This window comes from Paracoccus amoyensis, from assembly GCF_014490725.1.
GTDB lineage: Bacteria > Pseudomonadota > Alphaproteobacteria > Rhodobacterales > Rhodobacteraceae > Paracoccus > Paracoccus amoyensis.
Genome location: NZ_JACOQL010000002.1, coordinates 624218 through 737027, shown reverse-complemented (window position 1 = coordinate 737027; position 112810 = coordinate 624218). Strand labels below are relative to the sequence as shown.

General features: G+C 60.9%; 115 protein-coding genes, 1 tRNA gene, 1 other RNA gene and 4 pseudogenes (2 of these 121 cut by a window edge). 27 read left to right on the top strand and 94 right to left on the bottom strand.

Going from position 1 to position 112810, the window contains the following annotated elements; translation table 11 throughout:
• Positions 1-1154: the 5' portion of a tRNA (N(6)-L-threonylcarbamoyladenosine(37)-C(2))-methylthiotransferase MtaB gene (mtaB, locus tag H4P12_RS08550; RefSeq protein ID WP_187793211.1), read on the bottom strand. The gene continues 100 nt to the left of window position 1, outside the view; 1154 of the gene's 1254 nt are visible here — the first part of the coding sequence; it begins with the start codon at positions 1152-1154; its stop codon lies beyond the left edge, outside the window.
• Positions 1151-1981: a diaminopimelate epimerase gene (gene dapF / locus H4P12_RS08545; RefSeq protein WP_187793210.1), complete on the bottom strand. Its 831-nt coding sequence runs from the start codon at positions 1979-1981 to the stop codon at positions 1151-1153. Before dapF ends, mtaB begins: the two co-directional genes overlap by 4 nt.
• Positions 1982-2074: 93 nt before the next feature.
• Between dapF and H4P12_RS08540 the strand changes: the two genes are divergently transcribed.
• Positions 2075-2150 (top strand) — tRNA-Lys (locus tag H4P12_RS08540).
• Between the two features lie 131 nt (positions 2151-2281).
• On the opposite strand, the gene H4P12_RS19265 is transcribed toward H4P12_RS08540, so the two are convergent.
• The 53 genes from H4P12_RS19265 to H4P12_RS08275 form a co-directional block, all read right to left on the bottom strand.
• A complete protein-coding gene (locus tag H4P12_RS19265; RefSeq protein WP_425498211.1) occupies positions 2282-2470 on the bottom strand; it encodes a diguanylate cyclase in 189 nt (62 codons plus the stop codon).
• 335 nt (positions 2471-2805) lie between these two features.
• Positions 2806-4950 carry a sulfatase-like hydrolase/transferase gene (locus H4P12_RS08530; protein WP_187793208.1) on the bottom strand — a complete coding sequence of 715 codons (2145 nt, stop codon included), beginning with the start codon at positions 4948-4950 and terminating at the stop codon, positions 2806-2808.
• On the bottom strand, positions 4950-5720 hold the full coding sequence (locus tag H4P12_RS08525; RefSeq protein ID WP_187793207.1) for a hypothetical protein: 771 nt from the start codon (positions 5718-5720) through the stop codon (positions 4950-4952). The genes H4P12_RS08530 and H4P12_RS08525 overlap by 1 nt, the downstream gene beginning before the upstream one ends.
• 11 nt (positions 5721-5731) lie before the next feature.
• Entirely contained in the window at positions 5732-8617 is a 2886-nt protein-coding gene (locus H4P12_RS08520) for a hypothetical protein (protein WP_187793206.1), read from the bottom strand.
• Positions 8614-8997, bottom strand: coding sequence for a tail fiber assembly protein (locus H4P12_RS08515; protein WP_187793205.1), 384 nt, complete (start codon positions 8995-8997; stop codon positions 8614-8616). Before H4P12_RS08515 ends, H4P12_RS08520 begins: the two co-directional genes overlap by 4 nt.
• A complete protein-coding gene (locus tag H4P12_RS08510) occupies positions 8994-12011 on the bottom strand; it encodes a phage tail tip fiber protein (RefSeq protein WP_187793204.1) in 3018 nt (1005 codons plus the stop codon). The genes H4P12_RS08515 and H4P12_RS08510 overlap by 4 nt, the downstream gene beginning before the upstream one ends.
• Positions 12012-12422 (bottom strand): DUF6950 family protein, encoded by a 411-nt coding sequence (locus tag H4P12_RS08505; protein WP_187793203.1) that lies wholly within the window; start codon positions 12420-12422, stop codon positions 12012-12014.
• Complete coding sequence (locus H4P12_RS08500; RefSeq protein ID WP_187793202.1) at positions 12419-13015, bottom strand: hypothetical protein; 597 nt, start codon at positions 13013-13015, stop codon at positions 12419-12421. Before H4P12_RS08500 ends, H4P12_RS08505 begins: the two co-directional genes overlap by 4 nt.
• A gap of 1 nt (position 13016) precedes the next feature.
• The gene (locus H4P12_RS08495; RefSeq protein WP_187793201.1) at positions 13017-13199 is read right to left on the bottom strand and encodes a hypothetical protein; all 183 of its coding nucleotides are present in this window, start codon (positions 13197-13199) and stop codon (positions 13017-13019) included.
• A gap of 2 nt (positions 13200-13201) precedes the next feature.
• Entirely contained in the window at positions 13202-13858 is a 657-nt protein-coding gene (locus H4P12_RS08490) for a hypothetical protein (protein WP_187793200.1), read from the bottom strand.
• Positions 13858-16104, bottom strand: a complete 2247-nt coding sequence (locus H4P12_RS08485) for a phage tail tip lysozyme (protein WP_187793199.1) — start codon at positions 16102-16104, stop codon at positions 13858-13860. Before H4P12_RS08485 ends, H4P12_RS08490 begins: the two co-directional genes overlap by 1 nt.
• 113 nt (positions 16105-16217) lie before the next feature.
• Positions 16218-17621 carry a phage tail length tape measure family protein gene (locus H4P12_RS19165; RefSeq protein WP_187793198.1) on the bottom strand — a complete coding sequence of 468 codons (1404 nt, stop codon included), beginning with the start codon at positions 17619-17621 and terminating at the stop codon, positions 16218-16220.
• Positions 17618-17932 (bottom strand): DUF1799 domain-containing protein, encoded by a 315-nt coding sequence (locus tag H4P12_RS08475; protein WP_246449056.1) that lies wholly within the window; start codon positions 17930-17932, stop codon positions 17618-17620. The genes H4P12_RS19165 and H4P12_RS08475 overlap by 4 nt, the downstream gene beginning before the upstream one ends.
• Before the next feature lie 59 nt (positions 17933-17991).
• The gene (locus H4P12_RS08470) at positions 17992-18366 is read right to left on the bottom strand and encodes a hypothetical protein (protein ID WP_187793197.1); all 375 of its coding nucleotides are present in this window, start codon (positions 18364-18366) and stop codon (positions 17992-17994) included.
• A gap of 12 nt (positions 18367-18378) precedes the next feature.
• A complete protein-coding gene (locus H4P12_RS08465; protein ID WP_187793196.1) occupies positions 18379-19302 on the bottom strand; it encodes a phage tail tube protein in 924 nt (307 codons plus the stop codon).
• Positions 19302-19463 (bottom strand): hypothetical protein, encoded by a 162-nt coding sequence (locus H4P12_RS08460; protein WP_187793195.1) that lies wholly within the window; start codon positions 19461-19463, stop codon positions 19302-19304. Before H4P12_RS08460 ends, H4P12_RS08465 begins: the two co-directional genes overlap by 1 nt.
• Entirely contained in the window at positions 19460-19900 is a 441-nt protein-coding gene (locus H4P12_RS08455; protein ID WP_187793194.1) for a phage tail terminator protein, read from the bottom strand. Before H4P12_RS08455 ends, H4P12_RS08460 begins: the two co-directional genes overlap by 4 nt.
• Positions 19900-20325, bottom strand: a complete 426-nt coding sequence (locus H4P12_RS08450) for a gp436 family protein (RefSeq protein WP_187793193.1) — start codon at positions 20323-20325, stop codon at positions 19900-19902. The genes H4P12_RS08455 and H4P12_RS08450 overlap by 1 nt, the downstream gene beginning before the upstream one ends.
• Positions 20322-20627 (bottom strand): Gp49 family protein, encoded by a 306-nt coding sequence (locus H4P12_RS08445; RefSeq protein WP_187793192.1) that lies wholly within the window; start codon positions 20625-20627, stop codon positions 20322-20324. Before H4P12_RS08445 ends, H4P12_RS08450 begins: the two co-directional genes overlap by 4 nt.
• A 101-nt stretch (positions 20628-20728) precedes the next feature.
• Positions 20729-21202, bottom strand: coding sequence for a hypothetical protein (locus H4P12_RS08440; protein ID WP_187793191.1), 474 nt, complete (start codon positions 21200-21202; stop codon positions 20729-20731).
• Entirely contained in the window at positions 21199-22149 is a 951-nt protein-coding gene (locus H4P12_RS08435) for a major capsid protein (RefSeq protein ID WP_246449054.1), read from the bottom strand. Before H4P12_RS08435 ends, H4P12_RS08440 begins: the two co-directional genes overlap by 4 nt.
• Positions 22150-22161: 12 nt before the next feature.
• Positions 22162-22500, bottom strand: a complete 339-nt coding sequence (locus H4P12_RS08430; RefSeq protein ID WP_187793190.1) for a capsid cement protein — start codon at positions 22498-22500, stop codon at positions 22162-22164.
• Between the two features lie 12 nt (positions 22501-22512).
• Positions 22513-23655 carry a hypothetical protein gene (locus tag H4P12_RS08425; protein ID WP_187793189.1) on the bottom strand — a complete coding sequence of 381 codons (1143 nt, stop codon included), beginning with the start codon at positions 23653-23655 and terminating at the stop codon, positions 22513-22515.
• A gap of 276 nt (positions 23656-23931) precedes the next feature.
• Positions 23932-24594, bottom strand: a complete 663-nt coding sequence (locus H4P12_RS08420) for a phage virion morphogenesis protein (protein ID WP_246449050.1) — start codon at positions 24592-24594, stop codon at positions 23932-23934.
• 24 nt (positions 24595-24618) lie between these two features.
• Positions 24619-25962, bottom strand: a complete 1344-nt coding sequence (locus H4P12_RS08415) for a PBECR2 nuclease fold domain-containing protein (RefSeq protein ID WP_343069788.1) — start codon at positions 25960-25962, stop codon at positions 24619-24621.
• 203 nt (positions 25963-26165) lie between these two features.
• Positions 26166-27560: a DUF935 domain-containing protein gene (locus H4P12_RS08410; RefSeq protein WP_187793188.1), complete on the bottom strand. Its 1395-nt coding sequence runs from the start codon at positions 27558-27560 to the stop codon at positions 26166-26168.
• Positions 27561-27568: 8 nt separating this feature from the next.
• Positions 27569-29218, bottom strand: coding sequence for a phage terminase large subunit (terL, locus tag H4P12_RS08405; RefSeq protein ID WP_187793187.1), 1650 nt, complete (start codon positions 29216-29218; stop codon positions 27569-27571).
• On the bottom strand, positions 29215-29718 hold the full coding sequence (locus H4P12_RS08400) for a DUF1804 family protein (RefSeq protein ID WP_187793186.1): 504 nt from the start codon (positions 29716-29718) through the stop codon (positions 29215-29217). The genes terL and H4P12_RS08400 overlap by 4 nt, the downstream gene beginning before the upstream one ends.
• The gene (locus H4P12_RS19025; RefSeq protein WP_187793185.1) at positions 29708-29953 is read right to left on the bottom strand and encodes a hemolysin XhlA family protein; all 246 of its coding nucleotides are present in this window, start codon (positions 29951-29953) and stop codon (positions 29708-29710) included. Before H4P12_RS19025 ends, H4P12_RS08400 begins: the two co-directional genes overlap by 11 nt.
• Positions 29954-29975: 22 nt before the next feature.
• Positions 29976-30989, bottom strand: coding sequence for a peptidoglycan recognition protein family protein (locus tag H4P12_RS08390; RefSeq protein WP_187793184.1), 1014 nt, complete (start codon positions 30987-30989; stop codon positions 29976-29978).
• 89 nt (positions 30990-31078) lie between these two features.
• Positions 31079-31471 carry a hypothetical protein gene (locus H4P12_RS08385; protein ID WP_187793183.1) on the bottom strand — a complete coding sequence of 131 codons (393 nt, stop codon included), beginning with the start codon at positions 31469-31471 and terminating at the stop codon, positions 31079-31081.
• Complete coding sequence (locus H4P12_RS08380) at positions 31464-32093, bottom strand: MT-A70 family methyltransferase (RefSeq protein ID WP_187793182.1); 630 nt, start codon at positions 32091-32093, stop codon at positions 31464-31466. Before H4P12_RS08380 ends, H4P12_RS08385 begins: the two co-directional genes overlap by 8 nt.
• Positions 32087-32521: a phage protein GemA/Gp16 family protein gene (locus tag H4P12_RS08375; protein WP_187793181.1), complete on the bottom strand. Its 435-nt coding sequence runs from the start codon at positions 32519-32521 to the stop codon at positions 32087-32089. The genes H4P12_RS08380 and H4P12_RS08375 overlap by 7 nt, the downstream gene beginning before the upstream one ends.
• On the bottom strand, positions 32518-32745 hold the full coding sequence (locus H4P12_RS08370; RefSeq protein ID WP_187793180.1) for a hypothetical protein: 228 nt from the start codon (positions 32743-32745) through the stop codon (positions 32518-32520). Before H4P12_RS08370 ends, H4P12_RS08375 begins: the two co-directional genes overlap by 4 nt.
• Positions 32745-32918 (bottom strand): hypothetical protein, encoded by a 174-nt coding sequence (locus H4P12_RS08365; RefSeq protein WP_187793179.1) that lies wholly within the window; start codon positions 32916-32918, stop codon positions 32745-32747. Before H4P12_RS08365 ends, H4P12_RS08370 begins: the two co-directional genes overlap by 1 nt.
• Before the next feature lie 9 nt (positions 32919-32927).
• Positions 32928-33003: hammerhead ribozyme type II (locus H4P12_RS08360), an RNA gene on the bottom strand.
• On the bottom strand, positions 33003-33272 hold the full coding sequence (locus H4P12_RS08355; protein ID WP_187793178.1) for an HU family DNA-binding protein: 270 nt from the start codon (positions 33270-33272) through the stop codon (positions 33003-33005). The genes H4P12_RS08360 and H4P12_RS08355 overlap by 1 nt, the downstream gene beginning before the upstream one ends.
• A 16-nt stretch (positions 33273-33288) precedes the next feature.
• Entirely contained in the window at positions 33289-33918 is a 630-nt protein-coding gene (locus tag H4P12_RS08350) for a hypothetical protein (protein ID WP_187793177.1), read from the bottom strand.
• Positions 33915-34565, bottom strand: a complete 651-nt coding sequence (locus tag H4P12_RS08345; protein WP_187793176.1) for a DUF3164 family protein — start codon at positions 34563-34565, stop codon at positions 33915-33917. The genes H4P12_RS08350 and H4P12_RS08345 overlap by 4 nt, the downstream gene beginning before the upstream one ends.
• 17 nt (positions 34566-34582) lie before the next feature.
• Positions 34583-34798, bottom strand: a complete 216-nt coding sequence (locus H4P12_RS08340) for a hypothetical protein (RefSeq protein WP_187793175.1) — start codon at positions 34796-34798, stop codon at positions 34583-34585.
• A 1-nt stretch (position 34799) separates the two neighbouring features.
• A complete protein-coding gene (locus H4P12_RS08335) occupies positions 34800-35357 on the bottom strand; it encodes a hypothetical protein (RefSeq protein ID WP_187793174.1) in 558 nt (185 codons plus the stop codon).
• Complete coding sequence (locus H4P12_RS08330) at positions 35354-35623, bottom strand: hypothetical protein (protein ID WP_187793173.1); 270 nt, start codon at positions 35621-35623, stop codon at positions 35354-35356. The genes H4P12_RS08335 and H4P12_RS08330 overlap by 4 nt, the downstream gene beginning before the upstream one ends.
• Positions 35620-35901 (bottom strand): hypothetical protein, encoded by a 282-nt coding sequence (locus H4P12_RS08325; RefSeq protein ID WP_187793172.1) that lies wholly within the window; start codon positions 35899-35901, stop codon positions 35620-35622. The genes H4P12_RS08330 and H4P12_RS08325 overlap by 4 nt, the downstream gene beginning before the upstream one ends.
• Positions 35898-36269 carry a hypothetical protein gene (locus H4P12_RS08320; protein ID WP_343069787.1) on the bottom strand — a complete coding sequence of 124 codons (372 nt, stop codon included), beginning with the start codon at positions 36267-36269 and terminating at the stop codon, positions 35898-35900. Before H4P12_RS08320 ends, H4P12_RS08325 begins: the two co-directional genes overlap by 4 nt.
• Complete coding sequence (locus H4P12_RS08315) at positions 36254-36847, bottom strand: hypothetical protein (RefSeq protein ID WP_187793171.1); 594 nt, start codon at positions 36845-36847, stop codon at positions 36254-36256. Before H4P12_RS08315 ends, H4P12_RS08320 begins: the two co-directional genes overlap by 16 nt.
• A complete protein-coding gene (locus H4P12_RS08310) occupies positions 36847-37620 on the bottom strand; it encodes an AAA family ATPase (RefSeq protein ID WP_187793170.1) in 774 nt (257 codons plus the stop codon). Before H4P12_RS08310 ends, H4P12_RS08315 begins: the two co-directional genes overlap by 1 nt.
• A 39-nt stretch (positions 37621-37659) precedes the next feature.
• Positions 37660-39960 (bottom strand): Mu transposase C-terminal domain-containing protein, encoded by a 2301-nt coding sequence (locus tag H4P12_RS08305; RefSeq protein ID WP_187793169.1) that lies wholly within the window; start codon positions 39958-39960, stop codon positions 37660-37662.
• Complete coding sequence (locus tag H4P12_RS08300) at positions 39957-40427, bottom strand: hypothetical protein (protein WP_187793168.1); 471 nt, start codon at positions 40425-40427, stop codon at positions 39957-39959. Before H4P12_RS08300 ends, H4P12_RS08305 begins: the two co-directional genes overlap by 4 nt.
• The gene (locus H4P12_RS08295; protein ID WP_187793167.1) at positions 40427-41269 is read right to left on the bottom strand and encodes a ParB/RepB/Spo0J family partition protein; all 843 of its coding nucleotides are present in this window, start codon (positions 41267-41269) and stop codon (positions 40427-40429) included. The genes H4P12_RS08300 and H4P12_RS08295 overlap by 1 nt, the downstream gene beginning before the upstream one ends.
• Before the next feature lie 14 nt (positions 41270-41283).
• Entirely contained in the window at positions 41284-41682 is a 399-nt protein-coding gene (locus tag H4P12_RS08290) for a hypothetical protein (RefSeq protein ID WP_187793166.1), read from the bottom strand.
• Complete coding sequence (locus H4P12_RS08285) at positions 41679-41873, bottom strand: hypothetical protein (RefSeq protein WP_187793165.1); 195 nt, start codon at positions 41871-41873, stop codon at positions 41679-41681. The genes H4P12_RS08290 and H4P12_RS08285 overlap by 4 nt, the downstream gene beginning before the upstream one ends.
• On the bottom strand, positions 41870-42025 hold the full coding sequence (locus H4P12_RS08280) for a hypothetical protein (RefSeq protein ID WP_187793164.1): 156 nt from the start codon (positions 42023-42025) through the stop codon (positions 41870-41872). Before H4P12_RS08280 ends, H4P12_RS08285 begins: the two co-directional genes overlap by 4 nt.
• Positions 42025-42327: a helix-turn-helix domain-containing protein gene (locus H4P12_RS08275; protein ID WP_187793163.1), complete on the bottom strand. Its 303-nt coding sequence runs from the start codon at positions 42325-42327 to the stop codon at positions 42025-42027. Before H4P12_RS08275 ends, H4P12_RS08280 begins: the two co-directional genes overlap by 1 nt.
• 205 nt (positions 42328-42532) lie before the next feature.
• Here H4P12_RS08275 and H4P12_RS08270 point away from each other — a divergent pair, with 205 nt between their 5' ends.
• The 3 genes from H4P12_RS08270 to H4P12_RS08260 all read left to right on the top strand — a co-directional run bounded on the left by H4P12_RS08270 (position 42533) and on the right by H4P12_RS08260 (position 44561).
• Positions 42533-43174, top strand: a complete 642-nt coding sequence (locus tag H4P12_RS08270) for a S24 family peptidase (protein WP_246449047.1) — start codon at positions 42533-42535, stop codon at positions 43172-43174.
• Positions 43171-43653: a hypothetical protein gene (locus tag H4P12_RS08265; protein WP_187793161.1), complete on the top strand. Its 483-nt coding sequence runs from the start codon at positions 43171-43173 to the stop codon at positions 43651-43653. The genes H4P12_RS08270 and H4P12_RS08265 overlap by 4 nt, the downstream gene beginning before the upstream one ends.
• 65 nt (positions 43654-43718) lie before the next feature.
• The gene (locus H4P12_RS08260; protein ID WP_187793160.1) at positions 43719-44561 is read left to right on the top strand and encodes a DNA adenine methylase; all 843 of its coding nucleotides are present in this window, start codon (positions 43719-43721) and stop codon (positions 44559-44561) included.
• A 331-nt stretch (positions 44562-44892) separates the two neighbouring features.
• On the opposite strand, the gene H4P12_RS08255 is transcribed toward H4P12_RS08260, so the two are convergent.
• Genes H4P12_RS08255 through H4P12_RS08245 form a run of 3 tightly spaced genes read right to left on the bottom strand, consistent with a single transcriptional unit; the run spans position 44893 to position 48906 of the window.
• Positions 44893-45705: a diguanylate cyclase gene (locus H4P12_RS08255; protein WP_187793159.1), complete on the bottom strand. Its 813-nt coding sequence runs from the start codon at positions 45703-45705 to the stop codon at positions 44893-44895.
• Entirely contained in the window at positions 45702-48530 is a 2829-nt protein-coding gene (locus tag H4P12_RS08250) for a hybrid sensor histidine kinase/response regulator (RefSeq protein WP_187793158.1), read from the bottom strand. The genes H4P12_RS08255 and H4P12_RS08250 overlap by 4 nt, the downstream gene beginning before the upstream one ends.
• Complete coding sequence (locus H4P12_RS08245; RefSeq protein WP_187793157.1) at positions 48520-48906, bottom strand: hypothetical protein; 387 nt, start codon at positions 48904-48906, stop codon at positions 48520-48522. The genes H4P12_RS08250 and H4P12_RS08245 overlap by 11 nt, the downstream gene beginning before the upstream one ends.
• 219 nt (positions 48907-49125) lie before the next feature.
• On the opposite strand from H4P12_RS08245, the gene H4P12_RS08240 reads away from it, so the two are divergent.
• Positions 49126-50340 (top strand): SMP-30/gluconolactonase/LRE family protein, encoded by a 1215-nt coding sequence (locus H4P12_RS08240; protein WP_187793156.1) that lies wholly within the window; start codon positions 49126-49128, stop codon positions 50338-50340.
• Between the two features lie 242 nt (positions 50341-50582).
• Here the strand turns inward: H4P12_RS08240 and H4P12_RS08235 are convergent, their stop codons facing one another.
• The 3 genes and pseudogenes from H4P12_RS08235 to H4P12_RS19015 all read right to left on the bottom strand — a co-directional run.
• Entirely contained in the window at positions 50583-51566 is a 984-nt protein-coding gene (locus tag H4P12_RS08235) for a LacI family DNA-binding transcriptional regulator (protein ID WP_187793363.1), read from the bottom strand.
• 105 nt (positions 51567-51671) lie between these two features.
• Entirely contained in the window at positions 51672-52217 is a 546-nt protein-coding gene (locus H4P12_RS19020) for a tripartite tricarboxylate transporter permease (protein WP_343069786.1), read from the bottom strand.
• Between the two features lie 25 nt (positions 52218-52242).
• Positions 52243-52890 (bottom strand): annotated as a pseudogene (locus H4P12_RS19015) (tripartite tricarboxylate transporter permease); the annotation flags it as partial.
• Between the two features lie 217 nt (positions 52891-53107).
• Between H4P12_RS19015 and araD the strand changes: the two are divergent.
• On the top strand, positions 53108-54850 hold the full coding sequence (gene araD / locus H4P12_RS08225) for an L-arabinonate dehydratase (protein WP_187793155.1): 1743 nt from the start codon (positions 53108-53110) through the stop codon (positions 54848-54850).
• An 11-nt stretch (positions 54851-54861) separates the two neighbouring features.
• Positions 54862-55761, top strand: a complete 900-nt coding sequence (locus H4P12_RS08220; protein WP_187793154.1) for a dihydrodipicolinate synthase family protein — start codon at positions 54862-54864, stop codon at positions 55759-55761.
• Positions 55762-55788: 27 nt separating this feature from the next.
• Here the strand turns inward: H4P12_RS08220 and H4P12_RS08215 are convergent, their stop codons facing one another.
• The 5 genes from H4P12_RS08215 to H4P12_RS08195 all read right to left on the bottom strand — a co-directional run bounded on the left by H4P12_RS08215 (position 55789) and on the right by H4P12_RS08195 (position 61985).
• Positions 55789-57558 (bottom strand): acetyl/propionyl/methylcrotonyl-CoA carboxylase subunit alpha, encoded by a 1770-nt coding sequence (locus H4P12_RS08215; protein WP_223115738.1) that lies wholly within the window; start codon positions 57556-57558, stop codon positions 55789-55791.
• A 6-nt stretch (positions 57559-57564) separates the two neighbouring features.
• On the bottom strand, positions 57565-59127 hold the full coding sequence (locus H4P12_RS08210; protein ID WP_187793153.1) for a 5-oxoprolinase subunit B/C family protein: 1563 nt from the start codon (positions 59125-59127) through the stop codon (positions 57565-57567).
• 2 nt (positions 59128-59129) lie between these two features.
• Positions 59130-59915 (bottom strand): putative hydro-lyase, encoded by a 786-nt coding sequence (locus H4P12_RS08205; protein ID WP_187793152.1) that lies wholly within the window; start codon positions 59913-59915, stop codon positions 59130-59132.
• Positions 59915-60685: a LamB/YcsF family protein gene (locus H4P12_RS08200; protein WP_187793151.1), complete on the bottom strand. Its 771-nt coding sequence runs from the start codon at positions 60683-60685 to the stop codon at positions 59915-59917. Before H4P12_RS08200 ends, H4P12_RS08205 begins: the two co-directional genes overlap by 1 nt.
• A 64-nt stretch (positions 60686-60749) precedes the next feature.
• Positions 60750-61985, bottom strand: a complete 1236-nt coding sequence (locus H4P12_RS08195; protein WP_187793150.1) for an NRAMP family divalent metal transporter — start codon at positions 61983-61985, stop codon at positions 60750-60752.
• A 289-nt stretch (positions 61986-62274) separates the two neighbouring features.
• Between H4P12_RS08195 and H4P12_RS08190 the strand changes: the two genes are divergently transcribed.
• The 5 genes from H4P12_RS08190 (at position 62275) to H4P12_RS08170 (ending at position 67466) form a co-directional block, all read left to right on the top strand.
• Entirely contained in the window at positions 62275-62925 is a 651-nt protein-coding gene (locus H4P12_RS08190) for a GntR family transcriptional regulator (RefSeq protein ID WP_187793149.1), read from the top strand.
• 226 nt (positions 62926-63151) lie between these two features.
• Entirely contained in the window at positions 63152-64615 is a 1464-nt protein-coding gene (locus H4P12_RS08185) for an alanine/glycine:cation symporter family protein (protein WP_187793148.1), read from the top strand.
• A gap of 152 nt (positions 64616-64767) precedes the next feature.
• A complete protein-coding gene (locus tag H4P12_RS08180; protein WP_187793147.1) occupies positions 64768-65208 on the top strand; it encodes a hypothetical protein in 441 nt (146 codons plus the stop codon).
• 85 nt (positions 65209-65293) lie between these two features.
• The gene (locus H4P12_RS08175; RefSeq protein WP_223115737.1) at positions 65294-66235 is read left to right on the top strand and encodes a TIGR03571 family LLM class oxidoreductase; all 942 of its coding nucleotides are present in this window, start codon (positions 65294-65296) and stop codon (positions 66233-66235) included.
• Between the two features lie 226 nt (positions 66236-66461).
• Complete coding sequence (locus H4P12_RS08170; protein WP_187793145.1) at positions 66462-67466, top strand: glycosyltransferase family 8 protein; 1005 nt, start codon at positions 66462-66464, stop codon at positions 67464-67466.
• A gap of 54 nt (positions 67467-67520) precedes the next feature.
• Here H4P12_RS08170 and H4P12_RS08165 read toward each other — a convergent pair whose 3' ends face one another.
• The 8 genes from H4P12_RS08165 to H4P12_RS08130 form a co-directional block, all read right to left on the bottom strand.
• Positions 67521-68624 carry a THUMP domain-containing class I SAM-dependent RNA methyltransferase gene (locus H4P12_RS08165; RefSeq protein WP_187793144.1) on the bottom strand — a complete coding sequence of 368 codons (1104 nt, stop codon included), beginning with the start codon at positions 68622-68624 and terminating at the stop codon, positions 67521-67523.
• A gap of 39 nt (positions 68625-68663) precedes the next feature.
• Positions 68664-68867, bottom strand: a complete 204-nt coding sequence (locus H4P12_RS08160; protein WP_187793143.1) for a hypothetical protein — start codon at positions 68865-68867, stop codon at positions 68664-68666.
• A gap of 3 nt (positions 68868-68870) precedes the next feature.
• On the bottom strand, positions 68871-69467 hold the full coding sequence (scpB, locus tag H4P12_RS08155) for an SMC-Scp complex subunit ScpB (RefSeq protein ID WP_187793361.1): 597 nt from the start codon (positions 69465-69467) through the stop codon (positions 68871-68873).
• A gap of 94 nt (positions 69468-69561) precedes the next feature.
• Positions 69562-70374, bottom strand: a complete 813-nt coding sequence (locus H4P12_RS08150) for a segregation and condensation protein A (RefSeq protein ID WP_425498210.1) — start codon at positions 70372-70374, stop codon at positions 69562-69564.
• Positions 70375-70457: 83 nt separating this feature from the next.
• Positions 70458-71453, bottom strand: coding sequence for a beta-N-acetylhexosaminidase (gene nagZ, locus H4P12_RS08145; RefSeq protein ID WP_187793142.1), 996 nt, complete (start codon positions 71451-71453; stop codon positions 70458-70460).
• Positions 71454-71455: 2 nt separating this feature from the next.
• Positions 71456-72613, bottom strand: a complete 1158-nt coding sequence (locus tag H4P12_RS08140; RefSeq protein ID WP_187793141.1) for an SPOR domain-containing protein — start codon at positions 72611-72613, stop codon at positions 71456-71458.
• Positions 72614-72684: 71 nt separating this feature from the next.
• The gene (gene argS / locus H4P12_RS08135) at positions 72685-74427 is read right to left on the bottom strand and encodes an arginine--tRNA ligase (RefSeq protein WP_187793140.1); all 1743 of its coding nucleotides are present in this window, start codon (positions 74425-74427) and stop codon (positions 72685-72687) included.
• Positions 74428-74527: 100 nt separating this feature from the next.
• Complete coding sequence (locus H4P12_RS08130) at positions 74528-76504, bottom strand: cation:proton antiporter (RefSeq protein ID WP_187793139.1); 1977 nt, start codon at positions 76502-76504, stop codon at positions 74528-74530.
• 283 nt (positions 76505-76787) lie between these two features.
• Here H4P12_RS08130 and H4P12_RS08125 point away from each other — a divergent pair.
• Together H4P12_RS08125 and lnt are read left to right on the top strand one after the other, a co-directional pair.
• Positions 76788-78434, top strand: a pseudogene (locus H4P12_RS08125) (DEAD/DEAH box helicase); the annotation flags it as partial.
• Between the two features lie 510 nt (positions 78435-78944).
• The gene (lnt, locus tag H4P12_RS08120; protein WP_246449045.1) at positions 78945-80465 is read left to right on the top strand and encodes an apolipoprotein N-acyltransferase; all 1521 of its coding nucleotides are present in this window, start codon (positions 78945-78947) and stop codon (positions 80463-80465) included.
• Between the two features lie 74 nt (positions 80466-80539).
• Here the strand turns inward: lnt and H4P12_RS08115 are convergent, their stop codons facing one another.
• Positions 80540-81166 carry a J domain-containing protein gene (locus H4P12_RS08115; protein ID WP_187793137.1) on the bottom strand — a complete coding sequence of 209 codons (627 nt, stop codon included), beginning with the start codon at positions 81164-81166 and terminating at the stop codon, positions 80540-80542.
• An 80-nt stretch (positions 81167-81246) separates the two neighbouring features.
• Here H4P12_RS08115 and H4P12_RS08110 point away from each other — a divergent pair, with 80 nt between their 5' ends.
• From H4P12_RS08110 to H4P12_RS08090, 5 genes and pseudogenes are all read left to right on the top strand, one after another.
• Entirely contained in the window at positions 81247-81498 is a 252-nt protein-coding gene (locus H4P12_RS08110; RefSeq protein WP_187793136.1) for a BolA family protein, read from the top strand.
• Positions 81499-81580: 82 nt separating this feature from the next.
• Positions 81581-82545, top strand: a pseudogene (gene glpX, locus H4P12_RS08105) (class II fructose-bisphosphatase).
• A gap of 81 nt (positions 82546-82626) precedes the next feature.
• Positions 82627-84363: a single-stranded-DNA-specific exonuclease RecJ gene (gene recJ / locus H4P12_RS08100; RefSeq protein ID WP_187793135.1), complete on the top strand. Its 1737-nt coding sequence runs from the start codon at positions 82627-82629 to the stop codon at positions 84361-84363.
• Between the two features lie 66 nt (positions 84364-84429).
• Positions 84430-85122, top strand: a complete 693-nt coding sequence (locus H4P12_RS08095) for a metal-dependent hydrolase (RefSeq protein WP_187793134.1) — start codon at positions 84430-84432, stop codon at positions 85120-85122.
• Positions 85119-86933 carry an aminopeptidase P family protein gene (locus H4P12_RS08090; protein WP_187793133.1) on the top strand — a complete coding sequence of 605 codons (1815 nt, stop codon included), beginning with the start codon at positions 85119-85121 and terminating at the stop codon, positions 86931-86933. Before H4P12_RS08095 ends, H4P12_RS08090 begins: the two co-directional genes overlap by 4 nt.
• A gap of 53 nt (positions 86934-86986) precedes the next feature.
• Here the strand turns inward: H4P12_RS08090 and H4P12_RS08085 are convergent, their stop codons facing one another.
• From H4P12_RS08085 to gltX, 3 genes are all read right to left on the bottom strand, one after another.
• Positions 86987-87658, bottom strand: a complete 672-nt coding sequence (locus H4P12_RS08085; RefSeq protein WP_187793132.1) for an SDR family NAD(P)-dependent oxidoreductase — start codon at positions 87656-87658, stop codon at positions 86987-86989.
• 103 nt (positions 87659-87761) lie between these two features.
• Positions 87762-89054: a citrate synthase gene (locus H4P12_RS08080; RefSeq protein ID WP_187793131.1), complete on the bottom strand. Its 1293-nt coding sequence runs from the start codon at positions 89052-89054 to the stop codon at positions 87762-87764.
• Positions 89055-89130: 76 nt separating this feature from the next.
• Positions 89131-90558 (bottom strand): glutamate--tRNA ligase, encoded by a 1428-nt coding sequence (gene gltX, locus H4P12_RS08075; protein ID WP_425498206.1) that lies wholly within the window; start codon positions 90556-90558, stop codon positions 89131-89133.
• 79 nt (positions 90559-90637) lie between these two features.
• Between gltX and H4P12_RS08070 the strand changes: the two genes are divergently transcribed.
• Positions 90638-92842 (top strand): ComEC/Rec2 family competence protein, encoded by a 2205-nt coding sequence (locus H4P12_RS08070; protein WP_187793130.1) that lies wholly within the window; start codon positions 90638-90640, stop codon positions 92840-92842.
• Here the strand turns inward: H4P12_RS08070 and H4P12_RS08065 are convergent.
• Complete coding sequence (locus H4P12_RS08065) at positions 92839-93441, bottom strand: class I SAM-dependent methyltransferase (protein WP_187793129.1); 603 nt, start codon at positions 93439-93441, stop codon at positions 92839-92841. The genes H4P12_RS08070 and H4P12_RS08065 overlap by 4 nt on opposite strands.
• A complete protein-coding gene (locus H4P12_RS08060) occupies positions 93438-94802 on the bottom strand; it encodes an aminotransferase (RefSeq protein ID WP_187793128.1) in 1365 nt (454 codons plus the stop codon). The genes H4P12_RS08065 and H4P12_RS08060 overlap by 4 nt, the downstream gene beginning before the upstream one ends.
• 187 nt (positions 94803-94989) lie before the next feature.
• Here H4P12_RS08060 and H4P12_RS08055 point away from each other — a divergent pair, with 187 nt between their 5' ends.
• A complete protein-coding gene (locus H4P12_RS08055; protein WP_187793127.1) occupies positions 94990-95622 on the top strand; it encodes a CDGSH iron-sulfur domain-containing protein in 633 nt (210 codons plus the stop codon).
• A 146-nt stretch (positions 95623-95768) separates the two neighbouring features.
• On the opposite strand, the gene H4P12_RS08050 is transcribed toward H4P12_RS08055, so the two are convergent.
• The 4 genes from H4P12_RS08050 to H4P12_RS08035 form a co-directional block, all read right to left on the bottom strand.
• Positions 95769-96191 (bottom strand): VOC family protein, encoded by a 423-nt coding sequence (locus H4P12_RS08050; RefSeq protein WP_187793126.1) that lies wholly within the window; start codon positions 96189-96191, stop codon positions 95769-95771.
• A gap of 12 nt (positions 96192-96203) precedes the next feature.
• Positions 96204-96668, bottom strand: a complete 465-nt coding sequence (locus H4P12_RS08045; protein WP_187793125.1) for an SRPBCC family protein — start codon at positions 96666-96668, stop codon at positions 96204-96206.
• Complete coding sequence (locus H4P12_RS08040) at positions 96649-97302, bottom strand: TetR/AcrR family transcriptional regulator (protein ID WP_187793124.1); 654 nt, start codon at positions 97300-97302, stop codon at positions 96649-96651. The genes H4P12_RS08045 and H4P12_RS08040 overlap by 20 nt, the downstream gene beginning before the upstream one ends.
• Before the next feature lie 65 nt (positions 97303-97367).
• Entirely contained in the window at positions 97368-97706 is a 339-nt protein-coding gene (locus H4P12_RS08035; protein ID WP_187793123.1) for a TfoX/Sxy family protein, read from the bottom strand.
• Between the two features lie 64 nt (positions 97707-97770).
• On the opposite strand from H4P12_RS08035, the gene miaB reads away from it, so the two are divergent.
• Both miaB and H4P12_RS08025 read left to right on the top strand, forming a co-directional pair.
• Positions 97771-99123, top strand: a complete 1353-nt coding sequence (gene miaB, locus H4P12_RS08030; RefSeq protein ID WP_187793122.1) for a tRNA (N6-isopentenyl adenosine(37)-C2)-methylthiotransferase MiaB — start codon at positions 97771-97773, stop codon at positions 99121-99123.
• Positions 99124-99283: 160 nt separating this feature from the next.
• The gene (locus H4P12_RS08025; RefSeq protein WP_187793121.1) at positions 99284-100123 is read left to right on the top strand and encodes a universal stress protein; all 840 of its coding nucleotides are present in this window, start codon (positions 99284-99286) and stop codon (positions 100121-100123) included.
• Between the two features lie 187 nt (positions 100124-100310).
• On the opposite strand, the gene polA is transcribed toward H4P12_RS08025, so the two are convergent.
• Positions 100311-103100 carry a DNA polymerase I gene (polA, locus tag H4P12_RS08020; RefSeq protein WP_187793120.1) on the bottom strand — a complete coding sequence of 930 codons (2790 nt, stop codon included), beginning with the start codon at positions 103098-103100 and terminating at the stop codon, positions 100311-100313.
• A 185-nt stretch (positions 103101-103285) separates the two neighbouring features.
• The gene (locus H4P12_RS08015) at positions 103286-103474 is read right to left on the bottom strand and encodes a zinc-finger domain-containing protein (protein WP_187793357.1); all 189 of its coding nucleotides are present in this window, start codon (positions 103472-103474) and stop codon (positions 103286-103288) included.
• A gap of 149 nt (positions 103475-103623) precedes the next feature.
• On the opposite strand from H4P12_RS08015, the gene H4P12_RS08010 reads away from it, so the two are divergent.
• Positions 103624-104547, top strand: coding sequence for an ABC transporter ATP-binding protein (locus tag H4P12_RS08010; RefSeq protein ID WP_187793119.1), 924 nt, complete (start codon positions 103624-103626; stop codon positions 104545-104547).
• A 28-nt stretch (positions 104548-104575) separates the two neighbouring features.
• Here H4P12_RS08010 and H4P12_RS08005 read toward each other — a convergent pair.
• From H4P12_RS08005 to H4P12_RS07995, 3 genes and pseudogenes are all read right to left on the bottom strand, one after another.
• A pseudogene (locus H4P12_RS08005) lies at positions 104576-104751 on the bottom strand (ZinT/AdcA family metal-binding protein).
• Positions 104752-104987: 236 nt separating this feature from the next.
• Positions 104988-105368, bottom strand: coding sequence for a histidine triad nucleotide-binding protein (locus H4P12_RS08000; RefSeq protein WP_187793118.1), 381 nt, complete (start codon positions 105366-105368; stop codon positions 104988-104990).
• Between the two features lie 13 nt (positions 105369-105381).
• Positions 105382-106959 carry a DUF5928 domain-containing protein gene (locus H4P12_RS07995; RefSeq protein ID WP_187793356.1) on the bottom strand — a complete coding sequence of 526 codons (1578 nt, stop codon included), beginning with the start codon at positions 106957-106959 and terminating at the stop codon, positions 105382-105384.
• A gap of 130 nt (positions 106960-107089) precedes the next feature.
• Between H4P12_RS07995 and H4P12_RS07990 the strand changes: the two genes are divergently transcribed.
• Positions 107090-107908: a sulfotransferase family protein gene (locus H4P12_RS07990; RefSeq protein WP_187793117.1), complete on the top strand. Its 819-nt coding sequence runs from the start codon at positions 107090-107092 to the stop codon at positions 107906-107908.
• A gap of 79 nt (positions 107909-107987) precedes the next feature.
• Here the strand turns inward: H4P12_RS07990 and H4P12_RS07985 are convergent, their stop codons facing one another.
• The 5 genes from H4P12_RS07985 to ndk all read right to left on the bottom strand — a co-directional run bounded on the left by H4P12_RS07985 (position 107988) and on the right by ndk (position 111282).
• Entirely contained in the window at positions 107988-108221 is a 234-nt protein-coding gene (locus tag H4P12_RS07985; protein ID WP_187793116.1) for an acyl carrier protein, read from the bottom strand.
• Positions 108222-108392: 171 nt separating this feature from the next.
• On the bottom strand, positions 108393-109130 hold the full coding sequence (fabG, locus tag H4P12_RS07980; RefSeq protein ID WP_187793115.1) for a 3-oxoacyl-ACP reductase FabG: 738 nt from the start codon (positions 109128-109130) through the stop codon (positions 108393-108395).
• Complete coding sequence (locus tag H4P12_RS18580; RefSeq protein WP_343069797.1) at positions 109123-109305, bottom strand: hypothetical protein; 183 nt, start codon at positions 109303-109305, stop codon at positions 109123-109125. Before H4P12_RS18580 ends, fabG begins: the two co-directional genes overlap by 8 nt.
• Positions 109306-109489: 184 nt before the next feature.
• Positions 109490-110422 (bottom strand): ACP S-malonyltransferase, encoded by a 933-nt coding sequence (fabD, locus tag H4P12_RS07970; RefSeq protein WP_187793114.1) that lies wholly within the window; start codon positions 110420-110422, stop codon positions 109490-109492.
• A gap of 437 nt (positions 110423-110859) precedes the next feature.
• Positions 110860-111282: a nucleoside-diphosphate kinase gene (gene ndk / locus H4P12_RS07965; RefSeq protein WP_187793113.1), complete on the bottom strand. Its 423-nt coding sequence runs from the start codon at positions 111280-111282 to the stop codon at positions 110860-110862.
• Between the two features lie 165 nt (positions 111283-111447).
• On the opposite strand from ndk, the gene H4P12_RS07960 reads away from it, so the two are divergent.
• Positions 111448-112512, top strand: a complete 1065-nt coding sequence (locus tag H4P12_RS07960) for an AI-2E family transporter (protein WP_187793112.1) — start codon at positions 111448-111450, stop codon at positions 112510-112512.
• Positions 112513-112587: 75 nt separating this feature from the next.
• Positions 112588-112810 carry the start of a GNAT family N-acetyltransferase gene (locus H4P12_RS07955; RefSeq protein ID WP_187793111.1) on the top strand. 533 nt of this gene lie beyond the right edge of the window, so 223 of the gene's 756 nt are visible here — the first part of the coding sequence; it begins with the start codon at positions 112588-112590; its stop codon lies beyond the right edge, outside the window.

Below are 112810 nucleotides of genomic sequence, written 5' to 3'. Positions count from 1 at the left end.
GTCCGGCCAAGGCGCGGCCCTTCGGTCAGCACGCGATGTTCGAGCCCGATCTGAGCATCCAGATGCAGCCGCAGCGCAGCATCACCCGCCTGCCGCAGGCGGGCAGCGCGTTCGCGGATCACCGGCCCCTTGACGGCAGGCATTCGCGCGGCAGGGGTGCCCTTGCGCGCGGAATAGGGGAACACGTGCAGAAAGGTCAGCCCGCAATCGCCAACCAGCTTCAGCGAATTTTCAAACATCGCGTCGGTTTCCGTGGGAAATCCGGCGATGATATCGGCACCAAAAACGATATCGGGACGCAGCTTGCGGGCATCTTCGCAGAAACGAATCGCGTCATCGCGCAGGTGGCGGCGCTTCATCCGTTTCAGGACCATGTCGTCACCCGCCTGCAACGACAGGTGCAGATGCGGCATCAGGCGCAGCTCTGTGGCGATGGCCAGCATCAGGTTGTCATCCGCTTCGATCGAATCGATGCTGCTGATGCGCAGGCGCGGCAGATCGGGAACCAGCCGCAGGATCCGCATGACCAGATCGCCCAGCCGAGGCTCGCCCGGCAAATCCGCCCCCCAAGAGGTCAGATCGACCCCTGTCAGAACAACCTCGTTGAAGCCGCGCTGAACCAGCCGCTTGATCTGATCCACGACCACACCAGCCGGCACGCTGCGCGAATTACCACGACCGTAGGGAATGATGCAGAAGGTGCAGCGGTGATCGCAGCCATTCTGAACCTGCACATAAGCGCGATGGCGGCCAAAGCCATCAATCAGATGGCCAGCCGTTTCCTTGACGGACATGATGTCGTCCACGCGGATCTTTTCGGTCTCACCGATCAGATCGGGGGCACGCAGACTGGTCCAGGTTTCCGGCTGCATCTTCTCATGATTGCCGATCACCCGTGTCACTTCGGGCATCGAGGCGAAAGTTTCCGGTTCGGTCTGCGCGGCGCAGCCCGTGACAATCACCGGCGCACCTGGATTTTCGCGTGACAGGCGACGGATTTCCTGCCGCGCCTTGCGCACGGCCTCGGCCGTGACGGCGCAGGTATTCACAACCACCGCGCCCGACAAACCGGCAGCTTCGGCCATTTCGCGCATCGCCTCGGTCTCATAGGCGTTCAGGCGGCAGCCGAGGGTGGAAAATACCGGCGCGCTCATCCCGCCATCCATTCCGGTGTCAGGATGCCCGAAAACACGTGGGCCGTCGGCCCCTCCATCCAGACACCATCGTCGCGCCAGTCAATTGTCAGGACGCCACCCGGCACGTTCACGCGAACCCGCCGTCCGGTCAGCCCCCGCCGCGCCGCAGCCACAACCGCCGCGCAGGAACAAGACCCCGAGGCCAGCGTCGCCCCCGTGCCCCGTTCCCATATCCGCAGATTGATTTCATCGCGCGATATCACCTGCACCACCTCGACATTGGTGCGCGCAGGATAAAGGGGATGATGTTCCATCGCCGGGCCGAAAACGCCCAGATCGACGGACTGCGCATCATCCACGAAAAAGGTGACATGTGGATTGCCCATGCCGGTGGCGACCGGATCACCGTCGATGGGCAGATGGTCGATATCGACATCGCTTGCCAGCGGGATGGCCTGCCAGTCCAGAACAGGCGACCCCATATTCACACGCGTGATGCCATTGCCGGCCTCTTCGGCCAGCAGCACACCATGATCGGTGCGCAGTCGCAGATTCGCTTTTCCGGTTTCATCCAGTAACATTCGCGCAATGCAGCGGGTCGCATTGCCGCAGGCAGCGCTGATGGATCCATCCGCATTCCAGAAGCGCAGCCGTGCATCGGCATCCTCGGCCAACTCGACCGTGGCAAGCTGGTCAAAACCAACGCCCTGATTGCGATCCGCCAGGCGCGCAACCAGTCCGGGCGCAGGCAGAGATCCTCCGCCGCGCAGGTCAATCACCACAAAATCATTGCCCAACCCATGCATTTTCGCAAAGGGCAGGCCCACAGGCTGCATGTCATCCATGCCGCGGATATAGGCCGCGAATTTCGATTCTTCCAGTGCCGTTCATTTTTCTGCTTGACGCCACCCGCCAGCAATCCTAGGAAGCCCCCCGTTGGGCCCATAGCTCAGTTGGTAGAGCAACTGACTTTTAATCAGTGGGTCACAGGTTCGAATCCTGTTGGGCTCACCATTTTTTTCAATACGCTAGAGTCTAGGCTCGAGTATGCACCTCCTTGTGTGTGCCAAAAATGGGCCAAGTTACCGTCGGAGCTTCTTGTAGGCCCAAGAAATGACCTTTGAAGGTCCTTCGACAAACGGCTGTCAGGCAACCTGATTTGACCCAAAAAAATCTGTCCCCTCGTCCGGCGCTTCGATCAGATGGCTGATCACCTGATTTCGCCCCGCTTCTTTTGCCTGATACAGCATCGTGTCAGCGGTAGAAATCCACAGGTCTATAGATCGTTCATGTGTGCAGCGTGCGGCCGCCACGCCGATGCTGACGGTGACAATTGATCCAACCGTTGCCCCGAGATTTGTAGCGGCGCGCCAGCTTCTGGACGAAAGATCACTACCTTCTGGACGAGAATTTTTTCAGCCGGGCGGCTTGGGCGCGGGTCATTCCTGACAGTTCAAAGGGCGCCGGAGCGCCCTTTCTGACACCTTAATTCCAACGCGCGGATCACGCCGGCGGTCGCTGCCCTGGCTCGGCCGAGCGATCATGAACGGGGCACCCCGCGATCATCCAGTCCGGCCAACGGTCATTGTCGCTGGCCTCGCCGTCACGGTACTGACAGGTGCAACCCTGATCGATGGCCTCCTGGAGGCCGGGCTCGGGTAAATGGGTCTCAGGCAATGGTTGCTCCTCTGATGCAGGCTTTGGCGATGGCTGCGGTGGTCGACCGGCAGATGATCCGCTCTAGGCCGGCGGTGATTTCGACATCGGCGCCCAGCTGGCGGACGGTGACGGGCTGCAGGGGTGCCCAGCGGCTGAGGTCGATGGTGTCGATCTCTTCCAGATCCATGATCTGCTGCAGGCATTCGGTGCGATAGATGACAAAGCGGTCGGCGCCGGCGCCGCCATAGAGGATGTCCGATCCGGCATCGGCATGCAGTTCATCTTCATGCGCGCCGCCGAGCAGCGTGTCATCGCCTGGCCCGCCATAAAGGGTGTCGTTATTGCGCTCGCCATTGATCCAGTCGTTGCCGGCGCCGCCATGGATGATGTCATGGCCGCGATGGGCGTTCATGACCACGTCGTCGCCGGCGCCGAGGTGGATGATATCCTGCAGCACCGAACCCTGCACCACGGTGTCATTGCCCGAGCCAGCGGTCAGATGCAGCGCCGCGCCATTGCCCGAGACGATGTAATTGTTGCCGCCCTCCAGCTCGATCCGGGCGACCGGATAATCGGCGTTACCATTGAGCCAAATGCGGCGGTCCTGCTGGCCGCGTGCGACCAGACTGACCCCGGTCACGTTGCGGCCGGTAAAGACATGCACCCAGTCCGCATCCGGGCCGAGCAGGATTTCCTCATTGTTGCCGACGACAGAGATGATCTGCCGCCGGTAGCCTGGAGCCTCCGCATAGCGGGTCCGGGGCGCTATCGAGGCGTAATTGGCGCCGGGCGGCAGGTCATCGTCCTCACCACCCAGCAGCCCGACCCATGGTGCACCCGGCGTCGCGGCCATGCCCTGTTCCACCAGCAGATATCCGCGCCGGGCGCATTCCTCCAGCAGGCCATCCAGAGCCGGCGCGAAGCGGGCATCGTTCAGCGGCAGGGGCGTAGTCAGGTGATCGTTGGTCGCCACGTCGTAAAGCTCGGAGGTGCCGTCCTGATAGCGGATGATCCGGGTGTTGCCGTCGGTGACCGAGGCGGAGCCATACCAGAAGGTCGGCACCCAGCGATCCGGGATCGCGCCGCCCTCGATATAGGGCCGCAGGCTGATGCCGGGGCAATGCTCCATCTGCGGCAGCCCGGCATAATCGAGGATGGTCTGGCCGATATCCATGTGGCTGACAGGCGCATCCACCACCTTCGGCGTCTGGCCAGGGACATAGACATAAAGGGGCGCGCGAGCCGCCTCTTCATACATCGTGAACTTGTGCCACGAATACCGATCACCAGCGTGATAACCATGGTCGGAATAGAGCACGACCATGGTGGTGTCGGCATGCGGGCTGGACCAGAGATATTCCAGCAGCCGCGCCACTTCGGCCGCCGCATGGGTAGTGGCCGAGAGCATGTTGCGCAGCGTCTTGCGCCAGAAATCGGCGAACTCCGCCCCCGGTCTGCCCTCTTCCGACAGCGACAGCATCATGTTGCGACCGAACTCGGCGATGTCGAAGCCGCCCTGCCAGTCGGCCGGCGCGATGATGTCATCGACATTATAGGCCCGCTTGCACCAGTCCGGCGTGTCCCAGCCGGTATGCGGATGATGGAGGCCCACCTCGCAATAGAAGGGCTTCTGCGGGTCATGCCCGCGCATGAACTCGATCGCGTTCATCACGCTCTTGTAGTCGTAATACTGCTCGTCGGCGTCGATATAGCCAAACGGGCCCATGCCGCCGCCATAATCATTGCGCGGCCAGCTGGTCGGCGGCCCGAACGAGACCACGAAGGGCGGGTGCGAATAGAGCACATCGTGGTGCTGGCGCGGGATCGGGCCATAGCCGTGAAAGATCTTGCCGCGCGTCGAATTGTAAAAGCCCGCCTGCTTCAGCCGATACGGCCAGAGCTGCTGCGGCGACAGCGTCCGCCATTCCTCCTCGCCCAGATCGAAGATGCCGGTCTGGAAGCTGCTGTAACCCGACATCACCGCCCAGCGGGCGGGCTTGCAGACCGCGATCTCGCAATAGGCTTTGCGGAAGGTAGTGCCACGCTCGGCCAGCATGTCGAAGCCCGGCACCACCAGCGGCACGCCGAACTGGCCGAGGATATCGGGGCTGGCGCAGTCGTCGAGGGCGATGAAGAGGACATTCTGCACGCTCATCAGGCGGGGATCCCATAGAGCGCATTCATATAGCTGCGCAGCTTCACCCGGCTGGCCTCGGTGGCCAGCACATCCCCGACGACATGGCCGAAGTTCAGGAGCCGGCCGTTGAACGGATTCGAGGCGTTCCGGCGCCCGAATTCGATCGAACAGGTCAGATCGCTGGTCAGCGCCGCGGGCGAGGTGGCGGCGCTCAGGACCGTTCCGCCATTGAACGCGGCCTTGACCGCCCCGGTCGCGGTGTTGTGGGCAATGGTCACATAGACCGGGACATTGGCGCCCAGAGCGCCGGTTTCGATGATCCGGGTCTCGGTGCCGGCGGTGCCGGCCAGCCAGGAGACGCAGGCGCCGTTGGTGGCGCTGGCGCCCCGGAACGGATAGATCAGGATCGCGCCGGTGGCGACCTTGACCACAGCCGCCTCATAGCTTTCCAGAAAATCCTCGAGCTGGACGGCGCAGACATAGCTGTTCCAGCCCGCCTCAAGGGCGAGCGGCGCGGTCCAGAACTTGTTGCCGTTCTTGTCGTTCAGCGCCGGCCGGCGCTTCTTCTTGTTGATGGTGACCTCGGGAAAGCTGAACGCATCGCCAGCCTGCAGCAGAGGCACGGTACCGACCACCGGTCGGATGGTCTGCCGGCCATCAGTGTTCAGTCGCATGTCCTCGACATGAGATGTCCACCAGGCGCGAATGCCGTCGATGGAGGCGATGGTCTTCGAGGGGAATACGGGCTGCGTCGGCAGCGTCGTGACCTCAACAGGGATCTGCAGCATGGTTTTCTCCTTTAAGCCGCGGTGACGGAAACCGAGGCAGGCAGGGCCTGCCGGAAATGGACGTGGTGCGGCAGAATTCTGGATGGTTCCCAGAAATCGTCGCGAATGTCGGACCGGTTGAAGGGTCGCGCGCCGGTCGGGTTGCCGGTCCGGCCCCAGGCACAGTTCAGCTTCAGATCGCCGGTCGGATTGCCGGACAAGGTGATGGTGGCGATCCGGCCCGCCAGCGCGACATTCGTCACCGTCACGCCATTGGTGATGCCGGTGATGCTCAGACCATGCTCGCCGGCGGCCGGGATCATCAGATCCGACATCGACAGGAAATAGGCGGTGATGGTGGCATCTCGAATTGTCGCGGAAGAGAGCCGCGGGCAATACCACAGCCGTCCGGCATGGATCTCGCGCACCGCGATCGCCTCGAGCTCGCTCTGCATCATCGCCCCTTCGGCTGTCAGGGTGGCCAGCGTGCCCTCCTGCAGGGCATAGACGTGACGCGGCCCTGCGACGACCAAGCCGAGGGCCGGATGGGCTGCATCGAGCTTTGACTCCGCCAGCGCCACGGCGGATGCATCGCCGCCGCGCGTTCCGGCCGATGGGCTGACCACGATCAGCGGCGGTTGCGACTGGCCCGTTGCCAGCACGATATCGGCGCGCAGCGCGGCGGCGGTCGAGGCATATTCATTATCCGCGGCGATCTCCGAGGTCTGCGGCGCGCCGGCCAGCAAGGACATCGCCACCCGATCGACGATCAGCGCCTTGTCCCACTCGGCCAGCTTCAGCACGGATTGGGCGATCTGGCCGAGGACGGTCGAATAGAGGGGGCTGGCGGCATTGGTCTCGGAGGCCGTGGGACTGCCCAGACCGGCGGTCATCGCGATCACCGTAGGTAGCGACAGGTTGCGGGCGCGCCGATCGGTCAGCATCATCGCCGCGATTGCCTCGGCCGAGAGCATGCCGCCGTCATGGCCGAGGTCCGGGCGGCGGATATGATAGCGCCAGTCCTCAGGCACCGGCCGCGTTACCAAAGCGCCGCCGCCGCCATAGGCGATGACGCCGACCGCATTCGGCCCGGTCTCGGCCAGGTTCAGACCGGCGCGTTCCTCGAAGCCCATGATCCGGCCCTGGTACTGGTCGGAGAGATAGCGCAGCGAGGTGCCGTCATCGATCGGCTGCCAGGCATTGCCGCTGGTGGCCGGCTGACGCCGGGAAATCCCGCCGCCGCCACCACCGCCGCCGAAGAGCTGCCCCGCCTCATCGACCCAGATCAGGGCGCGGCCGGAGGCATCGCCCATGACCACCAGCGGATCGCCGGCGAAGCCGCCGGCAAAGACCGCGCCCCAGTCGAAGCCGGTCAGCGGCTGACGCGTCCAGTCGATCGGCGCCGAGCCGAACTTGCCGTCCATCGTCACCCAGATAACCGGGCGGCCGCTCTGGTCTGCGGCGATGATCGCCGCGTCATCGCCGGCCCGGTAATCGCCGGTCAGCAGGCCGCCCAGAACCAGCCGGCCGCGATCGTCGAACCAGCCGACCACATTGCCCGACCGGTCATGGGCAAGTATGACATCATCGCCGGCGAAATCCTGCTGCTGCTGCAGCTGGCCGACGGCGGCGCCGGTATGAAGATTGCGCTGCGTCACCGTATCGACCCGGCTGTTGAGCGCGGACTCGCCCGCCTGCCGCGCGGTCACTTCCGCCTGGTGATCGGCGCGGCTGACCTCCGGTGACAAAAGCCGCCAGCGGCCGGCGATCTTGGTCGCATCATAGACCTGACCCGGCTTCAGCGTGCCGGCCGGCAGGGCGACGTTGCGGGTATCAAAGATCTGCACCGCACCGGTCCCGCCGATATTGATGGTCGGGGTGCCACCGTTCTCGGCCGGAACCGTGAACCGGATATTGCGCAGGTTCGAGGCGGCAATGCCGGTGCCGATCAGCAGGCTGGGCATGTCGGCGGTGATCGCATCGCCGCTGCCGGCGATGTTTTCGAGCATGACCATGCCGGCCAGCGCATTGTTGAGGTTGCGCTCGGTCCGCTCTGCCGTCAGATCGCCGGCAAGGACGAGGCCCGAGATGATCCGCCAGGTCGAGCCTCTGCGGCGCAGGATGTAGGACACACCGGTCCTGAGCGCCCCGGCCCCTAGCTGGGCACCGGTTTCCGTGACGATGGTGCGAACCGAATCGGTGCCAACCTGAAGCGTGGCCGGGCCGGTATTGGCCGCCACCGGGATCAGCTCGACCATCGACGAGGCCCCGACCACGATCCCGCCCTCGACCAGCGAGGCGGCGAGGTTGGCGGTGATCGCGTCAGCCGTGCCGGCAACGCTGACCAGCGGCAGCGCGCCGGCATCGCGGAGGCCCGCGATCCTGCGGTTGGTTTCGACAGTGAGCTGGGCGGCCGAGACATCGCCATCGGCGCCGCGCGGGATCGTCAGGATATTGTTGGCGATGCTGACATTGCTGCCGGGATTGCCGGTCCTGACGGTCAGTTCCGAAAAGTTCACCGCGCCGCGCTTGCCGCGGGGGATGGTCAGCAACCCATTGGCATAGCTGACAGCGCTGTTTTCCCCGCCGGTCGCGACCGAGATGCCGTCAAAGCTGATGAACTCGCCATCGGCCAGTCGGCGCAGCACCTCACGGGACGCGGCCAGCACCCGGCTGGCATCGGACGCGAAGCGGATCTCGTAAAGGATGCTGACCAGCGTCGCCCCCGGCCAGGGATAGGCCAGCGTGATCTTGCCGTTGCCGTCGATGCTCTGGATGCTGACGCTCAGACCCGCTGCCCAGAACACGTCGCCCGGATTGAGGCCCGCCGCCAGCCAAAGGGTGCTGGCGCCGGCGACGGTCGTGCTGCCTGCGGTGACCGAGACGCGGCCGGTCTTATAGCTGGTGGGCAGGGTCATGAGTGGTCCTCTGAAGATGGCGCGACAGGCCAGATCGGGTTGGATGGATCGGCGGTTTCGGGCAGATCGCGCAGCGCCTGCCGATAAAGCCGCCATGCCGCAACCTCGGCGGCCGGCAGCCCGTTGTCAGGCACCTGCGTCCAGTCGCAGCGGGTCAGGCGCAGATCGCGCTCGTTGCGCAGATCTGCCAACAGCCGGGCCTGGTTCGGGGCGGCTGCGACGATCTCGTCATCGACCAGCCGGGTCTCCTCGTCATGTACCCCCTCGCAGGCGACCTCGGTTTCCGGATCGTGGTTCAAAAGCATCTGGTCGATGTCGGGCGCGGTGATCGACCGCAGGAAGGCGCCGTCCGAGGCGCGATAGAAGGTCCAGCCGATCATCTGTACATCCCCAGAACAAGCATGCGCTGCTGCGAAATCGCGTCCTGATCGCCGCTGAAGCTCTGCGAAAAATCATGCGTTCCGGCCGGGACGTTGAAGGAACGGAAGCTCGAGAAAGTCCAGGTATACGGACTGACCGAAAAGGTGATGAAATCCGCCTGCGATCCGTTCTGGTTCAGCTGGTAATCGACCGACCAGCCGCCCGATCGACCGGCGATCCTTGCCGAGGTCATGACCAGCAAGCGAGCTGGATAGCTGACGCTGACGGTCAAGCTGGCACCGTTGACGGACCACCATGTCCCGACCGCGCCATCCTTGATCCAGAGCGTGTCGATATCGGCATGTTTGATGAAGGCGCGGTCCATGTAGACTTGACCGTCGTTGACCACGAAGGGCACCTGTCGCGCGGCGTTGGCGCCCCGGCCATTGGCGATCGCGAACCGATCCGCCACCGCGAGGATCTGGTTGGTGCCGTCGGACCCGGCCTCGATGAAGAGAGAGGCGGTCTGGTTGGTGCCATCGGCTTCCGCCTGGGCGGAAATCGCGATCCGGGTCAGGGCGCCGTCGCTGCTGGCGGTGGCATTGACCCGCAAGAGCCCCGAGGCACTGGCCCGGTTCGTCCGCGCCTCAACCCGCGTGGTCGCATCGGCCTGCGCTTCGAGCCCGTCTTCGGTCTTGCCCACGCGCGTGGTCAGTGACTGGACCGTGCTGGCATTGGCCTTGTTGCCAAGGGCCGTTTTCACGGTCGTGATATCCGTGGCCAGAGCGTTGTCCTCTCTGGCTCGCACAAGGCTCTCTTCAGCTATTTTCCCGGTGTTCTCTCCGACAGTCACATCCAGCGTCGTGACGCGCAGCGCGACCGCTTCGGTCCCCGAGACCGCCACATCGACCTCTTCCAAAAAGGCCGCGCGACTATTGGCCGCTTCGACGACCATCTCTTGTCGCAACTTCTCATGCGCGCTGTAGATCGAAAAATCCATCTCGGCCAGGGAATCACGGACAGCCGCGATTTCATCGCGCAAGGCGCGCTGCGCGTCACCCGAGCCACCGGCCCATTCCTCCAGCGCATCGATGTCGAGGCGGACATCCTGCTTGATCTCCTCGAAATCGACATCGTGGCTGCCGAGCCGAATGTCATGGGTACGGACATAGCGCCAACTGGTCCAGGCGGTGCGGCGCTTCTTGATCAAGCGGGCATGCACCTCGTAATTGGTCGATGGCAGGATGCCCTGGTAAAGCATCAGCGATCCGGCCGAGATGTTCTGGATATCGCCGCGCAGGACAATCTCGGTGCTGCCGGCGAAGCGCAGTTCCCAGCGAAGGCCTTCGGCGATGAGTTCGGGATTCCAGACCAGACGGATGCCCGCCATGCGCTGATTGCCCTCGCTATCTGTCAGGATCACCGCTTGGGCGTCGAAGCCTGACACATCGGCGGGCACGATCGGCGCCGGTCTGGCTGGCCCGGGCGGCATCGGCAGTTCAAAGCCGGGCTGCCAGCTGTAATCGTTCGGATCGCGCTCGCGGAGCGAGAATTGCCGGATCCCGGTGCGCGGATCTTCAAGGATTTCATAAGGCGTGAAGTCCTTGCCGTCATAGCCGTTCCGCACCGATCCCCAATCCATGGTGTCGACCAGTTCGACATGGGCGCTGTCGGGAGGCAGGGCGATCACATGCCGGCGAAAGCGACGCTCGTCCTCGAGCCAGGCGCGCATCAGCCGCTGGACCTGCCGCGGGTAAGGAACGGCCGGCAGTGACAGCGAGGCCATGCGCCGCCCAAACACGTCCGAGGCTTCCCAGAGGGCATTGGTGCGTTGCGGAGCTTCCTTGGTTTCCCAGAAATGCTCGGGATCAGGGAACTTGGCCGAGATAGCGTTGTAGGTGTCCTGGAGCGCCGGAAACGGGTCCAGCTCCTGCTTCCGGCTGACGATGATGTCATCATCGCTGAAGCTGTAGACCGGCAGCGCCGGAGGGCCGGCGACGATGCCCCAGCCATAGCCCAGATCCGCGATCGTCGCCGATGCGGCCTTCAGAAACTCTTCCAGTGCCGCCGCCGGTGGCTGGTTCAGGGCGATTTCCAGACCGGCCCGGTAGGTGGCTTCGGTTTTACCATCCTGTCGCTTGACCTGGACATCGGCCCGATTCATCGCCGCGACCCAGAGGGCGCGGGGCAATTGCCGCAGATCGGCGATATTGCCGCCATAGACCTCGCCACCAGGCAGCGGGATGCCGCGCATCAGGTTCCAGCAGATGACGACCGGGTTTTCCGTGGCCACCCAGGTGGCCGGATCATTCAGCCGCTGCGGCCCGAGACCACCGGCGGTGCTGTCCTTGCGGATGTCGTAGAGCGGGATGCCCAGCATCTCGAAGCGATAGTTCGGAACCTGCGGCAGATCCTCCTGATCGTATTTGAAGGTCAGGATGGCATAGCAAAGCCCGGCGCCGATCATATCAGCCGCCCAGGGACGGTCGTCATGCTCGCCGTATTTGCTGCGCAGATAAGGGTCGGCCTCGGTCTGGGTGCCGTCATAGTATTTGACCCAGATCCGGCCTTCGTATTTCCCGTCAACGACCGGGCGGCCATAATCCTCATGCGGAACGGAGCCCAGTTCCAGCCACTCATCCCCCATCTGCACCCGTTCGAGTTTCGCGCCCGGAGCGCTGCAGAGCTCGACGATCTGGGTCAGATGTCGGTTACTGCTGCCATGGCTGTAAGGGGCGCTGATCGCTTGTCCCGCCGTCGCATAGCGGCCGAGGATGATGGTTTCGGGCTGTTGCTCGCCGTGGGCGGTCACCGAGATGGTGATGCCGCCACCCTGCGGAGGCTCGGCCGCCATCGCCGCGGAAAGCGCCGACACGGCAACCGATGTCAGCAGCTTGACAGCCAGACCGCCCAGAAGCGTGCCGCCGAACGTGGCACCGGCGACCCAGCCGGCAAATGCGGTGCCGCCAGCGGCAAAGGCGGCGCCGGCGCCGAATGAGAACAGGCCTCCGACAAATGCTACGGCTGCGCCCATTCAATCCACCTTGAAGAGACGCGTGACCGGGGCCATGGGCGAGATCCCGAGGCTGCCCGACAGGGTCAGGATATAGATGGCTTCGCCCTGGACGAGGCCGACGGCGTCACCATCCTCCGTCGGCAGGATGACGATATCGCCTTCGCGAGCTTCAGAGACATGGGCCTCCGGCAGATGCCGCGCGATCAGATCGACATGATCACGATAACCGGCCCGGCGCAGGATCCGTCGGCCGCCGGCAAAGGTGGTGTAACGACCGCGCCAGGGCGCTGCGATGTCCACGCCGGTCTGGGCTTCGATAGCGCCGGCGCCGAAGAGGCAACAATCATGGCGCCCCGGCTGCATCTGTCGCCGGTTCACCTTGCGCAGCCAGGCATGCAGCCGGGGCTGCCAGTCGGTCAGGCGTTTCAACGGCCCCATTTGACCTCCTCGGTCTTGCTCCGTGCGGCAAATCTGCGAAATCCATCGGTCGGCGCGCGGGTCCGCAGCGTGGCATGCGAGCGGAACCGCGACAGCGGTTTGGTGAGGGCGCGACCTTCGGTGACAATCTCCAGCGTCGCCTCACCGGCCTCGCCCTTCGGCGGTGTGGTCAGCGGAGCCTTGTCCAGAAAGCCGCGCAGGATGACATGCGGCTCGGCGATCAGGTTTTCGGTCAGCGGATCGAAGAGCGCGCGATGTACCTCGACCGGCGCATGGCGCGGCTCATAGCCGCGGATCAGCATCTGCGCCTCCGGAGCGATCTGGCTGATCGTGATGCGCTGCGTCCGGACCCGCAGCCCGGTCTGGCGCCGGATCGGGTCCATCTTCAGATAGGCGCCCGCGCCGAAATAGAGCCGGGTCTGCCCTTCAATGACGAATTCATGATGATCGGCGCCGGTCCAGAAACCGATCGTCTCGCTGTCGCCGCTTATCCGGTGCCGGGCGCGGATCCAGACCAGCACATGCCCCATGAAGGGCTTGCGACTGGCGAAATAGGCGGCGGTGACGGGGTCGAAGACACGCATTTCAGCGTTTCCTTCCGGCGATTCGATCGTAAACCTCGAACGCCTGCCCGATCGCCGCAGAAACCCGCTCTGCCACTGATCCGTGGTGACGATCAGGCTGATCCGGAGGCGTGAGCTCGTGATACGCCATACGCTTCTCGAGATTGGCAACACGTTCGGCGAGTTCAAGATTGGAAACGTCCATGATTACCTCAGGGTCTGGCGAAAACGAAAGCGCATGCCCTCGGTCATCGTCCCGCGCCGCCGTCCGGGATCGAACGACCCCGGCAGCACGATCGCCTTGCAGGCCGCGCGATGCAGGGTGACGGACAGGCGCGGCGTCCAGCCGGGGCGAATGTTCGGGGTGATCTCGATCAGGCCGGTGACGCCTGAGACGTCGGATGATCCCGGCTCGGCGATCCGGTGCAGCGCGTAGCGCACCGGATCGCTGCCATAGCGGAACGCTAGATAATCGTGCCGGCGGAACTGATAGCCGACCGGAAGTCCGGCCAGACGCAGCTCGCGGTTGTTCCCCGAGACCGTGTCCAGAACCACGTCCCGGTTTCCGAGGATCGTGCCGTCCGGATCATGCCGGGGCGCCGGACGGCGGACGTCATGGACCAGAAAGCTGGCGCCCGGTCGGCGCAGGACATCGAGCATCGCGGTGGCAAAATCCCGTTCTTCCTCGGTCAGGATGCCGAGAATGACCTCGCCCTCCCAAAGTCGCGTGCCGAGATCGGCCGTCAGGATTTCGCCGCCGCCGGTCTCGCTGAGTTCGATCGCTTCGGGAATGTCAAAGCTCATGTCCTGGATCGGCAGGTACGAGAGGAACTGGGCGGTTGTCAGCGGAAAGGAATAGGCCATCAGCTGCCCCACCGGTCATTGACGATCATCTTCACCCGGTCGGGCAGCGCCTGCCGGTCATAGCTCTCGAAGGCTTGGGCGATGGCCTGATTGACATTATCACGGACCTCGGCATTGCCGGTGCCGGTGACATTAATGGCGAAAACGACGCGCTCGCGGCCGGCTTGGTCTCCCGTCGCCGACTGCCCGGGGGCAAAGCCCGGCATCGGAGCCCGGCCACTCACATAGCCCCCCGATCTGTAGCCCTGCATATTGCCGCGCCGAATCGCTTCGAGATTGGCGACACCGATGCGACGGGTGGCGGCAGCGTCGAATACATATTCGTTGCGGTGCACGACACCCGCGACATCGTCATCGGCGCCGGACCCGGTGTCGCCGCCGCGTGCAAAGCCCGGAATGCCGATCATGCCGCCAAGGCTGGTTAGAAGCCCGCCGATCAGCGAGCCGCCAATACCGCGCTGAGCCCCGGCCTGCTGGATGACGCCGGCGATCGAGGAGCCGAAACCTTCCAAGCCCGTGCCGAGTTGCGCTGCACCGGCGCCCAGCTGGCCCAGTTGCTGCTGGGCGGTGACCGTGGCCGCTTCGAACTGGCCCATGGCGGCCTCAGCGGCGGCAAGCCGGCGGTCGAAATGCATCGCGCCTTCCGGGTTTTGCGGCGTGTACCCGCTTGGCCGTTCAAAGCCCGCGAACGCAGCCGTTGCCTCGCGGACCGTGGAGGATGCCAGAAGCTTCTGATAGGCGCCATTCTCGCTGGTCATCAGTTCATGCCAGGCGAACTGAAGCTGCTTCTGGATATCACCGAGGTTCTGCTGGCCGCCAATGAAATCGAACAGATTGTTCCGGCGATCGTTCCACTGGAAGAGACCGAAGGCATTGCCGGAATCGCCCACCGCCAGAGGATTAAAACCGCTCTCGGCCGAGGCATTCCCCATGACACCGGCAATCTGATGCGACGCCAGCCCCTTGCCTGCGAAGAACGACCAGATCTGCGCCTGAACCGAGCTCGATCCCGGCAGACCGCCCATCATGGCGGGGGAGGCGTTAAGATTGGCCGCGCCCGCCATCATCCCGGCCAATCCTGACAGGTTGCCGCCCAAGATCACATTGCTGGTGGTCACCGTCATCGACTGTAGCGGCATCGCCGTGGCGGCGCGGACAAGGCCGGCCTCGTCGACGGACGCGCGGCCAGTGAAGCGATCACGGATCCCGGCCCAGCCGCCGACGTCCTCCCAGGTGCCGAGATTGGTGCCCAGAAACATGTTCTTCAGCGGGTTGCGTATCGCCAGATCGAAGAAGCCCTGCTCGATCTCGCTGATCATCTCGCGGAAGGCACTGCCGAGATCGCCCTCGCGCAGCTTGTCCAGGACGCCATCAATGGCCTGTTCGCCCGCCGATTGGACGCGCCGCCAGGCATCGGCCTGTTCCTCGATCCTACGGGCATAATCGGCCTGCGCCAAAGTGTTGCGGCGGATGACTTCGGCATCCTCGCCGGTAGCGCCGAGGCGTTGAATATCGCGCTCGGCCTGCACCAGCGCCAGCACCCGGGCGCGGACCTCGGCCGACTGGCCGATCAGCGCGATCTCGAGTTGCTGACGCTGAAGGCTTTCCTGCTGGCCGCGCAGAAAATCATCCTGGGCGCTGGTCAGTTCGGAGATCGCGCGGGCCCGCGCCTGGGCGCGAGCTATGGCCGCGACCTCGGCATCCTGGCCGCCCGCGATTGCCTGGGCATAGGCCCGCTCGGCCTCGATATCCGCCCGAAGCCATGGATTGCGGCTACCGGCGATCCGGGCATCGAAGCCGTCCATCATCGCCGCGACCTGCAGATCCTGCATCGCGCGGGTGCGCGACAGGGTCGCCTCGGCCTCGGCCCGCGCCAAGGCATTTCTCCGTGCCTCTGCCGCTTCCAGCAGGGTGAGGTTCTTTTCGCGGACCGCAGTCTCGGCCTCGGCCAGCGCATTCACCCGGGCCTGCTCGGCGGCGCTCGCCCCGATCAGGCCGATCTCGCGCTGGATCGCCGCCAGCTGATCCTCCTGCTGCCGCAGATATTCCCGCCGCGCCGCAGTCGCAGCACGCTCGCGCTCATATTGCAGCGCGATCAGACCGTTAATGGTGCGGCGACCCTCGAGGCTCTGCTGATCGATGCCAACACCTTCCAGCTTCAGGACCAGCCCCTCGCGCTCATGCCGGTTCTGAAGCGCGCGCACTTCAGCACTGCCTTCTCCGAAGGTAAGAATGGTGCGCTGCATCTCGATCTGCTTGCCTAGATCGTCGCGTATCGCCTGCGCTTGCGATGTCCCCGCAGCATTTTGTTCAAGCGCGCGAAGCTTTTCGAGGGAAAGGATACTTTCCTGAATGCGCTTCAGCTGCGCGTCTTCTTCCTTTGAAACGCCTTCTTCAGCATTCGCGGCACTACGCCATGCACTCTCCAGCCCGTGCAGGGCGGATATCTTGTCGTCAAGACCCTCGGCCGAGATAGCTGTGTCAGCCGGTCCAACACATCATCGAACAGGGCGAGGTTCTTCTCGGTCTCGTCCATATCGAAGAGCTTGCTGAGGCTGAAACGATCCTCCATGCGTTGTTCATGAAAGGCGGTTCCTTTCGGATCATTCCCGGGCCGGTCGGATCGCAATGACAGGTCTGGAAGCAGAAGGTCCAGATCGCCCGTGAGAGATGACATCGTTTCACGCGCGTTACGCTCGGCCGTTCGTTTGTCGAGTGCCGACATCTCGGTCAGCAGCGCGCGAACCTCATCCGCTGCCAACCCGAACTCGCGGGACATCTCGGCCGTCGAGGATCGCGACCGACCAATGTTGCGCTCGTAGCTTTCGATGGAATCGGCAAGCTCACTCATCGCCTCATCGAACGATTTGGTCTCGCCGCGCAATTTCATCAGTCCCTGAATGCCGAAGGCGGCGAAGGTGGTAAGACCGATCGTCGCCAGCGTCATCGGGCTGATCAGCGCCATGAAGCCCTGCGCCATCCCCTTCACAGCCGTCATGCCGCCACCCATCTGCTGGGCAACCTGGGCAAGCTGGGTGCCCTGTTGCAAGCCGATGATGGCAGGGTTCATACCCATGGCGGCAGTCACACCGATATCGAAGCCCTGAGCAGCGACATTACCCGTATACATGCCGTTGATATTGGCCGGGACAGGATTGGAGCCCGGAAGCTGGGGTCCGAGCGCGGAAAATGCAGCATTGGCGCGCTCCCGGGCGATGCGTGCTTCATTCTGGGTGAGAATCTCGGCTTCCAGCGCCATGTCGATGCGCTCGAGCTGCTGCTCATACTGGAGCGAGGCGGCGAACAGCGGATTGAACGACGCCCTGATCTGGTCCATGGCCGCCTGATACTGGCGACCTCTTTCAACCACCTGCTCGAACTGCCCGGCCGTCGCGCCGAGAGACAGGCTCAGTCCCGACATGGTGGTGCGGAGCGACTCGGCTGCCGTCTCCGAGGCCCGGATGCCGGCGACATTCGGGGTTGCTGCCACCGGGTTTGCCAGCACGAAGAGCGGCGGTTGCGTCCGATTGGCCGCCGCCCGCTGTCCCGCCGCCGCGAGACCCTCCTGGGCCGTTGCCGCCCGGGCTGCCGCCGCCGCCAGGCGCTCCAGTTCGGCAGCTTCCTTTTGCGCCGCCGTTCCTGCCTTTCCGGCCTCGGCCGAGACCTCACGCATCCCGGCCGAGACTTCCGACAGACCCGCCTTGGCGCTGCTGACGTCAGAGCGCATGACCATCGAAATGTTGAAGGCGGCTGTCGTACTCACCCGGATTTCTCCCCAAAGACCTCGAGGGCGCTGCCCTCCATCACCTGCAGATCCCGAAACACCGCATCGGGATCCGCGAATTGCGTCCGGCGCAGGACCACATCGACCGCCGGGTAATCGAGCCCGAGCCAGATCAGCGCAGCGGGCGCCACCACGACGCGCCATTGCGTCTCGACGGCCAGCCAGGCGGCGATCGCGTCGCCATTGGCCAGCATCACCTCGAAGGCCTCGGGTGCAGCCGCGCCCGGCTGACCCTCGATCCGGGCGCCCATGCGGGCGAACTGACCGATCAGGTCTTCATCCAACTCCATCGGCGCCCGGTCATCGGCCCGGCCTTGCCGCGCGAGCGCCCAGGCCCGGGCGGCGGCCTTCAGTTTCCCAGGCGCGGCGCCTCGCCGTTCTGGCTTTCGGTCAGCGCCTTGCCGATCGCCGCCCGAAACCAGCTGTGCTGCAGGGCCTGTTCCAGAAGCTCGGGCGAGAAGGGCACGTGCTTGCCATGCTCATCCACGACGCCGTCCCAGCCCTGGACCACGCGCAGCATATGACGCACGCCATGTTCGGTGACCGCGCGCATGGTGGTCAGGGCCGCGCTTTCCTCCTGGGCCGCGATCACCTCATCCTGCGGCAACGGCTCCAGCAGCACCTTCAGCTTCTGTTCGACGTATTTGCCGGGGTCTTCGGGATCGGGTACCCGCACGGTGACGGGCCACCAGTAGCTGTAGGTCTTCGCCAGCTTGAATTGCATGTCGGACCGCCCTTAACGCGAGATGATGACCAGCTCGTCGCGGCCCGCGACCGGGCAGAGCGAGAGCGGCAGACTGTAGTTCAGGATGCCGTCGGTCTGGCCCTGGGTGATCTTGCCGATCTCGACCGCCGGCGCGGTGATCTCGACGATATTGCCGGGCGTCTTGCCATGGACCAGCGACAGAGCCCCCCGGCTGCGATTAAGCGCTCGGGCGAACCAGTCGATCTCGGCCAGGGTCTTTGCCTCAACCACCGCCATGCCGGTGACACGGCGATCCGAGATGATCACCGACTCCGACCCGATCAAGAACCGCGGGATGACGGTGTTGCCGAGGTCGATTTGCAGGCTTTCGGCCACCGAATTCCGGCCATGCAGCATCATCGTGGTATTGGCCGACGATCCTTCGAGCGGTGTTTGCCAGCCGGCCATGGTCACCGGTGTGAGCGCCTGGTCGGTGATCGTGCCCAGAAGACCAGTCATGGTGAAACGGAAATTCGGAATGGCCTTCGGCGCGAAGCTCAGGCTGAAGGTGCCCCGGCAGCCCAACAGGACGTGACGGACGCCATCGATCTCGAAATAGATGCTGCCGCTGTCCTGGCTGTCTTCGACAATGGAATAGGTCGCGGTGGCGCCGGCCTCGAGCGTTTCGGCAAAGCCGCAGGCGCGCATCAGCGACGCCCATTTCGGGGCGGTGCCGGCGGTGCCCGATCCGGCGATCTCGACCTCGAATTCCAGCCGGGCATGCTTGCCGGTCAGGATGACCCCCTGATTGCCCATATAGGGCAGCAAGAGGTCGCGGCTGACCTCCTCGGCTTCGATCGGGGTGAAGGTCACGTTCTTGCCGATGACCGCATTCGCCCCGGCAGGCGCCGCCAGGACGCCATAGGTGGTCTCGATCTTGTGCAGAATGGCCAGTTTGCGGAAAATGCGGGGCATCACTTGCTTCCTTTGCGCGAAGGGGTGGTGGCCGGCGTCGCCTCTTCAGGCAGGGCCGCAGGCGGGGTTTTGTCGGGCTGGGCTTCGTCGGGCTGGCGGTCCAGCGCACCGGTCTTCGGGTCGCGGACGTAGCTGCCGCCGGAAACGGGGAGTTTCGTCATCGGGGTTCTCCTGTCAGGAAACGGGCGGTTGTCCATGTCTGGACGAAAATGCTGACACCTGTGGCGACCGGGCTGCTCTCGCCGCCCACCAGTTCGCAGCCCTGCGAGAAGCCCTCTGGCTCCCAGCCGGCCAAGGCCGCCTCGATGTCGGATTTCATGGCATCGAAACGCAGGGCGCGATCCGCACCCAGCATGTGATCATATTCACGCACCACCATGCCGATGGCGAATTGCGACACGATGTGCTGGCGAAACCCGCCGGTGAGGAACGCCTGCGAATCGGCCCGTTCGTTCCAGGGCATGATCAGCGCGGTGCCGCTGTCGACCTGACCGGCGCGATCGGTGAAGACATCGAGGTCTTCGCAGATTTCGACGGCGGCCCAACGGCCGTTTGGCAAAAGCAGACCGCTCAGCCGATCGAGAAGCTGCTGCAGCATCAGCGCCACCCTCGCAGCTTGCGGCCGGTAAAGACCTGCGGCGGATGGTTGGCCATGACCGTGCCGGTGACAGGCGTGGGAACGTCCTCGCCTTCGCCCACCGGCAGAGCAACCAGGCCGCGGGCGACGTCCTTCAGGCTGGCGATCGCATCCTTGTAATCCTGGGCGACATGGTCCGGAGCGCCATTGCGATGCAGCACGTAACGGGCGATCGACACCGCCCAGGTGCGAACCAGGGCGGGAACCGGAACCAGCGGCAGGCGATATTTCGCGGCGACGTAGCTGTTGATGACGTTGTCGGCATCTTCCAGCGCCGCCTGGATCACCTCGGGATCAGGCACGCCATCCCGATCGCGGTCGGCGATCTGGCGGATTTCTTGTACGCCGGCGCGTTCGGTCAGGTCTGACAGCGTGGCGTAGGTCATTCTGCCGCCAGTTTTTCGCGGAGCAGATATCCCTCCAGCGGCCACAACTTCCCAATGGCATCCGAACGGGCAAACTGGTGGCCGACGTCAGCATTGAAGTTTTCAGGATCTGCAGGAGCCGACTGACCAACGACCGAAAACCCATTGACCAGGGTGAGAACGCACAAGGTCATATGTGGCTGCGATGTCGGGTGCAGATATTCTTCGGCTACGATCCTGGCCTCCAGATACTGAAGCGAGATCCGGTTCGGTGTTTTCTGCACCGAGGCAGCGAGGCGGTCGCTGGCGTTGAGGCTCTCCATGGGTCCATTCCTGTCGTTTGGAGGTGACCGAGGCGATTTTCACCGCCTCGGCCGAGGCGCCACTGCCATAGCGCGGAAGAACTGATGAAGTTCGGTGGGGATCAGTTCTTGGGTGCCGCCGCAGCCTTCTTCGAGGCTGGCTTGGCGGCGGGAGGCTCCCCGGCCTGTCCCTTGTCCTGCTTGGCCGCCTGTTCCGAGGCTGCGCCCTGCTTGGCTGCGTCCTGCAACTCGGCGATCTCGGCTTCCAGTTCGAAAAGCTGGGCCTGCAGGCTGCGCGTTTCGCCTTCGGCGTCTTCAGCCCGCTGGCGCCATTCGTCGCGCTCGGCCTGCAGATCAGCGGTGGCGGCGGCGACCGCGGCCTTGACGGCGGCATCGGCGATGGTCTGGGCCATGATGGCCACCTCGGCATCGGTGGCATCCGTGACCGGTGCCTCGCCCTCCAGAACCGCATCCATGGCCTGCAACTCGGCGGCGGTGGTCGGATCGACCGACAGCCGGTCACCGGGTTGGCGCCATCTGCCGTCGATCTTGGCCCTCGAGACCAGTGTGACAGCGGTTTCCCGGGGGGCGGTCATACCGCTGCCCCGGCGTTCTGGAACAGGAAGCCCGCGTCGGCGCCGGTCAGATAGGTGCGACGTTCTGCCGTGGTCGGGTAGATCCAGCTGTCATTCGGCTCCCAGAAATAGGGCTTCTTGACCTGCGGATAGCCGATCAGCTCATAGGTATAGCCGTAGGACGGGACATCGAAGTTGTCGCCTGTCACCGGAACATAGGACAGGATGGCATCATCGCCCCAGATATCCAGCGCCGGCTGGTCATCCGTCGCCGTTTCGGGCAGATAGACCGCCTTGCCGACGATCACGCGCGCCAGATCGAAATACGAGGCCAGCATCTCGGTCGTGATCGAGTTCGACGAGGTATACTTGAACTGTTCCTTGATCTTCGGATGCCGCTTCAGCGCGTTGAAGGCCGTCGGGCCAAGCGTCAGGGTGTTCGGGTAGCGGCCGATCATGCGGCGGATCTGCTCTTTCGCCTCGTCGATATCGGCCGAAGGGTCGCTGTCTGGGCTAGACCAACGATCCGAGCCGGTCAGCGCGGCACGGTTATTGGCACCATAGTTGCCAGCTGCGCGGGCCAGCTGCGCGGCTTCATATTCATGGCCGAGGTCGATCACGTTCAGGACCATGTTGATGGCACCGGTCGCCAGATTGATGCCGGGAACAGATACGGCCTCTTCCTGATGCTCGACCGGAACGACGCCTTCCAGGGCATCTTGCACCAGCGAGACCGTGTCGGCGGCATAGCCGTACTGGACGCGCTTCTTGTCGGACCCGGGGGCGCGGCGCGTGTTCATCATCCGGAAGGATTCTTTGCCGAACTTCACAACCTTCATCGAGCGGTTCGGAATGCTGACGCGCGGAAACAGCAGGTGACCGATGAATTCGAGGTTGCGGTAGCCCCGGGCATGGGTGGACAGGATCGGGTCGATCACTGCGGCGGTGCGGGTATTCAAAGGTGCCATCAGGCGCGCTCCTTAGCGGATGAGGATATCGACGAAGCCACCATCGGCGGCCGAGTGCAGGGCGGTGGCGAACGCGTTCACCGGATCGGCGCCGGCGGTCTTCACACCGCCCGTAGCGGCGCTGACGACCTTGTCGCCGACATTGATGACGCCGACGGCGCGCACGCGGATGGTGCCGATCACGATGATGGCCGCGAGATCGCCGATGACGGTGTTCGGATGCTTGGCCGCACCGAGAACTGGTGCATCGTCGGCCTCGACCTTCGCCCCGGAAAAGCCGATGAGGTCATAGGCCTCGAACGCGCCGGTGGTCGGGGCGGTGAGGGTCAGAACGTCCTGGAAATACTGCATGGCTCCCTCCAATCAGGACACGGCGGTGACGGCATCGAGATATTCGGTGCCGGGATTGGCGCGCTGATAGGCCAGCGCCTTGTTGTGGGTGGCGAGGCCTTCGGGGTCGACGGCCTTGCCGTCGGCGGCGAAGGATGCGGGTCTGCCGGCCCCATTCGGATCATCGCCCATGTCGAGACGACCAAAGCTGACCACCTTGGGCTGCGCCTTCAGCACCTCCTTCAGGGCGGCGGCGGGCGTCAGCTTTTGCGTCCCTTCGGAGAAGCTGACGGCGGCTTCGCCCGGAAGCGCGTCCAGGATCGCGACAACCTTGTCTTTCGAGGCCGCGATCAGCCGGCCGTCCTCGACCAGGCTTTCCGCGAACGAGACGTTGTCATCATGGGTCTGTTTACGCTCGCGTTCAGCAATTGCCTGTTCGCGGGCAGTCAGGGCGGTTTCGCGTTCGGCGAATGCCGGATCGTCCTTTTTGGACACTGCAGGTTCCTCTTCAGGTTGGGGATCGGGGTTGGCAGGCGCGAGGGGATTGTCGCGGCCTGCCGGCTGCTCGGAATATGACGGGATCAGATCGGCCTGTTCGCCCAGCCACTCGATCTTCCAGTTGGGCAGCGCCTTGTCGGCATCTTCCATGCCGAAACGGTCGATAAAAAATTCGCGTAGCAAGCGGAACAGCCCGGCGGCTTCCTCGAAGCCACGCTCACCGAAGGCGGCCTCGAAGGTCACGCCTTCATTGTTCGAGAACTGGACGTTCTTCAGGCCGGACACAGCCGGGGCGGCCGCGCCCAGAAAGCCCACATGTTTCGGATACCAAGTGCCCGGCACCGGGTTATGGCTCTGCTGCGGCCCGAAATACTGCATCGAGACCTTCTTGAAGCGGCCGGCCTTGACCAATTCGGCAAAGGCCGGCTCGATCTGGTGCAGATTGGCGTAAAGACGATCGCCGGTGGCATCGTAATCGAAGCTCTCGACCCAGCCGAAGGCGGGGGCATTGGTGTCGGGATGGCCGACGACGATCGGCGCCGGCGCCACGTCCGGATCATAGGCATCGGCGATGGCGCGGAGATCGGCGGCGGAATAGCTGATCGGTTCCCCCTCCATCGGCGTGAAGGTGCCGGAGCGGAAAACTTCGATACGTGCGGTAAGCGGTTTGTCGGTCATGGCTCGTCCGGATTGATCTCCGGACGACCATGCTCAGTTGCCAAAATGAAAAAAACTGGACAAGGTCCAGTCAGTTCATGGTCTTACACGTCTTCATCATGCGCATGATCGGCCTCGCAATCAACACCTTTGCAGGTTCAGATCACCAACGGCCACCGGAATGGCCGTGAGACCGATCCTAACAGGGGCCTAACACCCCTCTGGCCGATTTTATGACCCGATACCGCCGCAGCACCTTCAGGGCCGTCAGCGGCCAAATTTCGGGGGTGTCGGATTTCACAGGGATAGCCACTCGATGCCCATCTCCAGAATGGCGCGCTCGTCGGCCGCCGAGACCCCGAGGAAAGGGCGCGCCGGTATGCGGATCGTATGGGCCGGGATCGTCACATCGGTGACGACATCCGCCTCCTCCTTCCTGACAAACAGCCGACCGACCTGCCCATCGGCATTTTTCCTGCGATAGATCTTCGCCGCCCGCGCGGGCTTGTTGATGGTGCCGCCCAGCTGATGGATCGCGGCATGTCGCACCGGGCTGCCGATGGCGACCTCGTCATTCGTGGCGATGGAACTGACGGACCCGGCCAGGGCCGAGCCGGACTTGCCCTTCGAATTCGAGCGCAGGATCGTCAGCGGCAGCTGCCCCTTCCGCTCACGCGCCCGGATCGTCGCCGGCCGCAGGCTGACCCAGGGCGTGCCGTCGGGCGCGCGCTGATTGCGAAAACTGTCGGAAGTGGACCTGACCATCAACTCGCCCACCGATTTGAAGAAGCCCTGGCGGTTCTCCATCCGGTCCAGCAGATCCTGCATCTGATCGCGGGCGGCCGCGTCGTTGATCTGAAGGGAAAGCCTGATGCCGGTCATCTTGATATTTTCCTCTTGCAGGGTTAAGATAATATGGTGAGCGGGCCAGACAGGTGATGTGTCCAGATAGCCCTTCATGCGACGGTCGGATCACCTCGGCCGTCATTTTCTTTTCCAGACCAGCTTGCCACCACGACGGGTTTGGATACCACGGATGTCAGGTTCGCCACGTCTGTTCTGTGGCAGGTATATGGTGACGGGTTCCCACCATTTGCGGCCGATCTGCATGACCGACAAGACGCCCTGATCGGGATCGACGCGGATATATCGGCGATCCAGCAGTAATTCCTGAAGGTCAGGTCGCACGGGATCGTTCTTTGCCGCAACCCCGAGCCAGATTTCGTCCGGATCGAGCAGGGTTTCCGCCATCAGAGGCGTCAGGATATCGCGGCCGCGCTTGCCCACCTTCCACATGCCGCCGCGATCGCGGAAGAACTGATCCGAGATCGGAATCCGGGTGCCCGCGGGATCCTGCCACAGCACGGCCTCGTCGATATCCGCGCCGAACGGTTGCAGAAATGCCCGGACATAGTCTTCGGGGGGCAAGCCTTCGGGCAACGGCTCGGCCGTGAAGGGTCTCGCCTGCGCCACGAGTTCATCGAGGGGCGATGGCTCGTCGATGATGACCGCGTGGCGTCCCTCCTGGATCAGCCCGTCGGCTTCATCGATGAGGGCCGAGGGGACAAGGCCGCGCTCCCAGAGATTGCCGGGTTGATAGTCCCAGCCGTAACCGGTGCCCTCGGGCAACTGCACTATCTCGCCGGTCGCACGATGCGTATAAGGCTTGCGGATGATCGCCGGCGCCAGATCAGGGCCGGTCTTGCCCAGGGCGCGCAGCTCGGGCCGCGACAGGCTCTGGACGCCACAGGAACAGATCCAGTCATTGGGCGGAAAATACACATCCCACCAGGGGTCGTCCCACATCAGCACCAACCTGTCCCAGGCGACATGCTGCGCGCGCGGGTTCATCGGCACCCGGGTTTCCGCGTGGCGGTATTGCCAGTAAGGGCGCAGCTTGACCACGTCGGGATCGCGCATCTGTTTCAGCCGGCCGGCCATGTAGCTGGTGCGGATATTGGTCTCGAAAATGGTCCGGATGCGCCATTCGCGGCCGCCCTTGTAGGACCAGCCGTATTTTTCCACGAGACGGTCGAACTCGGCGGCGAAGCCCTTGATGTCGTAGGTCCGGGCGCCCTCGATGACGGCGGCCTGAAACTCCTCGAGCATCGCCATGTCGGTGACGCCGGCGACGACGAAGGCGCGATCGTGATCGCCCTGCATCGCATCCGTCCAGGCGCGGGTCGGCTTGCCGCGCTTCTGGCGCAGGAATTCGATCTGCTCAGCGAATTCGTAACCTTCTGCAAAAGAGCTGGTGTTGCCATCCATCTCGACGAAAACCGCCTCGCGCCCCTCTAGGCCGGCCAGTTCCAGAACCTGACCGATCACCGTGGCCAGGGCATCCGGCGTCCATTTCGTGGCCAGTTCCAGCAGGCCACGGTTTGCATCCTCGAAACTGTCCGCGCCCTCGATGGCCCGCCGGATGCCCGAAAGGCGACGGTCGAAATGGGCTTTGCTCGCCGCAGCCGCCGCTGCGGTCAGCTGTGCAATCGGCCCGTCATGTCCTGCGAAGCAGACATGGCGGCCATGTGTCAGGCTTTTTTTTTGAGCGTGATCGCGGTGAACGAGGCAGGTTCGGTCGAGATCATCGGATCAGGCTGGGCCACTTCGCCCATCGAATGCCGGGTCGCGACCAGGGCAGCGATCGTCTTGTCCGACAGCCGGTCGGTCAGATCGAAGGACAGGATATAGTCGCGGGCGACATCGTCATCTTCGAATTCGGCGGCCGCCGCGACAATGGCGCGGATCGCCTTGCTGGTGCCTTCAGCCGCCTCGGCCTTGGCGCGCCGCGTCCTGGCAATGGCTTCCTCGTTCTTCGGACGCAGCCGCCAGACAGAGGGAACAGCTGCGCCGGGCAGGTTGTAATCCACGATCCAGCGCAGTAACTGCTCGCGCAGCGTGTCTGCCAGCAGATCGCCATCGCTGTCGACCAGGAGTTCCAGCATTTCCTGATGCACCTCGCCCAGGGCGCGATTGCCACCCGACTCGCCCACCTGGGTGGTCAGGGTCTCGCCGGTGACGCAGATCGAGATCTGTCGGTCCCAATAGGCCAGCCACTGCTCATAGGTGACGCTGCCCGAACGAGAGGCTTCGAGGAATTCGACATCAGTGCCAATGGGAACCGTGACGGCCGAGGAGGTCCGGACATCGGTCAGGGTGCGCAGGAGCTTGTTCTGCTCTTCCGTCAACAGGCCGTAAGGGGTTTTTCCCACCACGGTCGGTCCGGCGAACTTCTCGAGAAAATGCGCCCAGAAGGCCACGCCCTCGCGTTTGAACAGGACCGCCCAGAATAGACGCGTCCCCAGACCGAGGCCGTAAGGGTTGTTCCCCTTGATCCCGTAGCGATGAACCATGAACTTCCGGTCAGGCAGAGCGATGCCGTCCATCATGTCGGCCCAGGTCAGCAGTCGCGGCTTCCATTCCAGGTCAAAGGCGAAGCGGCGCTGATCATGAGCGGTGACAACCGCCGGGATGATGCGGCTGCCGTCGCGCTGCCAGACGATTTCGCTGACAGCGAAACCTTTCAACGTGGCGTCCAGCAGATCTTCGCAGATGCGATCGAAGGGCAGTATATTCAGGATATCCTCGACCAGGTCGGCCACTTCCTGATCCAGCGGCCGATCTCCGCCGGGTTTCACTTCCCATTCCCGGGCCGTCAACGCCTTCTTGCGTTTTTGCAGCATGGCGAATGCATGCGTGTCGCGTTCGATCTCGTCATAGATCGCCAGCCCCTTGCCATTGCCCTGCTGGATCAGGGTTTCGTCGGCATGCTGAAGCACCCCGGAATAGAACGGGATGGTGATGTCGTTGCGGGCATTGGCAATCAGCGCCCGCGACTCCGACGGCAGGTTCTTGCGGCCATCAGCAAGAAAGGAAGCCGCTGAGGCAGCCGGAAGAGATTGTGCTTTGTGTTTGCGGCGTGCCATGTTCGTTCCTACCTCAACCTGTACCCGTCCAACCGAGTGCCACCCGATCCGGCCGAAGCTGTTTGGATCCGCCCTCCGCCACCGCCGCCGGCATAGATCAGTCCATTCTGCCAAAGCATGTCGAGACAGTCGGGGCCGTCATCGTGATCGGCATTCGGCCATTGCTGAAGCTGCTCGATCAGCGTCGTATGGGTGTTGTTGAACCGGATCAGGCCTGCTGCCACCGGCGGCTGAAGGCGCTCGATACGCAGATCCTTGTCGGCGTTCGGGATGATCGGCACGGCCGAGATGCCGACGCCCTGCTTGGCCGCCTCGGCCATCATGGTGGTGCGCAGGAATTCCTGGAACTGGACGGATTCGACGAACCACAGCAGCGCCCTGTATTCGCGCTGCAAGGCGATGGTGTCGGAAATGATGATATCAGGCAGCCGCCTGCGGATCGAGGCTTCGACGACATCCATGGTTCCTGACAGCCGGTCGAAGCCGCCGATCAGGATCGCCGACGGATCGCGGCCCTTGCCCTTCTTGCCCAGTGAGGGGTCGATCGCGCCGAAGAATATCCAGTCGGTCTGGCGCTGAACCCAATAGGTCAGGTTGCCGAATGGATTACCCTCGCTGATCGGCTTGTTCTGGTATTCGGTCATGAAGGCCGCCAGATCGGCCGCCCGTTCCAGCATCAGCCACAAGAGTGGTTGAACCGAGGGCCAGTTGACGATGGCGCCGGCGTCCATCTCGGCCTTTCTGGCGGAATAGAAGGCTTTCGCCTCGTCTTCGCCCTCGTTGTGATAGACCTCTTCGAACTTGTCCCACAGATCCATTCGGTCGGGGAATTTCACCACGGCCTGGAACTCGGTCACGTTCCAGGTCGGATGTTTGGCCGCCCGCACCGTCACTGCGTCGAAATGCAGGATGGTATTGACCCAGATGACATCCATGCTGCCATCGGGCGGCCCGACCTTCAAAGCCGCGCGATAGATCCAGTTCCAGAGCTTCTGGCGCTGATCTGGCGAGCGAACAGCCTCGTCGTTCTCGATATCGTCGAGAAACAGCAGGTCCGGACGATAGGGACCATGGCGACGGCCACGGATCTTCTTGCCCGCACCTAGTCCCTCGACACGGATATTGTTGCGGGTCACGATCTCGCCCTCACGCCAGACGCGGCCTGCGCCGCAGGCGTCAGGAAAATCGTTCTGCAGCCGGATGTTCGTCACCAGCTCGGCCTTGATCGCCTCGATCAGCAGCGCGGCCTGCTCATAAACGTCGCAAACCTCGATGATATAGCGCTTGTTGCCCAGCATCATGTTGTAAAGCGCAAAGCCCAGAGACAGATGGGTCGATTTCGAGGCCCCGCGGGGGGCGATGAAGAGATCGCGCACGCCTTTCGATGACGCCATGATCTCCGGGACGCGTCCGAAGATGTGCTGATGGAACAGGCTGTGCTCGCCCCGCACATAATGGGGCAGATAGGTCTCCATGAAGAACTGGAACCCGTCCTCGTCTCGCACGCGCTTCAGCCGCGCGGCCTTTGCCGCCGGATCGGCGGGAAAGGCTTCGACATTCAGTTCGATGTGGCGGGCGAAGTCGGAGGCCATCTCCGCGATCTTGTCGCGGAAGTCCTTCCGGGAGATCGCGGCCTTCAGCTTCGGCCGCTTCATCATGTCGCGTAGATCTCCGACAGCCGCTCACCGAAGGGCTCGATGATCTCGAGGATGGCCGAGGAATGGCGGGGAAACTCTTCGCGCACGAAATCCAGAAGCTTCGCCATCACGTCCTGGGCCACGCCCAATTCGCTGACCTTGGGAGCAAAGCGCTTTGCGCTGGCCGCCATCTTGGTCATCGCATCCGACAGCGAGACCAGCATGGTGACCTTCTCGCTGGTCGTATGGCTGCCGTCCTTGATCTCGTCCAGAATTGATTGCGCCTGGATCATGAAATCCTCGACCACTGAGGAGACCACGACCTCGACGCCTTCGCCGGCGATCACATGGGCAGTGCGGGCCTTGTCCCAATCATCGCCCTGTTCCCGCGCGGCCTTTTTCCAGCGTCCGATCGTCGCCTCGCTCTTGCCATAGGCAATGGCGATGGTGGACAGCATCATCCGCCGATAGACATAATCCGACCGGGCCTTGCGGCGCAGGTCTTCCGACTTAGCCGACATGGAAGCCTCCCCGCAGCGCATAGGCGATGCCCGCCCCGATGACCGCGCCCACCACCAGGCGGATCACCCATTTGATGCTTTCCTGAATTTCGCCGAGCGATTTCTGGATATGAACGCTGCGTTCGGCCTCACGCGCCTGGGCAATCTCGATATTGAGCAGGCGCATGTCATGCGCGTCCAGGCGACGATGCGCCTGGACGATGTGTTCGGCGTGATGCGGGACAAGGTCGGTCACGGGAGGTCTTTCTTCTTCCGGATCAGAGGGTCTTTCCGGATTGATGGTCTTGAACGCGGGCCTGTCCGGCTTTCCACGATTGCCAGGCGACAAAGGCTCCGGCGGCCAGAATCACCGCGCCTGCAGCCAGCCCGTGCTGTTCGAACAGACGCTGGATGATATCGGCCTGCCCGGTGACATCGTCGATCATCGTCGCCAGACCGCCGCCGGAGAGGATCGCGCCGACAGCGATGTTGTTGCGCGACGCCTTGGCAATCCGGCTGCCGGCCGTGGCCAGATCGCCCAGCGAGGCAAAGGAGCGCCCCAGCGGCAACTGGCGTGGCCGGGCCGCAGCCAGCGCCTCACGGCTCAGACTGCCGAACTTGCCATCCGTCTCCAGGTGATTGGCAGCCTGGAATGCCAGAACGGCCACTTCGGTCAGCGGGCCGAAATCGCCATCGATCTTGCCCGGGAAATAACCGAGGCGCTTCAGGGCGGCTTGCAGATCGCGGACGAGGTCGCCCTTCGATCCGAGCTTCAGCACCGCAGCCGATGACAGCAACACTTCCAGTGTGCCGAAATCACGACCCGTCAACGGAACGGTGCCTTCCGAAACCGACGGCTGGCGCAGATAACCCTCGCCATCGAGCTTCAGCACATCACGATAGATGAAGACCGGGCAAGCCCTGGCCGACACTTCGCGATGACCATGAAAGGTTACAGTTCCGCCATAGGCGTCGTCGATCTGGCCGCAGAGCGTCCTGAGCGTGACGAACTGCGCTTCGGTGAACTTGTCGATCTCCAGCCCATGCAGGCAGATCGCGATTGTGGCGGTATTGTGGCCGCCCTGTGCCGCTGGCGTCTTTTCCAGATCGCGGCCGATCTCGAGCGTGCCATCCTTGCGGATGAAGAAGTGATAGCCGATCCCGGCCCAGCCGTTTGCCTTGTGCCATGCATCGATCACCGCGGCGCTGTCATGTTCCGGCCGATCAGAAGCCGAACAATGCAGAAAAACGCGCGTGACCTTGCGGGCGGGTTTTTTGAAGACGTAATCCAAGGGGAACCTCGATCGGGAAAATGTTGATCGAGATATGGCAAATCAGTCTTTACCCCGGACGCGGACCTTGTCCGGGTTTTGCATGAATTTCAGTCAAAAAGATCGGCTTGGCGATCGTCGCCCTGATCGCCGTTTGCAAGCCGGCGCACATGGCGCATCGAAATGCGCAGCTCCTGCGCGATGGCCGCCCGATCGTAACCTGCGGCTTCCATACGATGCACATCCGCCCTGACCGACCCGGGGGATGGCCGGCGCGGAACATAGATCGATTGACCGCTCAGAAAATGACATAGCGCAATTGCATCGGTTTCACCAAGAGCCTTGATGACCGGATGGTCGGATTTCGGCCGAGCGGGAAATCGCACATCCATCCCGCCGTAATTCTGCATGAGCTTCAGGGCAACGCGTAGACCAAGCGCATCGGCAATATCGACGAGCGATGTCGGCAGGTCTTCAAACTGCGCTGCCTGACGGTCAGACATGGGTGTCTTCCGCAGTGAAGAGATCCGACTGATTGCCCCAGACATCAGCGCCTGCCCAGGCCTCGCGGCCGAAGAGTTCGCAGCGGCTCGCTTGGGGACAAAGCCGTTCCACCATCGCGCGCATCTCGATCGGCTTGCGGCTGTGCTCGCGGCGGATGGCTTCGATTGAATCGGGTATAAGATCCGTATCGATGACGAGCTCGGGGGCAATGATCACGTTGCGTTCGGAGCGCGAGTCCGGGCGCGGCCGGCCGATCTTTCCGACCAGATAAGGCTCGGTCGCGGAACGCAGCACATAGCCCGTCCCCATGGCGACATTCCAGTTCCGCGTGCGCTTCAGCCAGCTACCACCGGTGACATAGGCGAAGCCCCAGTGGCGAAGGACATCGAGGGCGACAGGAAGATGCGGCCAGGTCGACCACATGAACAGGTAGCAATCAGGCCCCGCCAGATCCGCAACTGGAAGGGCCTTGATCGCGGCGATAGGCATGGTCGGATAATGCGCTTCCGGAGACTTCTGATAGCCCTTGTCCGAGCGCATCTCATAAGGCCAGGGCGGATCGGCCAGGATCATCTGGTAGCCGAACATCCGCAGATCGCCGAAGGGCCACGGGGTCAGCATCCGCTTTTCCCCTTGGTCTTTGCCCGTGCTTCAATCTTTTTCAGCGCTTCGATGATCGGCGTCGCCTGATCGTAAGACAGCATGTCAGGATCCACAGCGACAGTCTCTTCGCCATGGGCAATGAAGCGTTTGCAGAAAGCGCGCAAGGCCTCGCGCGAGCCATTCTCGATCGCCCCCGCACGGTGGCAGGACTTCCAGAGCGCATGGATCAGACGGACGTAGGGTTTCACCGAGACCGGAAGGCGTTTGCCGCGTGACTGGACCCGAAACCCGAGACGCTTCATCTCCTCGATCACCTGGAGTTTCTGCGGCTCGGACATGACGCGCAGCGAGGCCACGCCGGTCACCCGAACCAGCATGGCGCGATAATCGTCCTCATCCAGACCGAGCTGGCTTTTGGCGATATTGATGATCGCGATGTGGTTCACGACCGCACCTCTGGTTTGGGAAGTGCCAGCCGTTTATCCAACGGTTTTGGTTTCGCACGTTGGGCGGCCTGGACTTCTGCCAAATCCGAAAGCGCATACCCGAACCGAATAGGATCGGACACTTCGATCTCGATCTTGATGATCTGCTTGTCTGAACGAGAAGAACTGCTGAACGATTTCAGACGAAGCGCGGCCTCAGGATCACCCATCAGATAAAAGGTCATTACATGTCGCCTGCTGTTTTATTGCCGCAGATAGGCTTCTTCACGGTCTTCTTCTGATTGATGGCCTGCTGTTCCATCAGCGCGATGGAAAAGGATGTGCCCATCGCCTTGTTGATCGTCGACGCCAGCAGCGGCATCCAAAGCGCGGCGGTGCGTTCATCGATGATCGTCATGTCAATTCTCCTTGGCTGCATCATCAGGACCGGACCACCACGTCCGGTCGACCCGCCTCCCGGTTGCCAGGAGCGGGTTTCGCGTCAGGCTGCGGACTTGGTCGGCTTGAAGCCCAGCGAGCTGCTGGCTGCGATGTTTATCACCGCGCCGGTGGCCGGGTTGCGGCCCTGACGGGCGGCACGGTGTTTCATCGAGAAACGCCCGAAGCCGGGCAGATTGACGGTCTTTCCGGCGTCTGTTTCCTCCCGGATCACGGAAAGGGTCGCGGTGATGATCTCTTCGACCTCCTTCTGCGATTTACCGGTCGTTTGGGCGACGGATTTGATCAGCTCGGCTTTGTTGAAGTTGCTCATAGGTTTTCCTTCGGGGTTATAGGGCCGACGCCATGTCGGCCGGTGATGTGGCCTTTGGCGGGGTCATCCCACCAAGAGCCGCATAGTGTTCGACGCGTGACAGCCACAGGGATTTGGCGGTCTGCCATTTGCAGCAGTCCTGCATTTCCATGAGCATGGTCAGGGCGCGGTCGGTGTCTTCGCGATCGCTCGGTTCGAGGATGTCTGGCATGACACCCATGAACATGATCGTCTCGGCGCAGAGCGCGATGCGGTCAGCACGGCGCAGCTGGTCGTTGTAAGACCGGTTCGGCAGATGCCAGGCCGTGGCGATGACACGATCGATCCGGGCCTTGGCAAGCGCCAGGGCATCGTCGAAATTCGGGATATTGCCGAGCACGGCAATCAGTTCGACCGCTGGCGTGGTGATATCACCGATCACGAATTCATGCGCATCATGCAGAAGCGCCCAGGGACCAAATTCGGGTGGGCACAGACGTTCCACCAGCACCGAATGCGCGGCGACAGACCAGGTCTCGAAGGTCCGACCGTTGTAGCGATTGATCTTTGCCAGCGCGTCGGCAATGAACTCGGCTGCCAGATCCTCGGGGCGCAGATCAGCCAGATCGACAGTGCCAGCCTGTGTCCAGAACGGTATCGTCATCATGCATTCGCCATATCGATGGTGATGCTCTCGCGACGGGCTTCCGGTCCCTCTTTCTTCCAGAACCGGATATAGCTCTTCGAACCGGTGACGCGCATGGCGTCCCGAACCGCCTTCATGGCCTGCTGCCAGCGCTCATCCGAGATCTCGAGACGGAGCAGCATGAAGATCTCGGACCGATTGATCTTGCCTTCCTTGTCGGTATTGAAGGCGCGGGTGACGATGGCGCGGATTTCCGGCCGCGCATCTTCCGCCCATTCATTGAGGCATTCATCGACCAGCGCCTTGGCGATCTGAAGTTCGGGTCCGAATTCGACCTGATCCTGCACGCGGACCTCGATTTCATAGAGACCGTCATGCGTTTTGTAGGAGCGGTTGCCTTTGGGTCCGCCTTTGCGAAGATCATATTCCTGTGACAGCAGGGCATCGAATTCGCCCAGATCGGCGACGGTATGCCCCTTGAACCGACTGATCTGTTCGGACAAGGCCAGGGCGAAACCGAGCACCTTGCGCACGGTTTCATCTTCCAGCATGACCTGCGGTTTGATCAGTTCGACGGGCACCAGCGAGCCCTTGGCATCCGCCATGTAGCGTTTGCCGCCAATTTCGGTCACGCCGTCAGGAAGCGGGTGGGGTATGAATTCTGACATCTTCTTCTCCTTGAAATTCACCACCCGTACAGGGCGATCTCGATAGGGGTGCCGACGGTGTCACCGTCGGCGTCATGGGTGATGACTTCGCGCAGGTTCTGGTCGCGATGTCCCAGCACGACGGGCATGTCGCCATGCGCGCCGACGATCTGCAGCAATCGCTGGATCAGATAGGTTGCCATCATCGGCTTCTGCGCCTGCATCTCGGCCGCGATCTTGTCGAAATCGATCATCTCAGCTGCGCCCCAGATCACGGACGCAGCGGGAGCACAGACCCTCGTCGCTTGCCGATGGCCGGTAGCGGCGGCGGCAGGTCGTGCATTCCGCCTCCAGCATGGCCTCGTCCTGGTTGGCGGCTTCCTTCGAATACCGTATCTTGTTGGCCCAGAGGCCGCGCAGCTTCGGCATGGCAATGCCGGTTTCGTCGGCGACTACGCTCAGCTGCTCGCCGGCTTCCAGGCGGCGATAGGCTTCCCGCAGCGGGGTTTCGTCTTCGACCGGCTTGGCAAGTTCTGGCGCAGGAGCAGGTGCTGGCGTTGCTTCCGGCTGCAGAAACCCCGGATGCTGCGAGGGATCGAAATCACCGTCCTCGATGGTGATGGCGTCGGGCTGCGGCAGCGGGATATCGAATTCGATATCTTCCAGAACCTGCTGGTGCTCTTCATCAATCGAATCGAGGAAATCCACGAAGCGTTCGGCAATCCTGCGGTTGGTCAGCACGCCGACACTTCTGGGGCGCAACTCGAACAGTTCGAAGCGGTCGTCACCAAGCTCTTTTAGCTGATAGGTCATTGCATAAATCCTTTCTGTTCACAGGATGGGCTGGGAGGCTCGGGCAGGATCGACATCAGCGCGGCAAAGGCATTTCCAGAGAAGGTGGACATCATCTGGGCAAGCACATCTTCCGGGCACTCATGTGCGCTGGCCGAGGTGGCCATCAGACAGGCTGCCGCGCGCAGCAATGCGAGCCGCTTGAACGGAGACCCGATCACCTCCGTCAGCAGAACATCCGCATGATTGAGGACGGTCGGATGGTTCATGAATTCTTCGGATGTCATTTCGTTTTCTCCCCGGCCACGTCGAGGGCGGCGCCAAGCAGGTCGAAGGTTGCGACTATGTGTTCATCGAGAACGGCCTGAAGCGCCTCTGCCGGATCGGCCTCACCCATGGCGAGCGTGACCTGAAGCATCGAGGCGGCATGCAGCAGCGCCCGGCGACCGACATCGCTGTCGACGACACCATTGATCATGGCCCAGGCGCGGGAATGGATTTCCAGCTCATCGCCAGATGTTGCGATGTCGGGGCTTTCGTCGATCTGAACTGCGGGGTCGGTCATTTCACATCTCCTGTGGTTGGGTTCAGCGGGCAGTGTAGGCACGCCCGCCAGTGGCGAAGTTTTTCGGGGTTGGATGTGGACATCGGCGCCGAGGCGTAGGCTTCGCATTCGGCCGCGCCGATGCCCTCGCGCAGATGCGGGCAAAGCACCTGATCTCGGTAAATCCTGACGATGCGGGGACCATGCTTGCGCGTCGCCAGATCGAGGCTGTTGGCCGGATAGGTGCCATTCAGCAGCATCGAGACAGACGGCCGCGCCATCTCCGTTTCGCGGGCAATCTGACTGACGCTCTTGCCCTTGGCGCGTTCGGCGCGAAGCAGCGTCACCCATTCCGGCTCCACCAGATCAAGTTTCAGTTTCGGGAGCACGGAACGTCCTCCCCGATGTTGAAATCGTGGATTGCGGCGACATTCTCGCGGACGCTGGGCGCAAGCGGCCCGGTGTCGCGGATCAGCATCCAGCGCTTGTAGCCGTTACTGGTGATCGCCGCCCCCGCCGCACGGCGCGGCAATTCCGCGACATAGCCAGCGGCTTTCAGAACCCGCAGATAACGGTAGATATTGTCCTGCGGTCGACGGTCCTGATCGGTGGCCGCGTCCGAAATCAGGTCGGGCACGGTGAAGCTCTTGCGCAACCGCATCGACCGCCAGACACGTTCCCGCAGCGTATTCCTGACATCACGGATGCGGTTGTGCCCGCCACGCGGACCGGATTTGATCACCTCGCCACGGGCCGCTGCCGCCAGACCGTCACCATTCAGCTGGTAACGGCCTGCGCCCAGCCAATGCAGATAGTCACGCCGCGACAGGCAGGCCGCCGCATCCGAGATCTGCCGCCGGGTCAGATCCAGTTGCGCCTCGATTTCCCGCACGGTCATGATCCCGCCGCCAGCAAGCAGCTGCAGCAGCGCCATGGGCGCCTTGCCGGGATGGTGGCGATCGACCATCACGCGGCCTCCGGCACGAAGATTTCCTTGCCCGTGGTGCGATCGGTCATGATCGCCTGGCGGGCCATGTCTGCCATGGTCACGCCACCCTCATCGACATCGGCGCGCAGGCCGAAGCGTTCGATATGGGCGATGGCATCAAGGATTTCGCGGTTATAGCCGCGTGAGCGCTGCCACACGAAATGCACCAGGTCATCGGCGACCGGCACCTCGCAGCGCCCATCGATCAGGGCGCGGGCGTCCTGCAGCGTGGCAGGCTTGAAGGCCACCTTGTTGGGGCCCCGGCTTTCGATCTGGGGGAAGCGGCGCAGGTTGTCGCGCAGCTTCCCCATGCCGACAAGGATGGTCGGCATGTGGCGCAGGTCGGAAATCCCGCGGATGCCCTCCATGATTTCCTTGCGGGACGAGACCAGATCGCATTCGTCGATCACCACGCCGAAGGTCTTGTCCTGAAACGCCGCGCGTTCCGCACGCTCCGACAACTCCGACAGCACTCTGGCGAAACGGTCGCGCTTACCGCGAATGCTCTTGGGGTCGACCGAGAGTTCGGACAGCAGCTCCTGGATAAACCAGTTGTAATCCCAGCCGACCTGGGCGCGCAGATAGACGCTGCCGGTCTGGGTGACCCAGCGGTTCAGCGTGGTGGTCTTGCCAAGCCCCGGCTGGCCGTCGACGACGACAAGGCATGCCTCGTCGGCGCCGCGCTCGTTCACCTTCTTCAGGGAGGCGTAGAACTCCCTGACATTGCTCGTCTCGACAAAGGTAGGTTTCATGATATGCTCTTCCTCGCTTCCGGATAGTTTCTGGTTGGGTCAGGCAACGGCCCGGAGGAGGGTTCGAAGCGCCTCCAGGTCGATGCCTGACAACTCGAACAGCTTTCTCGCCGTCGAATCCTTCATGCAGCGCCGCAACACGGCGATCTGGTTGGGGTTGAGTTCGCCGGGATGGTTCAGCGCCCATGCCGCCAGTTCCTCGTCCGAGGCGAACATGCGGCGTTTCGGTTTGACCGGCGCGATCTGGACGATTTCGGCGTCCTGGCGGAGCTCGGCGGGGACCGGTGCCGGCGCCGGATCGACTGGTGCGAGGTCGATGAAGTTTGCCACATCGGCAGCCTGATGTTCGATCAGCAACATGCCGTCGCGCTCGGCCTCAATGGCGGCGCGCTTGTCCTCGACCCGCCGCAACCGGCCCCTGGCGCGGGTCTCGATGGCCTTCTGATCATAGGACAGCGGCACATAGCGTTCCGCGTTGCCCCCGAACCGGGCCACACAGATCAGCCGCCCCGGCTGGCCGGATATGAGGTCGAATTCGCGGACCCAGACCCGGTCGGCCTGATGATAGTCATAGCCAACCATGACCTTCTCCTGATGATAAGCTTCGAGCGCCTGGTGGAAATACTGGTTGCCGTTCCACTGCACTTGGGCGCGCAGGGCGGTGCGGATTTCGTAGGGCCGGAACAGGTCATCAGCCTCATCGGCATCGACGCTGACCGGCGCAAACCCGTTGGCGGCATGGGCGGCCCAGCATTCGTTGGGGGACATATGCCGGGCCTTCCCGGTATCGGGATCGCGGAACTTGGGCAGGCTGCGATGCGGCCTGTCGTTATAGGCGGCGACGGTGGCATCGCACATGGTCACGAACTCTTCCCAGCCGGGCAGCAGGCGGCTTTCGCCGAATTCCTTCAGCTCGTTCCGGGTCAGCTTGTGGACCTTCTGCCCGGCTTCCTTGTCCATATCCTCGCCGATATAGGTCGGCAGGGTTCTTGCCAGCGGGTTCCAGACGGTCTTGTTGACGATCTCGATGCGCCCCTTGGCCTGCGATCCATAGGGTGCGGCATGCATCTTGGTGATGCCGAGACGACCCATCAGACCACCGACATCGGCGTCCATCGCTTCGTTGCGATAGCCGGGTCCCCGGTCGACGTAGAAAATCGCCGGAATGCCGTTCTGGCAGCAGGAATTCCGCAGCGCCTCGGCGACCGAACGCTGGTTCTCCGAGCGCGCCAGGGAGATGCCGACGATCTTGCGGGTCACCACATCGATCACGGTGGTGATCTCGGGTCGGATCGGCCTCTTGGTCACCGGATCCGCGATCTCGGCATCGAAGGTCTTGCCATCGGCCGAATAGATAGTGGTCGGCCACATGTCTTCCGTCGTGCGGGTGATATAGGCCAGCCGCGAGCGCAGCGTCAGTAATCCCTCGCGCCCGACATTGCGCTCGATATTGTTCAACCGTTCGCGCAGGATGTATTTCACCTGCGACAAGCTGGGCTTCTTGACGCCAGCGGTCAGCGTCTCGACATAGGCCCGCAACGCGGCCGTTGCCTCGGGCTTGGACGGCACGGAATAGAATTTCAGAAAGCCTTCGAACCAGTCCGGGACAGGTTGCTGGGCCTTCGTCGTCGACGGCGCCAGCGCCACTACACCGCCTGCATCGCGGGACTTGAACCAGTCGTAAATGGTGCTGCGCTTGATTTGGGGTGCCGATTTTCGGTCATTCGCTGACTTGAGCGTTTCGACACTGAGATGAAACCCGTCGCCGGAGGTCAGGAGCGACGGTATTGCCAGCATGGCGACCTGATCGACTGTCAGGATTTGCCCGGCATCGCGGCGGCGTTCCAGTTCCTGACGGGCATGATGGGCGGTCTGCGCCTCCAGAAACCGCGCAATGCCCCAGGACCGCGCCCTACCGGCCGACACGGCATAACCCTCGATCGAGGTCAGAACCTCGGCGCGGGCCTCCATCACCCGCCGCGCACGCGGATGCAGGGACGATGTGCGGATCGCCTCGACCAGCTGGTTGCGTTCTTCACTGCAGGCGATGTTAAAACTCTTTTGCAGCGCCGCCTTGGCTGTCCGGCCCGCAATAGTCTGTTGCATGATCGCAGGCAGGATCGAGAAATGGTATTCCATCGCCGGCCGGCCGCCCGCTTTCAGCGACGGGCGGGGGCGTGACACCCGCGCCGCAAAATCGTTCCAGCCTTCGCGCTCCGCAAGAAGCTGCACGCCGCGTTCGGTGCCGGGAAAGGTCTTCAGCCCGCGTGTCTGCGCAATCTGGGCCAGTTCGGCCGCGGTAAAGAATTCCTGTTGATTGATGACAGCAATCTCGTTCATCGTCTCGCCTTCCTGCGCGCCGCCAAGACGTGTTTGCGCGCCTGCATTTCTTCGATGTGATCGTCCAAAAGGCGTTCTTCGATCAGTTCGGCATATTCACTCTCGATGACTGTCAGCCCAAACATGCCAGGGACAAATCCCAGCAGATCCTTCACTCCCGTCGCCTCGACCAAAGCGACGAATGCGTCCAAAGGTATTCGATGTTCCTCGGACCCTTCCGATGACCATTTGTTCAGCATTGGCTCGCTGATGGGTCGGCCCAGATAGGCCGACATCATCTTGGCGACGGCAGCTCTTGACTGACCGTCGTCACGCGCGTCCCGCAGCGCCTGGCCGATCAGCCGGGCGATGCGGTTGTCCAGCCGGCCGCGTCCGGTGACCTCATCACCATATCCGACGGCAACCTTGGGCGGTTGCCATTCAAACAGGTCTTTGGTCAAAGGATCGCGGTAACGGCTGCGAGACATCAGAGACGACCCCGACGTTTCAGCGAGGCGATGACCCGCTCTTCATGCGCGGCGATCACGCTGTCGAAGGTGTCTTCATCCAGACCGGCGATGGTTTTGCTGACCGAGGCGAAGCGCTTTTCCAGCGGATCGCAGACCGTCCCACCGTCCAGATAGGCCAGCGCCTGCGCGACGTTGCCGATCTCCGGCAGATCGCGGTTCAGGATCGCGTCCAGCGCCTTGATCTGTTTGGTGGCGTTCAGCTCCGAAAGCGCCTTCAGCTCGGTCTGTTTTTCGGCAAGGGCGGTGCCCGCCAGACGGCGACGCACCGTCGGAACGAGTCCGGACCAGATCTTGACGGCGAGGCGAATAGATCGTGCGGAAAGCCCGATCTTGTCGGCGACGGCCTCGGAGAAACCGAAGATTTCGGGCGCGGACGGATCAAGTGGCAAAGTTTGCCACTTGATCGCTTCAGATTTCCGATCGCCACCATGACCAGCCTGCGGATACATCCGTTCCCAGACCTGTTTCAGCTCGGACAGGTGGTGGCACCGATCCAGCGCGATCAGCTCATTGCGGCCAAGGTTCTCCATGACCTCTTCCAGCCGCGCAGCATCATCCGATTCCGCCTGCGACAGGGTCGCGGGGATCGCCTCGCGCTCCAACAGGCGGAAGGCCTCCAGCCGGTGCATCCCGCTGACCAGATGAAAGTCCGCGCCGATCTTGCGCACGGAAATGGGGTGGAACAGCCCCTGGGTTTCGATGATCGCGGCAAGGCCTTCGGCCCATGCGGGATCGAGATCGCGTGCACGATCGGCGCCCACCTGGATCAGGGTGAGCGGAAGCTCGATAGTCTCTGACATGATTTACTGCTCGTTTATCGTTGAAGCATCCTGACAACCGCCCAGGCGGCAATCACGGACAGGAGCATGGCACCCGAGGCGGGGACCGGAACGGGGGCCGGCAGGCTCGGCGGATCATAGGGTTCCCGGATCAGGCAATCGCATGGCACCGGTTCATCGGCACCATTTGACCAAGCGGGAATACCGGCCATGTCGTCGGCCCATACCGAAGCCAGGTCGTCAACATGGCCATAGGGATCTACCGGCCCGTCATACTTCGACAGGTAGGCCAAATCCGGCGCCGCGACGGGGACCGGACAGTCCAGCCTGGGACCGACGAAATCGGCAGGATACCAGGCAGGCCTGAAACCGATGCCGGGGAAATCATGAATGACCTCCCGACCGGCATGGTAAGGGATGGCGAATGGGGTCACCGCCGCCCTCCCTGATCTTCATCGGGGTCTATCAGGGACTGAAAAATGATCACCGGCCAGAACAGCGGCCAGACGCCCACGGCGATCATTGCGCCGAAGCCCAGGATGCACCCGTTGCGATAGGCGAAGATCGCCAGGGCGATCAACGACAGCACGGCGCCAAGGTAATAGGCAGCGATCCACCAGATCATCGCACACCGCCCAGCAGCTCGTCGCCACCTGTCGGCAGGCCGATGCCATACCCGATCCAGAACATCGCCCCGAGGAAAACGAACAGGGCGACCGCGCCGATCGCATCACCGACCATGTCAGGATTGACCTTGATCCTTGACAGGATGCGCATCACGCCACCTTCCGGCTGTCAGTGCCCTCGTCGGATTTTTGACTGGAAACAGGCGGATATTTTACCGTATCCAGAATGCGGGACTTCTTTTGAGGATAACGATCCGGCCACAGGTCTTCCGGCTTCTGGCCAATGAAATCAGCGATGAGCTGCTGCGCCTTGTAGTGCGTCTGGCCTTTCACGCGGCGGCACGATCCCACTGGCAGATCGTTACGTTTCGCGAGTTCGGTCATGGTCATGCCACGGCGATGCATCTCGGCGACGACGGCAGGCCAGTCCATTACAGGCTTCCGTTTGGTCATAAGGGGTCTCCTTCAGTTAAGGCAGGTGCTGCAACACCTGCTTTTTCTTGGGGTAGTTCAGGCAACCGGGTGGCGTGTAAGCGTCACCCACAAGAAAGGGATAACAGTGAATATCTGTTAAGTAAACAGATAAAATCTGTTTTATGGCATGGCACGACCTTCAGTATCGAAAACACCGTTTGCAGAACGACTTACGTCTGTCCGAATGCATGTCGACGGCAGAGATCGCAAAGCATTTGCTGAAGATTTAGGTATAAATGCGGAGACGTTGGGCGGATACGAGCGCGGTGACAGCCTTCCCGATCAGTGGTTTCTACTAGATTATAAAAAGAGATTTTCTGTTAATCTTGACTGGCTACTAACCGGCGAGGGTGAGATGTTTCATCCCGCTTATGGTCGCCCCCACACGCTTCCGATGGGTGCTTCGCCAGCCATGATCCGCCTTCCTATATATGGCGACGTGCATGCAGCGGCCGGCCTCAGTTCGATCCCTGTCGGCGAACTGGCCGACGGTGTAATGTCCTTCGATCCGCGATTCCTGCGTGATCAAGGTGCGGTTCCAGAGAAATGCAGCGTAATCTGGGCACATGGCGACAGCATGATGCCGACGATTCCTGACGGATCAGCCCTGATCGTCGATCGCAGCCAAACCGAGGTGAAAAACGGCAGCATCATGGTGATCGGTGTGGGCGATGACCTCTTGGTCAAACGCGTCCGCCGCCGACTCGATGGCCTGATCGACTTGATCTCGGACAATTCGGCCTATGCACCAGAAACCCTCGGCCCGGCCTCGCTGCAGCAGCTACGCGTCGTCGGCCGCGTTGTCTATTTCTGCAGGACACCATGATGGTCGAGACGTACTTCGTCGATGTGATCTGTTTCGGGGAAAGCGTTGACATCATGCCGACTTTGCAAGCGGCCATCGAGCGCTGCCCATACAAGCACGACTTCACTGTTTCGGAGCTTGCCGAACTCGTCGAGTGGACCGCTGGAGGCAAATACATACCAGTTGATACATTGGATCGCATCGAAGGGCGCAACCTTGGCTCAATAACGGGATGGGTAATCCAGAGAATCCAGTCTGAACAGCGGATACTTCAGGTCATTGATCCGGGTGTTCGTAAACTTAGACCCTATATCGAACTGCTGCCAGGAGTTCATTATTGTAAGGCAGTCGAGGATTACTACGGTAGATGGTTGCAACCAAAGGAGCTGGTCCCCCTGCCCATGGAACAGTGCGACTGCGATCGTTGCAGTTGCCAGTATCATGCCCAAGGTCGATTCGACGTAGAAGAAAGGGGAGCGAAGCCAAGGGATCCGGGTTGATATGCAAGGACATTCACGGATGTTCCTGTTAAGTTCTGGTCAGAACCAGCAAACAGGAATATTTCGTGCTCGCCACCATCCTCCCGACCGCCCCCGTTGCCCCCTGGCTCGGCGGCAAGCGCAACCTTGCCAAGCGTATCTGCGCCATCATCGATGCCGCACCCTGTCAGATCTATGCCGAACCATTTGTGGGCATGGGCGGGATCTTCCTGCGTCGCTCGACCAGGCCGAGAGCCGAGGTGATCAATGACCGGGGAAGGGATATCGCCAATCTGTTCCGCATCCTCCAGCGCCATTATCCGCAGTTCCTGGACTGCTTGCGGTTCCAGTTGACTACCCGGACCGAGTTCGAACGCCTGATCAGGACCGATCCCGACACGCTGACCGATCTCGAACGCGCAGCGCGTTTTCTTTACCTTCAGCGCACCGCATTTGGCGGCAAGGTTTCAGGGCGCAACTTCGGCGTCGATAAAAGCCGCCCGGGCCGCTTCAATCTGACCACACTCGAGCCGATGCTCGAGGATCTGCACAGCCGCCTCGCGGGCGTCACGATCGAATGCCTGGACTGGTCGGCATTCATCCCGCGATATGACAGCGCCGAGACATTGTTCTATCTCGATCCGCCCTATTGGGGCTGCGAGGGTGACTACGGCAAGGCGATGTTTGAACGCGCTGACTTCCAACGGATGGCAGAACAGCTCGCCACAATCCGCGGGCATTTCATCCTGTCCCTGAATGACCTTCCAGAGGTGCGTGAGACGTTCAGCGCCTTCGATCTGACACCGGTTCGCACCACTTACACGATCAGCAGTCAGCGCAACGATGGTGCAGGTAGCAGGGCAGAATTGCTGATCTCGAACTGGCCGCTTCCAGGGCGTCAGGACGTGGTCGAAAAGTCCCATTCCTGACAGTTTGCGATTTCGGAAACCTCCCGCTGGATAAATGGGCGTTTTGACGCGATATATCCAACAATACTTGGTTTCCGAACTCACGCAGGGTTTCCGAACGCGATTTCGGAAACCTCCGTTCACTACCTTCTGGACAAACTGACAGCTTCAACCATCTCGATGCATCGTTCGCGCCAATTTCTCTAATGTTAGCTGGGTGTTATCAGATGTGCGGTTTTTGCTGCCACTCTGCAAGAATATGCGCGCTCGATGTCGGATAAAGGGCCGTTTTCACCCGGCGACTTGCATTCTCCGCGACCGCCCCAAGTCGCCCCTCACGGTGGTTTTTCCCTTACCTGTCAGGATGTTGGGTGCGGTCAGGCTGATCTTTCACTTTGTCCAGAAGGTAGTCCCCCCCTACAAGATTGGGAATAGCAAGGTCCTCAATGCGCCTTCGCATTTTTTCTGCGACATGCAGAGCCCCGGCCTGGTCTGTTTCCGGCAGAATACATGCAAATTCTTCGCCGCCATACCGCAGACAGGCATCTTGACTGCGTCGCATCACGCCATCCAGCGCAGCAGCGACCATCTGCAAGCACTGGTCACCTTTGGGATGGCCGTATGTATCGTTGAACTGCTTGAAACAATCGACATCAACCATGACGAAAGACAGCCAATCCCCTAGGCGGGACAAGCGGCGCACCTCGGATTGCAACAGTTTTTCCAGCATCCGGCGATTGCCAAGACCCGTCAACGGATCGGTCATGGCCAGGTCGGCGAACTGATCGCGCATCCGCTTTAGCTCGATATGGTTACCGACACGGCTGCGCAGGGCGACGGGCTGAATCGGTTTGGTCACATAATCGACCGCGCCAGCGGCAAAGCCGCGCACTTCATCATCCGTTTCATTCAACCCGGTGGTGAAAATCACGGGTACGCCCGAAAAGGCCGGATCCAGCTTAAGCTGGCGACAGAGGGCATAGCCATCCATTCCGGGCAGCACGATATCCAGTAAAATCAGATCAGGAACAGAGGACTGAACACTGGCCAATGCCTCTTCCCCGGAACGCGCAAAGCAGATTTCATAGTCATCCTCTAATACCGCGCCCATGATTTCGATGTTCGAAATGTCATCATCCACAATCAGTATCACAGGCTTGATCATGCCGAGGCCACCCTGTCTTCGTGTCGCGGCTGTTGTGCATCAAGCAGCCTTGCTGCTGCATCATAGTCCAACTGTGTCAGCGCCTGCATGACGGGATGGCTGTCGGTCGCTGCGGCCGGCAATCCAATCGCGCTGGCATAGACATGAAAGCCCTTTCGCGCCGACAGGCTGCGGCGCTGCACCTGCGCGTAAAGCGTATCAAATGCGTCCTGGATCTGGACAAAATCTGTCGTCGGCTTCGGTTCTGCCTGCTCGGAGGCTGGCGATTTTGTCAGGATTTCAGCCGCTGCTATTGCTGGTGCAACCTGTGCCGAGAGTTCGGTGATCAAGGTATTTACGCCACCAAGATCGCGTTGCGCCAGTCGCGCTTCGATCTGTCCGGCCAGATTTGACACCTGTGGCAGTTCCAGCGATCCGGCAACGCTTTTCAGCGTGTGGGCAAGCCTGCTGGCGTCCTCGTGCGCCCCCGTGGCAATGAAGTCCGTCAAATCATCTGCGACAGATGCGTAAGTCGCGGCGAAGCCAATAATCAGTCGTCGCAACAATGCCGCTTTGCCGTTCACCCGCCGCAACGCGGTGGCAAGGTCAAATGGAGGCAAACTTTCGGGCAGATTATCGATGGATGCTGCGGCAGGTTGCGACCGGTCCTGATCACGTTGTTCAGCCTTTGGCTGAAGCCAGCGTTCCAGCTTTGCCACCAACAGCTTGGGATCGACGGGCTTGGAAATATGATCGTTCATTCCTGCGTTCAGGCATCTTTGCCGCTCTTCATCATAGGCGTGGGCGGTCATTGCGATGATCGGCAGTTCACCGGTATCCAGGCTTCTGCGAATTTCGCGGGTTGCCTCGATACCGTCCATTTCCGGCATTTGAACATCCATCAACACCGCGGCATAGCAATTGTCTTCGACAAGAACCTTGCGACAGGCGACACGCCCATCTTCGGCCCAGTCCACGACAAGCCCCGCATCGGTCAGCAATTCGATCGCAATTTCACGGTTAATGGCATTGTCTTCGACCAACAACACAGTCAACCCGTGCAAATCATCGCGCAAACGCGGAAGGGCGATAATATCCGGTCGCGGCACGGCCATTTCGCGTCGTGCGGCGGGCGCGAAAAGCTGGTTCAATATTTCCAACAGATTATGCGGATCGACCGGCTTTCGCAGCACGGCATTGATGGCTTTGCGATCATTGTCACGAAGAAACTCATCGACAGGATATGCTGTCACCATCAACGTAATCGGCATGTCTTGCTGAGCGACACTTTCCTGCATCGCGCGCAAGGTTTCCAATCCGTCCATGCCCGGCATCTTCCAATCAAGCAGAAGCAGATCATAGGCTTGACCGATGGTCTTGCTGTGTTCCAGCAGTGACAGCGCCTCTGGCCCTGACGAGACCAGATCGGCATGCAATCCCCACCGGCCAAGCGTTTCATTGATGATATCGCGCGAGGCCGGGTTATCGTCCGCCACCAGCACACGCAGACCCGATAGCGACTTATTCACCGGCGAAACCGGCTGCGGAATGGACCGAGAAATCTGCAGACGCACGGCGAATGAAAAAACGCTGCCACTGTTCGGTGCACTCTGGACGGTGATCCCGCCGCCCATCTGCTCAACAATCTGGCGGCTGATGGCAAGGCCCAGCCCTGTTCCGCCAAAACGCCGGGTGGTTGAGCTGTCTGCCTGCGTGAAAGAGGTGAACAGGTTTCGTTGCTGTTCCGGCGCCATACCAATGCCGCTATCGCTGACCGAACACCTGATCGTGGCATATCCGCCATTTTCCTCGACCATCCGCACGGCGATCATCACGCCACCTTTTTCCGTAAACTTGATTGCATTGGTCAGCAGATTAAGAACCACCTGGTTCAAGCGCAGTTCATCACCGACCAGAAGCAGGGGGATGTTGTCATCAATTTGCACGTCGATCGTCAGGCGCTTTACATGTGCGCTTTCAGTGACCAATTGGACCTGACTGGCGATCGCCGCACGAAGGTCAAAATCATGCGCCTCCAACAGCAGTTTCCCAGCCTCATTCTTTGAGAAATCCAGAATGTCGTTAATCAGGCGCAACAACGAAACACCGGCGCTGTTCAGCTTGGCCACGTAGTCGCGCTGCTGCAGGTCCAGCGCAGAGCGTTGAAGCAGGTGACTGAAGCCAAGGATGGCGTTGATCGGCGTGCGGATTTCATGGCTGACATTTGCCAGAAACATGCTTTTGGCGCGGCTGGATTCTTCGACCGCTCGATTGCGGTCCTCCAGCGCAATGCTTTTCAAAACCAGCTCATCGCCCATCATGCCAATCCGATCAAAGGCCATGCGCACCTTGTCGGTCACCCAGATCAGGATCAGCATCTGAAACACCACGATCACGGCATGAAGGGCCACCCGGGCAAGGTTCCCCTCACCCGGGAAAACCAGAGAGGGCAGCAGATAAAGCAGCACAAGATGATGCAATGCAGTTGCTGCGGCGGCCAGAATCAATGCGATCCGGTCGAACCATGCGATGTTCAGCGCCATGACTGCGAAGAAATACATATGCATGTCCATCTGCCACGGGTGCCCCGAAAAAAGCACAAGCAGAAATGCCGGCTCACCAATCAGGACGACGCTTGCCAGATACCGCGCCACCGGGGCCGTTCCGAACCGCAGCCAGGTCAGATGGTATATTGCGGCCAGAACGGCACCGATCATCATGGCCGTGACCATCGGCATGGCTTTATTCCACGCTGCCGCCGCCCCCAAAAGCGGCACATGTGCCCAAAGTAGCAAGACCAGCAGCCCGCCAAAACGTTCGCGCAAGCAATTGATTTCAGAATTCATGGGACAACCCTTCAACAGGGGAAAAGCAACCCAGTAGCCGCGGCGATGGCAGAACGAACAACGCCCCGCCCGCGATGACCGTCTGTTTGAAGCCGGGGTCATCCGATGCAACAATGGCAATATTTGACAGGCCGCCAAAGCCAAGCACACCACCATTGGCGCGATAGACAAGGTCAAGAACATCGGCCTGGTCTAGTCCAGGCCGTGCAATCACCAGATATTGCCCCGGCACGCTGGCGGTCAGCAACGTCACCAGAACGATGCCGATAAGACCGGCAATCAACACCATGACCGCGGGTAGAAGATCTGCCCAGCTTGCTGCCCGATCCACCGGATCGCCGACGTGGTTATCACCCCATTTATCGTTCACTGTCATACCTGCCTGCCCTCGTTTTTGAACAATATGAGAGCTAGGCCATTTGGCTCTGTGCGCGGTTAATCGTGAAGCGCAAAGCGCTGAAAGTTTTCATCGCATTCGATCTATCCGACAGCGCCATCCTGCCGATTCACGGCTGCGCCGCGATTTTGATCCAAAGCCAAACCCACAATTGTGCATAGAAAAATTATTCACATCAAGTTATGCGAGGGCTCTGCAATGACACACCGTGAAGACCGAAACGGCAAAGCCATGTCCCGACGCCAATCAATCGGGGCGCTTGGCTTTGGCGCGGCCACCGTTCTGGCGGCCCCTGCGGTTTTGGCACAGCAAGCACCGGAACCACCCAGCACTGTGACCACGCCCCCCCGCAGTTTCGAGCCGGACGCGCCACCGAATGTTTATTTCGTGGACCCGGATCTGGTCACCCATGACCCGGCCTTCGGGGCGCTGATTCAGGCCAATGCACCGATCAAACGGCTTTGGACCGGTTCGCTATGGGCCGAAGGCCCCGCATGGAGCGCCGTTGGTCAATATCTGGTCTGGTCCGACATTCCGAACAATCGCCAACTGCGCTGGTTACAGGACGACGGGCATGTCAGCGTGATGCGCGCGCCGTCCAATAACTCGAATGGGAACTACTTCGACCGGCAGGGCCGGCAGCTTTCTTGCGAACATCTGACCCGCCGCGTCGTGCGATATGAACTGGACGGCACCGTAACGATCATCGCAGACAGATTCGAAGGAAAACGCTTCAATTCACCCAATGACGTGACCCAGCATCAAGACGGCACGATATGGATCACCGATCCGCCCTATGGCGGCCAGCTTTACGAAGGGGCACCGGATGCCTCGGGCGGTCCGTCCAATCCCGATGGGCATCTCGACCCTCGTGTCGGTCAGCCCCCCGATATCGGCGATGCGCGGCGTGAAATGGGTCATGGCGTCTATCGCGTGACCGAGGACGGCACCATCTCGCGCATGATCGATGAGGTGCAGCTTCAGAACCCGAACGGGCTTTGCTTCTCTCCTGATTTCGACCGGCTCTATGTCTCCAGCACCGGCGCAGGACCGGGGGATACCGGCGAAGGCGGGAAGGGAGAGATCTTCATCTTTGATCTGGCCGAAGATGGAACAGTCTCGAACGGTCGCGTCTTCACGGATTGCATTGTCGATGACATCAAGTGTTCGCCCGATGGCGTCTGTGTTGACGTCTATGGCAATCTCTGGGCTTCCAGCAGCGCAGGTCGTGCCGTCGGCTATAACGGCGTTACCTGCTGGGCACCTGATGGGCGACTGCTGGGCCGGATTCGTCTGCCCGAAGTGTGCGGGAACCTGTGCTTTGGCGGGCCAAAGCGGAACGTCCTGTTCATGGCGGCCAGTCAATCGCTTTATGCCGTTCCGATGGCAACACAGGGCGTCAGCTTTGGCTGAAATGCAAAAGGGCGCGTGACACACGCGCCCTTTTCGTTAATTTTTCTGCCCTTCGACGGCGTCGAGATCCTTGTCAGAGGGCGGCGTCCAGCCGCGACAGGCAGGGGCGCAGAATGCGCTGTCACCTTCTGCCAGTGCCTTGTCACGCTCATTCCGCAGTTCGATGGCGCAACAACTCTCGGCAAGCCTACTTTTAATGGCGTGCGACCAGTTCCGAACATCGCCATCGCAACCGGTTATCGTCAGGCCGATGCCCGTCGGATCAGTTGAAAGCCCACATCAATTGTTTCCGTGGGTTGCGGCATCTCGGCCGAAAAGCGGCGTAACAGGGCATTGGCCGCCGCCTTGCCCAAGGCATCGCGGTCAACCCGGATCGTCGTCAACGGCGGAAAGGTGTGTGCGCTGAAATCCTGATCGCCAAAGCCAACGACCGCAATCTGGTCGGGCACCGACAGGCCACGCGCAACGGCCTCGGTCAAAACGCCATGCGCAAACTGGTCAGAGCTGCAAAAAACCACGCCTTGCCAGAATCCTTGATCGTCGATCAGTGCCGACAAAGCCTCGCGTCCCTGTCCCAGGGTTGCCGTTCCCGCCGGGAAATCTATCCGGGCCACGGGGCTGCCCCCAAGCGTTGCATAGCGGTCGATAAAAGCATCACGCCGACGTCTGGCCCGCGCGTCCCCCGCCGTGACCGTCGCCGCATTGCGATACCCGGCAGCCACCACAAATTCAGCCGCCGCAATGCCGGTTTCCGTGTGGGAAAAGCCGACGCAGCAATCAATCGGGGTTTCGGTGATATCCCAGACCTCGACGACCGGAACGCCTGCCCCAATCAGCATCCGCCGCACCTCGGCACTGTGATGAATGCCAGTCAGAAGGATTCCATCGGGACGGCGGGCCAGATGGGCGGCGACGGTTTCCTGTTCTCGTGCCGGATCAAAGCCCACTTCGGAGACCATGATCTGATAGCCCTTGTCGCGCATGATGTCAGAAAAGCCATGCAGCAGGCTGGAATAGACGATATTGGTGATCGACGGGACCAGCGCGGTGATCAGGTTGCTTTTCCGCGATGCCAGCGCCCCCGCCAGTGCGTTTGGCACAAAGCCCGTCAGTTCGATCGCCTCACGGATACGGCGCAGCGTTTCGGGCGACACTTTCGACGGATCGGACAAGGCCCGCGACACCGTCACCTGCGACACGCCGGCCATCCGACCGACGGTTGTCATGGTCACCGCCCCCCTGCCTTTACCAAGGGGACGACTGCTGCTTTTGTTATCCGATGCGCTCATATCAAACTGATTGCCGCGTGATCACATGCCGCGCAAGAGGTATTACAGCATGGACGACTTCCGCCGCGCCAGCATCACCGACCCGACGACCGAGCCAAGGATCAGCACCCACAACAGCACGACAATCCAGCTTTTCGTGAAGAAGATGCTTAGCGAACCGAAGCTTTCCAGACTTTTTACAAAGTAGATTTCGGCCGATGGGCCAAGGATGAAGCCGATCACGAAGGGCGCGATTTCCAGCCCCAGTTTGGTGGCCGCCCAGCCAAAGATACCGAAAACCAACAGGGTCCAGACGTCAAACATGATGCCGTAATTGATCGTATGGGCCCCGACCACGCACATCATGAGGATGACCGGGAACAGGATGTGCTTGGGCACGGCCACCACCATCGCCAGCCAGCGGATCGCAAAATACATCATCACGAACATTGCAAGGTTGGCGATCAGCATGGCGATGATCATGGCATCCCACGTCATCGGGTTGTTGCCGATAAACAGCGGCCCGACCTGCACTCCCTGCAAAGTGAAGGCCCCGATCAGCAGCGCGGTCGTTGCATCGCCCGGAATGCCCAGCGACAGCAGCGGCACCAGCGCCCCCCCCGGTCAAACCGTTATTGCCGGATTCCGACGCCATGACGCCCGCCGGATTGCCCTTGCCAAAGGTTTCAGGCTCCTTCGACGTGGTCTTGGCCGCCGTATAAGCCAGAATGGATGCGGCCGAGCCACCAACGCCTGGCAAAATGCCCACAAACGTCCCGATCCCCGATGACCGGATCAGGTTCGTGACCTGCCCCTTGAACACCGACCAGCGAAAGCGGCTGTGTTCGCCCACCTTGATATCCTTCAGCGACTGGCCCTTGGGCATCCCCGCCTCGGCTGCTTCCAGGATGGTGGCCAGCCCGAAAAGGCCGATCAGCACTGGCAGCAGCGAAAACCCGGATTCCAGCCAGTATTCCGTGCCGGGCGGGATCAGGCGATATTCGCCGTTGCCGCCGTCGGTCACGTCATAGACCCCGATCAGGCTGACGAAGATGCCCAGAAAGCCGGAAAAGATGCCCAGCAACATATCCTCGGACAGTGCCGCCATGACGGTCAGCGCGAACAGGATGATCAGGAATTTCTCGACATAGGAAAACTTGATCGCGAAATCGGCCAGTGCCGGGGCAAACAAGAACAGCGCCGCCAGCGATATCAGACCACCCACCAGCGATGAGATGATGCCGATGCGCAGCGCCTTTTCTCCCTCGCCCCGCTGCGCCATCGGCCGCACACGACCTTTCTTGGCGCGATTGTCGGGCGCACTCCTCACTCGCCCCACAATGTATGCGAATACATAAATCTTTCAGCATAATTGACGCCCATCTGTCAATATGTTCTTAGAATTTGAAGTATTCCCAAAACTGCCTTCAAAATATCGTTGCTTTCACATAATGTATACGTATACATATAAACAGCAAAGCATCCGCGGAGTTTTCCCAATGTCCCTGCCCCCTCGTGTATCGCCGTCATCCTTGCGCAGCTCGCGTTGGTTTGGGCCGGATGATCTGCGCAGCTTCGGGCATCGGTCGCGGATGATGCAGCTGGGCTATTCCGAGGCGGATTTCATGGGGCGTCCGATCATCGGCATCCTGAACACCTGGTCCGACCTGAACTCTTGCCACGGGCATTTCCCCGAACGGGTCAAGGATGTGAAGCGCGGCGTGCTGCAGGCGGGGGGGCTGCCGATGGAAATGCCTTCGCTGTCGGTCGATGAAAGCTTCACCAAGCCAACCTCGATGCTGTATCGCAACATGCTGGCGATGGAGGTGGAAGAGATGATCCGGTCGCACCCGCTGGACGGCGTGGTGCTGATGGGGGGCTGCGACAAGACGACACCGGGGCTTGTCATGGGGGCGATCACGGCGGGCGTGCCGATGATTTTCCTGCCCGCCGGACCAATGCTGCGCGGCCATTATGCGGGCAAGATTCTGGGGTCGGGGTCGGATGCATGGAAATACTGGGACGAACGCCGCGCGGGCAATATCACCGATGAAGAATGGCTGGGGATTCAGGGCGGCATTGCGCGGTCCGTGGGCACCTGCATGACGATGGGCACGGCCAGCACCATGACCTCATTGACCGAGGCGATGGGCCTGTCGCTGCCCGGCGCTTCCTCCATCCCGGCGGCGGATTCGGGGCATCAGCGCATGGGCGCCGATTGCGGGCGGCGCATTGTCGACATGGTCTGGGAAGGGCTGACCCCGGATCAGATCATCACCCCGGCGGCGGTGCAGAACGCCGCTATCGTCGCCATGGCCACTGGCTGTTCGACCAATGCAGTGGTGCATCTGATCGCGATGGCGCGGCGGGCGGGAATTGATCTGACCCTTGATGATCTGGACGCATTGGGGCGCAACACGCCGATGATCTGCAACGTGCGCCCGTCCGGCAAAGATTACCTGATGGAGGATTTCTTCTACGCCGGCGGTCTGCGGGCGCTGATGGCGCAACTGGCCGACAAGCTGGACCTGTCGGCGTTGACCGTCACCGGTCAGACGCTGGGCGAGGGTATCGCCGGGGCCGAGGTCTATAATGACGATGTAATCCGCCCCCTGTCGAACCCGGTCTATGCAGAAGGCTCGCTGGCGGTGCTGCGCGGCAATCTGTGTCCGGATGGCGCGGTCATCAAGCCCGCCGCCTGTGACCCGAAATATTGGGTCCACGAAGGCCCTGCGATGGTGTTTGACAGCTATCCTCAGATGAAGGCGGCGGTCGATGACGAAAATCTTGACGTAACACCCGATCACGTCATGGTGCTGCGCAACGCAGGCCCGCTGGGCGGTCCGGGCTTTCCCGAATGGGGGATGCTGCCGATCCCAAAGGCGCTGATCAAGCAGGGTCACCGCGATATGCTGCGGATCTCGGACGCGCGGATGTCGGGTACATCCTATGGCGCCTGCGTGTTGCATGTGGCGCCTGAAAGTTTCGTTGGCGGCCCGCTGGCGCTGCTGAAAAACGGCGATACGGTGCGGCTGGACCTGCCTAACCGGCGGCTGGACATGCTGGTGGATGAAGCTGAACTGATCCGCCGCCGCGACGCATGGACGCCCCCCGAACCGCGCTACACCCGCGGCTACGGCTTTCTGTTCCAGACCCATGTCACCCAGGCCGACAAGGGCTGCGACTTCGACTTTCTCCAGCAAAGTTTCGGCAGAGCCGCAGATGAACCAGACATCTTCTGAAGGGAGGATAAATGACGCTGACACTTGATCAGGCACTGACCGGCATTTCAGGTATCCTTGTCACGCCCTATGATGATGCCGGCGAAATTGCGCCGCAAAAGCTGACCCCGATTATTGACCGCGCCCTGCAAGCGGGCCTGCATATGCCCGTGGTGAACGGCAATACCGGCGAATTTTACGCCCTGACGACGGATGAGGCTTGCGCGATGGCGCAGGCCGTCACCGAACTGGTGGCAGGTCGTGCACCGGTGCTGGCAGGCGTCGGGCGCGGCATTCGCGATGCCGTACGACTGGCGCGGGCATCGGCGGATGCGGGGGCAGCGGCGCTGATGATCCATCAGCCGCCAGACCCGTTTGTCGCACCGCGCGGCGTGGTGGATTACCTGCACGCGGTGTCGGACGCATCGGGCGGATTGCCGATGATGATTTACCTGCGCAACGACGCCATCGGCACCAAAGCCATCGCCGATTTCTGCGCCGTGCCGGGCGTCAGGGGCGTCAAATGGGCAACCCCCAACCCGATGAAACTGGCCGAAGCCAAAGAGGCATGTGACCCCTCGATCGTCTGGGTCGGCGGCCTGGCCGAAGTCTGGGCCCCATCCTTCTATGCCGTCGGGGCGCGTGGCTTTACCTCTGGGCTGATCAACCTCTGGCCAGAGCGTTCGATCGCAATCCATCAGGCGCTGGAGCTGGGCGATTATCCAGGTGCAAACGCATTGATCGCCGGGATGCGGGCCTTCGAGGATATCCGCGCCGAGGAAATGAACGGCACCAATGTCACCGGCGTCAAAGCGGCGCTGCAGGCCATGGGGCATGATTGCGGCCCGGCCCGACCGCCATCGGCATGGCCGCTGACAGATGCGCAGCAGCAAAAGCTGAGTGTATTTCTGTCAGCAAACCAGCTGATCTAAGGAATGGCGTGGCCCGCGCAGGCCTCGCTATTCAATCCGGCCCAACACGTCACCAAAGCCCAACACGCTGCCAGCCGCCGTTGACTGGGTCAACGTGCCTGCGCGATGCGCCTCGACCCGCGTTTCCATTTTCATCGCCTCCATGATGGCGATGACATCGCCTTCTGCGACCTGTGCGCCATCGGCGACCTGCCATGCCGTCAGCGTCCCGGGAACCGGCGCGGTCACAGCGGCAGCGTCATGTGCTGCATCGGCTTGCGGCGCCGAAACCGCTCCTGCGGGTGCGGCGGACAGTATTCCGGCTGGCAGACCCAGCTCATGCCGCTTGCCATCAATCTCGATCCCGATGCGCAGAAGTTCCGGGGCCTTGGCAGGCGTTACACGGCCATGCGGCGCAACAGCCGATGCCAGACGATCCGCGAAATCGGTTTCAATCCAGCGGGTATGGACACGAAATTCACCATCTTCAGCGCGAAAGTCATCTTCGGCCAGAACCGCGCGGTCAAACGGCAACACGGTCGCCACGCCGTCGATCCTGAACTCGGCCAAGGCACGCACGGCGCGCTGCAAAGCCTCGGTCCGGGTGGCGCCGGTCACGATCAGCTTGGCCATCATGGAATCAAAACTGCCGGGAATGACCGATCCGCTGACGACCCCACTATCCACACGGATACCGGGACCAGAGGGCGCGTCAAAGACCTTGACCGGGCCGGGGGTCGGCAGGAAGCCACGGGCAGGATCTTCGGCATTGATGCGAAATTCGATGGAATGCCCGCGCGGCGCAGGCACGGTTTCATCGGCCAGCTTTGCCCCACGGGCAATTGCGATCATGCCGCGCACAAGGTCGATCCCGGTGGTTTCCTCCGTTACAGGGTGTTCGACCTGCAACCGCGTGTTCACCTCTAGAAACGAGATGGTGCCATTGGCCGACAGCAGATATTCAACTGTCCCCGCCCCGCTATAACCCGCATGGGCGCAGATCTGGCGCGCGGATTCGTGGATCCGGGCGCGTTGATCATGGGTCAAAAACGGCGCGGGTGCTTCTTCGACCAGCTTCTGATTGCGGCGCTGAAGCGAACAGTCGCGGGTGCCGATGACCTTGACCGAACCGTGCTTGTCAGCCAGCACCTGCGCCTCGATATGACGGGGACGGTCAAGGAACTGCTCGATAAAGCATTCGCCGCGACCGAAGGCCGTCAAAGCTTCGCGGGTGGCCGAAGCGAACAGCTCTTCAACCTCGTCCAGACGCCATGCGACCTTCATCCCGCGACCACCGCCACCGAATGCCGCCTTGATGGCGATGGGCAGCCCGTGTTCCCTGGCAAAGGCCAGCGCGTCAGCGCCGCTTTCGACCGGGCCGGGGGTGCCCGCAACCAGCGGTGCGCCAACAGCTTCGGCGATCCGGCGCGCTTCGATCTTGTCGCCAAGCGCCTGGATGACGGCCGGGTCCGGGCCGACCCAGATCAGGCCGGCATCCTGAACTGCCTGCGCAAAATCGGCACGTTCAGACAGAAAGCCATAGCCGGGATGGATGGCATCGGCCCCGGCTGTCTTCGCGATGGCGATGATTTTTGTGGCATCCAGATAGGTTTCGGCTGGCTTTTCGCCCTCGAGCGCATAGGCGTGATCGGCCATTTGCACGAACGGCGCGTCACGATCGCTATCGGCATAGATGGCAATGGATTCGATGCCCTCATCCCGACAGGCGCGGATGATGCGGACGGCAATTTCGCCTCGGTTCGCAATCAGCAAACGCTTCAGCGGCAGCAACTCGGGGCCTTTGGTGAACAGGGTCATGGGGACTCACTTCGGCTTGATTGGGGTGAAATCATGATCGGCGGTAAAGCGGATGCGCGCGCCGGGCGGGATTTGCCCCGCCAGATCCAAAGCCTGCGGCAACAGCGTCGCGATCACCGGATAGCCGCCGGTCAGCGGATGATCGGCCAGAAACAGGACCGGCTGCCCGAAATGGGGCACCTGAATCGCGCCGGTTTCGGTCCCTTCCGAGGGCAATTCGCGGGTGTCTTGCCGGATCAGGGGCTGTGCCCCCTGCAACCGGATACCAACGCGCGAGGATTGCGGCGTGACCTGCCATTCCTGCGTCAGGAAATGCTGCACCATCTCTGGCGTGAACCAATCGGTGCGGGGACCAAGCGTGACCGGCAATTCGATCACGTCCTCCGGGCCGGGCAATTCAGGCTGAATCTCCGGGTCCGCGGTTGCGGCGGCGGGGGCCATCGCGGGCGACAGCCCCTCACCCCCTGTCAGCGGATCGGGACCGACAAAGGCCAGCGTATCGGTGGCGGCAGAGCCAAGCACAGGCGCGACGTCAAACCCGCCCCGCAGCGCCAGATAGCTGCGCATCCCGCGCTTTGGCGGCTGGATCAGCAATTCGTCGCCTGCATCCAGCGCGAATGCTGCGCCGGGCATTGCCGGTATTTTCAGGCCATCCGCGATGATGTCCAACTGTTCGGCCGCCCCGGTCAGCGCCAGCGTGACATTGGCATCGGCCCGCAGCCGCACCGGGCCAAGGGTGATTTCCAGCGCGGGCGCATTCGCCGGATTGCCCACTGCCCGGTTCGCGCGATGCAGCGCGCCCATATCAAGCGCCCCCGAGGCCGAGACCCCCTGACCGCCCTGCCCCGGTCGGCCTTCATCCTGAAAGACGATCGGGAACGCGGTTGAAAGGATTGTCAGTCCGTCCGCACCCTTTGGTCGCGCGATGCTGGCGACCGGAGAAACCTTGGCTTCACCCACAACGAATCGCGCACGCGTGCCCGGGCGCAAAAGTGCGGGCGGATCGCGGGACAGGTCCCACATCGGCACCCTGGTCGTGCCAATCAACTGCCAGCCCCCCGGCGTATCCTGCGGGTAGATCCCGCAAAACCGCGATGCCAAAGCGACCGAGCCCGCCGGAATCCGTGTGCGGGGCGACTTGCGGCGCGGCAGATCAAAGCGCGGGTCGTCGCAGGTCATATAGGCGAAACCGGGCGCAAAGCCGCAAAAGGCCACCTGCCACGTCGCAGCCTGATGGGCGGCAATGACTTCGGCCACGCCAAGGCCCATCAGGTCAGCGACATCATTCAAATCCTCGCCATCGTAGGTCACGGGGATTTCGACAATCTCGGCCGTTTCATATTCATGTGCGGCACCTGCTGCCGGCTGTCGCACCATGATCGCACTGGCCAGCGCGGAATCGGCCGCGACGCCCGGTCCGGTTCGGATCATCAGCGTCTGTGCGGCGGGAATGATTTCAGTCACGCCTTCGACCGGATCGGCCCGCAGCGCATCAAACAGGGCCAGCGTCTGTTTCAGATCGCCAAGTTCGACCAGAAGGGTTCGTGGGCCAACGGGTAAGAATCGCATGGTCACACCTGCCAATGACTGTCGGGAATGTCGGTGATGAACATATGCCCCGGTGCATGGGTGATGGCAAAAGGCGGCTTTGATGCCATGACGGCAGCCTGCGGGGTCACGCCACACGCCCAGAACACCGGCACTTCGCCGGCGCGAATCTCGACCGCATCGCCGAAATCGGGGCGTGACAGATCGGCGATGCCAAGCGCGGCGGACTGACCGATATGCACCGGCGCACCATGAACCGCCGGAAAACGGCCCGAGATCATGGCGGCCTCGGCCACGCGATCCGCCGGAATCGGGCGCATCGACACAACCATATTGCCGTGCAAACGTCCCGCCGGGCGGCAATCACGGTTCGTCAGATACATCGGCACGTTGCTGCCTTGGGTGATGTGGCGAACCTCGATCCCGGCCTGTTGCAGCGGGGTTTCAAAGGTGAACGAACAGCCGATCAGGAAGGTCACCAGATCAGGATGTTCCGTCCATGCGACCGAGGCATCCGGCACCTCCTCGGTCAGCACGCCATCGCGCCAGATCCGATACAGCGGAATATCGCGGCGCAGATCCGCGTCAGGCGCCAAAGCGGTCTGGAAGCTGCCGGGGTCGGTCACGTCCAGAACGGGGCAAGGTTTCGGATTGCGCTGCCCGAACAGCAGAAAATCCCAGGCCCAGTCCTTGGGCAACGAGATCATGTTGCACTGCGTAAAGCCCGGCGCCATGCCGGCGGTGGGCACGATCAGGCCATCGCGACAGGCCAGCCGCGCCGTCCGGGCAGGTGCTGTCTCCGGTCGCATCAGCGTGCCCCCGGAACAAAGGATGTGACGGCGACACCTGCCGCAATCAGGTCCTCGCGGATGCGCCGTGCCATATCAACCGCGCCCGAACTGTCGCCATGCACGCAGATGCTGTCAGCCGTCAGGGTCAGCGTAGAGCCGTCAATCGCCTCGATCACGCCTTCCGTCGCCAGCCGCACCATCCGCGCGGCGACCGCGTCGGGATCATGCAGGACGGCACCCTTTTCACGGCGCGAGACAAGCTGTCCATCGGGCGTATAGGCCCGGTCGCCAAAGGCTTCGGCCACCGTCGCCAGCCCGGCATCCTGCGCACGCTGCAGGATCGGCGCACCGGCAAGACCCATCAAGATCAGGCCCGGATCAATTTCGCGAAGGGCCGCGATCACGGCATCCGCCTGCCGCGCATCATTGGCAATGGTGTTATACAGCGCGCCATGCGGCTTGACGTAAGTCACCCGCGTGCCTGCCGCAGCGGCCAGGCCCTGCAAGGCCCCGATCTGATAAATCACATCCGCCGTCAGTTCAGCCGAGGTCACATCCATCGGACGGCGACCAAAGCCCACCCTGTCGGGATAGGATACATGTGCCCCCACGGCCACGCCCCGCGTCGCAGCTTGTGTCACGGTCGCCAGAATGCCCAACGGATCGCCCGCGTGAAAACCGCAAGCGATATTGGCGGAACTGACAATCTCCAGCATGGCTGTATCGTCGCCCATTTTCCACGCGCCATAGCCTTCGCCAAGATCGCTGTTCAGGTCGATGGTTGTCATGACATTCTCCTGTAAAAATGGGCTTGAGAAGGAACGACCCCCTAAGGGGATCGCTCTACGATACCTATGCGTTCAGGAAGGCAAAGATCGGGCCGATCGACTTGAAGCCCATATACCACGTCAGCAGGCAAACGATCGCGCTGGCAATCAGCAGCGGACGGTTATAGCGATGGCCGCCCATCAGATCGGGCCGTGCAAAGCCGACATAGGTAAAGATCGTCAGGCCAATCGGCAGGATCAATCCGTTGAAACCGCCGACGAAGACCAGAATGGCCGCCGGAGCCGTGCCCAGTGCCAGATAGACCGCCAGCGAAAAGGCGATGAAAATCACGGTCGCGATATTGCGGCTGCGATCATCCAGATGCTTGAAGACGTTCAGGAAGCTGACCGAGGTATAAGCCGCCCCGATGACCGAGGTGATGGCCGCCGCCCACAGCACCACGCCAAAGATACGCATGCCCCAGTCACCCAGTGCAGCCGCGAATGCCTGTGCCGCAGGGTTGGCCGCCTGACTGGACAGATCCAGCGTCACACCCGATGCGACCACGCCCAGAATGGCAAGGAACAGGATGAAACGCATGACGCCCGTCACCGCGATCCCCGACAGCGATGCGCGGGTCACAGCGGCAAGGTTTTCCTCACCCACCAGTCCCTTGTCCAACAGACGATGCGCGCCGGAATAGGTGATATAGCCGCCCACGGTGCCGCCGACGATGGTGGTGATGGTTGGAAAGTCGATCACATCCGGGAAAATGGTTTGACGCAGCGCATCGCCGACCGGGGGGTTCGAACTGATCGCCACGATCACCGTCATGACGATCATCAGAATGCCCAGACCGATCAGTGCCCGATCCAGCAGCAGTCCTGCCCGATGCGACAGAAATACTCCGATTGCCAGCAGCGCCGATATCGCACCGCCAATCTTGGGGTCCAACCCGAACATCGCGTTCAGGCCCAATCCGCCACCCGCGATATTGCCCACGTTGAAGGCAAGTCCGCCGATGATCACAAGAATTGCCAGCAGATAGCCCGCCCCCGGAATGGCAGCATTCGCGGTTTCGGACGCGTTGCGGCGGGTCAATGCGGTGATACGCCAGATATTCAGCTGCACCACGAAGTCGATGATGATGGAGGCCAGAATTGCAAAGGCAAAGGCTGATCCCAGCTTTGCCGTAAAGGTTGCGGTTTGCGTGATAAATCCCGGCCCGATGGCCGAAGTCGCCATCAGAAAGATGGCCGCCAGAAATCCACCCCGCAGGGTTTCGTTCGCGACCGAGGATGTCCGTGTGGTTTCGCCCATCAGTCATGCTCCTGCTGCAATGGTGAAAGTTGCCTAGCGAATAGCTTCAACGTGAATTTAGCATGGCAATCAGTCAACAATTATTTGTCATTTTAACATATTTTGTTGAACAATTTTCATAAACATGCCGAATGATATGCTTATTTTCTGCGCATCAGCATGTTCAAATGCCAGATCAGACACGCTTGTTTGCGCAATAAGATAGACAAAATTCGCGAATCATCGCGGCGGAACGCTTGATCAGCCATTCACTTTCGGCCCATCATCGCACGGTATTCAGGATGGAATTATGCGCCAGACACTATCTCCCAGCCTTGCCGAAGAGACTGCGGCCACCCTCCGCGAAGAGCTTGCCCGTGGAAGGTTGACCCCGGGTCAGCGCCTGTCCGAAGCCAAGCTGGCGGCCGAGTTGGGAATTTCCCGTAATACGCTGCGCGAAGTGTTCCGCCTGCTGACGCGTGAAGGCATCCTGCGCCACGAGCCCAATCGGGGCGTTTTTGTGGCGACCCCCTCCATGGCATCCGTTCTGGATATTTTCCGCGTCCGCCGCCTGATCGAAGTTCCGGCGCTGGCACAGGCATGGCACAGGCACGAAGCGGTCGACAGCATGAGAAAAGCCGTCGAACGCGCCGAAAGCCTGCGCGATGAAGGCGATTGGCGGGCGATTGGCAGTGCGAATATGGAATTTCACACGGCCATCGTCTCACTTAGCGACAGCCCCCGCCTGTCGGCCTTCTTTGCCCAGATCATCGTCGAACTCAGGCTTGCATTCGGTCTGCTGGAAAACCCCGAACAACTGCACGGCCCCTATATCCAGCGCAATCGCGATATTCTGTCCCGGCTTCAGGCCGGCGATCCCAAGGGCGCGGCATTGATGTTGGATGATTATCTGGAAAAATCAGAACGGGCGGTGATGGCGGCATTCGCCCGCATTTCCTGATCCGCGCGCCAGATAATCTTTGTCCCGCCAAGACTTGCGCCCCCGCCCAAAAGGGCGTTCAAGACGGTCCCATGGAAAAGTCGCAGCCATCCGGTCCTTGTCATATCAACCGGGTCAAGTCCTGCCATTCGGAAGAACCGCTGCTGCGCCTTGACAACAGAGGTTAACGCAGCCGTCATGGGCATACAAAATGGCTGCCAAAACGGCTGCGTGAGGGAGAGGATATATGGAAAATCTAGAAGCATTTCTGGGAAAGATCGGCGGCATCGTCTGGGGGCCGTATCTGCTGATCCCGCTGCTGCTGGGCACCGGACTTTACCTGACGCTGAAACTGGGCGGCATTCAGTTTCTGCGCCTGTGGCCGGCGCTTCGGCTGGGCCTGATCAAGCGCAGTGATGATACTGATGACGGCGACATTTCGCAGTTTCAGGCACTGACCACCGCGATGGCCGCAACCGTCGGCACCGGGAATATCGTGGGCGTCGCCACCGCCATCAGCACTGGCGGTCCGGGTGCCTTGTTCTGGATGTGGGTCACGGCGCTGCTGGGCATGGCCTCGAAATATGCCGAGGCTTTCCTTGGCGTCCGCTTCCGCACGACGGATTCCGCGGGCGAAAAGAACGGCGGCCCGCAATATTATCTGGAACGCGGCATTCCCGGCGGCTTTGGCAAGTTTCTGGCGATCAGCTTTGCGATCTTCGCGGTTTGTGCCTGCTTTGGCATCGGCAACATGACCCAAGGCAATTCGATCGCGTCGAACCTGACCAACAGCTTCGCCATCCCAAGCTGGGTGACCGGGGTGGTTCTGGCCGGCCTGACGCTGGTTGTGCTGGTTGGCGGGATCAAATCCATCGGCAGCGTCACCGCCGGTCTGGTTCCTGCCATGATCGTGTTTTACGTGCTGGGCGCGCTCTATATCCTGCTGGTAAATATCAGCGCCGTTCCTGCGGCCTTTGGCGAAATCTTTAGTCAGGCTTTCACCGGCAGCGCGGCCGTTGGCGGCTTTATCGGCTCGACCATCATGATCGCCGTTCAGTTCGGCGTCGCACGGGGCATCTTTTCCAACGAATCCGGCATGGGATCCGCGGCCATCGCGGCGGCCTCGGCGCAGACCACGCATCCGGTCCGGCAGGGTCTGGTCTCGATGACGCAAACCTTTATCGACACGATCATCGTCGTCAGCTGCACCGGGCTGGTCATCATCACCACCGGCGTCTGGCATGAGGTTGATCCGGCAACGGGGGAACAGATCTCGGCCGCGATCATGACCGGTCAGGCCTTCAGCCATGGGCTGCCCGGTCAGTGGGGGCATTGGATCGTGACCATCGGGCTTGTCCTGTTCGCCTATTCCACCATCCTTGGCTGGGCCTATTACGGCGAACGCAATGTCGAACGTCTGGTCGGTCGTGGTGGTGTCATGCCGTTCCGCATCTTGTTTTCGGCCATCGTCTATGTCGGTTGCACGATGCAGCTGGGCGTGGTCTGGAACTTCTCGGACGTGATGAACGGGCTGATGGCCATTCCGAACCTGATCGGCCTGCTGCTGCTGTCGGGACTGATCGCCCGCGAGACCAAATTCTATCTGCAGCACGATCCCAAGCTGGAAGCCAACCGCGCCGAGATCGAGGCTTTCATGCAAGGTCAGTCAAGCTGGGAAGACTGGAAGCGCGGCGAACAAGAACCGGCTTAAGCCGCGATCCATTGCCATGAAAATGCCGCCCCGTCCGGGCGGCATTTTTATAATTGCGTCGCAGGCACCGGCTTGTGATTGAACCATTTCATCTGGTTGCGTGTTAGAGGACAACCACACACTCACGGACCACACACTCACGGAGCGTAACCATGCAACTGCATCGCTATCTGACAATCGCTGTCGTGCTGGTGGCGACGGGCACGGCCCTGCCCGCCTTTGCGGATCCCGGTCGCGGGAATGGAAACGGAAACGGCAAAGGCGCACATAACGGCAATCCTCACCAGCCGCGTGGACATCGCGCGGATCGCGACAATGATCGCCGCTATGTTGCAAACTGTCCGCCCGGTCTGGCGAAAAAGAACCCGCCCTGCGTTCCGCCGGGACAGGTGCGCAATCGCGATTATTACCCACGCGTCGGCGATGATTTTCGGATCGGCGACTATATCGTCATTCGTGATCCGGGCCGCTATCATCTGGAAGAACGCCGGGGCTGGAACTATTACCGCGATGACAACCACATCTATCGCGTCGACAGCAATACCCGCAGGGTTCTGGCTGTTCTTAATCTCATCGACGCCTTTACCAACTGACCAGACGACTATCGCAGTCCTGCTTCGGCGCGCCCTTGGTGGCGCGCCTTTTTCTTGGCACAAAGGGGCGATCAAGGGGAAAGAAGTGACCGTGACCGAAAACCTTACCACACGGGACAGGCTGTTTCGCGACGGCCGAATTTCAATCGGGTTGGTCCTGCCAATTCGCAGCGCAGACGGGGATGATGTCGACTTTCGGCAGCAGGTGGAACTGGCCGCGCAGGCGGAGGAATTGGGTTTTGCTGCCGTCTGGGTGCGCGATGTGCCGCTGAACGGGCCGTGGTATCCCGAAACCTTCGGCCATCCCGACCCATTCACGATGCTGGGTGCGATTTCTTCGGCGACCGACCGCATCGCAATCGGGACCGCCGCAACCGTGCTGACCTTGCGCCATCCCCTGCACCTCGCCAAGGCGGCCATTTCGCTGGATCAACTGGCCCCGGGGCGCTTTGTCCTTGGCCTTGGATCGGGCGACCGGCCCGAAGAATTCGCGGCCTTCGGCGAAGATGTCAGGGATCACAAGCAGCTTTACCGCGACCATTGGAGCGAACTGTCCGCCGCATTGGATCGCCCGCCGCGCATCTTGGGCAAAACCGCCGATCCGGCGACGCAATTCGACCTGCGCCCACCGGCAGCCAGCGATATTCCGATGCTGGCCATCGGCTCGGGCGGCCAGACACTGGAATGGATCGCCCGTAACGCCGCTGGCTGGGCCACCTATCACCGCCCGGCCAAGGTGCAACGCGACCGTTACATGCTGTGGCGCCGCGCAGTCGACAGCACCGCGACAGGCCAGTTCCGCAGCTTCAGCGTGGCGTTCAGAATTGACCTGCTGGACGATCCAATGGCCGCCGTCGAAGAAATCGATCTTGGCTATCGGACCGGGACGACCGGATTGACCGGTGTTTTGCAGGATATGCGCGATATGGGCGTGCATCACGCCTTGCTGAATATCGCGCCCACCGGAAGGTCCGCCCAGGAAACCTTGCAAGCCATCGCCGACGATGTATTGCCCAAGCTAATCTAAAACAACAAAATGACGCATTGACCGGTGCCAACTCTTGGCTTTCCTTTATCCGCACACGCCAGAACGGCGTTCTCATTCCAGTCGCAGCAGCCATTCCATGCCATCCAATCGCCTTCTGTCTTTCGCTCAACGCAACTATCAAATGCTGCCCAGCATTTGGGCCAGCCAAGCGAACAAGCATTTGCAGCGCCGATACAAGGACCGCGCACCAACAAGGCTGGATGTCATGACGTCCTTTGCTGGCCCCAATCTGGATGTCACGCAGGTTCTGCTGCTGTCCCTGTCTGAAGCCCACCCCAAGGACGACATCCATTTCTGGCTGCTTCATCAAAATATACCGGCGCGAAAAATCGCAGCACTTTCGGATTTTTGCACCAAACTGGGAAATATTACGCTGCAACAGGTGCAAGTTCCCGATCCGGCAGCCTTCGATAATCTAAAGGTCCTGGGGGGAAAGCCGGACAGCGCGCGGTTTTTGTGGTTCGTGGCCCATCAGCATCTGCCCAGCGATGTCACGCGCGTCATTTATCTGGATGCGCTGGACATTGTCGTGGTCGACGATCTTGTTCCGTTGCTTCATCACCCGTTTCTGGGAAAATATCTGGTCGCCTGCCGCGAGGCGCTGAATATCCCTCCGCTATTGATTGGGTCCGCACAACGTGCGCATGCGCTTGGCATGCCCAAACCCGTCATCCAGCATGTGGGGCAAGGGCTGATCAACAGCGGAGCCATCGTCTTGAATCTTGACAAATTTCGCCGCGACAAGGTCGAGATTGGCGATTACATCAAGGTTGCGGAATGGGCGTGCAACCGCTTGAACCTTGGCTTTGGCGATCAGGGCCTGTTCTCACTGACCCATGGCAGTCATTATACACGCGCGCATCATCGGTATAATTATCGCTTCTCCTACGATCTGCCAGACCGCTCTGTCCCGCATCCGGCGGTCATTCATTATGCGGGCAGGTCACTTCCCAAACCAATGCGCTTTGCCGTGACGACCGAGGTGGAACGGGTGGCCGGAAACCATCTGCGTCAATCGGGCGGGGTCGAGCTTGTCCTGCCGACAAAGGGCCGGATCAGGGCAACCCATCTGCCCTATTACCGCCTGTGGTGGGATATCTGTGCGCGAACCCCGTGCCACGCGCGCATCGCGCCGCAGGCGACCGAACGGATGACCAATGCGTTGGCGCAGATCGCTGCGGATTACGAAGCGCAGCGGGCAAAAGGTTAGCGATCAGTTCCCTCGACGGGCTTGTGCGCCGGAAAAATTTTGCCGGCTTCGATGCTACAGCGGGACTGTTTGCCACAAACGCACCTTCAGCCCGCCATGCGCAATGATCGGCCCCGGCGGCTGGAACGGCAGACCGGTGGCCTTGGCCAGCCCAGCTTCGCTGGTGACGATCCCCACGCGCCAGCCGCTGAACCGGCTGCGAAACACGTCACCCATGGCGGCGTGAAGGCCGTAAAGAGGGCCTTTGTTCCCAATCCGCGCGCCATAAGGTGGGTTCACGATAATGATGCCGGGTGCGGTTTCGGGAGGCTGCAAGTCGCTGATCTGGCAGATATCGAAACGTGTCAGCTCGGCCACGCCTGCGCGTTCGGCATTCTGCCGGCTCATGCGGATCGCGCCTGCGTCGCGGTCGCTGCCGAAGAACTGCAGTGGCGCGTTACGGCGCGTCACGGCATCCTTTAGCTTCCGCCATGCCTTCGGGTCGAAACTGGCAAGGTTTTCAAAGGCGAACTGCCGCGTCCGCCCCGGTGCCAGACCTGCGGCAATTTCGGCCGCTTCAATGACGAACGTGCCTGATCCGCACATCGGATCCAGCACCGCCTGCGTGCCGTCAAAGCCCATTTCGCGCAAAAACATGGCGGCCATGGTTTCCCGCATGGGGGCCTTGGCCACAGCTTCCTTATGGCCGCGTTTGTGCAAGGATTCGCCGGTCGTATCCAGACTGATCGTGACCAGATCATCCTCGATCCGAACCTTCACGACATTCGCCGCGTCGGCGGCAATCGTTGCGCCCAATTCCTCGGCAATCGCCCGTTCGATCCGCTGCGTGGCAGCACCGGCATGATAGATTTTCGATTTCCGCGAGATCGCCTCGATCTTGACGGGCAGGTCAGCGCGCAGCACATCCGCCCAGGGAAATTTCCGCGCCCGCTTGTCCAACTGCGCCAGATGCATCGCCCGAAAGCTGCCTACGCGGGCCAGAACCCGCGTCGCGCCGCGCAGCGTCAGATTTGCCTGCCAGACATCCTGCCATCCGCCGCGAATGGTGATGCCACCCGGCTGCACCTCGGGCGTCCAGCCAAGGTCGCGCACCTCGGCCGCCAAGGGCGCTTCCAGCCCCGGCGTCGCCACCAGAAAAATCTCGAAATTCTCGCTCATCACGCTGCCCTATATCGCACGGTCGCGGAAAGCGAGCGTTTAGCGCGACATCCGCCGGATCATGTCGATGGCCTGCCGCATCCGTTTGCTGTTCTGTCGCATTGCTTTGGCATTCTGCGCCGACTGCGCGGGCGTCTTGCCGCCGGATTTCGACATCCGGTCAATCGCCTTGTTCGTGCCCCAGTTCATCAGATGACGGGTCAGCATCCGGCCAAACATATTGAAAAGCTGGTTCGTGTTCATGGCCTACTCATCCTCGAACAGATCGTCTGCGGGGCCGCTAAATTCATCGTCCTCATCGGGTTGAGGGGTCAGCGGAACCATCAGCCCCTCGGCGGGCGGGCGGGATTCCAGCAATCCAGCGGCGCGAAGTTCGGACAGGCCGGGCAGATCGCGGGCGCTTTCAAGGCCGAAATGATCAAGAAAGGTTTCCGTCACCACGAAGGTCGCCGGGCGGCCCGGTGTCATGCGGCGGCGGCCGACGCGGACCCATTCCATTTCGATCAACTGATCCAATGTGCCCCGACTGACCGCAACGCCGCGAATTTCTTCAATCTCGGCGCGTGTGACGGGTTGGTGATAGGCGATGATCGCCAGCGTCTCGATGGCCGCGCGGGACAGGCGGCGCTGTTCCACCGTTTCCGTCTGCATCAGAAAGGACATATCGGATGCGGTTCGAAATGCGTAAGCATCGCCGATCCGTTCCAGCGACACCCCCCGGCCTTCGTAACGGCGGCGAAGCCCAACCAGAGCCTCGGCCGGGTCACAACCTGCGGGCATTCGGGTGGACAGGTCGCGCACGGACATGGGCTGGGCTGAGGCAAACAAAAGCGCCTCGACCATCCGCTCCTGCTCCTCGATCGGGGGCGGAGGGAAGGCTGGCGCGGTCGGCTGATCGTCCGCTTCGGGGGGATCGTTATGGGTCAGATCGGTCACGTTATTTGCGCTCGGTCGTGGGTTTCATGCGAAAGCTGATCGGCGCGAAAGATTCCGCCTGCCGTATCTCCAACCTGCCCTGCCGCGCAAGTTCCAACGAGGCGGCAAAGGTGGCGGCGGTGGCCGAGCGGCGGCGCTTGCCTTGCCCCTCCCAGCCATCAGGCAGAAAATCAACCAGCTGCGTCCATTCGCCCGCGAAGCCGATCAGATGGCGCAGACGGTCCAGCGCCTGTTCCATCGTATAGACATCCTGACGGTCAAAGGCGTAGGGACGAAATTCATCCTTGGTTTTCAGCCGCGCATAGGCGCGCATCAGATCAATCAACCCCGCTTGCCATTGGGTGCGGCGTTTGCGTGCGATGCTTTCGGGTGCGCCGCGTTGAAAACGGTTGATGCCCAGACGGTCGCGCCCCATCAGGCGGGCTGCCGCCTGACGCATGGCCTGCAACCGTTCCAGCTGGAAAGCCAGATGGGCGGCCATATCCTCGGCGCTTGGGCCTTCTGCTTCGGGATCGGGGGGCAAAAGCAGGCGCGATTTCAGGAACGCAAGCCAAGCTGCCATGACCAGATAATCGGCAGCCAGTTCAATGCGCAAAGCGCGGGCCTGTTCGACAAATTCCAGATATTGTTCTGCCAGATGCAGGACCGAGATTTTCATCAGGTCCACCTTCTGAGTCCGTGCCATTGTCAGCAGCAGATCCAGCGGTCCTTCATAGCCGTCCACATCGATAATCAGCGCCTCGTCCGCGCGGCGCTGCAGGATGGCGTTTGCGTCGAACTCATCCCCTGCCGGTTCGTCGGGAACGGCTTTCAGATAGGAAATATTGCCTGGTGACTTGGCCACGTGGCCTCCGCAGATACATCAGGGGAACAGCGTCTGCCCAAGCCGGGCCCGAGTCAAGCCGTGGCTGTCTGCGGCACCAATTGGCGCCATTCCGCAAATAACGCCTGACGGTCCAGTTCCTGCGGCGCATGACGCAGCGCCAGCGCGGCATCCGCGCGGCGCTGTGCATCACGCGACAGGGTGCCTGCGGCTGCCACGACCGGCTCCATGCTGGCGATGGTGCCGTTGCAATGCAGGACCAGATCGCAGCCCGCGGCGATTGACGCGGCTGCGCGTTCAGCCTCGGTTCCTGACAGGGCGTTCATGGTGATGTCATCGGTCATCAGCAGTCCATCAAAGCCGATATCATCGCGGATCAGGCCGATCATGCGGGTAGACGCGGTGGCGGGCGCATCATCCAGCGCGGTAAAGCGGATATGTGCGGTCATCCCCATCGGCAGATCGTTCAGCGCACGAAACGGGGCGAAATCCAGCGCCTCAAGGTCCGGCTGGCTGGCCGTGACCGTGGGCAGATCATGGTGGCTGTCGGCAATTGCGCGACCATGGCCCGGCATGTGCTTCATGACCGGCAGGACACCAGCGGCCAGCAGGCCATCGGCAGCGGCGCGGCCCAGTCCGGCAACACGCACCGGGTCCGTGCCAAAACAACGATTGCGCAGGAAAGGATGCGTGTCAGCCTGCGCGACATCCAGCGTGGGGGCGCAATCCGAATCAATGCCTGCCTCACGCAATTCGCGACCAATCAGATAATAACGCAGCCACATGGCGCGTTCACCGGCATCCGCCTGATCCAGCGGTGCGGGCCATTCCTGCCAATGCGGGGCACGAAGCCGCTGAACCCGGCCTCCTTCCTGATCGACGGTGATGACCGCGTCTCGGCCCACGGCGTTCCGCAGATCAGCGGTCAGGCGCCGCAACTGTTCAGGGCTTTCGACATTGCGTCCGAACAGGATGAAACCCCAGGGATCAGCCGAGCGAAAGAAATCCCGCTCGGCCGCCGTCAGGTCGGTCCCGGCGATCCCGCCAAGGATTGTCGCGTTCTGCGCCATGCTCAGTTCAGCGCAAGGCAGTCCGTGCCGCCGGATTTCAGCGCGTTACAGAAATCCCGCGCCTCACCCAGAGAGCCGAAACCGCCAACACGCAGACGCCAGAAGGTGCGCCCATTTTTCACATGTTCCTGAATGACCTGCTGCTTGCCCCCGAAAGAGTTGAATTTGCCAGCCAGACGGTTCCATTCATTCGATGCAATCGCGTTGCTGTCAAAGGCCCCAAGCTGAACCACAGCACCACTGACCGAAGAAACGGCCTGAGCAGGCGCAGCTGCTGCGGGTCGAGCGGCTGGTGCCTCTGCCGGGCGTTCAACCGGGGCTGCGGGACGGGCATCGGTTGCCGTCGTTCCAGCCGAAGCAACGCGGGTCGCGCGCGGGCGTGGGGCCGGACGTGGCGATTCTGTCAGCACCCCCGGATTTGCGGCCGCCTGTGCTTCGATCAAGGCGGCGCTGATCGCGTCGGTCTGGGCCGGGGCACCGGTTTCATCGGTCACGACCTCATTGATCGGGCCTTCTGCCGCCGGGGCATCGCTGATTGTCGCATTCGCGATGGCCTGGTTCGCCATTGCCAGACGCTCGGCTTCGGCTGCGGCCTGTTCCTGGGCCAGGGCGCGGGCTTCGCTGTCCGACATCGGCACGATCGGCTCGCCATCAAAGCTCAGCGGAATTTCCGATGAGTTTTCAGGCTGGCGTGCCGTCGCACCCAGATTGCCCATGGCGACATCTTCTTCCGACAATCCGGTCGCTGCGGGTGCGATTGCCACCTGATCGACCGGTTGATGGTCCGCACCTTCGGCCACGCCATTGACGGCATAGCCCGTATAGCTGGTCAATTCACCGCCCGGATTTTCGGGGGTGGTGCGGGCATCGCCTGCAATTGCCTTGATGACCGGCACGCCCGACACATCGCGCGACACCAGTTGCCAGCCCCAGACCAGCAAGCCGATCATCAGCGCCACCGATGCCAGCGCACCAAGATAATGCGTCAGACGAGAGATGCGCGCCGTCAGACCATCCGCACCTTGCGGATCTGCGGCGAAGCGCCCGTCACCATATTGGGACTGTGCATCGTCCCAATCATTTTGATCATAAGAAAATTCACGCCGCACTTTGTGCCGCGAAAATACGTATCCGCCTTCGCGGAAATCCATCACTGCCATTTGTCTGCCTGCCTGCCGGTTTGCCCGGATTACCGTTGACTGCTCTCAGACGTCCGACGATGGCGCCTTTATCAGCGCATTTCTTCCATCGGAGTGACGCCAAGGATACCCAGACCTGACGAAATGACAACGCCAACGGCACGAACAAGTGCAATTTTTGCCTGCGACGTGGCGAAATCGCCATCCTGCACAAAGCGCAAGGACACATCGTCATTACCGCGATTCCACAGCGAATGCAGGTCCGAGGCGATGTCATACAGGAAGAATGCGATGCGATGTGGTTCGTGCGCGCGGGCGGCGTGTTCGACCAGACGTGGCCATTCGGCAACTTTCCGGGCCAGTTCCAGTTCCGCAGGGTGGTTCAACTTGGACAGATCTGCTGCCTGCAGTGCAGAATCGCCGACATCGATTCCCGCTTCGGTCGCGCGGCGCAGCACGGAATGTGTCCGGGCGTTGGCGTATTGGACATACCAGACGGGGTTGTCCTTGGACTGCTCCAACACCTTGGCAAAGTCGAAATCCAGCGATGCGTCATTCTTGCGCGTCAGCATGATGAAGCGGGTCACGTCGGCTCCTGCCTCTTCCACGACATCGCGCAGTGTGACGAAGGTGCCGGCCCGCTTGGACATCTTGAAGGGCTCGCCATTCTTGAACAGCTTGACCAGCTGAATCAGCTTGATGTCCAGTGGCACGCGACCGTTCGACAGCGCCTTGACGACCGCATTCATACGCTTGACGTAGCCGCCATGGTCGGCCCCGAAAATGTCGATCAACTGTTCATAGCCACGGTCGATCTTGTCCCAGTGATACGCGATATCGGGCGCGAAATACGTCCAGGCGCCATCCGATTTCTGGATCGGGCGGTCCACATCGTCGCCAAAGGCGGTGGATTTGAACAACAGCTGCTCGCGTTCTTCCCAATCCTCGGGCAGCTTGCCCTTTGGCGGTTCCAGCACGCCGCGATAGATCAGCCCGGCGCTTTCCAGACGCGCAATGGCAGCCTCGATCTTGCCGCTGCCGTAAAGCGCCTTTTCGCTGGAATACTTGTCCATCTTCACGCCCAGCAGGGCCAGATCCTCGCCGATCATGGCCATCATGGCCTCGGTCGAGAAATCGCGGATATCTACCAGCCAGTCCTCTTCCGGCTTGTCGATCAGGCTGTCGCCATACTTCTCTTTCAGGGCCTGGCCGACGGGGATCAGATAATCGCCCGGATACAGGCCTTCGGCGATCTGCGGCTCCAGCCCGTTGGCTTCGCGGTAACGCTCATAGGCGGAACGCGCCAACACATCGACCTGCGCGCCACCGTCGTTGATGTAATACTCGCGGGTCACGTCATAGCCCGCGAAACCCAGCAGGCTGGCCAGCGCATCGCCAAATACCGCGCCGCGAACGTGACCGACATGCATCGGCCCGGTGGGGTTGGCACTGACAAATTCGACATTGATCCTGACATTCGCGCCCATGTCCGAACGGCCGAAATCCTTGCCCGCGCCCAACGCCTCGATAATGACGCCATGCCAGACGGTCGGCGCAAGGCGCAGATTCAGGAAACCCGGCCCGGCAACCTCGGCGGCGGTGATGCGATCATCGGTCAGCCGAGCGGCCAGCTTGTCGGCAATATCGCGCGGCTTCATGCCCGCAGGCTTGGCCAGAACCATCGCAGCATTCGTAGCCATGTCACCATGTGCGGGATCACGCGGAGGCTCGACCGCCACATTGGCGTAATCCAGCCCCGCCGGCAGTTCGCCCGCCGCAACCATTTGATCCAACGCCCCGACCACGAGACCACGAATATCGGTAAAGATGTTCATCTTGCCATTCCTGAAAACTGACAACCGGTTAACGCCGCCCACGCACAAAGGTCAACAGCCGCGGGGTTTCAGTCGCCAGATTCAATCATGCGCGATCACATCAGCGCGTATCTTCACCAATCAGATCGGGGTCGTCACGGTTGGTATTTTCATTGGCTTTCCCGGCGGTTTCCGTCGCTTGGTTACGCTTCACCGCTTCGGCTTCCTCCTTGGCAACCTGACGGGCCTTGCCTTTCATTTCGGTCTGCTGCTCGTTCTCGCGCCGGATATTCTCCGCAATCTCTGGCGGAATAAGTGAAACGAGGCGCATCCCCGGCTTACCTTCCAATTTTGCGGGGTCTTCGATGAACCATAATTCGCCATTGTTGATGGCAACCAGCGGCACGGCACCCTGGCGAACGTCGCGCCATTTTTCCAATGTGTATTCTGCGGTCAAGCGGGTCGTGCGGAATTCCCACCCCTCGGCCAGCAATTCGAGATATTGCGCCAAGGTGCGGTTGCCGTTGATGCTTCTGCCCCCCAATTGCGTGGGCAATGCGTGCCGGGCACGATCTTCCTTGTCGCGGGACACCTGCCAGATCGCTTCGCGACCAAATTCAGGGCCAAGATCAGTGGCGACCAGCGTGTTGTAGGCATCATTGTCAGACGCCGCCAAAATCGCGGAATAGGCGATGAATTCGACGTTGTTTTCGGCCGCCTCGCCCAGAATATCGCCATAGAACACAGGAACCCCGGCGGCGCGGGCTGTGCGCAGATGATCGCGGTTCGGATCGGTAATCAGCACCTGCACATCCGCCTTTTCCAACGCCTTCCCCAGACCGGTCGCAAACAGCGATCCGCCCGCCACGATCAACCCCGGCTTCCCACCCGAGGTCAGGTTCAGCCTGTCGGCCAGCGGCTTCAGGGTGAAACCGTGCAGAACCACCGTGGCCAGAACCAAAGCAAAGGCAAGCTGCGCAATCTGGCTGCCATCTTCGATCCCGGTCGAGGCAAGACGCTCGGCAAAAACGCCGGAAACTGCGACCAACACCACGCCACGCGGGCCGGTCAGCGCGATCAGCAATTTCTCGTTCCATGGCAGGTTCGTTCCGATCAGCGAAATCAGAACCGTCAGCGGTCGGGCCACACAGACCACCAGCACCACGAACAGGATCGTGCGCCACCAGTTCAGCTGTGCCAATGCTTCGAATTTTATCCCGGCAGCCAGCAGGATGAACACGCCCGAAACCAACAGAATGGTTGCGTGTTCCTTGAATCGGTAAAGCTCGTAATAGCTGGGCAGATCCGCGTTCGCGATCACCAGCCCCATGACGGTGACGGCCAGCAGCCCGCTTTCATGCATGATCGAATCCGACACCGCGAAAACCGCCAGAACGGTCACGAATAGCAGCGGAACCTTCATATATTCGGGCACCCAACCTTCGCGGAATGCCTGAACGATAATCCAACCTGCAGCCACCCCGACTGCTGTGGCAAAGCCGATCCCAAGGCCAAGTTCCAGCAATGCTTCAGAGGCGGGAACATCGCTGTGCATGACGACAACGATCCCAAGCGCCAGAACGGCGACCAGCGCACCGATCGGATCGTTGACAATCCCTTCCCATTGCAAAATCTGCGCGGGCCGCGACTGCAATTTCGCCTGACGCAACAGTGGCGCAATGACGGTGGGGCCGGTCACGATCATGATGCCCCCGAACACCATGGACGATTCCCAGCTAAGCCCCGCGCCAAATCGCAAAACCAGCGTTGACATCAGCCAGCCCAATGGTGCGCCGATATAGACCAGCCTTCGGACGGCGGGGCGTGCATCGGCCAGTTGCTTGAAGCTGAGAGTCAGGCCGCCCTCGAAAAGAATGACTGCCACCGCCAGCGAGATCATCGGCGCAACCAGATCACCGATATCGCGTTCGGGAACAAAAATGCCGGTGACCGGGCCAAGAATAAGCCCCGCGACAAGCATCAGCACGATAGCCGGCAGGCGGAAACGCCATGCCAGCCACTGTGCCGCAACCCCTGCCGCCCCCACAATTGCGAATGCCTCGATGGGGTTCAAACCGCCTGCCGCCTCTGTCGCCATAATGTCCCGCTAACCGCTCTTGTTCACTGTTGTTCGCGCAGAACCATCCAAAAGCCGAAAGGGTTCCTGACGCGCCGCGCAATTTACACGGCAAACCCGTGAAAATGTTGACGATCCGCCCGGTTTGGTCTAGGGGGTTGCAGCCCGCATCCGGCGGGTGACCGAAGGGGCGTGAAAGACTGCGTCCCAGATCGCCGTGACACAGCCCGGTCTGGGCTACGGCAAGGAACGCATCGGCGCACCCATTTTTGGGGCGCAAATCAGGAACGCAAGAAAGCCCCGAATGACGAAATTTTCTGATCTCAAACTTGACCCCAAAGTGCTGAAAGCGATTGTCGAAGCGGGGTATGACAATCCGACGCCGATCCAGGCCGGGGCTATTCCGCCTGCATTGGAAGGTCGTGATGTTCTTGGGATCGCGCAAACCGGCACCGGGAAGACCGCCAGCTTTACGCTGCCGATGATCACCCTTCTGGGTCGTGGCCGTGCCCGCGCCCGGATGCCGCGTTCACTGGTTCTGTGCCCGACGCGTGAACTGGCAGCCCAGGTGGCCGAGAATTTTGACATCTACGCCAAACACACCAAACTGACCAAGGCGCTGCTGATCGGCGGCGTGTCCTTTGCCGAACAGGACAAGCTGATCGACCGCGGCGTGGACGTGCTGATCGCCACACCGGGGCGCCTTCTGGACCATTTCGAACGTGGCAAGCTGTTGCTGACGGGCGTGCAGATCATGGTTGTCGACGAGGCCGACCGGATGCTGGATATGGGGTTCATCCCCGATATCGAACGCATCTTCCAACTGACCCCATTCACCCGCCAGACGCTGTTCTTCAGCGCCACCATGGCACCTGAAATCGAACGCATTACCAACACCTTCCTGCACACGCCGGAACGGATCGAGGTTGCGCGTCAGGCCACGACCAGCGAAACCATTACGCAGCGTCTGGTTGAGCTGACCCCCACACGGCGGGATCAGACCGCCAAACAGAAGCGCGATCTTATGCGTGCGCTGATTGACGCGGAAGGCGACAAGCTGACCAACGCGATCATCTTCTGCAACCGCAAGACGGATGTGGACATCGTCGACAAGTCGCTGAAAAAGCATGGGTATGACGCCGCACCGATCCACGGTGATCTGGATCAGTCGCACCGGACCCGCACGCTTGAGGCGTTCCGCGTTGGCAAGCTGCGTTTTCTGGTTGCCTCTGACGTGGCTGCGCGCGGTCTGGACATTCCGGCTGTCAGCCATGTTTTCAACTTCGACTTGCCCGGCCATGCCGAGGATTATGTTCACCGTATCGGACGCACCGGGCGCGCAGGTCGGCTTGGCACCGCCATCAGCATCGCCACCCCTTCGGATGAAAAGCTTCTGGCGGCGATTGAGAACCTGGTGAAACAGACATTGCCCCGCGCTCCGATCCCGGAGGGTTTTTCTTTGTCGGAATCGGATCGCCCGCAGCGTTCGGGCCGTGAGGATCGCAAGGGACGCGACAAGCGCCGTCGGGGCCATCGCGACGAAGAACATAGCAAGGATACCGGCGTGGACGCCCAAAGCGAAAATCACCGCGAAGAACGTCAGGAACCGCAAAAGCGCGAGCGTTTTGACGACCGCAAGGAACGCCGTGACGATAGCCGTCGCGACGAGACGCGTCGTGACGAGACGCGTCGTGATGACAGCCGCCGTGATGACAGCCGCCGTGATGACAGCCGCCGTGATGATCGCCGCGATGATCGCCGCGACGATCAACGGCGCGACCGCCGCAATCGCGGTCGTTATGATGACCGCGGTCCGGCTGTGATGGGCATGGGTGATCATGTTCCGGAATTCATGCTGGTCGAATTGCGCACATCTCAATTCGCACAGGACGACGATACGGCCGAGATCGTTGAAATCACGCAAGAGCAGCCGACCCCGAAGCCCGAGGAGAAATCGGGCAACAAACGGGGCCGTTCGCGTCGTCGCTCGTCGCGTCAGGACACGGCGGAAGCAGCGGCAAACGATACCGTCGCCGCGCCAGTTACGGGGGATACGGTGACTGAGGAGCAGCCTGCTTTGCAGGTGGTGGCCGTGATCGCGCCAGTCGCGGTCGGCGAATATCCCGAAGTTCCCGCCGCACCAAAGCGCACGCGTCGCAAAAAGGCCGAAGCTAAAGATGAAACCGTCGCGGAGGACGCCGCAAAGCCGCGCAAGACCCGCAGCCGCAAACCCAAAACAGAAGCCGAAGTGACGGCGACTCCGGAAGAACAGCCGATCGTAGAAGAAAAGCCGGTCGCAGAAGAAAAGCCGAAACGCACGCGCCGCAAAAAGGCCGAACCAGAAGCCGATGCCAGCGCGGAAGCGGTTGAAAAGCCCAAACGCACCCGTCGCAAAAAGGCCGAGCCCGTTGCTGAAAATGGTGACGCTGACGCCGAGGCGTGATTGCAGGCCAGGCGTAACTTGACGACCCCACCTCACCTGCCTCGTCGCAGGCCCAGCCTGCTGCGATTGTTGCCGGATTTTGGTCTTGGGCTGATCGCCGCCCTTGGCCTTGCGCCGTTCAACGTCTGGGGCGCGTCCGTTATCGCATTGGCAGTGTTGCTGTGGCGTTTGTCACGCGCACAGCCGCATACGGTTTTCTGGCACGCCTTGGCCGCCGGTTTCGGTTGGTTCGGCCTTGCCATGAGCTGGATCATCGATCCATTTCTGGTCGAGCCAGAAGTTTATGGCTGGATGGCCCCCTTTGCCCTGTTTTTCATGGCACTAGGCGGCGCCCTGTTCTGGGCACTCCCGGCATGGATCGCAACGCGCGGCAGCCTCGGCTGGCGGGCGCAGGCCGTTGCAATTGCCATCGCCCTGGTCGTTTCGGACTGGTTGCGCGGCTGGATTTTTACCGGCCTGCCCTGGGCGCAGATCGGCCAGATCTGGATTGGAACGCCCATAGCCCAAAGCGCGGCCTGGATTGGCGCAACAGGGCTTTCATTCCTGACGCTGCTGATGGCGGTTCTTCCCACGCTTTTGGCTCGTCCATCCGAGGCGATCAAAGCCTCTCGCTTCGTGCCGGGGACGATCGCCTCGATCATGCTGATCGGCGCCGTTTGGGCCGCAGGCATGGCACGTCTGGCCGCACCTTTGCCCGCAGACCACCAAACCATTATCCGCGTCGTCCAACCCAATGCCGAACAGCGTCTGAAATGGGACCCAGAATGGTCGGGCATTTTCTTCCGCCGCCTGCTGGATATTTCAGCCGAACCGGGCTCGCGCGATCTGGTCATCTGGCCGGAAACGGCTGTCAATTTTCTGTTGGAAGACGCCAGCGATCTGTTGCCTGTGATGTCACAAGCGGCCGATGCCCCGCTGATCATGGGAATCCAACGCCGCGAAGGCAGCCGCTATTACAACAGCCTCGTCACGCTGAATGCGGGCGCCTCGCTTGGCCCGGTCTACGACAAATTCCATCTGGTTCCATTTGGCGAATATATTCCCTGGGGGGATATGATGGCAAAAATCGGCATTTCGGCCTTTGCCGCGCAGGAAGGTCACGGATATTCCCCCGGCACCGGCCCCCGCGTCATCCAGCTTGGCCAAAATATCCCCGATTTTCAGCCTTTGATTTGCTATGAGGCAATCTTTCCGCAGCATTTGCGTGCTGTCGACGACCGCCCCGGATGGCTGTTGCAGGCCACGAATGACGCGTGGTTCGGCAAGTTTTCCGGCCCCTACCAACATCTTGAGCAGGCCCAATTGCGTGCCATCGAAGCCGGCCTGCCGCTGATCCGTGCCGCCAATACGGGCGTCAGCGCGGTCATAGATGCGCGGGGCGATATTCGCGTCTCACTTGGCATGAGCCAGCAAGGGAAAATTGATGCTCAATTGCCTGCGGCGCTGCCAGAAACCTTCTGGATCAGATGGGGTAACGCACCGATCCTGCTGCTGACAGCAATCTTGGGTGCGGCAATCGCGATCCGCCGCCGCACCTGATTTCTTCTTTGCTTAAATACCCACAGGAAGCCCGCCTGAAGGACGGCGGAGCATCAATCTCCGTCCACGCCGAATCAATCACGGAAATTGCGGCTGTCCTTGAGCTGATCCCACGCCCAAACGACCTCGGCCAGACGGTCTTCGTCGGAACGGTCACCGCCATTCATGTCAGGGTGCAAGTCCTTCACCAGCGATTTGTATTGCTTCCGAATCTCGACGCGCGTCCAGGTGTCCTTGGCTTCAAGGATTTCCAGCGCCTTGCGTTCGGTCGGAGGCAGCTTGCGGCTGATCTTGGCGCGTGCCTCGGGCGACGTGCCGTTGGCCCCCAGAATTTCCAAGGGGTCACTGACGCCATGACGCGCCCATTTCTGCTCTTCCGCGGCACGTCCGAAGGGTTTGGTCGGGCGTTCCCACACGGTGGCATTATCAATGAATTGCTGGAATTCTTCCTCGCTTTGACCCTGAAAGTAATTCCAGTTCGCATTGTATTCGCGAACATGTTCTTTGCAGAACCAAAAATAATCGTCCAAATTCCGCGGATTCTTGGGCGCACGATATTGGCCCGGCTCGTCGCAGCCCTCTTTCTCGCAGACGCGAGTCGAGGTCTCGAAGGCACCGGACATACCACGGCGTCCTTTATTCCGCCGCTTTTTATCCTTGGCGGCAGAGATATCGAATCCGAACGGGTCACTACTGCTCATTCTGGGCACCTTTGCGTTTCGGAGGCAACACTTTAAGCTATTTCACGCGACATGAAAGGTCTTGACGAAGGGAAGTGGTGATGATCGTCGATGAAATGAAGGAAAGACTGGCTGTTTTGCAGCCAACGCGGCTGGACGTGGTCGACGAAAGCGAAAGCCATCGCGGTCACGCGGGCTATCGCGACGGCGGTGAAAGCCATTTTCGCATTCGCATGGCCAGTCCGGTCTTTACCGGCATGGGTCGGGTGCAACGTCACAGGCTGGTCCATGAGACCCTGGGCGATATCGTTCCGAGGATTCATGCCCTGGCGCTGGAACTGGCCGAAAGCTAGGCCGTTAGCGCCCACAGGCTTGTCGCTGGAAAATGCCCCGCGTAGAAGCTCGCATAAATAAGCTGTCAAGCAAGGAAAAACCATGAGCACGCCCAAGGATTTCAATGATCGTATGCTGTCGTTGGGGCTGGCCCGCGTCAGCGAAGCTGCGGCACATGCCTCGGCCCTGCTGATCGGTCGCGGGGACGAAAAAGCCGCCGATCAGGCAGCGGTCAATGCCATGCGCGATCAGTTGAACATGCTGGACATCAAGGGTGTGGTCGTCATCGGCGAGGGCGAACGTGACGAAGCCCCGATGCTGTATATCGGCGAAGAAGTCGGCACCGGCAACGGTCCCGATGTGGACATCCGCTGGACCCGCTGGAAGGGACCACGCTGACCGCCAAGGATATGCCCAATGCCCTGACTGTGATCGCCATGGCTCCACGCGGCACGCTGCTGCATGCGCCGGACGTTTACATGGACAAGCTGGCGATTGGTCCGGGCTATGCCAAGGATGTGGTTAGCCTGGACATGACCCCATCCGAGCGGGTGCACGCCCTGGCCAAGGCACGCGGCGTCAAAGGCAGCGATATCACGGTCTGTATCCTTGAACGCCCGCGTCACGAAGACATGATTGCAGAGGTTCGCGAAACCGGTGCCGCCATTCGTCTGATCACGGATGGCGACGTCGCAGGTGTCATTCACACCGCCGAAGCCGAATTGACCGGGATCGACATGTATATGGGTTCCGGCGGTGCGCCTGAAGGAGTTCTGGCGGCATCGGCACTGAAATGCATGGGCGGCCAGATCTGGGGCCGCTTGCTGTTTCGCAATGACGATGAGGTTGCGCGGGCGCGCAAGGCAGGCATCACGGATCTGAACCGCATCTATTCGCGCGATGAGTTGGTGACTGCAGATGTGATTTTCGCTGCGACCGGCGTCACCAATGGCTCGATCGTTGCCGGCGTAAAGCGCGAGCCTGGCTATCTGCAAACGGAAACCATCCTGATGCGGTCGAAAACCGGCTCGGTTCGTCGGATGATCTATCGCAACCCGATCAAGTAAGATATCGGAAGGCAGGGGGCTTTGCCCCCGGCCCTGCGGGCCTCCCCCAGGGTATTTTCACAAAGAAGAAATCGAGGCAGCGTGGCGTTTCTTGGCATCGAGCAATCGCTGACCGGGCGTCGTTGGATTGGCCCAGAGGCGCCGGTTGAACGGCTGGCGGAAGGCTTGGCGCAGCAAACCGGCCTGCCCCTGTCGGTGACGCGGATTCTGGCGGAACGTGGGGTTGAGGCTGCGGATGCCGAGAGCTTCTTGACGCCCAAGTTGAGGGATCTTCTTCCTGATCCGTTGAAACTGCGTGATATGGAGACGGCAGCCGAACGACTGGTGGACGCCACTGTCAAAGGGCAGCGTATTGCGATTTTTGCCGATTATGATGTGGATGGCGGATCGTCGGCGGCATTATTGCTGGATTGGCTGCGCGGCCAGGGGCGGGATGCGACGCTGTATATCCCTGACCGGATAGACGAAGGATATGGGCCCAATGTGCCCGCCATGTCGTCGCTGGCGGCCGACCATGATCTGATTATTTGCGTTGATTGTGGAACACTTAGTCACGACGCGCTTGCGGCGGCGGCGGCTGCCGATGTGATCGTTCTGGATCACCATCTTGGCGCGGAAACCTTGCCGCCCGCACTGGCTGTGGTGAACCCGAACCGCACAGATGAAAGCGGTGATCTGGGTTATCTTTGCGCGGCTGGCGTGGTCTTTCTGACCCTGGTTCAGGCCGGTCGCGTCTTGCGCAAGCTGGAAAAGCCCGAACCTGACTTGATGGCTTTGCTGGACCTTGTCGCGCTGGCGACCATTGCCGATGTCGCGCCCTTGGTCGGCGTCAATCGGGCCTTTGTCCGACAGGGTCTGACCGTCATGGCCCGCAGGCAGCGTCCCGGTCTGGTTGCCCTATCGGATGTCGCACGGCTGGATGGGCCGCCAAGTGCCTTTCATCTGGGGTTTCTGCTGGGGCCACGCATCAATGCCGGGGGGCGCGTCGGTCGTGCCGATCTGGGGGCACTGTGTCTGGCTGCCCGCGATCCTCGCGAAGCACTGCGGCTGGCCGAGCAGTTGGATGAGTTGAACCGCGAACGCCGCGCTATTGAATCCGCTGTGCGCGAAGAAGCCTTGGCACAGGTCGACGCGCGCGGTGATACCTTACTGTCATGGGCCGCGGGTCAGGGATGGCATCCCGGCGTTGTGGGCATCGTCGCGGCCCGCATCAAAGAGGCGACAGACCGCCCGTCCGTCGTGATCGGCGTGGAAGCGGGCATCGGAAAAGGCTCGGCGCGGTCGGTTCCGGGCGTCGATCTGGGCCGTGCGATCCAGCGCCTTGCCCGCGAAGACTTGCTGATCAAGGGCGGGGGGCATGAGATGGCTGCCGGTCTGACAGTCGCGGAAGAGATGATCCAGCCAGCGATGGAACGTCTGGCCGAACTTATCTCTCGTGATCTGGAAAATCGCACCGGAACGAACGAGTTACGCGTCTCGGGCCTGCTGGAAAGCAGCGGAGCAACCCCACAACTGTATCGGCAATTGGAAGATGCAGGCCCCTTTGGCCAGGCCGCACCGGCCCCGCGTTTCGTCTTTGCCGATCAATTGATCGACAGCGTCAGCACCATGGGCGACAATCACCTGCGATTGTCGTTTCGCAGCGCCGGATCGCCCGCGCTGGAAGCCGTTGCCTGGGGGGCGATGTCGGGGCCGCTTGGTCCTGCCCTGATGGGGGCCAAGGGACGGCGTTTCCATCTGGCTGGCAAACTGGATCTATCGACCTGGGGCGGCCGTGAACGGCTGCGCCTGCGGCTGGACGATGCGGCATCGGCCTGAACCGCATCCTCTGGTCACCGGCTTGAGGCGTCGATAACGTGACCCCAATCACAGAAGGAGGCAGTGATGAAACTGACCTGGCTTGGACATTCCGGTTTCCGGATGGAGATCGAAGACGCTGTAATCCTGATAGACCCCTGGATGTCAGGCAATCCGGTTTTCCCTGAAGATATGCGTGCCGCGGCGATCAAGGGCGCGACACATATCCTGCTGACCCATGGGCATGGCGATCATACCGGCGACGCGCTGTCGATTGCCAAAGAACTGCACATCCCCATCGTCGGTATCTACGACCTGATCGGCAGCTGGACGACACATCATGAAGTCCAGGGCATTGGCTTTAACAAAGGCGGAACCGTTGATCTTAACGGGGCCAAGGTCACCATGGTGAACGCCACCCATTCAAGCTCGATCGAGGGGGCGGATGGCCCGATCTATGCAGGTCACGAATCAGGTTACATGATCGCCGGCGACGGCCATGTCATCTATGTGTCGGGCGACACGGACATCATGGCCGATATGGAATGGATGGGCGATTATCATAAGCCCGATATCGGTATTCTCTGCGCTGGCGGCCATTTCACGATGGATATGAAGCGTGCCGCCTATGCCGCGCGGAGGTATTTCAATTTCAAGACGGTCATCCCCTGCCATTACAAGACCTTCCCGTTGCTGGAACAGTCGGCGGATGATCTGATTGCCGGTCTACCCGGTGTCCGGGTGGCAGAGCCGGAAGTCATGAAAGAAATCGCCCTATGAGTTTTCAGGATTTCGACAGCGAATTGGGCGTCGGGGATCATGCCGCGCGGCTGGCCTCTCTTCGCGAGCAACTGCGCAAAGATGATCTGGACGGCTTCATCATCCCGCGCGCCGATGCCCATCAGGGTGAATATGTCGCCGATGCCGATGCACGACTGGCATGGCTGACCGGCTTTACCGGCAGTGCGGGCTTCTGCATCGTGACCGCCGATCAGGCAGGCGTGTTCATCGACGGGCGTTATCGCGTGCAGGTGAAATCACAAATCGACCTGAACCACTTTACGCCGGTGCCATGGCCTGAAACGGCACCTTCGGATTGGCTACAGCAGGCCTTGCCCGATGGGGGGCGCATCGGTTTCGATCCATGGCTGCACACGCGCAAGGAAATTGAAACCATTGATCACGCCCTGAAAGACAGCGGAATCGGCCTGATCGCGGTAGACCATAACCCCGTTGACCAGATCTGGACCGACCGCCCCGCACCACCGGTTGGTGCTGCCCGCATGCATCGCGACGACTTTTCCGGCGAAAGCTCGGCCGATAAGCGTGCCCGATTGGCCGCCGAACTGAAAAAGGCCGGAGAGGCTGCAGCGTTCCTGTCATTGCCCGATTCAATCTCTTGGCTGCTGAATATCCGTGGCGCGGACGTACCAAAAAATCCCATCGTCCAAAGCTTTGCCGTGCTGTCTGATGACGGGCAGGTCGCACTTTTTGCCGATCCGGCAAAATTCGACGATCAGTTGCGGGCGAAATTGGGCAATCAGGTCTCGATCCTGCCACCCGCAGGTCTGTCTGCGGCATTGACCGATCTGGAGGGTCCGGTCAGGCTTGATCCCGCATCGGCGCCCGAAGCTGCGTTCCGACTTCTGGAAGGGTCGGGGACACAGATTTCGCCCGGCCCTGATCCGGCGATCATGCCGAAAGCAATTAAGAATCAGGCTGAGCTGCGCGGGATGCGCGATGCCCATCGGCGCGATGGCGCAGCAATGGTCAGCCTTCTGGCTTGGCTGGACAAGCAGGACCCCGCCAACCTGACCGAAATTGATGTGGTCCGAAAGCTGGAAGACTACCGGGTGCAGCAAGGCATCACTGACATCAGCTTTGACACGATCATGGGCGCGGGCCCAAACGGTGCCATCGTGCATTACAAGGTCTCGACCGCGACCAACCGCCGTATGGCGCAGGACGAAATGTTGCTGATCGATTCCGGCGGACAATATCCCGACGGCACGACCGACATCACCCGCACCTTGCCCTTGGGCAATCCGCCTGAAGGTTCGGTAGAACCCTTTACTGCAGTGCTTCGCGGTATGATCGCAATCAGTCGCGCGCAATTCCCAAAAGGCGTGGCAGGGGCGCATCTCGACGCATTGGCACGGCAGTTCTTGTGGAGCCTTGGCCTTGACTATGACCATGGCACCGGCCACGGCGTCGGCGCGGCCCTTTGCGTGCATGAAGGCCCGATCCGCATCAGCCGGATCAGCAATGTCGCTCTGCAACCGGGTATGATCCTGTCGAATGAGCCGGGCTATTACCGCGAAGGCGCCTTTGGCATCCGGCTGGAAAACCTGATCGTCGTACAAGAGGTTCCGGCAGAACCGGGTCGGCAAATGCTGGGCTTTGAGACGCTGACGCTTTGCCCGATTGATACGCGCGCCATTGACACGAACCGGATGTCACAGGATGAAATCGATTGGCTGAACGATTATCACGCATGGGTTCGTGCGGAGCTGTCGCCGCTTGTCGATGATCAAAGCCAAGACTGGCTGATCAAGGCGACAGCACCTATCGGCCTGATTTCTTCTTTGTAAAATACTCCCGGGGGTCGGGGGGCAGGCAGCCCCCCGCCGTCGCGGGACGCCGATCAAAGATATTGCTGCAGAATACGCTCGGCCTCGGCCTTGCACGGGGTCAGAACAGCACGATCTTCGCCCGGATAAAAGCGCGCGCGCACAGCCGTTGGCATCGAGGTTGGCGCGTCGACGACAATTTTCAGCCCCGCCAGTTTCGCCGTTTCCGCCTGCCAGCTTCGTGCCAGCGCGATCTGCGCGGCCTTGGTCGCCCCATAAGCGCCAAAGAATTTCTCGCCCGCCTGCGGATCGTCAAAGAACATCGCCGTGCCGTTTTTCAAACGCAAAAGAGGCTCTAGCAAGGCGATCAGACCACGCGTGACCTCGATGTTCAGCAAGGTCGACTTCGCCCAGTCCTTGCCATCAATCTGCGGCGCCGGCGCCAGCGGGGCCGCGTGGATCGCAGTATGTGCCCACAGATCAAGCCCTCCCCAACGGTTTGCGACGGCCTCGGCCATCTGCTGCATCGCCTCGGGGTTGGTCACATCCATTGGTGCCAGCGTAGCCGATCCGCCCGCCCGGCGAATGCGGTCGTCCAGTTCCTCCAAACCTCCAACCGTGCGGGCAACCGCCAGCACGTGATAGCCACGCGTGGCCAAACCTTCGGCCAAGGCCGCGCCAAGCCCACGCGAGGCCCCTGTCACCAACGCCAGCTTGGGCGCGTTCGTATGATCTGCTTCGCTCATGTCGTTCCCATGCCATTCACACCGATCCGGTGCAAGACACCATGCCCCGGCCATATGACAAAGGGCCCCGCAAGGGCCCTTTGCATGACAATTTTTGCCGGTTTCAGCGTTTGGAAATATCCAGATAATCGCGCTTGTCGCTGCCGATATACAGCTGACGCGGGCGACCGATCTTGTTCTGCGGATCGGCAATCATCTCTTTCCACTGCGAAATCCAGCCAACCGTGCGCGACAACGCAAAGATCGGTGTGAACATCGACGTCGGGAAGCCCATCGCCGACAGGATGATGCCCGAATAGAAATCGACGTTCGGATACAGCTTCCGGTCAACGAAATATTCGTCCTCCAGCGCGATTTTTTCCAGTTCCTTGGCGACTTGCAGCGTCGGATTATTCTCGATCCCCAGCAGGTCCAGAACTTCGTCCGCCGATTCTTTCATGACCTTCGCCCGCGGGTCGAAGTTCTTGTAGACGCGGTGGCCAAAACCCATCAGGCGGAACGGATCGTCCTTGTCCTTGGCGCGGGCGATATATTCCGGGATCTTGTCCACGGTGCCGATTTGCTGCAGCATTTCCAGCGCCGCCTGATTGGCGCCGCCATGCGCAGGCCCCCACAGACAGGCAATACCCGCAGCGATACAGGCGAAGGGATTGGCACCCGACGATCCGGCCAGACGCACGGTCGATGTCGACGCGTTCTGTTCGTGATCGGCATGCAACGTAAAGATGCGGTCCATCGCCTTGGCCAGCGCCGGATCAACCGTATACTTCTCGGCCGGGACCGAGAAACACATGTTCAGGAAGTTCGAGGCATAATCCAGATCGTTTTGCGGATAAACGAAAGGCTGCCCGATCGAATATTTATAGGCCATGGCCGCGATCGTCGGCAGTTTGGCGATCAGGCGGATTGCTGCGACTTCGCGCTGCCACGGATCGTTGATATCGGTCGAATCCGGGTAGAATGCCGACATCGCACCAACGACGCCAACCATCGTCGCCATTGGATGGGCGTCGCGGCGGAAACCGCGGAAGAAGTTGTGCATCTGTTCATGCACCATGGTGTGACGGGTCACACGGGTGCGGAAATCATTCATCTGCTCTTCGCTTGGCAGCTCACCGTAAAGCAGCAGATAGCAGACTTCGAGATAGTTCGATTTCGCAGCCAGTTGCTCGATCGGGTAGCCGCGATACCACAACTCTCCCTTGTCGCCGTCGATATAAGTGATGGTCGAATCGCAGCTTGCGGTCGAAGTGAAGCCCGGATCGTAGGTAAACACATCCGCCTGACCATAAAGCTTGCGGATGTCCAGAACATCCGGTCCTGCCGTCGGGCTTAGGATCGGCAGATCATATTCGGATTCGTTCAAAATTAGCTTGGCGGATTTAGCGTCGGCCATACAACGTCCTTTCCGGCTGGGCCGGATCACCTTCACGCCTTGGCTTGGGGGTGACCCTGGCAAGTGAGGGCAGGCGTCAGCCTGCCAATTCCGTTTGGTCCTGCAACCGGGCCAGCGATTCTTCGCGGCCGAGCGCTGTCATCATATCGAACACGCTGGGCGTCGCTGTCCGGCCGGCCAGTGCGGCGCGCAGCGGACCCGCAATTTTGCCCAGACCGACGCCGTTTTCTTCTGCAACCTGCTTGGCAGCCTGCTCCAACTCGTCTCGCGACCAGCTAGCATGCTGCACTGCGGCAGTCAACGATCTCAGCATACCACGGGATACCGTATCCAGGTTCTTGACCGCCTTCTCGTCCACTTCCACTGGGCGCTGGATCATCGCAAAATGCCCCTGCTCCAACAATTGCGGCAGGGTTTTAGCCTTTTCTTTCAGAACAGGCAGCGCGGCGCGGATGCGCTGCTTTTGAAGGTCCGTCAGGGGGTTACTGCCTGTTTCGGCCAAGAACCCATCCAATTCCGACATCAGGGTGTCATCGTCCATCAGCCCGATGTGATAGCCGCTGATATGTTCCAGCTTCTTGAAGTCCAGACGCGCAGGTGCCTTGCCGATACCTGACAAATCAAACCACTCCCGCGCCTGCTGATCGGTGAACAGTTCATCATCGCCATGGCTCCAACCCAGACGTGCCAGATAGTTCCGCATCGCGGCAGCAGGATAACCAAGCGCCGCAAATTCATGCAGGCCGACCGCGCCATGACGCTTGGACAGCTTTTTGCCATCCTCGCCGTGGATCAGCGGGATATGCGCGTAAACCGGCAGGGGCCAACCCATTGCGTTATAGATCTGCATCTGCCGAGCGGCATTGGTCAAATGGTCATCGCCACGAATGACGTGCGTCACACCCATATCGTGATCGTCCACGACGACGGCCAGCATATAAACGGGGGTGCCATCGCTGCGCAGCAAGACCATGTCATCCAGTTGATCGTTGGCAAAACGCACATCGCCTTGCACCTGATCGTGGACAACCGTTTCACCGCTGCGCGGTGCCTTCAGACGGATCGCATAGGGCCCGTCCGGCAATTCCGTTGCGTCACGCCATGCGCTTTGGAAGGGCTGATGCGGGTGCTCTTCGCGCCACGCCGCAATTTCTTCTGTCGTCGAGAAGCATTTATAGGCGTTGCCCTGATCCAGCATCTGCCGCGCGACATCGGCATGGCGGTCGATCCGCGCGAACTGGCTGACGGGCTCGCCATCCCAATCCAACCCCAGCCACGTCAACCCCTTCAGCAGGGCCAGAGTCGCCTCGTCGGTAGAGCGGGCGCGGTCGGTATCTTCGATCCGCAACAGGAACTTACCGCCCCGACCACGCGCATAAAGCCAGTTGAACAATGCAGTGCGCGCGCCACCAATATGCAGGTAACCGGTCGGGGACGGGGCGAAACGGGTAACGATCTGTGCGGTGTCGGACATGGCGGCCTTCTGAATATCGCGAAAAGGCATGGCGGTATTAATCGTTTGGTAAGCAGGCCATGCCATCTTTGTGGTGAAGAGATAGAGAAGCAGCAGCGAAAGGACAAGAATGGCCGCATCTTCCGGCCTTGTTCCCACATATCCAGCGCCAAGCGGTGAAAATGTCCTGCCGGGTTTTGCTCCTTCCCGGATCGGGGCATCGAAACACGCTTTCACGCGCCCCGCCCGTCCGGCTGCAGCCAGCCGGGCGGGCCTGTTCAGCTGGGTGCCCGTTTTTCTGTCGGTCGGGATCGGCGGATGGTTCCTGGTTTCTGGAAACCTGCACTCTGTGGCGTGGATCATGCTGACCTTCCTGGCCTTCATGGGGCTGTCGGCATGGCGGATCGCGCATCCCTTGGCAGAGCGTGGCCGGATCAGTTGGCGGGCCGCCGATACGCTGCGGCTGGGCGGCCTGACCACGATGCTTGTGATCGCAGGTGCGGGCCTTGCAGAAATCCGGTCGGCTCAGGTTGCGGCACCGGTCTTGGAATGGCGCTATTACGGCCCGGTTGAAGGCCGCGTGGTCAATATCGACCGATCCGCCCGTGATCGCATCCGACTGACCCTGGATCAGGTGATCCTGCGTGACGTCGCACCGCGTCGGACACCTGAACGGGTGCGGTTATCGTTGATGGATATGGCGACGCGGGAAATCCCTCCGCTTGGCCAGCGGATCATGCTGACCGGACATCTCAGCCCACCGCCCGGTCCCGCATCGCCCGACAGCTTCGATTTTCGTCGCATGGCGTGGTTTCAGGAATTGGGCGCAGTTGGCTACACGCGAACGCCAATCATGGCTGTAACCCCGCCCGCGGGGGGAGCGTGGCAGATGCATCGCCTGCGAATGAGGATCAGCGCCGCGATTCAAAGCCGGATCGGCGGTCAGGAGGGGGCTGTCGCCTCGGCCTTGATGACCGGCGATCGTTCGGGGATCGAGGAAGCCACGAATAAGGTGATGCGCGCCTCGAACCTTTACCACATCATCTCGATCTCGGGCCTGCACATGAGCATGCTGGCCGGCTTCGTCTACACCTCGCTGCGTCTGGCGTTGGTTCTGCTGCAGGGCCTCCGCATCCCGATGCCCCTGGCGACGCACAAGATGGCCGCAATTGGCGCATTGGCGGCTGCGACCGTCTATCTTTGGCTGTCGGGCGGCGGCGTTGCGACCGAACGATCCTATGTCATGGTCGCCGTCATGCTGGTCGCCATTCTGGTGGATCGTCGCGCCATCTCGCTGCGCACGGTGGCGCTCGCGGCGACGATGATCCTGATCTACAGCCCCGAAGCACTGACCAGCCCCGGCTTTCAGATGAGCTTTGCGGCCACGATTGCATTGATACTGGTCTATGGCCCATGGTCGCGCGTTTCGCCGCATATTCCGTTCTGGCTGCGGCCGATTGCGATCCTGCTGCTGTCGTCACTGGTGGCATCCATCGCAACCTCGCCCATCGCGGCGGTGCATTTCAACCGCATGGCGCAATACGGATTGCTGGCGAACCTGCTGACGGTTCCGGTCATGGGGGCGTTGGTGATGCCCGCAGGGGTGATCGCCGCTCTCCTTGCCCCGATCGGGTTGGCGGGACCGGCCCTTTGGGTCATGGGTGTCGGGACGAAATGGATGCTGATCGTGGCGAATTACGTCGCAGGTCTGGATGGATCGGTCACGGCGATTGCCATGCCGCCTGCCGCCGTTCTGCCATTGCTGTGCTACGGCGCTGCGCTGGCGGTTCTGTCATGGCGCAAAGGTCTTTTGCGCCATCGTCAGATCGGCCCGATGGTCGGGGTCAGTTCGGGCTTGACCATGTTGATCGTCGCCGCCGGCTTATGGGGCACATCCGGCCGCCCGATGATTCTGATATCCGAGAGCGGGGATGCCGTCGGCGTGCAAACGCCGTTGGGCCGCGCCGTATCCAAGCCGTCCGGCGGGGCCTTTACTGTCGAAAACTGGTTGCTCGAAGATGGCGATATTGCGACGCAACAGGAATCCGCCGCCCGCCCGGCATGGACCGGTGATCGTCGTGATCGGCGGGCGGATTTGCCAAACAGCTGGAAAATCTTTCATTTCACCGGAAAAGGCGCTGGCCAGCGGGCGATACCGGCCTGTCAGCCAAGACATATCGTCGTCGCATCAGAAGTCGTCGAGGCGAGGAACCCAGGATGTCTTCTGTTCGATCTGAAACATCTGCGGCGCACGGGCGCAGTCGCCATCGATTTTGAACGCGTTGCGCCCAAGATTACGACAACGGAGGAAAGACAGCCTCGGCTGGGCAGCTAGTCACGCTGCAAAACTAACCAGGTCCAGGTGATATCGGTATGTTGATTGTGCGACTGGCTGGACGGCACCGTTCGCCGGCCAATCAAGGACAGCCCATACTGCGCGGCAAGGATGACAGCCTGATCCGCGTCGGCATCAAAAAGCCCGCGTGCAGGGTCGACCGGTCCCTGTCGCAAAGACATGATCGCACGGCCCGCCGGGGCAAGGATCGCGGCAAGGGACGCCATGGCGGCGTTGCGTTCTGCGGCCGGGACATGGTGCCAGACGGCGGCCATCGTCACCAAGGCAAAAGGCGCAAGTGCCCGCAGACGCAACAGCTTGGGCAGCTGGTCGTCCAGCCACGCGATACGCGTATCGGCGTGATAACGCAGCCCCGCCTCGCGCAATCCTGCGACCGGCTCGACCGCCGTAACGTGATAACCCTGGGCTGAAAACCATGCCGCATCGCGACCACTGCCAGCCCCGATATCGGCCATGCGGCCGACAGGTGGCAACAGGTCTGCGACAGGCCTATACAGCGCATCCGGCGCAATCAGTTCATACTGCTGCGCCAGACGTTCTGCATTCGCCTGATAGATTTTCAGTGCATCGCCACTCATGCAACCTCGGCGAAAACCTTGTTCAGGGCCTGTTCCAGCTTCTCGAACATTTCATCCATCTGGTCTTCGGTCAGGATGAAGGGCGGGCACAAGACGATGGACTGGCCCAGCGGACGGCAGATCAGACCCAGATCGGTGCAGGTATTGGCGATGCGTTCGCTGACCGACAGGCTGCTGTCGAACGGCGTTTTGGTCGCCTTGTCCTTGACCGCCTCAAGCGCCCACATGAAGCCGACGCCACGCAATTCGCCGATATTGTTGCTGCGATCCATGATTGCGCGCAACCCAGCCTCCATCCGGGGTGCAAGGCGTCTGACGTTATCTGCCAGTCCACCCTTCATCACCACCTCGATGGCCTTCAGCGCGATGGCGCAGCCGACCGGATGGCCCGAGGCGGTGAAACCGTGCGGAAATTCCTCGATCTTTTCGACCGCGGCCTGCACACGATCGGCCAGTTCGGGACCAAGGATAACCGCACCCATCGGGAACAGGCCGGCAGTCAGGTTCTTCGAGCTGATGATGGCATCGGGCGTAAAGCCATAGGTTTCGCAGCCCCAGGTATTTCCAGTGCGCCCAAAGCCGCAAATCACTTCATCCGAGATCAGCGGGATGTCGTATTTCTTCAGAATCGGTGCGATAGCCTGAAAATAGCCCTTGGATGGCGGGATAACACCGCCCGCCCCCATCACCGGCTCGGCAAAGAAGCCCGCGATGGTATCGGCCCCTTCGCGTTTGATGGTTTCTTCCAGCTCGTCTGCCAGACGTTGGGTAAACGCTTCTTCCGTTTCGCCGTCTTTGCCAAAGCGCCAGTAATGCGGGCAGGTCAGATGGATAAAACCGTCCAGCGGCAAGCCGAAAACCTCGTTATAGGGCTTTCCGGTCATGCTGGCCGAGACCACCGTCACGCCGTGATAGGCATTCCAGCGCGTCAGGATCTTGCGACGTTTCGGTTTATCCTCGCTGCCATGCAGGAACCACAGGATCTTGACCATGGTATCATTCGCTTCGGACCCCGAGTTGGTATAGAAAACCCGGCCGCGATCATATGGCGATACCTCGACCAGCTTTTCCGACAGCAAGACCGTCTGATCCGACATGCGGCCGAAAAAGGCGTGATAGCCCGGAAAACGATCGTATTGCGCCTTGGCCGCGTCAGCCAGGTCCTTGTTGTCGAAACCCGCGACCATATTCCACAGGCCGGAATTGGCATCCAGATAGCGTTTGCCATTCACGTCAACGACATAAGGCCCTTCGCCATGCGTCAAAATGACGGCGCCGCGTTCGTGAACGCTGGGCAGGTCGGTGAAGCCATAAAGGGAATATTCATCTGCGCGGGCTTCCCAGCTTTGCGGGGTCGTCATGTGCGGGCCTCCGATAGAGTGATTTATGCGCAGGCTATCGCCGCTGCGACGGGCGTTCAATGGGGCGCGAAGCCAAGCCTGTCGCCCGAACGTCACCCCCCCCGGCCACTTCCCGGCATTGACATCACGCGCCGATCGCACACTCTTTACCTTGCGCAGCCATATCGCCACGTAGCCAGAGAGAACGATGTCAACAACCGAATCCGATGCGATCATCGTCAGCTTTAACGGCAAGAAATGCATCCACGCACGCCGTTGCGTGCTGGGCCTACCGGCCGTGTTTCGCCCCGGCACCAAGGGGGGCTGGATTTTCCCCGACGACGCCGCGGCCGAGGAAATCGCCCGCATCATCGACACCTGCCCATCCGGGGCGCTGACCTATCAGCGAAAAGACGGCGGCCTGAACGAGGTGATCCCGCATAGCAACAGCCTGCGCCTGCTGGAGGACGGCCCAAGCGAGGTTCGCGGCGACATTCGGATTGACGGCCAGGACCCGCGCACGCGTGCCACCCTGTGTCGGTGCGGTCTGTCTGGGAACAAACCGTTCTGTGACAACACCCATATCGAAGCCGGCTTCAAGGCCACCAGCGATGTCGCCACCCTGCCCGACGCGCCGGTGCTGGAACGACACGACGGGCCGCTGACCGTGAACCCAACCAAAGATGGCCCCCTTAAAGTGACGGGCAATCTGGAAATCATTGCCGGCAGCGGGCGCAAGATTACCGCAGGCACGAAATTCTTCCTATGTCGGTGTGGCCATTCAAAAAACAAACCCTTCTGCGATGGCAGCCACAAGGAAGCAGGGTTCAAAAGCGAATGACGATCGAGATCGTGCCACTTTGCCGCTTTGGCCGGGCGCGATATGCGCGTCACCCGGAATGGGCGGATGTGATGCTGTAATCAGGAAACGCCCCCGGCTTTTGGTCCGGGGGCGTTCTTACTGGTTCACGATCCAAATCTGACGGCTTACTGCTGCGTCGCCTTGGACCCTGTGAAATTCAGCATCCACGGGATGCCGAAACGGTCGCGGAACATGGCAAAACGGTCAGCCCAGAAAGTTTCTTCCGGCGGCATCGTGATCTGTTCAGCATCCTTGGACAGCCGGGCATAGACACGATCGAATTCCTCTGCCGACGGAATGGGGATCGAGACGCAGAACCCCTGCGGCTTATCATACATCTCATCCGAGTTGTCGGATGCCATGATGGTCGCATTGCCCAGCTTCATCGACATATTCATCACCACATCGTCGCCGCCTGGCATCCGCTGGTCGTCCGGGGCGTCGCCGTTCCTGAAGACATATTGGATCTGGCCATGCAGAATGTCTGCATACAGGCTCATCGCTTCAAGGCAATTGCCTTTGAAAAACAAATATATCGTCGGTTCCATGACCTGTTCCCCTTACAAAGATTTTGCCAAGGCTTCCAACTGATCGGCAGCCGCGCCCCAACCGTCATGGAAACCCATTGCTTCGTGCTCTGCCTTGGCCTCAGCGGTCCAATGCATGGCCTTCGCGACGTAGTGGGTCTTGCCGTCGCCTGCGTCCTCGAACGTGACCTGTGCGACCATGAAGGGGCGGCCCGACGGGATCCAGCCGGGCAGGAAAGCATCGGTCGTGACCAGCTTTTCACCGGGAACAACCTCTAGCACGACGCCGTTATTGGGAAATTCTTCCCCCTCGGGGCCGTGCATCACAGTGGAAAACGCACCACCCGGCCGCAGGTCCAGAACGGCATCGGTGACATACCAGGGTTTGGGGCAGAACCACTGCTCTAACAGCTTGGGTTCGGTCCAGCAGCGCCACAGGGCGGCACGCGGGGCGTTCAGGATACGGTCAAGGACCAGTTCATTTGGGGTCGTGGTCATGTTGTCCTCCCTTCGGACGTGATTGAAACAGAAGTGTCAGATAGCGCTTCAGGTGATCGACGCTGTCGATGGCGACAGTTGGATCGTTGGCGGCCTTTGCCAGAATGAAGGCACCTTGCAGGACCGCTTGCGTATGGTTGGCAATGCTGGCGGCGTCGATCTGACCGGCCAGCCCATACTGAAGCAACGCCGCCCGGATATCAGGCTCCAACGTCGCTGCGTGGTCAAAGATGCTGGCCGCACAGGCATCCCGAATCGCGGGATGCGAATGATAGGCTTCTTGCGTCATCGTGCCGACAAGACAGGTGAATTCTTCTAGGTTTCCGGCAATGATATCGCGTCTGAAATCGACATAACCCAAAACCCTGTCCAGCGGGTCTTCGTGCTGATGATAAGGGGCGCCAGCAAAAAAGGCGGCGGTCGTTTCACTCCAGAACTGGGCAGCTGCGACGCCAAGGGCTTCCTTGCTGGCGAAGTGATGAAAGAACGCGCCCTTGGTCACACCGGCCGCGCGGCAAAGCTGATCGACACTGGTGGCGGCGAAGCCTTGGGTTCTGACGATATCACGGGCGGCATCCAACAGCCTTGTCCGCGCATCGCCACGTTCGGGTTCATATTTCGGTTTCCGTGCCATGCAATTAACATACCAACCAGTCGGTATGTATCACAAGAAAATTTAATCTTGCGATTTCAATGCCATTACGGATTCAGCAAACCAATTTCTCTCAGCTTCGCTTCGATGCCGGTGGCCGGGGCACCCCTGACTTCTGTCACAAGCGAATCAAACCGCAGCCGCAACGCGTCCTTTTCTGCGCCCTTGCAATCGTTCCACGGACGGCCCAGCAGCGCCATCTGCAACACATAATAGCCGATGAAATGCGGTCGCTCTCCGGCGATCAGAAGTGCGCGATAGGCTTCGTGGGCACCAACCGCCCGCAAGGTCGCTGCATCGGGAATCCCGGCGGCGATCAGGGATTTGGCGGTTGCGGGTCCGATATTGTTGATCGTGACCAGATCCGTGTCGATGTCGCGGCCCATGTCGCCACCTTTCCAAAAGATGCGCTTTCATGTATCACCGCCCGAACCTCAAGGACAGCACGGCATGACTGACCAAGCCATTAAAACCGCCGATACGTCGGACCGGGCGGCCAAAAAGCTCTTTATCAAGACCTATGGTTGCCAGATGAACGTCTATGACTCGCAACGTATGGCCGAAGCCATGGCGGTGGAAGGTTATGTGCTGACCGAGGATCAGAACGACGCGGATATGGTGCTGTTGAACACCTGCCATATCCGTGAAAAAGCGGCAGAAAAGCTGTATTCCGACCTTGGCCGACTGAAGCCGCTAAAGGCCGAGCGCCCCGACCTGAAAATCGGTGTTGCCGGTTGCGTCGCACAGGCCGAGGGTGAGGAAATCACCCGCCGGATGCCCGTGGTCGATCTGGTCGTGGGACCGCAGGCCTATCACCGCCTGCCCGCCATGGTGCGCGGCGAGGCGCCCAATATCGTCACCGACTTCCCCGAAGAGGACAAGTTCGAGCATTTGCCTGAACGCCGCGCGACCCGTCGTGCGCCTGCGGCCTTTCTGACCGTGCAGGAAGGTTGCGACAAATTCTGCGCCTTCTGCGTCGTTCCCTATACCCGCGGGGCCGAAGTCAGCCGCCCGGTCGAACGCATCATGCGCGAAGCCCGCGATCTGGTGGCGCGCGGCGTGCGCGAAATCACGTTGCTGGGCCAGAATGTGAATGGCTGGCACGGGGTTGGCGAAGATGGCCGGGAATGGGGCTTTGGCCGGCTGATCCGCGCCCTTGGCGACATCGACGGGATGGACCGCATCCGCTATACGACCAGTCATCCCAACGACATGGCCGACGATTTGATCAGCGCACATCGCGATGTGCCGCAACTGATGCCCTATCTGCATCTGCCGGTGCAATCGGGCAGCGACAGGATTCTGAAGGCGATGAACCGTAAGCATACGGCGGAACAATATCTGCGCCTGATCGACCGCATCCGCAACGCCCGCCCCGACATCATGCTGACCAGCGATTTCATCGTGGGCTTTCCGGGCGAAACCGACGCCGATCATCAGGACACGTTGCGCCTTGTGGCCGAAGTGAATTTCGGCACGGCCTTCAGCTTCAAATATTCGCCCCGCCCCGGCACTCCGGCTTATGACCGTCCCGAAGTGGACAGCAAGGTCGCAGACGACCGCCTGCAAGAGTTGCAGGCCCTGCTGACCAAACAGCAAAGGGCCGCACAGGAAGGCATGATTGGCCGGACACTGGGCGTGCTGTTCGAAAAGGCAGGACGGATCGAGGGTCAGATGGTGGGCAAGTCCGACTATCTGCATTCGGTCTTTGTCGAGGCACCCAATGTCCAGATAGGCGATCTGGTGCAGGTCCGCATCATCGGCAGCGCCCGCAACTCCTTGCATGGAGAGCTGGTGGCCTGACGCTGCGACGAAACGCCGCTAATTTCTTGATCATGCCGGTTTTTTGATTGGCGCGACAGTGTGACGCTTTGACCTTGGCCCGATTCGTGCTTTCCTGTTGGTATGGGGGCATTGGATCAGTCCCGTCACGGGACTGACGCCCAGCATGAAGGAGGCTGTCATGGCCTATAAAAGCATCCTGACCGTCCTGTCCGATCTGCGGCAATTGTCGGTTCTGGAAAACGTGGGCGCTTTGACACGGCGCGAAAACGGGCATCTCAGCGTATTGTGCCTTGGGGTCGATCACAGCCAGACCGGATATTACTTCCCCGGCGGCACGCCCTATGTCTTTCAAGAGGCGATGGATACCGCCGTCGATGAGGCGCAAGAGCTTGAACAGAAAGTCCGACAGGAATTGGGGCCCAAAGCGGACCTGTGCTGGTCAGTCGAATCGGCGGTGGCTCAGATCGGGGGGGTCACCAACCTTGTCGGCATGCGCGCGCGCTATTCCGACCTGACCATCCTGTCGCAACCCTACGGTCAGACCGCGACCGGGGATGCCGAAGCCATCACCGAAGCGGCCATGTTCGAAGGCGGCTGTCCGGTGCTGGTCCTGCCCGATGCCAAGGTGTCGCAGGAACCGGCCAAGCGTATCCTGATCGCCTGGAACCAATCATCCGAGGCGATGACAGCCGTCCGCCGCGCCATTCCCTTGCTGCGGCAAGCCGAACTGGTGGAAATCACCGTGATTGATCCAAGACGCAGCGGAGTCGAAGGGAATGATCCGGGCGCGGCTTTGGCCCGCCTGCTGACCCGCCATGGCGTCAAGACAGAAGTCGCGATCATTGCCCGGACTGAACCCACCATCAGCGATCAGATCAACCGCCGCGCTATCGACATAGATGCCGAACTGATCGTGATGGGTGCTTACGGCCATTCGCGTTTTCGCGAAGCGATTCTTGGCGGCGCGACACGCAGCATGCTTGAGAAGGCAAAGGTTCCTGTCTTTATGGCGCGTTGACCAACCAACGAAAAATCAAACGGGCCGCGTGATGCGGCCCTTTTTAGTCACAGATCGTCATCGCTTTCATCGGTGCATGCCCTTGGCCGCACGGATGACGCTGACGCAATCGCTTTCGGCCACGACCAGATGGACCGAGGCCGCCGCGCATCGCTCGTCAATCTGCCACGGATGAAGAGGGTGGGCCTCAATGCGCCTCGGCCCAGTTCATGCCCTGCCCCGCATCGACGACCAGCGGAACCGACAGTTTCACCGCAGGCTCGGCTGCGTTTTCCATCACGTCACGGGCAACGTTGATCAAGTCGTCAACCGCCCCATCTTCGACCTCGAAGACCAGTTCATCATGGACCTGCAACAGCATCTTTGCCGGCAGATGGGCGATCGCGTCAGGCATGCGGATCATGGCGCGGCGAATGATATCGGCCGCCGCCCCCTGAATGGGGGCGTTGATCGCGGCGCGGCGGGCACCCCCGGCGGCGGGGCCGCTTTGATTGATCCCTGGCGTATTGATGCGGCGACCAAACAATGTTCGCACAGAGCCATCGCGCTTTGCATCCTCGACCGTTCTGTCCATATAGGCGCGGATTTCCGGGAAGCGCTGGAAATAGGTGTCGATAAACGCCTGAGCCTCGGCCCTCGGGATACGCAGGTTTCGCGACAGCCCAAAGCCCGAGATGCCGTAGATGACGCCGAAATTGATGGCCTTGGCCTGACGGCGGATCATCGGGTCCATACCTTCGACGGGCACGTTGAACATCTGGCTGGCGGTCATGGCGTGAATATCGACGCCATCGCGAAACGCCTGTTTCAGCGCCGGAATATCGGCGACATGGGCCAGAATGCGCAGCTCGATCTGGCTGTAATCCAGACTGACCAGCTTGTGCCCCGGCGTCGCCACAAAGGCCTCGCGGATGCGGCGGCCCTCTTCGCTGCGAACGGGGATGTTTTGCAGGTTCGGATCGGTTGATGCCAGACGCCCGGTTTGTGCGCCCGCAATGGAATAGCTGGTATGGACGCGCCCGGTATCGGGGTTCACATAGGTCGGCAGCGCATCGGTATAGGTTGATTTCAGCTTGGCGATCTGTCGCCAGTCCAACACACGCGCGGGCAGATCATGTTCAACAGCCAGATCTTCCAGCACGTCGGCGCTGGTGGAAAAGGCCCCGGTCTTGCCCTGCTTGCCGCCCGCCATGCCCATCTTTTCGAACAGGATCTCGCCCAACTGCTTGGGGCTGCCGACGTTGAATTTTTCGCCCGCAAGCTCGTAAATCTCATCCTCAAGCTGCGCCATCTTTTGCGCAAATGCGTTGGACATGCGTTTCAGCGTATCGCCATCAATGCGGATGCCCGACATCTCCATCTGGCCCAGAACCGGCACCATGGGACGTTCAAGCGTCTGATAAACCGTCGTGACCCGTTCTGTCGGCAGCATCGGCGCGAAATGCTGATACAGGCGTAGCGTCACATCGGCATCTTCGGCGGCATAGCGACCGGCCTTGTCCAGCGACACCTGCCCGAAATTGATCTGCGATTTGCCACTGCCGATCAGATCCTTGATCGGAATCGTTTTGTGGCCCAGGTAACGCTCGGCCAATTCATCCATGCCGTGGTTATGGGTGCCCGCATTCAACGCATAAGACATCAGCATGGTATCGGCGATGGGCGCCATTGTGATGCCGTGTCGCGCCAGAATCTTCCAGTCGTATTTCAGGTTCTGCCCGATCTTCAGGATCGCCGGATCTTCCAGAACGGGTTTCAGCGCGGCCAGAACCTCGGCCAGGTCCATCTGGCCATCAACGCGCTGCGTTTGGCCGAACAGATCGTCGCCACCCGCGACATGACCGACGGGGATATAGGTCGCCATGCCGGGCGCGGTTGACAGCGAAATCCCAACCAGTTCCGCCTGCATTTCATCAAGGCTGGTGGTTTCGGTGTCGATCGCGACATAGCCGATGTTACGAATATCCGCGATCCACTGATCCAGCGCGGCGCGATCCGTGGTGTTCTGATACAGGCTGGTGTCGATCCCGGGCTGTTCAGGGGCCGCAGGCGCATCTGATGGCGGAGCCGAAACGACTGCCGGAGCCTCTGCCCCCAGTTTTTCAGCAACCCGATTGGTCAGCGTGCGGAATTCCATCTCGGACAGGAATTTCAGCAATGCCTCTGCTTCTGGCTCCTTCACCTCAAGGCTTTCCAGCGTGAAATCCAGCGGCGTATCGCAATCCAATTCCACCAAGCGCTTCGAGATACGAATCTGCTCGGCATTGTCGATCAGAGTTTGGCGACGCTTGGGTTGCTTGATTTCCCCGGCCCGCGCCAGCAGCGTTTCCAGATCGCCATATTCGTTGATCAGTTGCGCGGCGGTCTTGATGCCAATGCCCGGCGCACCCGGCACGTTGTCAACGGAATCACCCGCAAGCGCCTGCACGTCCACCACACGATCCGGGCCGACGCCGAATTTTTCGATCACCTCATCCGGGCCGATCAGCTTGTTCTTCATCGGGTCCAGCATGGTCACGCCGTTGCCGATCAACTGCATCAAATCCTTGTCGCTGCTGACAATCGTCACTTGGCCACCCGCATCACGGGCTTTGCAGGCAAGCGCTGCGATGATGTCATCGGCCTCATACCCTTCGGTTTCGATGCAGGCGATGTTGAAGGCGCGGGTCGCATCGCGGGTCAGCGGGAATTGGGGCTGCAGATCCTCCGGCAGGTCAGGGCGATTGGCCTTGTATTCGGGATAGATGGCATTGCGAAATGTCTTGGAGGAATGGTCAAAGATCACCGCCACATGGGTCGGCGCCTCGCTGCCCTGCTGGTCGAGAATATATTTCCACAGCATGTTGCTGAACCCGGCCACCGCGCCAACCGGCAGGCCGTCCGATTTCCGCGTCAAGGGCGGCAGGGCGTGATAGGCCCGGAAGATATACGCAGAGCCATCAATCAGATGCAGGCGCGCGCCTTTGCCAAAGCTCATGATGAGGGTCCTTTCACGCTGTCGCCCCTGTTTGGCAGAAACCGCCGCCGGGGGCAAAGGGTGATCAGGTCCAAATGATCGCCCCGCCAGAATCCAAAGCGGCCAGAATCCAAAACGGGCAAAATCAAAACGGCCGACAAGGATGCCAGCCGATTCGCGCAGTTCAGTTCCCGGGGGAATTCAGATCAATGATCGTCATGCGCGTGATCGCGGTCGATCACAAAGCGCTTGTCGCAATAGCCGCAATCGACGAAGCCGGTATCGGGCGAAATCGCCAGCCAGACACGCGGATGGCCCAGACCGGCGGTTTCATCGCCGTCACAAGCAACTTTCCAACTGGTCACCGTCACTGTTTCCGGCGCGGGCATATTCAGTTCGCTGACGGTTTGATTGGTCGACAGCGGGTTTTCTGGCACTTCGATATGGGTCATGGCTGGCCTTCTTGTCGCGGCGGGCATGTTCTGGTCTAACCCCATTATCGCAGCGCAGCCTGCCTTCGCAAGCTCTGCAAGGATAAAGAACCATGTCAAATGCCATCGAAATCACCGGATTGCGCAAGACCTATGCCGCCCAAGGCCGCGCACCTGCCAAAGAGGCGCTGAAGGGAATCGATCTGGCGATCCCGGCGGGCAGCATCTTTGGCCTGCTTGGTCCAAACGGGGCGGGCAAATCGACCACGATCAACATTCTGGCGGGTCTGGTCAACAAGACCGCTGGCAACGTGGTGATCTGGGGCTTCGATCAGGACGTGAACCCGCGTCAGTCGCGTGCGGCCATCGGCGTCATGCCGCAAGAGTTGAACATGGACCCGTTTTTCACCCCTCGCGCCAGTCTTGAGGTGCAGGCAGGCCTTTACGGCGTGCCAAAGTCCGAGCGCTGGACAGACGAGCTGCTGGAGCTGGTGGGCCTGACCGATCAGGCCAACGCCTATGCCCGCAGCCTGTCAGGCGGGATGAAGCGGCGGTTGCTTCTGGCCAAGGCATTGGTGCATCGCCCACAGATCCTTGTGCTGGACGAACCGACGGCGGGTGTCGATATCACGCTGCGCGAAATGCTGTGGCAAAATGTCCGCAAGCTGAATCAGGCCGGCATGACGATCATCCTGACCACGCATTATCTGGAGGAGGCCGAACAGATGTGCGACGAAATCGCCATTATCAACCATGGCGAATTGGTCGTGCGCAAGCCGACACAGGAATTGCTGACCGGCAAGGACGCCAAGACGCTGATTCTGGATACCGATGGCCGCCGCGACCTGCCTGCATTGCCACCGGGGGCAAGACCGGAATGGCGCGAGGACGGGCGGCTGGCAATCAGCTATGCGCCCACACTGATCCGCGCCGATCAGTTGCTGGACGCCCTGCGCGGCGCGGATGTGCCTATTTTGGATGTCGCCAGCGAACAGCCCGATCTTGAGGATGTGTTCGTCGAACTGACGCGGGCCTGACAATCCCGCGCCATCATTCCTGTTGGATTTAGGGCGCCATCATCTTCGCCACGATGTCTGCTGTACGTGGCGATGCGGGATAGTAGGTGCGATATTCGTCGGCGGTTTTTTCGCCCTGTGCTGCCTTGTCGGCCATGACAGCGTCCAGCGTTCCGTCCATGAGCAAGGGATAGACCGACTCCATTCTCCCTGCCAGTCGCTCAGACCGCGTGCGGCGACCTGACGATCATTGAAATAGCCTTTCTGGATGTCCTCATCATGATGCTTAGGGTCGTAGGCATGAGAGTGTCCATACGAATTATGTTATGATATAACATATTATAATTCGTTTAAAACCTGCGAACGTCAAAGCAACCGGCCTCAAAGCTGTTCCGACAAAGGATAAGGCGCAGCCAGCTTTCGCGGCGGCGCCCAAGCAAACTCAGCGATGCATTGGCGGCTTAACCGCCCGTCGCCAGCATCGGCCCCATATTCCGGCCACCCATGATGTGCAGATGGAAATGCGGAACCTCTTGGACACCATCGCTGCCGGCATTGGTAATGGCGCGGAATCCGTTGCCACCTTCCAGCGACACCCCTTCGGCCTTGGCGACCTGCGCGGAAAGGCGCATGAAACCCATGATTTCGGCCTCGGAGGCGTTGGCGGCGAAGTCGTCAAAGCTGACATATTTGCCCTTGGGGATCACCAGCACATGCGTGGGTGCCTTGGGCGCGATATCGCGAAAAGCCAACGCATAGTCATTTTCGGCGACGGTATCGTTCGGAATTTCCCCGCGCAGGATCCTGGCGAAGATGTTGTTGTCATCATACTGGTAGGCCATCGGCATATCCCTGTTAGTCGCTGAACAAATGCGGTGTTGCCGCCAGATCTTGCGCGATTTCATCCGAGACTTCCAGAAAGCGCGCAATCGCGGCTGCATTGATCGCAGTCCCGGCTTGTTCAGAGATCACTTCGAAATGTGGGAAACCCATATCGCGCAGGCGTTCGGCCTCGTGCTGCAGATCACCGCGGACGATCGGCAGCAGGCGTTCGACCACCTCATCCGGTGTGCCATCCCCGGCCACCCCGATCCGCTTCATGTGCCCGCGCAGGTATTTTTCGCCAAAATCGGTATCGATGAACAGAATGCGTGCACGCGACCGTTCCCCGGCGAAATCGGAAATCAACGGCAACGCCGAAGGGTCGACGCACATGATAAGTTGTTCTGCCTCGAATTCCTCGAACAACAATTTGACCAGGGCGCGGCGGTGCCTGTCGCGTTGGGCGACAGATGACGCGATACCGCCCAGATCGGGCAGTTCAGCGTTTAATTCATTGAACAGGTAATCCACCGTCGGGATCGCGGTCAGCGCCCTGATCCGCGCCGTCAACCGCTTGGCGACATGCCACTTTTTCGCCACGATCAGCCCGATGACGTTTTCACACTGCAAGCCGCGATCCGTTTCCCAGAAACGCGGGGCGAACCGTCGGCCTACGCGCCCCCGTTCGGTCAGGAAACGGAACAGACGCGGCCCTTCGTTCGAAATCGCAAAGCTGACCCCCGAGGCCTGCCAGACCGCGCCCAGTCGTTCACGCAACTCCAACGCCGCAGGGCTGATCTTGCGGGCAAACAGATAATCCTGCCGCAACAGCAAATCGTAGTGATCGTTATAAAACGTCACCGGCATCCCATAATCGGTGAACATCAGGAAGGTCGGCGACCGCCTGCGGACTTCGGTTTTGGGCACCAGATGCATTACCAGCGTCTGAAAAAACGTCTCGTCCGGGATCCATGTGGTGCGAAAGAACCGGATCAGATCGGGGCGCTGGTCAATCAGCGCCAAAACGGCTTCAACCGTCTGGCGGCGCAGGCACCACCATTGCGACCCGATCATCATTTGCAAACCATGGGGCGTCGGGCGCGTCAGACGCAGCCGTTTTTGCAGCTTCAGGCTCAGATAGAACGCCCGCGTCTGTGTTCGTTCGTTGAACCAGTGACGATAGATCAGACGCTCTTCCCGCAATCCCGTCTTGATCCAGTTGCCTTCGTCAAAATCGACGGCCTCAATATAGTCGCAGTCGTCGCTTTCCAGAAACATGCGCGTATATTCAGCCGATTTGATCGGCATGCAGTCACCAGACAGCATGTAAAAATGCGTCGCCAGCGGAAAACGTTGCTCAGCATGACGCACGGCAGCCAACGAGGCTGCGACCAGCGACCATTCACCCCAGCCACATCTATAGCGCCGCTTGGCAAACGCCACTGCCGGGTTGGCAGCCAGCGCGTCCCTGATCTGCCTGTAATCCTCATCCGAGGCGCGTTGATCGTAGTGGATGGTAACGTAATCTCCTGCCGCTGTCAGGCGTTCAGCCTGATCGATCACCCCATGCGGGTCCTTGTGTGCCAGAAGGATAAAGGCGATGCGCGTCATATAGGTATACATCTCGGCAGGTTAGGCGACGAAAACATTGAAATATCGCCGAGCTTTTGCTTTCTGTCTGTAACAATTTTTGGCGGGCGGGCAAACATCACGTATCGCCAATCTACAGGAGCGCATTTGAATGGGTTTTCCCGGCGTCTGGATGACTGAAAGCCAAAGCATGATCTATCGGGTCGTGCCCAAATGCGCGTGTTCGACCATCGGTCAGATCATGTTCTATTCCGATCACGGCCGCTTTTTTGACGGCGATATTCACGACTCCAAAGATGGCCTGCACAAGTGGTCGCAGGAACAAAGCCAGTCGCCGATCGAAAATGCTGTCCGCACTCACGCGGCACCGACGTTTACCTGCGTGCGCAACCCCTATGCCCGTATCCTGTCATCATTTTTTGACAAGATCGCTGGTATTCAGCGAAACGGCAAACGCTATCGCGGAAATCTGGTCCCGCAACTGATGCAACGATACGGCGTGGATGTGGGCAGCCCCGAGAATGGTTTCGACTTTGATCAGGTTGCAAGCTTTCGCCGCTTTCTGCTGTTTGCCCGCGACACCATCCGCTGGCGCCGCCCGATGGAGCCGGACATTCACTGGTCAGCCATGTCCGGCCATATCGCGACCTTCATCGTGAATGGCGGCCGATATGACAAGATTTTCTTTACCGAAAAATTCAACCATGGCATGGCGCATGTGCTGGACGATCTGGAAACGCCGGTCAGAGTCGATCTGGCACAGGTTCCCCGGTTCAACGAATCCGAAGGCCACGGACCAAAGCGCGCGCACAAGGTCAGCGACTACTTTGACGACCTGTCGCGCCACTTGATGTGGGAAATCTACAAAGACGACTTCCGCCTGTTCCATTACGATTTCGACGACCCAGACAACAAAATGCCCAAAGCCGAAGTTGATCTGGAAGAGGTTCACGCAAAGCTGAGCCGATAGACCCATCCACAGCCAAGGCCAGAACGAAAAACGGCGTCCCAAGGGACGCCGTTCAAAATGCCATAAGGCAGGGTGCGGCTTAGACCGCGCCTTTGATGAAGCCGACTGCATCACCAACCGTCTGGATGGTTTCAGCAGCATCATCAGGAATCTCGATGCCGAATTCTTCTTCGAAGGCCATCACCAGCTCGACGGTGTCAAGGCTGTCTGCGCCCAGATCGTCGATGAACGAAGCGGTTTCGACCACTTTGTCTTCTTCGACGCCCAGATGCTCGACTACGATCTTCTTCACGCGATCAGCGATATCGCTCATGTCACATCCTCATTATCGCGGGCATCCGCCCAAAAGGTCGCGGGCCAAACACCCGCAGTTGCACAGGGCGGTTCCCCTGCAGCTATTCGCCGGGATATAGCAACGAATACACATCATGCAACAGCTTTTCCGTGTATTTATCTGTCGATGCGTTGCAAAAATCCCCGATTATCAGACCATCGCCATGCCGCCATTGACGTGCAGCGTGGCACCGGTGACGTAACCGGCTTCCTTACTGGACAGATAGGTCACAGCGGCGGCAATATCGCCGGGCGTGCCCATGCTACCTGCCGGAATTTGCGTCAGAATCTTGGCCTTTTGCTCATCATTCAGCTTGTCGGTCATGGCCGTTTCGATAAAGCCCGGTGCGACACAGTTGACGGTGATCCCACGGCTTGCGACCTCATAGGCCAGTGATTTGGACATGCCGACCAGACCGGCCTTCGCTGCAGCATAATTGCCCTGCCCCGGATTGCCCGTCGTCCCCACGACCGAGGTGATATTCACGATCCGGCCCCACCGGGCTTTCATCATGCCGCGCAGAACAGCGCGCGACAGGCGGAACACGCTGGTCAGGTTCACTTCCAGAACCTGCGCCCATTCGTCATCCGACATCCGCATGAACAGGTTGTCGCGGGTGATCCCGGCGTTGTTCACCAGAATATCGACCGAACCCATGGCGTCGGCAGCAGCTTTGGGCAGCGCGACAACCGCTTCGGCATCAGAAAGGTTCGCGGGCACGACAAAGGCGCGATCACCCAACTTGTCGGCCAATTCACGCAGGGGCGCTTCCCGTGTTCCCGACAGGGCCACATTCGCGCCTGCGGCATGCAACGCTTGGGCGATGGCGCCGCCAATGCCCCCGGATGCGCCCGTTACCAGCGCGTTCTTACCCGTCAGATCAAACATTCGTCTCTCCCGTATCGGTCATGGCGGCTTCTATCGCTGCGCGGCAATGCAATTCAACCGTATCACAAACCCGAACCGGCACATTCTGCGGGTTCAGCAGCATTCCCACCTCGGCACAGCCAAGGATGACGCAATCTGCGCCAACCGCAACCAGATCTGCCACCACCGCTTCCAGCTTGTCCCGATAGAACCGCTTTACATTGTAAAGCCGGTGTCGATCAGGCCGGGACGGCTAAAACCGGCCCGCCGGATTGCAGCACCAGTGGCCTCCGCAATATGAATCAACGGCACATTGACCGCTGCTGCGATCTGATTGGCGCACATATGCAGCCTGTTGGCGGCGATCAGACGCGTCGCTGTCAGCCCCGCAATGCAACGATATCGACGGGCACGCCGATGTTGCGCACGGTCACATCCTTGGCGATCCGCTTGATCATGCCCGACAATGCCTTGCCCGCGCCGATCTCCCAAAACTCGGTCACGCCTGCCTCGGCCATATTGGCGATGGATTCACGCCAGCGCACGGTGCCGGTAACCTGTTCAACCAGCAGACGGCGAATGGCGCCCGGTTCAAACACGGCCTCGGCACGGACATTCGCGATCAGCGGAACGACCGGCGGCTGGATATCAACACCTGCCAAGGCGTCGGCCATGGCGGCGGCGGCAGGCTGCATCAGCACCGAATGGAAAGGGGCAGAGACCGGCAGCATCAACGCACGCTTTGCTCCGGCCTCCTTCATCGCCTCGGCGGCGCGTTCGACGGCGGCCTTGTGGCCCGAAATCACCACCTGCGCCGGATCGTTGTCATTGGCGGCCTGCACGACCTCTTCTTCCTCGCCAGCGGTTTCGCGGGCGATACGGTCCACCGTCTCAAAATCCAGCCCAAGGATCGCGGCCATCGCGCCCACGCCGACCGGCACGGCCTCTTGCATGGCCTGCCCACGCAGACGCAACAGGCGGGCGGTATCTTCCAATGTCAGCGAGCCCGCCGCGCACAGCGCCGAATATTCGCCCAGCGAATGCCCGGCGACATAATTCGCGTCCTGAATGGTGATCCCCTCGGCCTCAAGCGCACGGAACGCCGCCATCGAGGTCGCCATCAGCGCAGGCTGCGCATTCTGCGTCAGCGTCAGCGTTTCGATATCACCGTTCCAGATCAAGTCGGACAGGCTTTCGCCAAGGGCTTCGTCGACCTGCTCAAAAACCTCTCTCGCAGCGGGATAGGCTTCGGCCAGTTCACGTCCCATGCCAATGGTCTGCGCCCCCTGCCCCGGAAAAACGAATGCCCGCATCTTGATCCCCTGCGATATTTTTCTGTTACCTAAGGGCATAGCCTGTGGGGCCAGGCGCTGCAACTGAGCAGTGGAAAAGCGAAAGTCCGTTTTGAACCGATTATCATCGCTCGCTGATGGTGCTGACGCAACGATCAGTCAGACAACGGTTCTTGCCTGATCCGATAGGCTTCGCCAACGCGGACAAGCTTTGCGCCTTCCATCTCCGTCCGATGAAAGCAGCGCGTCTCATACCAGCCAACTTCCAGAAAGTCCCCTTTCAGTGACTGTCTGATACATTCTCCATGACGAAGCAGATACGCCAAGTAAATAGAACCACTTGGAACTGAGGATCCTTGCCAGCACATTATGCGGGCTGATCCAGTGCAAGCCTACAATTCGCAATAAAAAAGGGGCCATCCCGGCCCCTTTCCTCAATTCCAGACCTGTCGCTTCAATCAGCCGACCAGTTCCAGACCCGAGAAGAAGAATGCGATTTCTTCCTTGGCGGTTTCCGGGGCGTCCGAACCGTGAACCGAGTTTTCGCCGACCGACAGGGCGAATTCCTTGCGGATGGTGCCGGCGGCGGCGTCTGCCGGGTTGGTGGCGCCCATGACTTCGCGGTTCTTCGCAATGGCACCTTCGCCTTCCAGAACCTGCACGACGACCGGCTCGGACGCCATGAAGTCAACCAGTTCGCCATAGAACGGGCGATCCTTGTGGACTTCGTAGAATTTGCCAGCCTGTTCCGGCGACAGCTTGATGCGCTTTTGTGCGACGATGCGCAGACCGGCGTCTTCGAACTTGGCGTTGATCTTGCCAGTCAGGTTACGCTTGGTGGCATCGGGTTTGATGATCGAAAGTGTGCGTTCAACAGCCATGGGCTTTTCCTATCATGTCAGCATGGATGCGGAACCGACCCGCATCGTGTGAAATCCGCGCCCGGTTAACAGGCTTGGCGTTGACGGGCAAGGCGCAGGTATGTTGACTGCACTGAAAGCAAGGTCGCATTGGACCAAAACAGCATTTCATGGGACGAGGCATTCATGACGGAACCGCAAACACCGGAAACCAAGCCTCGGGTGCCTTTGGCCACAATCCTGACAGTCTTTGCGCTCATACTGGTGCTGGCCGCTGTCTGGAAATGGTCGCCGATGCTGCTGATGGCCTTTGGCGCCATCCTGATTGCAATTGCATTGCGTGGCGGCGGTGCATTGCTGCATCGCTGGCTTGGGATCGGCCTCAAGACCGGGATCATGATTACCGCACTGGTCGCCATTTTAGCGGGCGCAGCCGTCATCGCCTATGCTGGTCCCGCCATTTCAACCCAGTTCCGCGAACTGATGCGCAGCCTGCCGCAGGCGTGGGAACAGGTGACGAACTGGCTGAACAACAGCTCGGCCGGGCAATTCATCGAACGACAGATGGCAAATGCCCAACAAAACGCGGGTGCGCGTCCCTCGGCGCAAAGCCTGCCGTCGGTTTTCGGCTATGTCACCGGCACGATCAGCACGGTGTTCGGCAAGATTGCCAATCTTGCCCTGATGATCACGGTCGCGATTTTTCTGGCGCTGGATGCACAAACCTATCGCGGCGGCGGGTTGCGGCTGGTCCCGCTGTCCTATCGCACGCGCGCCGCCGAGATCTGCGACGAGATTGGCCGTGCCCTTGGCCGCTGGATGGCCGGGCAGGCACTGGATATGGCGGTGGTTGCGCTGGCGACGTTCCTTGGGCTTTGGTTGCTGGGGGTTCCGCTGGCGCTGGTTCTTGGGATTATCGCAGGGTTGACCAACATCATCCCGGTCGTGGGGCCGTTCATCTCGGGCGTGCCTGCGGTGCTGTTTGCGCTGACCCAAGGGGTCGATCTGGCGGTCTATGTCGCGATTCTGTATATCGTGATCCAGCAATTGGAAGGAAACCTGCTGATGCCACTGATCCAGCGGTTTGCGGCAGACCTGCCCCCTGCGATGACGGTGCTGGCCATTCTGGCCTTTGGCAGCCTGTTTGGCTTTTCAGGTGTGATTCTGGCAACGCCTTTGCTGCTGGTCAGCATCATTCTGGTCAAGCGTGTCTATGTCGAGGATGTGTTGGGCGACCGGAAGGACGATTGACCCCATCATTTCCGTTCGCGAATCCGTCACAGAATGGCATTATACTGCCGCCCAGGCAGGAAAAGGCGCAGCATCATGCAACCGTTCCGCAAAGGTCGCTATCTGGTCAGGCTGGCTGAAACAGCCGATGATCTGCGTTGCGCCCAGCGTCTGCGCTGGCTGTGCTTTGTGGCGCGTAATGGGGATACGGACGACGGCCAGCAGATCGACGCCGACCGGCTGGACCCGGATTATCGGCATATGCTGGTGGAAGACAGCGAAACCGGGCAACTGGTCTGCTGCTTCCGCTTTCTGACCT

Excerpts from the sequence above, each read along its gene's own strand:
- dapF (WP_187793210.1), bottom strand. The coding sequence starts at position 1,981 with ATGGATGACATGCAGCCTGTGGGCCTGCCCTTTGCGAAAATGCATGGG.
- H4P12_RS08530 (WP_187793208.1), bottom strand. The coding sequence starts at position 4,950 with ATGAGCGTGCAGAATGTCCTCTTCATCGCCCTCGACGACTGCGCCAGC.
- H4P12_RS08525 (WP_187793207.1), bottom strand. The coding sequence starts at position 5,720 with ATGCTGCAGATCCCTGTTGAGGTCACGACGCTGCCGACGCAGCCCGTA.
- H4P12_RS08520 (WP_187793206.1), bottom strand. The coding sequence starts at position 8,617 with ATGACCCTGCCCACCAGCTATAAGACCGGCCGCGTCTCGGTCACCGCA.
- H4P12_RS08515 (WP_187793205.1), bottom strand. The coding sequence starts at position 8,997 with ATGATCGGCTGGACCTTCTATCGCGCCTCGGACGGCGCCTTCCTGCGG.
- H4P12_RS08510 (WP_187793204.1), bottom strand. The coding sequence starts at position 12,011 with ATGGGCGCAGCCGTAGCATTTGTCGGAGGCCTGTTCTCATTCGGCGCC.
- H4P12_RS08500 (WP_187793202.1), bottom strand. The coding sequence starts at position 13,015 with ATGCGTGTCTTCGACCCCGTCACCGCCGCCTATTTCGCCAGTCGCAAG.
- H4P12_RS08495 (WP_187793201.1), bottom strand. The coding sequence starts at position 13,199 with ATGGACGTTTCCAATCTTGAACTCGCCGAACGTGTTGCCAATCTCGAG.
- H4P12_RS08490 (WP_187793200.1), bottom strand. The coding sequence starts at position 13,858 with ATGGCCTATTCCTTTCCGCTGACAACCGCCCAGTTCCTCTCGTACCTG.
- H4P12_RS08485 (WP_187793199.1), bottom strand. The coding sequence starts at position 16,104 with ATGCAGCGCACCATTCTTACCTTCGGAGAAGGCAGTGCTGAAGTGCGC.
- H4P12_RS08475 (WP_246449056.1), bottom strand. The coding sequence starts at position 17,932 with ATGGAGTTGGATGAAGACCTGATCGGTCAGTTCGCCCGCATGGGCGCC.
- H4P12_RS08470 (WP_187793197.1), bottom strand. The coding sequence starts at position 18,366 with ATGCAATTCAAGCTGGCGAAGACCTACAGCTACTGGTGGCCCGTCACC.
- H4P12_RS08465 (WP_187793196.1), bottom strand. The coding sequence starts at position 19,302 with ATGCCCCGCATTTTCCGCAAACTGGCCATTCTGCACAAGATCGAGACC.
- H4P12_RS08460 (WP_187793195.1), bottom strand. The coding sequence starts at position 19,463 with ATGACGAAACTCCCCGTTTCCGGCGGCAGCTACGTCCGCGACCCGAAG.
- H4P12_RS08455 (WP_187793194.1), bottom strand. The coding sequence starts at position 19,900 with ATGCTGCAGCAGCTTCTCGATCGGCTGAGCGGTCTGCTTTTGCCAAAC.
- H4P12_RS08450 (WP_187793193.1), bottom strand. The coding sequence starts at position 20,325 with ATGACCTACGCCACGCTGTCAGACCTGACCGAACGCGCCGGCGTACAA.
- H4P12_RS08445 (WP_187793192.1), bottom strand. The coding sequence starts at position 20,627 with ATGGAGAGCCTCAACGCCAGCGACCGCCTCGCTGCCTCGGTGCAGAAA.
- H4P12_RS08440 (WP_187793191.1), bottom strand. The coding sequence starts at position 21,202 with ATGACCGCCCCCCGGGAAACCGCTGTCACACTGGTCTCGAGGGCCAAG.
- H4P12_RS08435 (WP_246449054.1), bottom strand. The coding sequence starts at position 22,149 with ATGGCACCTTTGAATACCCGCACCGCCGCAGTGATCGACCCGATCCTG.
- H4P12_RS08430 (WP_187793190.1), bottom strand. The coding sequence starts at position 22,500 with ATGCAGTATTTCCAGGACGTTCTGACCCTCACCGCCCCGACCACCGGC.
- H4P12_RS08425 (WP_187793189.1), bottom strand. The coding sequence starts at position 23,655 with ATGACCGACAAACCGCTTACCGCACGTATCGAAGTTTTCCGCTCCGGC.
- H4P12_RS08420 (WP_246449050.1), bottom strand. The coding sequence starts at position 24,594 with ATGAAGGGCTATCTGGACACATCACCTGTCTGGCCCGCTCACCATATT.
- H4P12_RS08410 (WP_187793188.1), bottom strand. The coding sequence starts at position 27,560 with ATGGCACGCCGCAAACACAAAGCACAATCTCTTCCGGCTGCCTCAGCG.
- terL (WP_187793187.1), bottom strand. The coding sequence starts at position 29,218 with ATGATGAAGCGGCCGAAGCTGAAGGCCGCGATCTCCCGGAAGGACTTC.
- H4P12_RS08400 (WP_187793186.1), bottom strand. The coding sequence starts at position 29,718 with ATGTCGGCTAAGTCGGAAGACCTGCGCCGCAAGGCCCGGTCGGATTAT.
- H4P12_RS08385 (WP_187793183.1), bottom strand. The coding sequence starts at position 31,471 with ATGTCTGACCGTCAGGCAGCGCAGTTTGAAGACCTGCCGACATCGCTC.
- H4P12_RS08380 (WP_187793182.1), bottom strand. The coding sequence starts at position 32,093 with ATGCTGACCCCGTGGCCCTTCGGCGATCTGCGGATGTTCGGCTACCAG.
- H4P12_RS08370 (WP_187793180.1), bottom strand. The coding sequence starts at position 32,745 with ATGACCTTTTATCTGATGGGTGATCCTGAGGCCGCGCTTCGTCTGAAA.
- H4P12_RS08365 (WP_187793179.1), bottom strand. The coding sequence starts at position 32,918 with ATGACGATCATCGATGAACGCACCGCCGCGCTTTGGATGCCGCTGCTG.
- H4P12_RS08355 (WP_187793178.1), bottom strand. The coding sequence starts at position 33,272 with ATGAGCAACTTCAACAAAGCCGAGCTGATCAAATCCGTCGCCCAAACG.
- H4P12_RS08350 (WP_187793177.1), bottom strand. The coding sequence starts at position 33,918 with ATGATGACGATACCGTTCTGGACACAGGCTGGCACTGTCGATCTGGCT.
- H4P12_RS08345 (WP_187793176.1), bottom strand. The coding sequence starts at position 34,565 with ATGTCAGAATTCATACCCCACCCGCTTCCTGACGGCGTGACCGAAATT.
- H4P12_RS08340 (WP_187793175.1), bottom strand. The coding sequence starts at position 34,798 with ATGATCGATTTCGACAAGATCGCGGCCGAGATGCAGGCGCAGAAGCCG.
- H4P12_RS08335 (WP_187793174.1), bottom strand. The coding sequence starts at position 35,357 with ATGACCTATCAGCTAAAAGAGCTTGGTGACGACCGCTTCGAACTGTTC.
- H4P12_RS08330 (WP_187793173.1), bottom strand. The coding sequence starts at position 35,623 with ATGACATCCGAAGAATTCATGAACCATCCGACCGTCCTCAATCATGCG.
- H4P12_RS08325 (WP_187793172.1), bottom strand. The coding sequence starts at position 35,901 with ATGACCGACCCCGCAGTTCAGATCGACGAAAGCCCCGACATCGCAACA.
- H4P12_RS08315 (WP_187793171.1), bottom strand. The coding sequence starts at position 36,847 with ATGGTCGATCGCCACCATCCCGGCAAGGCGCCCATGGCGCTGCTGCAG.
- H4P12_RS08310 (WP_187793170.1), bottom strand. The coding sequence starts at position 37,620 with ATGAAACCTACCTTTGTCGAGACGAGCAATGTCAGGGAGTTCTACGCC.
- H4P12_RS08305 (WP_187793169.1), bottom strand. The coding sequence starts at position 39,960 with ATGAACGAGATTGCTGTCATCAATCAACAGGAATTCTTTACCGCGGCC.
- H4P12_RS08300 (WP_187793168.1), bottom strand. The coding sequence starts at position 40,427 with ATGTCTCGCAGCCGTTACCGCGATCCTTTGACCAAAGACCTGTTTGAA.
- H4P12_RS08295 (WP_187793167.1), bottom strand. The coding sequence starts at position 41,269 with ATGTCAGAGACTATCGAGCTTCCGCTCACCCTGATCCAGGTGGGCGCC.
- H4P12_RS08285 (WP_187793165.1), bottom strand. The coding sequence starts at position 41,873 with ATGATCTGGTGGATCGCTGCCTATTACCTTGGCGCCGTGCTGTCGTTG.
- H4P12_RS08280 (WP_187793164.1), bottom strand. The coding sequence starts at position 42,025 with ATGCGCATCCTGTCAAGGATCAAGGTCAATCCTGACATGGTCGGTGAT.
- H4P12_RS08275 (WP_187793163.1), bottom strand. The coding sequence starts at position 42,327 with ATGACCAAACGGAAGCCTGTAATGGACTGGCCTGCCGTCGTCGCCGAG.
- H4P12_RS08270 (WP_246449047.1), top strand. The coding sequence starts at position 42,533 with ATGCATGTCGACGGCAGAGATCGCAAAGCATTTGCTGAAGATTTAGGT.
- H4P12_RS08265 (WP_187793161.1), top strand. The coding sequence starts at position 43,171 with ATGATGGTCGAGACGTACTTCGTCGATGTGATCTGTTTCGGGGAAAGC.
- H4P12_RS08255 (WP_187793159.1), bottom strand. The coding sequence starts at position 45,705 with ATGATCAAGCCTGTGATACTGATTGTGGATGATGACATTTCGAACATC.
- H4P12_RS08250 (WP_187793158.1), bottom strand. The coding sequence starts at position 48,530 with ATGAATTCTGAAATCAATTGCTTGCGCGAACGTTTTGGCGGGCTGCTG.
- H4P12_RS08245 (WP_187793157.1), bottom strand. The coding sequence starts at position 48,906 with ATGACAGTGAACGATAAATGGGGTGATAACCACGTCGGCGATCCGGTG.
- H4P12_RS08240 (WP_187793156.1), top strand. The coding sequence starts at position 49,126 with ATGACACACCGTGAAGACCGAAACGGCAAAGCCATGTCCCGACGCCAA.
- H4P12_RS08235 (WP_187793363.1), bottom strand. The coding sequence starts at position 51,566 with ATGACAACCGTCGGTCGGATGGCCGGCGTGTCGCAGGTGACGGTGTCG.
- araD (WP_187793155.1), top strand. The coding sequence starts at position 53,108 with ATGTCCCTGCCCCCTCGTGTATCGCCGTCATCCTTGCGCAGCTCGCGT.
- H4P12_RS08220 (WP_187793154.1), top strand. The coding sequence starts at position 54,862 with ATGACGCTGACACTTGATCAGGCACTGACCGGCATTTCAGGTATCCTT.
- H4P12_RS08215 (WP_223115738.1), bottom strand. The coding sequence starts at position 57,558 with ATGACCCTGTTCACCAAAGGCCCCGAGTTGCTGCCGCTGAAGCGTTTG.
- H4P12_RS08210 (WP_187793153.1), bottom strand. The coding sequence starts at position 59,127 with ATGCGATTCTTACCCGTTGGCCCACGAACCCTTCTGGTCGAACTTGGC.
- H4P12_RS08205 (WP_187793152.1), bottom strand. The coding sequence starts at position 59,915 with ATGCGACCGGAGACAGCACCTGCCCGGACGGCGCGGCTGGCCTGTCGC.
- H4P12_RS08200 (WP_187793151.1), bottom strand. The coding sequence starts at position 60,685 with ATGACAACCATCGACCTGAACAGCGATCTTGGCGAAGGCTATGGCGCG.
- H4P12_RS08195 (WP_187793150.1), bottom strand. The coding sequence starts at position 61,985 with ATGGGCGAAACCACACGGACATCCTCGGTCGCGAACGAAACCCTGCGG.
- H4P12_RS08190 (WP_187793149.1), top strand. The coding sequence starts at position 62,275 with ATGCGCCAGACACTATCTCCCAGCCTTGCCGAAGAGACTGCGGCCACC.
- H4P12_RS08185 (WP_187793148.1), top strand. The coding sequence starts at position 63,152 with ATGGAAAATCTAGAAGCATTTCTGGGAAAGATCGGCGGCATCGTCTGG.
- H4P12_RS08180 (WP_187793147.1), top strand. The coding sequence starts at position 64,768 with ATGCAACTGCATCGCTATCTGACAATCGCTGTCGTGCTGGTGGCGACG.
- H4P12_RS08170 (WP_187793145.1), top strand. The coding sequence starts at position 66,462 with ATGACGTCCTTTGCTGGCCCCAATCTGGATGTCACGCAGGTTCTGCTG.
- H4P12_RS08165 (WP_187793144.1), bottom strand. The coding sequence starts at position 68,624 with ATGAGCGAGAATTTCGAGATTTTTCTGGTGGCGACGCCGGGGCTGGAA.
- H4P12_RS08160 (WP_187793143.1), bottom strand. The coding sequence starts at position 68,867 with ATGAACACGAACCAGCTTTTCAATATGTTTGGCCGGATGCTGACCCGT.
- scpB (WP_187793361.1), bottom strand. The coding sequence starts at position 69,467 with ATGGTCGAGGCGCTTTTGTTTGCCTCAGCCCAGCCCATGTCCGTGCGC.
- nagZ (WP_187793142.1), bottom strand. The coding sequence starts at position 71,453 with ATGGCGCAGAACGCGACAATCCTTGGCGGGATCGCCGGGACCGACCTG.
- H4P12_RS08140 (WP_187793141.1), bottom strand. The coding sequence starts at position 72,613 with ATGGCAGTGATGGATTTCCGCGAAGGCGGATACGTATTTTCGCGGCAC.
- argS (WP_187793140.1), bottom strand. The coding sequence starts at position 74,427 with ATGAACATCTTTACCGATATTCGTGGTCTCGTGGTCGGGGCGTTGGAT.
- H4P12_RS08130 (WP_187793139.1), bottom strand. The coding sequence starts at position 76,504 with ATGGCGACAGAGGCGGCAGGCGGTTTGAACCCCATCGAGGCATTCGCA.
- H4P12_RS08115 (WP_187793137.1), bottom strand. The coding sequence starts at position 81,166 with ATGAGCAGTAGTGACCCGTTCGGATTCGATATCTCTGCCGCCAAGGAT.
- H4P12_RS08110 (WP_187793136.1), top strand. The coding sequence starts at position 81,247 with ATGATCGTCGATGAAATGAAGGAAAGACTGGCTGTTTTGCAGCCAACG.
- H4P12_RS08095 (WP_187793134.1), top strand. The coding sequence starts at position 84,430 with ATGAAACTGACCTGGCTTGGACATTCCGGTTTCCGGATGGAGATCGAA.
- H4P12_RS08090 (WP_187793133.1), top strand. The coding sequence starts at position 85,119 with ATGAGTTTTCAGGATTTCGACAGCGAATTGGGCGTCGGGGATCATGCC.
- H4P12_RS08085 (WP_187793132.1), bottom strand. The coding sequence starts at position 87,658 with ATGAGCGAAGCAGATCATACGAACGCGCCCAAGCTGGCGTTGGTGACA.
- H4P12_RS08080 (WP_187793131.1), bottom strand. The coding sequence starts at position 89,054 with ATGGCCGACGCTAAATCCGCCAAGCTAATTTTGAACGAATCCGAATAT.
- gltX (WP_425498206.1), bottom strand. The coding sequence starts at position 90,558 with ATGCCTTTTCGCGATATTCAGAAGGCCGCCATGTCCGACACCGCACAG.
- H4P12_RS08070 (WP_187793130.1), top strand. The coding sequence starts at position 90,638 with ATGGCCGCATCTTCCGGCCTTGTTCCCACATATCCAGCGCCAAGCGGT.
- H4P12_RS08065 (WP_187793129.1), bottom strand. The coding sequence starts at position 93,441 with ATGAGTGGCGATGCACTGAAAATCTATCAGGCGAATGCAGAACGTCTG.
- H4P12_RS08060 (WP_187793128.1), bottom strand. The coding sequence starts at position 94,802 with ATGACGACCCCGCAAAGCTGGGAAGCCCGCGCAGATGAATATTCCCTT.
- H4P12_RS08055 (WP_187793127.1), top strand. The coding sequence starts at position 94,990 with ATGTCAACAACCGAATCCGATGCGATCATCGTCAGCTTTAACGGCAAG.
- H4P12_RS08050 (WP_187793126.1), bottom strand. The coding sequence starts at position 96,191 with ATGGAACCGACGATATATTTGTTTTTCAAAGGCAATTGCCTTGAAGCG.
- H4P12_RS08045 (WP_187793125.1), bottom strand. The coding sequence starts at position 96,668 with ATGACCACGACCCCAAATGAACTGGTCCTTGACCGTATCCTGAACGCC.
- H4P12_RS08040 (WP_187793124.1), bottom strand. The coding sequence starts at position 97,302 with ATGGCACGGAAACCGAAATATGAACCCGAACGTGGCGATGCGCGGACA.
- H4P12_RS08035 (WP_187793123.1), bottom strand. The coding sequence starts at position 97,706 with ATGGGCCGCGACATCGACACGGATCTGGTCACGATCAACAATATCGGA.
- miaB (WP_187793122.1), top strand. The coding sequence starts at position 97,771 with ATGACTGACCAAGCCATTAAAACCGCCGATACGTCGGACCGGGCGGCC.
- H4P12_RS08025 (WP_187793121.1), top strand. The coding sequence starts at position 99,284 with ATGGCCTATAAAAGCATCCTGACCGTCCTGTCCGATCTGCGGCAATTG.
- polA (WP_187793120.1), bottom strand. The coding sequence starts at position 103,100 with ATGAGCTTTGGCAAAGGCGCGCGCCTGCATCTGATTGATGGCTCTGCG.
- H4P12_RS08010 (WP_187793119.1), top strand. The coding sequence starts at position 103,624 with ATGTCAAATGCCATCGAAATCACCGGATTGCGCAAGACCTATGCCGCC.
- H4P12_RS08000 (WP_187793118.1), bottom strand. The coding sequence starts at position 105,368 with ATGGCCTACCAGTATGATGACAACAACATCTTCGCCAGGATCCTGCGC.
- H4P12_RS07995 (WP_187793356.1), bottom strand. The coding sequence starts at position 106,959 with ATGACGCGCATCGCCTTTATCCTTCTGGCACACAAGGACCCGCATGGG.
- H4P12_RS07990 (WP_187793117.1), top strand. The coding sequence starts at position 107,090 with ATGGGTTTTCCCGGCGTCTGGATGACTGAAAGCCAAAGCATGATCTAT.
- H4P12_RS07985 (WP_187793116.1), bottom strand. The coding sequence starts at position 108,221 with ATGAGCGATATCGCTGATCGCGTGAAGAAGATCGTAGTCGAGCATCTG.
- fabG (WP_187793115.1), bottom strand. The coding sequence starts at position 109,130 with ATGTTTGATCTGACGGGTAAGAACGCGCTGGTAACGGGCGCATCCGGG.
- fabD (WP_187793114.1), bottom strand. The coding sequence starts at position 110,422 with ATGCGGGCATTCGTTTTTCCGGGGCAGGGGGCGCAGACCATTGGCATG.
- ndk (WP_187793113.1), bottom strand. The coding sequence starts at position 111,282 with ATGGCTGTTGAACGCACACTTTCGATCATCAAACCCGATGCCACCAAG.
- H4P12_RS07960 (WP_187793112.1), top strand. The coding sequence starts at position 111,448 with ATGACGGAACCGCAAACACCGGAAACCAAGCCTCGGGTGCCTTTGGCC.